General features: G+C 46.5%; 103 protein-coding genes and 14 tRNA genes (2 of these 117 cut by a window edge). 72 read left to right on the forward strand and 45 right to left on the reverse strand.

From position 1 onward, the window contains the following. Positions 1-605, reverse strand: the 5' portion of a protein-coding gene (locus C1S74_RS11950; RefSeq protein ID WP_005440406.1) for a 3'-5' exonuclease. 28 nt of this gene lie to the left of the window's left edge; only the first 605 of its 633 coding nucleotides appear in the window; it begins with the start codon at positions 603-605; the stop codon falls past the left edge of the window. Between the two features lie 35 nt (positions 606-640). Next, positions 641-2467 carry a DUF294 nucleotidyltransferase-like domain-containing protein gene (locus C1S74_RS11955; protein ID WP_045399598.1) on the reverse strand — a complete coding sequence of 609 codons (1827 nt, stop codon included), beginning with the start codon at positions 2465-2467 and terminating at the stop codon, positions 641-643. Positions 2468-2708: 241 nt separating this feature from the next. On the opposite strand from C1S74_RS11955, the gene C1S74_RS11960 reads away from it, so the two are divergent. Beyond that, positions 2709-3899, forward strand: coding sequence for a 3-phenylpropionate MFS transporter (locus C1S74_RS11960; protein WP_045399601.1), 1191 nt, complete (start codon positions 2709-2711; stop codon positions 3897-3899). A gap of 143 nt (positions 3900-4042) precedes the next feature. After that, the gene (locus C1S74_RS11965) at positions 4043-7474 is read left to right on the forward strand and encodes a hybrid sensor histidine kinase/response regulator (RefSeq protein WP_045399604.1); all 3432 of its coding nucleotides are present in this window, start codon (positions 4043-4045) and stop codon (positions 7472-7474) included. A 56-nt stretch (positions 7475-7530) separates the two neighbouring features. On the opposite strand, the gene C1S74_RS11970 is transcribed toward C1S74_RS11965, so the two are convergent. From C1S74_RS11970 to aspA, 10 genes are all read right to left on the reverse strand, one after another. Next, positions 7531-8916, reverse strand: a complete 1386-nt coding sequence (locus C1S74_RS11970; RefSeq protein WP_045399606.1) for a class II fumarate hydratase — start codon at positions 8914-8916, stop codon at positions 7531-7533. A 16-nt stretch (positions 8917-8932) separates the two neighbouring features. Then, positions 8933-9313 (reverse strand): hypothetical protein, encoded by a 381-nt coding sequence (locus tag C1S74_RS11975; protein ID WP_005440416.1) that lies wholly within the window; start codon positions 9311-9313, stop codon positions 8933-8935. A 215-nt stretch (positions 9314-9528) separates the two neighbouring features. Continuing rightward, entirely contained in the window at positions 9529-10014 is a 486-nt protein-coding gene (locus C1S74_RS11980; RefSeq protein ID WP_045399607.1) for a hypothetical protein, read from the reverse strand. 94 nt (positions 10015-10108) lie between these two features. After that, entirely contained in the window at positions 10109-11836 is a 1728-nt protein-coding gene (locus C1S74_RS11985) for a sodium:solute symporter family protein (RefSeq protein ID WP_005440419.1), read from the reverse strand. A 12-nt stretch (positions 11837-11848) separates the two neighbouring features. Beyond that, positions 11849-12112: a DUF4212 domain-containing protein gene (locus tag C1S74_RS11990; RefSeq protein ID WP_045399609.1), complete on the reverse strand. Its 264-nt coding sequence runs from the start codon at positions 12110-12112 to the stop codon at positions 11849-11851. Between the two features lie 200 nt (positions 12113-12312). Beyond that, on the reverse strand, positions 12313-12939 hold the full coding sequence (locus C1S74_RS11995) for a MarC family protein (protein WP_005448274.1): 627 nt from the start codon (positions 12937-12939) through the stop codon (positions 12313-12315). Positions 12940-13067: 128 nt separating this feature from the next. Continuing rightward, positions 13068-13703 (reverse strand): response regulator transcription factor, encoded by a 636-nt coding sequence (locus C1S74_RS12000; protein ID WP_038870959.1) that lies wholly within the window; start codon positions 13701-13703, stop codon positions 13068-13070. A gap of 195 nt (positions 13704-13898) precedes the next feature. After that, positions 13899-15734 carry a protein-disulfide reductase DsbD gene (locus tag C1S74_RS12005; RefSeq protein WP_045399610.1) on the reverse strand — a complete coding sequence of 612 codons (1836 nt, stop codon included), beginning with the start codon at positions 15732-15734 and terminating at the stop codon, positions 13899-13901. A gap of 162 nt (positions 15735-15896) precedes the next feature. Beyond that, positions 15897-17204 carry an anaerobic C4-dicarboxylate transporter gene (locus C1S74_RS12010; RefSeq protein WP_038870965.1) on the reverse strand — a complete coding sequence of 436 codons (1308 nt, stop codon included), beginning with the start codon at positions 17202-17204 and terminating at the stop codon, positions 15897-15899. 176 nt (positions 17205-17380) lie between these two features. Then, positions 17381-18832, reverse strand: a complete 1452-nt coding sequence (gene aspA, locus C1S74_RS12015) for an aspartate ammonia-lyase (protein ID WP_038870968.1) — start codon at positions 18830-18832, stop codon at positions 17381-17383. A 424-nt stretch (positions 18833-19256) separates the two neighbouring features. Between aspA and C1S74_RS12020 the strand changes: the two genes are divergently transcribed. Continuing rightward, the gene (locus C1S74_RS12020) at positions 19257-19775 is read left to right on the forward strand and encodes an FxsA family protein (RefSeq protein WP_045399614.1); all 519 of its coding nucleotides are present in this window, start codon (positions 19257-19259) and stop codon (positions 19773-19775) included. Between the two features lie 70 nt (positions 19776-19845). Here C1S74_RS12020 and trmL read toward each other — a convergent pair whose 3' ends face one another. The 4 genes from trmL to C1S74_RS12040 all read right to left on the reverse strand — a co-directional run bounded on the left by trmL (position 19846) and on the right by C1S74_RS12040 (position 23232). Next, positions 19846-20325 (reverse strand): tRNA (uridine(34)/cytosine(34)/5-carboxymethylaminomethyluridine(34)-2'-O)-methyltransferase TrmL, encoded by a 480-nt coding sequence (gene trmL / locus C1S74_RS12025; protein WP_012126507.1) that lies wholly within the window; start codon positions 20323-20325, stop codon positions 19846-19848. A gap of 133 nt (positions 20326-20458) precedes the next feature. Beyond that, a complete protein-coding gene (locus C1S74_RS12030; RefSeq protein ID WP_045399617.1) occupies positions 20459-21067 on the reverse strand; it encodes a superoxide dismutase in 609 nt (202 codons plus the stop codon). 72 nt (positions 21068-21139) lie between these two features. Next, positions 21140-22543, reverse strand: coding sequence for an envelope stress sensor histidine kinase CpxA (gene cpxA / locus C1S74_RS12035; RefSeq protein WP_045399619.1), 1404 nt, complete (start codon positions 22541-22543; stop codon positions 21140-21142). Continuing rightward, on the reverse strand, positions 22543-23232 hold the full coding sequence (locus C1S74_RS12040; RefSeq protein ID WP_038870981.1) for a response regulator: 690 nt from the start codon (positions 23230-23232) through the stop codon (positions 22543-22545). The genes cpxA and C1S74_RS12040 overlap by 1 nt, the downstream gene beginning before the upstream one ends. 191 nt (positions 23233-23423) lie before the next feature. Between C1S74_RS12040 and C1S74_RS12045 the strand changes: the two genes are divergently transcribed. From C1S74_RS12045 to pfkA, 3 genes are all read left to right on the forward strand, one after another. Next, entirely contained in the window at positions 23424-23933 is a 510-nt protein-coding gene (locus C1S74_RS12045) for a CpxP family protein (RefSeq protein WP_045399622.1), read from the forward strand. Positions 23934-24056: 123 nt separating this feature from the next. Next, positions 24057-24965: a CDF family cation-efflux transporter FieF gene (gene fieF / locus C1S74_RS12050; protein WP_038881483.1), complete on the forward strand. Its 909-nt coding sequence runs from the start codon at positions 24057-24059 to the stop codon at positions 24963-24965. A 285-nt stretch (positions 24966-25250) separates the two neighbouring features. Next, entirely contained in the window at positions 25251-26213 is a 963-nt protein-coding gene (pfkA, locus tag C1S74_RS12055) for a 6-phosphofructokinase (RefSeq protein WP_038870987.1), read from the forward strand. 63 nt (positions 26214-26276) lie between these two features. Here pfkA and C1S74_RS12060 read toward each other — a convergent pair whose 3' ends face one another. Continuing rightward, positions 26277-27659, reverse strand: coding sequence for an MATE family efflux transporter (locus C1S74_RS12060; RefSeq protein ID WP_045399625.1), 1383 nt, complete (start codon positions 27657-27659; stop codon positions 26277-26279). Between the two features lie 228 nt (positions 27660-27887). On the opposite strand from C1S74_RS12060, the gene C1S74_RS12065 reads away from it, so the two are divergent. The 3 genes from C1S74_RS12065 to C1S74_RS12075 all read left to right on the forward strand — a co-directional run bounded on the left by C1S74_RS12065 (position 27888) and on the right by C1S74_RS12075 (position 30939). Next, on the forward strand, positions 27888-28178 hold the full coding sequence (locus C1S74_RS12065) for a co-chaperone GroES (protein WP_005381516.1): 291 nt from the start codon (positions 27888-27890) through the stop codon (positions 28176-28178). A 74-nt stretch (positions 28179-28252) separates the two neighbouring features. Continuing rightward, entirely contained in the window at positions 28253-29899 is a 1647-nt protein-coding gene (groL, locus tag C1S74_RS12070) for a chaperonin GroEL (RefSeq protein WP_038870992.1), read from the forward strand. Between the two features lie 476 nt (positions 29900-30375). Then, positions 30376-30939 (forward strand): VC2662 family protein, encoded by a 564-nt coding sequence (locus tag C1S74_RS12075; protein ID WP_038870994.1) that lies wholly within the window; start codon positions 30376-30378, stop codon positions 30937-30939. A gap of 113 nt (positions 30940-31052) precedes the next feature. Here the strand turns inward: C1S74_RS12075 and C1S74_RS12080 are convergent, their stop codons facing one another. Both C1S74_RS12080 and epmB read right to left on the reverse strand, forming a co-directional pair. Continuing rightward, entirely contained in the window at positions 31053-31550 is a 498-nt protein-coding gene (locus C1S74_RS12080; protein ID WP_045399627.1) for an MgtC/SapB family protein, read from the reverse strand. Between the two features lie 94 nt (positions 31551-31644). Next, complete coding sequence (gene epmB / locus C1S74_RS12085; RefSeq protein WP_045399630.1) at positions 31645-32667, reverse strand: EF-P beta-lysylation protein EpmB; 1023 nt, start codon at positions 32665-32667, stop codon at positions 31645-31647. Between the two features lie 32 nt (positions 32668-32699). Here epmB and efp point away from each other — a divergent pair, with 32 nt between their 5' ends. Next, a complete protein-coding gene (efp, locus tag C1S74_RS12090; protein ID WP_005425036.1) occupies positions 32700-33266 on the forward strand; it encodes an elongation factor P in 567 nt (188 codons plus the stop codon). 436 nt (positions 33267-33702) lie between these two features. After that, positions 33703-34386: a nitroreductase family protein gene (locus C1S74_RS12095; RefSeq protein WP_045399633.1), complete on the forward strand. Its 684-nt coding sequence runs from the start codon at positions 33703-33705 to the stop codon at positions 34384-34386. A 92-nt stretch (positions 34387-34478) separates the two neighbouring features. Here C1S74_RS12095 and frdD read toward each other — a convergent pair whose 3' ends face one another. Genes frdD through frdA form a run of 4 tightly spaced genes read right to left on the reverse strand, consistent with a single transcriptional unit; the run spans position 34479 to position 37833 of the window. Further along, positions 34479-34856 carry a fumarate reductase subunit FrdD gene (gene frdD, locus C1S74_RS12100; RefSeq protein WP_038871005.1) on the reverse strand — a complete coding sequence of 126 codons (378 nt, stop codon included), beginning with the start codon at positions 34854-34856 and terminating at the stop codon, positions 34479-34481. Positions 34857-34868: 12 nt separating this feature from the next. Beyond that, on the reverse strand, positions 34869-35252 hold the full coding sequence (gene frdC, locus C1S74_RS12105) for a fumarate reductase subunit FrdC (RefSeq protein ID WP_038871007.1): 384 nt from the start codon (positions 35250-35252) through the stop codon (positions 34869-34871). A gap of 2 nt (positions 35253-35254) precedes the next feature. Beyond that, the gene (locus tag C1S74_RS12110) at positions 35255-36013 is read right to left on the reverse strand and encodes a succinate dehydrogenase/fumarate reductase iron-sulfur subunit (RefSeq protein WP_038871009.1); all 759 of its coding nucleotides are present in this window, start codon (positions 36011-36013) and stop codon (positions 35255-35257) included. Then, positions 36013-37833 (reverse strand): fumarate reductase (quinol) flavoprotein subunit, encoded by a 1821-nt coding sequence (gene frdA / locus C1S74_RS12115; RefSeq protein ID WP_045399636.1) that lies wholly within the window; start codon positions 37831-37833, stop codon positions 36013-36015. Before frdA ends, C1S74_RS12110 begins: the two co-directional genes overlap by 1 nt. A 450-nt stretch (positions 37834-38283) precedes the next feature. Here frdA and epmA point away from each other — a divergent pair, with 450 nt between their 5' ends. The 4 genes from epmA to C1S74_RS12135 all read left to right on the forward strand — a co-directional run bounded on the left by epmA (position 38284) and on the right by C1S74_RS12135 (position 41438). Continuing rightward, complete coding sequence (gene epmA, locus C1S74_RS12120) at positions 38284-39255, forward strand: elongation factor P--(R)-beta-lysine ligase (RefSeq protein ID WP_045399638.1); 972 nt, start codon at positions 38284-38286, stop codon at positions 39253-39255. Between the two features lie 9 nt (positions 39256-39264). Further along, complete coding sequence (locus C1S74_RS12125; RefSeq protein ID WP_045399641.1) at positions 39265-39639, forward strand: VanZ family protein; 375 nt, start codon at positions 39265-39267, stop codon at positions 39637-39639. Between the two features lie 21 nt (positions 39640-39660). Next, the gene (locus C1S74_RS12130; RefSeq protein ID WP_038871017.1) at positions 39661-40296 is read left to right on the forward strand and encodes a TetR/AcrR family transcriptional regulator; all 636 of its coding nucleotides are present in this window, start codon (positions 39661-39663) and stop codon (positions 40294-40296) included. Positions 40297-40481: 185 nt separating this feature from the next. After that, positions 40482-41438: an acetyltransferase gene (locus C1S74_RS12135; RefSeq protein ID WP_045399643.1), complete on the forward strand. Its 957-nt coding sequence runs from the start codon at positions 40482-40484 to the stop codon at positions 41436-41438. A 73-nt stretch (positions 41439-41511) separates the two neighbouring features. Here C1S74_RS12135 and C1S74_RS12140 read toward each other — a convergent pair whose 3' ends face one another. The 5 genes from C1S74_RS12140 to C1S74_RS12160 all read right to left on the reverse strand — a co-directional run bounded on the left by C1S74_RS12140 (position 41512) and on the right by C1S74_RS12160 (position 45916). After that, positions 41512-42657, reverse strand: a complete 1146-nt coding sequence (locus C1S74_RS12140) for a murein hydrolase activator EnvC family protein (RefSeq protein ID WP_042602243.1) — start codon at positions 42655-42657, stop codon at positions 41512-41514. A gap of 15 nt (positions 42658-42672) precedes the next feature. Next, positions 42673-43494: a serine O-acetyltransferase gene (gene cysE / locus C1S74_RS12145; RefSeq protein ID WP_038881492.1), complete on the reverse strand. Its 822-nt coding sequence runs from the start codon at positions 43492-43494 to the stop codon at positions 42673-42675. Between the two features lie 78 nt (positions 43495-43572). Next, positions 43573-44610 (reverse strand): NAD(P)H-dependent glycerol-3-phosphate dehydrogenase, encoded by a 1038-nt coding sequence (gene gpsA, locus C1S74_RS12150; RefSeq protein WP_045399647.1) that lies wholly within the window; start codon positions 44608-44610, stop codon positions 43573-43575. A 200-nt stretch (positions 44611-44810) separates the two neighbouring features. Next, positions 44811-45275, reverse strand: a complete 465-nt coding sequence (gene secB, locus C1S74_RS12155; protein WP_005530940.1) for a protein-export chaperone SecB — start codon at positions 45273-45275, stop codon at positions 44811-44813. Positions 45276-45481: 206 nt separating this feature from the next. Next, on the reverse strand, positions 45482-45916 hold the full coding sequence (locus C1S74_RS12160; protein ID WP_038871024.1) for a rhodanese-like domain-containing protein: 435 nt from the start codon (positions 45914-45916) through the stop codon (positions 45482-45484). Positions 45917-46402: 486 nt separating this feature from the next. Between C1S74_RS12160 and gpmM the strand changes: the two genes are divergently transcribed. Then, positions 46403-47935, forward strand: a complete 1533-nt coding sequence (gene gpmM, locus C1S74_RS12165) for a 2,3-bisphosphoglycerate-independent phosphoglycerate mutase (protein ID WP_038871026.1) — start codon at positions 46403-46405, stop codon at positions 47933-47935. A gap of 96 nt (positions 47936-48031) precedes the next feature. On the opposite strand, the gene C1S74_RS12170 is transcribed toward gpmM, so the two are convergent. The 5 genes from C1S74_RS12170 to rsgA form a co-directional block, all read right to left on the reverse strand. Then, a complete protein-coding gene (locus C1S74_RS12170) occupies positions 48032-48919 on the reverse strand; it encodes a DMT family transporter (protein ID WP_045399655.1) in 888 nt (295 codons plus the stop codon). A 122-nt stretch (positions 48920-49041) separates the two neighbouring features. Next, positions 49042-50922 (reverse strand): methyl-accepting chemotaxis protein, encoded by a 1881-nt coding sequence (locus C1S74_RS12175; RefSeq protein ID WP_045399658.1) that lies wholly within the window; start codon positions 50920-50922, stop codon positions 49042-49044. 278 nt (positions 50923-51200) lie between these two features. After that, positions 51201-52616, reverse strand: a complete 1416-nt coding sequence (locus C1S74_RS12180) for an SLC13 family permease (RefSeq protein ID WP_045399661.1) — start codon at positions 52614-52616, stop codon at positions 51201-51203. Positions 52617-52792: 176 nt separating this feature from the next. Then, the gene (gene asd / locus C1S74_RS12185; RefSeq protein ID WP_045399664.1) at positions 52793-53650 is read right to left on the reverse strand and encodes an archaetidylserine decarboxylase; all 858 of its coding nucleotides are present in this window, start codon (positions 53648-53650) and stop codon (positions 52793-52795) included. Between the two features lie 116 nt (positions 53651-53766). Next, positions 53767-54831, reverse strand: coding sequence for a small ribosomal subunit biogenesis GTPase RsgA (gene rsgA, locus C1S74_RS12190; RefSeq protein ID WP_045399673.1), 1065 nt, complete (start codon positions 54829-54831; stop codon positions 53767-53769). 129 nt (positions 54832-54960) lie between these two features. Between rsgA and orn the strand changes: the two genes are divergently transcribed. The 15 genes from orn to C1S74_RS12265 all read left to right on the forward strand — a co-directional run bounded on the left by orn (position 54961) and on the right by C1S74_RS12265 (position 57432). Continuing rightward, entirely contained in the window at positions 54961-55506 is a 546-nt protein-coding gene (gene orn, locus C1S74_RS12195) for an oligoribonuclease (protein WP_045399667.1), read from the forward strand. A gap of 156 nt (positions 55507-55662) precedes the next feature. Beyond that, positions 55663-55738, forward strand: a tRNA-Gly gene (locus C1S74_RS12200). Positions 55739-55777: 39 nt separating this feature from the next. Next, a tRNA-Met gene (locus C1S74_RS12205) sits at positions 55778-55854 on the forward strand. A 53-nt stretch (positions 55855-55907) separates the two neighbouring features. After that, a tRNA-Gly gene (locus C1S74_RS12210) sits at positions 55908-55983 on the forward strand. Positions 55984-56022: 39 nt separating this feature from the next. Then, positions 56023-56099: transfer RNA gene (locus tag C1S74_RS12215), tRNA-Met, on the forward strand. Positions 56100-56204: 105 nt separating this feature from the next. Further along, positions 56205-56280: transfer RNA gene (locus C1S74_RS12220), tRNA-Gly, on the forward strand. Between the two features lie 39 nt (positions 56281-56319). Then, positions 56320-56396: transfer RNA gene (locus tag C1S74_RS12225), tRNA-Met, on the forward strand. Positions 56397-56449: 53 nt separating this feature from the next. After that, a tRNA-Gly gene (locus C1S74_RS12230) sits at positions 56450-56525 on the forward strand. 39 nt (positions 56526-56564) lie between these two features. Then, positions 56565-56641: transfer RNA gene (locus tag C1S74_RS12235), tRNA-Met, on the forward strand. 105 nt (positions 56642-56746) lie between these two features. Next, positions 56747-56822: transfer RNA gene (locus C1S74_RS12240), tRNA-Gly, on the forward strand. Positions 56823-56861: 39 nt separating this feature from the next. After that, a tRNA-Met gene (locus tag C1S74_RS12245) sits at positions 56862-56938 on the forward strand. 53 nt (positions 56939-56991) lie between these two features. Then, a tRNA-Gly gene (locus C1S74_RS12250) sits at positions 56992-57067 on the forward strand. A 51-nt stretch (positions 57068-57118) separates the two neighbouring features. Then, positions 57119-57194 (forward strand) — tRNA-Gly (locus C1S74_RS12255). 51 nt (positions 57195-57245) lie between these two features. Next, positions 57246-57321, forward strand: a tRNA-Gly gene (locus C1S74_RS12260). Between the two features lie 34 nt (positions 57322-57355). After that, positions 57356-57432, forward strand: a tRNA-Met gene (locus C1S74_RS12265). A gap of 606 nt (positions 57433-58038) precedes the next feature. Here the strand turns inward: C1S74_RS12265 and queG are convergent. Next, positions 58039-59166 (reverse strand): tRNA epoxyqueuosine(34) reductase QueG, encoded by a 1128-nt coding sequence (queG, locus tag C1S74_RS12270; protein WP_038872045.1) that lies wholly within the window; start codon positions 59164-59166, stop codon positions 58039-58041. A 297-nt stretch (positions 59167-59463) separates the two neighbouring features. On the opposite strand from queG, the gene tsaE reads away from it, so the two are divergent. The 8 genes from tsaE to hflC all read left to right on the forward strand — a co-directional run bounded on the left by tsaE (position 59464) and on the right by hflC (position 68628). Then, positions 59464-59928, forward strand: coding sequence for a tRNA (adenosine(37)-N6)-threonylcarbamoyltransferase complex ATPase subunit type 1 TsaE (tsaE, locus tag C1S74_RS12275; protein ID WP_038872042.1), 465 nt, complete (start codon positions 59464-59466; stop codon positions 59926-59928). After that, positions 59922-61643 (forward strand): LysM peptidoglycan-binding domain-containing protein, encoded by a 1722-nt coding sequence (locus C1S74_RS12280; protein WP_045400865.1) that lies wholly within the window; start codon positions 59922-59924, stop codon positions 61641-61643. Before tsaE ends, C1S74_RS12280 begins: the two co-directional genes overlap by 7 nt. An 18-nt stretch (positions 61644-61661) precedes the next feature. Then, positions 61662-63680 (forward strand): DNA mismatch repair endonuclease MutL, encoded by a 2019-nt coding sequence (mutL, locus tag C1S74_RS12285; RefSeq protein ID WP_045400866.1) that lies wholly within the window; start codon positions 61662-61664, stop codon positions 63678-63680. Further along, a complete protein-coding gene (gene miaA, locus C1S74_RS12290) occupies positions 63677-64609 on the forward strand; it encodes a tRNA (adenosine(37)-N6)-dimethylallyltransferase MiaA (RefSeq protein WP_038872037.1) in 933 nt (310 codons plus the stop codon). The genes mutL and miaA overlap by 4 nt, the downstream gene beginning before the upstream one ends. 193 nt (positions 64610-64802) lie before the next feature. Beyond that, positions 64803-65066 carry an RNA chaperone Hfq gene (gene hfq / locus C1S74_RS12295; protein ID WP_005438329.1) on the forward strand — a complete coding sequence of 88 codons (264 nt, stop codon included), beginning with the start codon at positions 64803-64805 and terminating at the stop codon, positions 65064-65066. A gap of 38 nt (positions 65067-65104) precedes the next feature. Beyond that, complete coding sequence (gene hflX / locus C1S74_RS12300) at positions 65105-66394, forward strand: ribosome rescue GTPase HflX (protein ID WP_045400868.1); 1290 nt, start codon at positions 65105-65107, stop codon at positions 66392-66394. Positions 66395-66439: 45 nt separating this feature from the next. After that, positions 66440-67645 (forward strand): FtsH protease activity modulator HflK, encoded by a 1206-nt coding sequence (hflK, locus tag C1S74_RS12305; protein ID WP_038872033.1) that lies wholly within the window; start codon positions 66440-66442, stop codon positions 67643-67645. 2 nt (positions 67646-67647) lie between these two features. Then, entirely contained in the window at positions 67648-68628 is a 981-nt protein-coding gene (gene hflC, locus C1S74_RS12310; RefSeq protein ID WP_045400870.1) for a protease modulator HflC, read from the forward strand. Between the two features lie 73 nt (positions 68629-68701). Here the strand turns inward: hflC and C1S74_RS12315 are convergent, their stop codons facing one another. Then, positions 68702-68887 (reverse strand): DUF2065 domain-containing protein, encoded by a 186-nt coding sequence (locus tag C1S74_RS12315; protein ID WP_038872028.1) that lies wholly within the window; start codon positions 68885-68887, stop codon positions 68702-68704. A 173-nt stretch (positions 68888-69060) separates the two neighbouring features. Between C1S74_RS12315 and C1S74_RS12320 the strand changes: the two genes are divergently transcribed. Then, the gene (locus C1S74_RS12320) at positions 69061-70377 is read left to right on the forward strand and encodes an adenylosuccinate synthase (protein WP_038877261.1); all 1317 of its coding nucleotides are present in this window, start codon (positions 69061-69063) and stop codon (positions 70375-70377) included. A 229-nt stretch (positions 70378-70606) separates the two neighbouring features. Next, positions 70607-71242 carry a flagellar protein MotX gene (gene motX / locus C1S74_RS12330; RefSeq protein WP_038872022.1) on the forward strand — a complete coding sequence of 212 codons (636 nt, stop codon included), beginning with the start codon at positions 70607-70609 and terminating at the stop codon, positions 71240-71242. 106 nt (positions 71243-71348) lie between these two features. On the opposite strand, the gene hmpA is transcribed toward motX, so the two are convergent. After that, entirely contained in the window at positions 71349-72533 is a 1185-nt protein-coding gene (hmpA, locus tag C1S74_RS12335) for an NO-inducible flavohemoprotein (protein WP_045400873.1), read from the reverse strand. 111 nt (positions 72534-72644) lie between these two features. On the opposite strand from hmpA, the gene nsrR reads away from it, so the two are divergent. The 11 genes from nsrR (at position 72645) to C1S74_RS12390 (ending at position 87888) form a co-directional block, all read left to right on the forward strand. After that, positions 72645-73070 (forward strand): nitric oxide-sensing transcriptional repressor NsrR, encoded by a 426-nt coding sequence (nsrR, locus tag C1S74_RS12340; RefSeq protein ID WP_038872016.1) that lies wholly within the window; start codon positions 72645-72647, stop codon positions 73068-73070. 117 nt (positions 73071-73187) lie between these two features. Continuing rightward, positions 73188-75674, forward strand: a complete 2487-nt coding sequence (gene rnr / locus C1S74_RS12345) for a ribonuclease R (protein ID WP_045400874.1) — start codon at positions 73188-73190, stop codon at positions 75672-75674. Positions 75675-75750: 76 nt separating this feature from the next. Further along, on the forward strand, positions 75751-76494 hold the full coding sequence (gene rlmB / locus C1S74_RS12350; RefSeq protein ID WP_010443989.1) for a 23S rRNA (guanosine(2251)-2'-O)-methyltransferase RlmB: 744 nt from the start codon (positions 75751-75753) through the stop codon (positions 76492-76494). Positions 76495-76617: 123 nt separating this feature from the next. Continuing rightward, positions 76618-77304, forward strand: coding sequence for a phosphoglycolate phosphatase (locus C1S74_RS12355; protein WP_045400877.1), 687 nt, complete (start codon positions 76618-76620; stop codon positions 77302-77304). Positions 77305-77420: 116 nt separating this feature from the next. Next, a complete protein-coding gene (gene trpS, locus C1S74_RS12360; RefSeq protein ID WP_005432761.1) occupies positions 77421-78458 on the forward strand; it encodes a tryptophan--tRNA ligase in 1038 nt (345 codons plus the stop codon). Between the two features lie 463 nt (positions 78459-78921). Continuing rightward, positions 78922-81870, forward strand: coding sequence for an ExeM/NucH family extracellular endonuclease (locus C1S74_RS12365; RefSeq protein WP_045400879.1), 2949 nt, complete (start codon positions 78922-78924; stop codon positions 81868-81870). Positions 81871-82059: 189 nt separating this feature from the next. After that, positions 82060-82647 (forward strand): aminodeoxychorismate/anthranilate synthase component II, encoded by a 588-nt coding sequence (locus tag C1S74_RS12370; protein ID WP_038872003.1) that lies wholly within the window; start codon positions 82060-82062, stop codon positions 82645-82647. Between the two features lie 361 nt (positions 82648-83008). Beyond that, complete coding sequence (locus tag C1S74_RS12375; RefSeq protein ID WP_045400882.1) at positions 83009-84220, forward strand: aspartate aminotransferase family protein; 1212 nt, start codon at positions 83009-83011, stop codon at positions 84218-84220. A 108-nt stretch (positions 84221-84328) separates the two neighbouring features. Then, on the forward strand, positions 84329-85348 hold the full coding sequence (gene astA / locus C1S74_RS12380) for an arginine N-succinyltransferase (protein ID WP_045400884.1): 1020 nt from the start codon (positions 84329-84331) through the stop codon (positions 85346-85348). A 28-nt stretch (positions 85349-85376) separates the two neighbouring features. Next, entirely contained in the window at positions 85377-86834 is a 1458-nt protein-coding gene (gene astD, locus C1S74_RS12385; protein WP_045400887.1) for a succinylglutamate-semialdehyde dehydrogenase, read from the forward strand. Positions 86835-87096: 262 nt separating this feature from the next. Continuing rightward, positions 87097-87888 (forward strand): DUF1338 domain-containing protein, encoded by a 792-nt coding sequence (locus C1S74_RS12390; protein ID WP_045400889.1) that lies wholly within the window; start codon positions 87097-87099, stop codon positions 87886-87888. A gap of 231 nt (positions 87889-88119) precedes the next feature. On the opposite strand, the gene crp is transcribed toward C1S74_RS12390, so the two are convergent. The 6 genes from crp to C1S74_RS12420 all read right to left on the reverse strand — a co-directional run bounded on the left by crp (position 88120) and on the right by C1S74_RS12420 (position 94032). Further along, the gene (crp, locus tag C1S74_RS12395) at positions 88120-88752 is read right to left on the reverse strand and encodes a cAMP-activated global transcriptional regulator CRP (RefSeq protein ID WP_005381432.1); all 633 of its coding nucleotides are present in this window, start codon (positions 88750-88752) and stop codon (positions 88120-88122) included. Between the two features lie 239 nt (positions 88753-88991). Further along, positions 88992-89861: a phosphoribulokinase gene (locus C1S74_RS12400; RefSeq protein WP_005432770.1), complete on the reverse strand. Its 870-nt coding sequence runs from the start codon at positions 89859-89861 to the stop codon at positions 88992-88994. Positions 89862-89985: 124 nt separating this feature from the next. Beyond that, positions 89986-90198: a YheU family protein gene (locus C1S74_RS12405; RefSeq protein WP_038877274.1), complete on the reverse strand. Its 213-nt coding sequence runs from the start codon at positions 90196-90198 to the stop codon at positions 89986-89988. 65 nt (positions 90199-90263) lie between these two features. Next, positions 90264-91271 carry a hydrolase gene (locus C1S74_RS12410; RefSeq protein WP_038871988.1) on the reverse strand — a complete coding sequence of 336 codons (1008 nt, stop codon included), beginning with the start codon at positions 91269-91271 and terminating at the stop codon, positions 90264-90266. Positions 91272-91636: 365 nt separating this feature from the next. Further along, positions 91637-92116 carry a TIGR02444 family protein gene (locus C1S74_RS12415; RefSeq protein ID WP_038871985.1) on the reverse strand — a complete coding sequence of 160 codons (480 nt, stop codon included), beginning with the start codon at positions 92114-92116 and terminating at the stop codon, positions 91637-91639. Further along, positions 92113-94032, reverse strand: a complete 1920-nt coding sequence (locus C1S74_RS12420; RefSeq protein WP_038871983.1) for an ABC transporter ATP-binding protein — start codon at positions 94030-94032, stop codon at positions 92113-92115. The genes C1S74_RS12415 and C1S74_RS12420 overlap by 4 nt, the downstream gene beginning before the upstream one ends. Positions 94033-94209: 177 nt before the next feature. Here C1S74_RS12420 and kefG point away from each other — a divergent pair, with 177 nt between their 5' ends. The 5 genes from kefG to C1S74_RS12455 all read left to right on the forward strand — a co-directional run bounded on the left by kefG (position 94210) and on the right by C1S74_RS12455 (position 98551). Further along, a complete protein-coding gene (gene kefG, locus C1S74_RS12430) occupies positions 94210-94797 on the forward strand; it encodes a glutathione-regulated potassium-efflux system ancillary protein KefG (RefSeq protein WP_038877278.1) in 588 nt (195 codons plus the stop codon). Next, on the forward strand, positions 94781-96577 hold the full coding sequence (gene kefB / locus C1S74_RS12435) for a glutathione-regulated potassium-efflux system protein KefB (RefSeq protein WP_045400892.1): 1797 nt from the start codon (positions 94781-94783) through the stop codon (positions 96575-96577). The genes kefG and kefB overlap by 17 nt, the downstream gene beginning before the upstream one ends. A 35-nt stretch (positions 96578-96612) precedes the next feature. Continuing rightward, positions 96613-96813, forward strand: coding sequence for a YheV family putative zinc ribbon protein (locus C1S74_RS12440; RefSeq protein ID WP_010443959.1), 201 nt, complete (start codon positions 96613-96615; stop codon positions 96811-96813). Between the two features lie 88 nt (positions 96814-96901). Next, positions 96902-97477 (forward strand): peptidylprolyl isomerase, encoded by a 576-nt coding sequence (slyD, locus tag C1S74_RS12445; protein WP_038871977.1) that lies wholly within the window; start codon positions 96902-96904, stop codon positions 97475-97477. A 132-nt stretch (positions 97478-97609) separates the two neighbouring features. Continuing rightward, the gene (locus C1S74_RS12455; RefSeq protein WP_045400896.1) at positions 97610-98551 is read left to right on the forward strand and encodes an isoaspartyl peptidase/L-asparaginase family protein; all 942 of its coding nucleotides are present in this window, start codon (positions 97610-97612) and stop codon (positions 98549-98551) included. 80 nt (positions 98552-98631) lie between these two features. Here C1S74_RS12455 and C1S74_RS12460 read toward each other — a convergent pair whose 3' ends face one another. Together C1S74_RS12460 and C1S74_RS12465 are read right to left on the reverse strand one after the other, a co-directional pair. Then, the gene (locus C1S74_RS12460) at positions 98632-98859 is read right to left on the reverse strand and encodes a SlyX family protein (RefSeq protein ID WP_005438375.1); all 228 of its coding nucleotides are present in this window, start codon (positions 98857-98859) and stop codon (positions 98632-98634) included. Further along, the gene (locus C1S74_RS12465; protein WP_045400894.1) at positions 98856-99842 is read right to left on the reverse strand and encodes a WD40 repeat domain-containing protein; all 987 of its coding nucleotides are present in this window, start codon (positions 99840-99842) and stop codon (positions 98856-98858) included. The genes C1S74_RS12460 and C1S74_RS12465 overlap by 4 nt, the downstream gene beginning before the upstream one ends. A 128-nt stretch (positions 99843-99970) precedes the next feature. Here C1S74_RS12465 and fkpA point away from each other — a divergent pair, with 128 nt between their 5' ends. The 13 genes from fkpA (at position 99971) to C1S74_RS12530 (ending at position 111422) form a co-directional block, all read left to right on the forward strand. After that, positions 99971-100753 carry an FKBP-type peptidyl-prolyl cis-trans isomerase gene (gene fkpA / locus C1S74_RS12470; protein ID WP_038871973.1) on the forward strand — a complete coding sequence of 261 codons (783 nt, stop codon included), beginning with the start codon at positions 99971-99973 and terminating at the stop codon, positions 100751-100753. 148 nt (positions 100754-100901) lie between these two features. After that, positions 100902-102281, forward strand: a complete 1380-nt coding sequence (locus tag C1S74_RS12475) for an IS4 family transposase (protein WP_103415246.1) — start codon at positions 100902-100904, stop codon at positions 102279-102281. 130 nt (positions 102282-102411) lie between these two features. After that, on the forward strand, positions 102412-103128 hold the full coding sequence (locus tag C1S74_RS12480; protein WP_038871970.1) for a helix-turn-helix transcriptional regulator: 717 nt from the start codon (positions 102412-102414) through the stop codon (positions 103126-103128). 2 nt (positions 103129-103130) lie between these two features. Further along, positions 103131-103526: a sulfurtransferase complex subunit TusD gene (tusD, locus tag C1S74_RS12485; protein ID WP_038871966.1), complete on the forward strand. Its 396-nt coding sequence runs from the start codon at positions 103131-103133 to the stop codon at positions 103524-103526. Further along, positions 103523-103879: a sulfurtransferase complex subunit TusC gene (gene tusC, locus C1S74_RS12490; RefSeq protein WP_038871964.1), complete on the forward strand. Its 357-nt coding sequence runs from the start codon at positions 103523-103525 to the stop codon at positions 103877-103879. The genes tusD and tusC overlap by 4 nt, the downstream gene beginning before the upstream one ends. Before the next feature lie 7 nt (positions 103880-103886). Next, positions 103887-104162 (forward strand): sulfurtransferase complex subunit TusB, encoded by a 276-nt coding sequence (tusB, locus tag C1S74_RS12495; RefSeq protein ID WP_045399967.1) that lies wholly within the window; start codon positions 103887-103889, stop codon positions 104160-104162. 178 nt (positions 104163-104340) lie between these two features. Beyond that, complete coding sequence (gene rpsL / locus C1S74_RS12500; RefSeq protein ID WP_004399892.1) at positions 104341-104715, forward strand: 30S ribosomal protein S12; 375 nt, start codon at positions 104341-104343, stop codon at positions 104713-104715. A gap of 100 nt (positions 104716-104815) precedes the next feature. Beyond that, positions 104816-105286, forward strand: a complete 471-nt coding sequence (gene rpsG / locus C1S74_RS12505; RefSeq protein WP_005438390.1) for a 30S ribosomal protein S7 — start codon at positions 104816-104818, stop codon at positions 105284-105286. Positions 105287-105423: 137 nt separating this feature from the next. After that, positions 105424-107523, forward strand: coding sequence for an elongation factor G (gene fusA / locus C1S74_RS12510; RefSeq protein WP_045399965.1), 2100 nt, complete (start codon positions 105424-105426; stop codon positions 107521-107523). A gap of 152 nt (positions 107524-107675) precedes the next feature. After that, entirely contained in the window at positions 107676-108860 is a 1185-nt protein-coding gene (gene tuf, locus C1S74_RS12515) for an elongation factor Tu (protein ID WP_103415287.1), read from the forward strand. 337 nt (positions 108861-109197) lie between these two features. Continuing rightward, positions 109198-109386 (forward strand): (2Fe-2S)-binding protein, encoded by a 189-nt coding sequence (locus C1S74_RS12520; RefSeq protein WP_045399142.1) that lies wholly within the window; start codon positions 109198-109200, stop codon positions 109384-109386. A gap of 74 nt (positions 109387-109460) precedes the next feature. Beyond that, positions 109461-109937 (forward strand): bacterioferritin, encoded by a 477-nt coding sequence (bfr, locus tag C1S74_RS12525; protein ID WP_042605519.1) that lies wholly within the window; start codon positions 109461-109463, stop codon positions 109935-109937. A gap of 207 nt (positions 109938-110144) precedes the next feature. Beyond that, positions 110145-111422 carry a malic enzyme-like NAD(P)-binding protein gene (locus tag C1S74_RS12530; RefSeq protein ID WP_045399139.1) on the forward strand — a complete coding sequence of 426 codons (1278 nt, stop codon included), beginning with the start codon at positions 110145-110147 and terminating at the stop codon, positions 111420-111422. A gap of 107 nt (positions 111423-111529) precedes the next feature. Here the strand turns inward: C1S74_RS12530 and metJ are convergent, their stop codons facing one another. Beyond that, entirely contained in the window at positions 111530-111850 is a 321-nt protein-coding gene (gene metJ, locus C1S74_RS12535; RefSeq protein ID WP_038873704.1) for a met regulon transcriptional regulator MetJ, read from the reverse strand. A gap of 229 nt (positions 111851-112079) precedes the next feature. Between metJ and C1S74_RS12540 the strand changes: the two genes are divergently transcribed. After that, positions 112080-113240 carry an O-succinylhomoserine (thiol)-lyase gene (locus tag C1S74_RS12540; RefSeq protein ID WP_038873701.1) on the forward strand — a complete coding sequence of 387 codons (1161 nt, stop codon included), beginning with the start codon at positions 112080-112082 and terminating at the stop codon, positions 113238-113240. Positions 113241-113258: 18 nt separating this feature from the next. Continuing rightward, positions 113259-115343, forward strand: partial view of a bifunctional aspartate kinase/homoserine dehydrogenase II gene (locus C1S74_RS12545; RefSeq protein WP_045399136.1) — the 5' portion only. It continues 324 nt past the right edge of the window; the window shows 2085 of its 2409 coding nt (coding positions 1-2085); its start codon is at positions 113259-113261; its stop codon lies off the right edge, out of view.

The raw sequence follows: 115343 nt of genomic DNA on the forward strand, positions 1-115343 counted from the left end.
GGTAAATCGCCTTTGGTTAGGCGCACATACACCAAAGCAGCAGATTTTGCGTCTTGCAGGGCATCGTGTTTGTCTTGAATCGGTAGCTCAAGGTGCTTACAAATCGCATCAAGACTTAAGTCGAAGTAGGCGTTAGGCAAATGACGTTCGAGCTTGTCGTGATAAATCTGGCTCACTTCGATGAGTGGGTTGGGCAGTGGGAAGCCTAAATGCCTCAGACAAGCAAGGTCGAGGATCTTTTTGTCATAGCGAATGTGGTAGCCAACCAAAGGACGATTACCGATAAAGTCGAGTAGCTTGATGAGCGCTTCTTTTTCGCTGATACCATCAACCAAATCTTGGTGGCGGATATGGTGAATTTTTACCGAGCCTGAATCGAGTGATTGCGGGGCGCGCAGTCGAACTTCGAACGGTTTACTGGTGATGATGCGATTGTCGATGATTTTGGTCGCAGCGATGGTGACCAGCTCGGCACGGTTGGGATCCAAGCTGGTGGTTTCGCAATCGAGAGAGACAAACTCGCCTTTTTGCGGCGAACAAAACAGTGGCTGATAAGGTGAGCCTTTCAGCTTGTAATGCCAGTATTTCCTTTGTAGCCAATTCATCCCTGTTACCTCTCGTCTTATTTGCCTAAAAGACTCTAATCACGGATTTGATAATGGAAGCCTAAGAACTGCTTAAACTTCTTCACCACGTGTAAGCTGTGGCGCAGCAGGTCTCGTTCTGTCCTGTCTAAATGTTTGATGTCGATGTTGTTCAGTGCTTCCTGCTTACTCAATTGCTGATTCAAGCGGATCTTGAAGAACAGCTTCAACGCTTCATTGAGGTTATCTGCGGTTTCTGGTTCTAAGATGCGCTTGTTTCTCAGTGCCTCAATACGCTCGAAGGTGTTCTTCTCTTCAATCGCGTATTCCAATGCCAAAGTGCGAATGCCATGCACGATAGGGAAGATACCACCACGTTTAATATCCAGCCCATCTTTAGCACTTTTTACGTTGCCAAACAGAGTAAGAGGCACGGAAAATTGCAGAGCAGGGCGAGTGAAATCGGACAGAATCAACATGCGATCTTCCATGCTGTCTCTGAGGTGTTCAGCGATAGGCGCGAGTAGTTCTCGATTGCCTGCGACCGCATGAGCGTCACTGAAGATGGCTAAATCCATGATTTGTTCAGGCTGCGCTTTAGAAATCCAACCATCGATAGTTTTAATCCATTCTTGCTGCGTTCGAACCCACTTCGGATTGTTAACCATGACTTTACCAGGACAGAGTGGATAGCCCAGTTGCTGCAAGGTGTGTGTTAGGTTTTGCATTACGGCGGTACAATGTTCCCATTCCAACCCATCTTGAATAATCAATGCATTATCTTGGTCAGTCTTAAGGATTTGTTCTCCACGACCTTCCGAGCCAAGCACAATCAGACAGCAGTGATCGTGCAGTGCTGGTGGCACCACAAGCTCAAACGCTTTTTCGATGATTTGTTCGTTTACGGCAGAAATCAGCTCCATGATGAAGCGAGTGCGGATACCGTTGGTCAGCAAACTATCTACCAACTGACGCTGTCGATTGGAAGCAAGGGCCAACTCTTCCACGCTGCTGGCTCGTGCAATACTGAGTGTCAGTACATGTGAGTGAGTGGAAAACGCGCTGAGTATTTGTGTCATGTCCAGCATACCGACCGCTTGATTACCTTCGCACACCATTAGACGCTTCATACGATTGCGCGTCATGGTGATCATGGCGTTAAACAAGAAGTCACCATCATCAACGTGATAAACAGGGAAGGTAGCAATCTCACTTACTGGCGTATCGAGCGGATGGTCATCAAGCATAACGGCGTGGAGCATATTGGTTCGAGTCACTATCGCGTAGGGATGCGCCGATGGATATTGTTCTAGGCGTGGGTCCTCTTGGCTAAGCTGAACCAAAGCAGCATCTATACCATTGTCTTTGAGTGTTTTGGTGACCTCGTTAATAGGTATATCGGGAGCCAATAGCATCGGAGGATGATAGATGCTGCTATCGACTTTAGTCAGAATGAATTCCGCGAGGTTTTGCTGTTGTTGAGCCGCTTCAATGAGGGCTTGGCGTTTCGATAAGTTGTTATCGAAGTAGGCTGCAAACTGTCCGTTCTCGTTATACAGCTCAAGAAATACTTCTTTCGGTAGCAAATACGAGAGAGTATCTTCCAGTGCCACATACTGATGGCGGACACTTTCTTCGAATAAGGAACGCACATCAAACATGTCGTCGTTGGCGTAGTGAGCGAACACTTCGTCTTGATCTTTTGAGCGCTCTTCCACTGCGCCTTTAATTAGCACGTGCAGATGAGGGTTGTCTTGCCCACAAGCTAAGATGACATCTCGCGTTCGGTAGTACGCCACATCAAGAGACGAGCGCAGTCGATTTTGCTGTGCGTCAGTCAGGCGGTCGAACGGTGGAGATTGCATATTAAATTTGTCAGGCATGAGAGCACCTAAATTTGGTGGGAACACATTCTAAGTCTGACAAATTTCCCTGCCGAAGCCAGACGACTTTGGTCTAAATCGTCACAATCTAATTTTGCATTTCGAGACCCTGTGCCATTGAGGAAACGGTAAGTTGCCGATTCTTCCCTTTTTCTATTACGTATTGCGATCCATAATTCCGCGTCCCAAACGTTTACGTGGCGGAAGTCGTTAGTTTTTGTCGTTTTTTAGGATGTCAGTGATGTTGAAACCCTCTCCGTATGGCTGGATTTCCCAGTACTTTCTCGGATTCTTTTTTGCGTATGGCGTGTATCTGCCATTTTGGTCGTTGTGGTTTAAAGATCAGGGCGTTTCTCCAACAGATATTGGTCTGTTAGTTGGTCTAGGTTTGGCGACGCGTTGTGTGGCGAACATGGTACTCACCCCACGTCTACATAAAGTCGAACACATCATGCCTGCCTTACGTTGGTTGAGCTTTGCTGCCCTCATTTTTGTTGGTTTCCACTTTTTTACTGGCGGTAGTTTCTGGTTAATGGCACTCGCTACTGTCTTGTTTAACTTGTGTTGTGGTCCTGTGGTGCCTTTGTCGGATGCGATGGCGAACTACTACGCGCGTTTGAAGATGCTCGATTACGGTCGTACCCGTTTGTGGGGCTCGGTTGCGTTTATTGCAGGCTCGACTGTAGTGGGTTACTTGGTGGCAGAGTTTGGCTCTGACATGATTTTGTACACGGCGATGGTCGGTGTGTTTATCTCGCTATTACTCGCGATGCGTAACACTAACCCAATGCCTGTGACACGCGATGGTCAACATGCTGAACGTCCAAAACTTTCTGCATTGCTGACGGATAAGCCGGTCGTGAAATTCCTCGTGTTGATGGCGTTAATCCAAGGCAGCCACGCGGCGTACTACGGTTTTAGCGCGATTCACTGGAAAGCGGCTGGTCACTCAGAAGACGTGATTGGTTACTTATGGAGCTTGGGCGTGGCTGCGGAAGTTGCTGTGTTTGCTCTGAGTAAGCGTCTGTTTGCTGGTTGGTCTTTGCGCACTCTGTTTGTGGTTGCGGCTGGTGGTGTAATGCTACGTTGGGGCATGACTGCGTCTACGACCTCTATCTTGGCGCTGGTGGTAGTGCAAATGCTTCATGGCGTGACGTTTGCAATGGCGCACATTGCTGCGATTCAATATATCCAGAACTCAGCGGAGAACAAGATGGTGGCATTACAGGCACTATATAACGCAATCCCACTGGGTGCGTTTATCGCGTTGATGACAGTGATCAGTGGTTGGGGCTACGAGCACTGGGGTGCGAATATCTTCTGGTTGATGGCGGCGATGGGCTTTATTGCACTGTTTATCAAAGTTGAGCCTCAAAATGATGAAAGTAATGTGGTTGATCTCTCAGCCAATGCGCCCGAAGCACAGAATTAAGCTTCTGTGACAGAGATTAAAAACTAACCTTTGTCTCTGTTGTGAAAGCAGTGTTAAATGAAACCTCTCCCTTATGGAGAGGTTTTTTTATTCCTTGCTTTAAAAACAGCAAGAAAGGCAAGAAAAGTAAGAAAGGATATCGGATGCAAGGATGGCTAGTGATTCCCGTTTCTTTGGCGTATTTGGGAATCCTGTTTTTAATCGCTTGGTACGGTGACAAACAAAAGAGATGGTTAGCACGTTGGCGACCATGGATCTACAGTTTGTCGATTGCGGTGTACTGTACGTCGTGGACCTTCTACGGCACGGTCGGACAGGCGAGCAACAACCCTTGGTCCTTCTTACCCATCTATATTGCGCCGATCATCGTATTTACCATCGGCTGGCGCGTCCTCGCTCGGCTTATCTTGATTGCCAAGCGCGAGCACATCACCTCCATTGCCGATTTCATTGCCGCCCGCTATGGCAAGTCGCAAGGCTTGGCGGTAGTTGTCACCTTAATTGCGGTGGCAGGCATCCTTCCATATATCGCTTTGCAACTGCGCGGCATCACCATGGGATTGGAGATCATCGCGCCAGATTTGGCATTCGATCTCAGTTACCAAAACTACAGTGTGTCTTGGTTTGTGGTTGGTGCAATGGCCATCTTCACCATGCTGTTTGGTACACGCCATATCGATAACACCGAGCACCACCGCGGCATGATGATGGCGATTGCGTTTGAATCGGTGCTCAAGCTAGTGGCGTTTTTGGTGGTGGGTGTATTTATCGTTTGGTTGGCGATGGATACAGAAAGCTTCCACTTTACTGACATTGCAGCCAAGACGTATGAGTCCCCCAATATTCCGACCTTGCTGATTCATACCATTCTGACCATGCTGGCGATTGTCTGTTTGCCACGTCAGTTCCATACCATGGTGGTTGAGAATGAACGCGCGCAAGACTTGCACGTCGCTCGTTGGCTATTTCCGTTGTATCTGATTCTGATGGGCATTTTTGTTCTGCCAATCGCATGGGTAGGGCAAAGCTTACTGAGTGGCAGTCCTGCCGATACGTACGTGATCAGCGTGCCTATGGCGGTGGGCGCGAATGACATCGCCTTGCTGGCATTCTTGGGCGGTACTTCGGCGGCAAGTGGCATGGTTATCGTCTCGACCATTGCCTTGGCGATCATGGTGTCTAATGATTTAGTGATGCCACTAATTCTGCGCCGGATGAAGTTATCAAAACGCAATCATCACCACTTCTCTACGTTGTTATTACGTATACGTCGTGGGCTGATTCTGCTTCTTTTGATTGGTGCATGGGGCTTTTATCAGGCTTTAGATAGTATCCACTCACTCTCTGCGATAGGTTTTCTCTCGTTTGCTGCGATTACTCAGTTTGCTCCGTCTCTGCTTGGTGGTATGTACTGGCGTCAGGGCAACAAGAAGGGCGTGTATGTTGGTTTGCTGGTGGGGTTCACCATTTGGTTGATTACTTTAATGAGCCAAACCGACATGTTGGCGGGCGATGCAAGTAACAATTTACTGATTTGGCTGATAACACCGCCGGATTTATTGGCAGGCTTTGGTATTGCTGTTTCTGACTGGGGCATGATCCTTAGCGTGGTGGCGAATGCGGCCTGTTTTGTCGCGGTATCGTTGGCAACGCGTCCAAGCATAAGTGAACGCTTACAATCGGCGTCATTCGTTGGTACGCCGTTGCCTGAAAGTGAAAACATCAGCTTGTATCAAAGCCGTGTGACGGTCAGTGAGCTGGAGATGTTAGCGTCGCGATTTGTCGGCCGCACGCGAGTGAAATCTGCCTTCCAAACCTATTGGAGTCAGCAACGCGAAGAGCTGCTCCCTAATCAACAAGCCCCCTCTACCTTAATTCGACACACCGAACGTGTACTTGCAGGTGTGTTTGGTGCTTCTTCAGCTAAGTTAGTACTTACTTCTGCTTTGCAGGGCAGAAACATGCAGCTTGAGGAAGTAGCGACCATCGTTGATGAAGCCTCAGAGCTGTACGATTTCAGCCGTGGCTTACTGCAAGGTGCGATTGAACACATTGGACAAGGCATCGCAGTGGTCGATAAGCAATTAAGGCTGGTGGCGTGGAACCAACGTTATCTGGAGTTATTTGTCTTCCCGCCGGGATTGATTCAAGTCGGGCGTCCGATTGCGGATGTGATTCGTCATAATGCTGAGCAAGGTTTATGTGGTCCGGGTGACCCTGAAGATCACGTTCGCCGCCGTGTTTATCACCTTGAGCAAGGCACGCGACATACCTCTTCACGTGTGCGTCCTGACGGTCGCGTAATTGAAGTGCAAGGTAACCCAATGCCCGGTGGTGGTTTCGTTATGAGCTTTACCGATATCACCGTGTTCCGCGATGCGGAGCAAGCTCTGAAAGACGCCAATGAGACGCTAGAAGAACGCGTCCGAGCGCGTACTCGTGAGTTGGAACAATTGAACAAACAGTTGGTGGCAGCGACGCAACGTTCTGAGCATGAGTCACAGTCCAAGTCGCGCTTCTTAGCCGCGGTAAGTCATGACTTGATGCAGCCGCTGAATGCCGCTCGTCTGTTTGCTTCTTCGTTGTCGGAAGTTGCCAAAGACAGTGAAACCCAAAAGCTATCGACTCACATCGAGAGTGCGTTAGGGGCGGCGGAAGATTTGATTGGTGACTTGCTGGATATTTCACGTTTGGAATCGGGCAAGCTGGACGTCAATGTTCACGGCTTTGCGGTCAATGATGTATTAGCTAACTTGAATGCGGAATTCAGCGCGCTAGCGAAACAACAAGGCATTGAGTTCACCATGATCCCATCGTCTTTGATGGTGAAATCCGATCCTAAATTGCTGCGCCGCGTGGTACAGAACTTCCTTACCAATGCGTTCCGTTATAGCCCGAATGGTAAAGTGGCGCTCGGTGTTCGTCGCGTGCAAGGGCGAGTACGTATTGATGTATGGGACAACGGAATGGGCATCGAAGAAGAGAAGCAACAAGAAATCTTCGAAGAATTTAATCGTGGTACTCAAGTGCGTTCTGACCAAGGTTTAGGGCTAGGTTTGGCTATTTCGAAAGGGATTGCTCAAGTGCTAGGGCATGAAATCTCGATGCGTTCTTGGTTTGGTCAAGGCAGCGTGTTCTCGATTACCTTAGATAAGGCAGAGAAGGTGCACATTCCGGCGGTCAAAGCAGCGAAGAGTGCACAATCTGACTTGAGCCATATTCGTGTGCTGTGTGTCGATAATGAGCCAGATATTCTGGTCGGAATGGAAAATCTACTCTCGCGTTGGGGCTGTGATATTCGCATTGCGACCGACATCGTTGAGAGTCTGAAAGCGATCGAAGACGATTGGCTGCCGGATGTGATTTTCTCCGATTATCGTTTAGACAATGGTCGAACAGGATTAGAAGTGTTGCAGCAATGCCGCTTGCGTTTGGGTAACCGCTTTGAAGGGGTGATCATCAGTGCCGACCGAACCGATGACATGATGGAAGGCATTAAAGCCAATGGGTTCAGTTTTATCGCCAAACCGGTGAAACCTTTGAAATTGCGTTCGGTGCTCAATCGAGTCGCCTAGAAAAAAAGACCTCCGCTTGGAGGTCTTTTGCTTTAAGGGGGTGATCGGTTGGTGGTTTACTCTGCAACGCCACCTTGAGTCAGTTTGGCTGGATCGAGCAATCTTTCTAATGTGGCACGATCTAAGTCCGTTTCTTCTTCTGCGACATCAATGATAGCGCGACCTTGTTTGTAGGCTTTCTTCGCAACTTCGGCTGCTTTTAGGTAACCAATTACAGGGTTAAGAGCGGTGACCAGAATTGGGTTCTTCGCCAGTGCAACATCAAGGTTGTCTTGGCGCACTTCAAACGTCGCGATGGCTTTATCTGCTAAAGCAACGGCGCTGTTCGACAGCAGTTCAATGCTTTCTAGTACATTGTGAGCAATCACAGGCAGCATCACGTTAAGTTGGAAATTACCCGATTGACCGGCAACGGTAATGGTTGCGTCGTTACCAATCACTTGAGCCGAGGCCATGGCTGCTGCTTCTGGAATCACAGGGTTTACTTTGCCTGGCATGATAGAAGAGCCCGGTTGTAAGCCTTGCAGTTCGATTTCACCTAAGCCAGCTAGTGGGCCTGAGTTCATCCAACGAAGATCGTTGGCGATCTTCATGATCGCAACTGCTGCGGTTTTGAGCTGTCCCGATAGGGCAACGATCGCATCCTGACTGCTGAGATTGAAGAAGAAGTTTTTGCTTGAAGCATACTCGATGCGCGTTGATTGCGTTAGGTTATCGGCAAAAAGCTCGGCGAAGCGTGGATCGGCGTTGATCCCTGTGCCCACCGCTGTTCCGCCTTGGGCTAACGCTTTCACTGCTGGCAGTGTTTGTTCGATGGCTTGTTTAGCATGTTCGATTTGGAACTGCCAACCACCAAGCTCTTGGGCGAAAGTAATTGGCATCGCATCCATGAGGTGCGTACGACCTGTTTTCACCACATCTTTAAGCGCTTGTTGCTTGCTCTTTAGTGTTTCACTTAAGTGAGAAAGTGCAGGCAGTAGCTGTTTTTCAATCGCAATTGCAGAGCTAACTTGAATCGCAGTAGGCACTACGTCGTTACTGCTTTGACCCATATTAACGTGATCATTTGGATTGACCGTTCCGCCTAGGTGCTCAGACGCCAATGTTGCAATCACTTCGTTGGCATTCATGTTGGAACTGGTGCCCGAGCCGGTTTGGAATACATCGATAGGGAATTGGTCGAGGTGTTTACCATCAATGATGGCTTGCGCGGCATCAGCGATGGCATTGGCAATATCACCTTCTAGCAAGCCAAGTTGGGCATTGGTGAGCGCTGCGGTTTGTTTGATATGAGCGAGTGCTTGAATAAACCCTGTCGGCATGGTGTGTTTGCTGAAAGCAAAGTTATCGACAGCGCGTTGAGTTTGGGCTTGATACAAAGCGTTCGCAGGGACTTTGACTTCGCCCATGCTGTCCGCTTCGATACGGAATTCCGTGGTCATGGTAGGTTCCTTTTGTTTAATCGAGTGGCGTCTGTATCAGACGTAATTGTTGTTGTAATGAGAGAAATTTCACATCGCCATCCTCAAACTGGTAGTAGTAGCGTTTGAGACAAAGTAGCGGAGTGTGAATGGAATCGAGGCAGACTCGGCGGAAGATGCGGCTACGAGTAGGGTCTTGAATCGCGTCGAGTAGATGGAAGTAGACCTGGCGCAAATACAGCTCGCACAGCAACAGGTTTTCGTGCTCTGCATCGTGATCGTAGATGGACGACAGCACCATACCCCAATGGATGTAATCATGGATCACATCGGGTTCGAAGCCGCTTGGCGCATACACATGAAGGAATCGGTCTTGCGCTTTAAAAAAGGCGTTGTAGATGGCTTGGCTGCTGTCCATAGTTACCTCGGTATTTAGGATAATGATAATTATTATCAATTAATTGTCGATTGGCAACCACAGCTTTTTTGAGGAAATAACACAACAAAAAAAGCCGATACTCGGACTCAGTATCGGCTGAAGTGGGAGAGCTCAATCCCTACAATTAAGCTCGGTATTCTTTCGCGAGATAAGGTCGGCTCAAATGCGTCTTCAAGCCTTATGGAGCAGGTAAGTTATTTATCCGTAAACAGGGTTTCGTATTTCACAAATGCCGTTTGCGTTTCACCGTAGTAGAGCGTGCCTTCAGATTGAATTGCAACACGTAACCAACTCTCTGCCGATGCAGGTTTAGGCAAAGTGATGGCCCAGTTTTGCCCGACTTGATCCGTAGGCGTCATATCGATTGGCTGTGCGTTTTGCTCTTGGCTATCTACCACTGAAAGCTTCACCCCTTCCAGTGGATAAGCCGCATGTAAAGATAGCTCTAAGCTATCTGGCGTCAGCTTTTCTGAGCGAAACTTCACTTTAAAGTCGCCATTCTCCATATCACACAAGCCACTGGTGTAACGGCAATTCGACTTGCTGGCCAGCTTGTAGCTTTCCCCTTCTTTAGCGGCATGAGGTTTCTCACTCAGAGCCATGTCTGTACCGAAATAAGCGATTAAAGACAAAATTGGGGCGATCAACAGGGCGATAATAAAGTGCTTGTTTTTGAACATGTTGGCTTCCTTGCTACAACTTCATAAGGTTAAATTAACCTAATCTAGCGAATAAAAAAGCCCCAAGCGGGGCTTTTGTGGTTTGCGTTATATTTTAGTGGTCTACCGCACCGCCAGCGCCTGCTGGTACACGCACATGCTCGACTAGGTCTTTTACTTCTTGTGGTGTTTCTGCCGTTACTTTCGATACTGCAAATGCCACGACAAAGTTGAACACGGCACCAATTGCACCAAATGCGTTTGGTTCGATGCCTAGGAACCAGTTCTGACCCCAGCTTTGTAGGTACGTCCAGTCAGCAACAAATAGGATGCCTTTGTGCTGGAATACGTAGAATAGCGTGATACTGATACCTGCAATCATACCTGCGATTGCGCCTTCTTTGTTGATGCTCTTGCTGAAGATACCCATCATCAACGCAGGGAAGATGGAGGATGCCGCCAGACCGAAGGCGAGCGCTACCGTACCGGCTGCAAACCCAGGCGGATTCAAGCCTAAGTAACCGGCGACTGCGATGGCAACTGCCATGGAGATTCGACTCGCGAGCAGCTCTTTCTTCTCGGATATGTTCGGATTTATCACACCTTTGATTAAGTCATGGGATATTGCGGACGAAATCGCCAGTAGTAGACCTGCAGCCGTCGATAGTGCTGCCGCCAGACCACCTGCTGCGACAAGTGCGATAACCCAGTTAGGTAGTTTAGCAATCTCTGGGTTTGCTAGTACCATGATGTCACGGTCAACTTTCAGTTCATTAGTTGCTGGGTTTGACGTGTACTCAATCAGACCGTCGCCGTTCTTATCATCAAAGCCTAGTAGACCTGTTTTCTCCCAGTTCTTGAACCAGTCAGGACGCTCATCATAAGCAAGGTGCTGACCCGGAGCTGGGTTAACGGTATCCATTAGGTTTAGACGCGCCATAGCAGATACTGCAGGTGCTGTTGTGTAAAGGATAGCGATGAAAACTAGCGCCCAACCGGCTGATGTACGTGCATCACGAACTTTAGGCACGGTAAAGAAGCGAATGATTACGTGTGGCAGACCCGCAGTACCGATCATCAGTGACATGGTGTACACGAACATGTTTAGCGTGTCGCCACGAACTTGAGTGGTGTATTCACTAAAGCCGAGTTCGGTCACCACCTGGTCGAGCCGATCGAGCAGATAGACATCGGTGCCTTGTATGGTACTGCCTAAGCCGATTTGAGGTAGTGGGTTACCCGTAAGTTGCAGAGAGATAAAGATTGCAGGAATAGTGTAAGCCAAAATGAGTACGCAATACTGAGCAATCTGCGTGTAGGTAATACCCTTCATACCGCCCATTACGGCGTACATGAACACGATACACATACCAATCAATAGACCGGTTGAGTAATCCACCTCAAGAAAGCGACCGAACGCCACGCCTACACCTTTCATCTGACCGATAACGTAAGTCACCGATGCGATGATCAGACACACAACCGCTACGATACGCGCTGCGTTAGAGTAGAAACGCTCACCTACGAATTCTGGCACGGTAAACTTACCGAACTTACGTAGGTATGGTGCAAGCAGAAGTGCAAGCAGTACGTAACCGCCTGTCCAGCCCATTAGGAATACCGAACCGCCGTAACCCATGAAGGCTATCAAGCCTGCCATTGAGATGAACGATGCTGCTGACATCCAGTCTGCTGCGGTTGCCATACCGTTAGCGATAGGGTTTACACCGCCGCCTGCTACATAGAATTCTTTGGTTGAGCCCGCACGTGCCCAAATCGCAATACCGATGTAGAGGACGAATGTCGCGCCAACTACAAGATAGGTAATAGTTTTCAAATCCATCTGAGTTACTCCTTACTCATCCACGCCGAATTCACGGTCGATTTGGCGCATCTTCCACGCGTAGTAGAAAATAATACCGAGGAAGGCATAGATGGAGCCTTGCTGAGCAAACCAGAAGCCTAGTTTGTATCCACCTAATTGAAATTGATTAAGTACGTCGACAAATAAGATGCCGCAGCCGAAAGACACTGCGAACCAAATGACCATTAGGGTAATCATGAGTTTCACGTTCTTGTCCCAGTAGGCTTTGGCTCTTTCTTCGCTTTCAAATGCCATTGCCGTCTCCTTACGATTGGTATTGTTGTTAAGAAAATGTTTCAACATGTACATTAGCAAGGCACTGGCAAGAACTCTTTTCAACTTTAGTCGGGACGCTAAAAAGCAAAAACGCCCATTTTTAGGGCGTTTGAGAAGAAGTAGGAATAAAAGTGTGATGTTAATTTGATGTTAAATTAGCCAAAGGTCTAAGAGTTTTATCAATTAACATAGAAATCTTTTATACCAAGCAGCAAATTATTCAGTGCAACAGCTGCAAGGATAAGCCCCATTACGCGGCTGATGATGGCTGCACCTACGTTACCAATCACTTTTTGAATCGTGTTTGCACCCAGTAACAAGAAGAGGGTAACCAGAAGTACCGCAATCATGACGCCTGCGGTCATTGCTTGGTCGACGAAAGAGTAGCGATTGTTATCGGTGAGCATCACGATGGCCATCATTGCCCCCGGCGACGCAATCGAAGGGATCGCAAGAGGGTAAACGGCTAAGTCAGCGAGATCCGAGTGGCTGACTTCTTCGCCCAGTTTTTGTTCTTGTTCTGGCTTGCTCTCACCAAAGATCATCGACAGTGCAAACAGCAATAATACTAAACCACCAGCGGCTTGGAAGGCGGGTAATGGGATTTGCATTGCTTCTAGTAACAACTGACCGGCAATAAGAAAGAACAGCAACACACCCATTGAAATGGCAATGGCTTTTAATGCGACCAGACGACGCTGTTTCGCTGTGAGATGCTGAGTTTGTGATAGATAAACGGGTACTGAACCAATCGGGTCGATGACGGCCCAGAGTACGACGAATTGAGTGACGAGAATACTTAACAAAGTATGACCTCCCAGAGTTAGCGGTTTAACAGAGGGATGAAGAGGCTGTGTGTGACAGCCTGTTTATTTTAACGTCTATTGTTCTTTTTGCGTCATATAAATGTGAATTGGTTATATTTATTAACACATTACTGCTCTGATTCCATTTGTTGCAGCAAAATAACGGCTTGAGTGCGATTCTTGACGCCTAATTTTCGGAATATGGCGGTCATGTGTGCTTTGATGGTAGCTTCTGAGACATTGAGCTCGTAAGCGATTTGCTTGTTGAGTAAGCCATCCGATAGCATGCCGAGCACCTTGTATTGTTGAGGTGTCAACGCAGCAATCTTTTCTGCTAAGTCATTACATGCGGCGTTATTAGTGATCAAGCCCTCAGGGAAGAATGGGTCGCCGTTCAGCACTTGGTTAAGGGCACTGACAAGTTCACGCATGTCGCTTGATTTAGGAATAAAGCCAAATGCGCCGTGGCTTTTTACTTGGCTAACCACTGCGGGTTCTTCGCTAGCAGAAACCACGACGATTGGTAGGTCTGGGTATTCTGCACGTAAGTGAATCAGGCCGGACATGCCGTTTGCACCTGGCATTTTGAGATCCAGCAGCACTAGGTCGGGTTCTTCTTCTTTTTTAAGGAGTGTCAGGAGAGCATCTAAAGAGTCAGCTTCGAGGAGGTTAGCACCACTCACCGCCATATGTACCGATTGGAACAAGGCGTTGCGGAACAATGGGTGATCATCAGCGATGATAATGGTGTAGGTCGAATCCATGACGTTAAACACTTTTGACTATTTCGTTAATGGAATTATTGTCCACCTTTAAGAGGGGGGACAATGTTTATGCGCTAAAAGTCTGAACCAAATCGACTTTTATTAGAAAAATTGCATATAAACGCAAGTTTCGAGATTTTATTGAGACAATAAAAAACGCCAGTGAGGTATCACTGGCGTTTGAATGATTCACAATCAGAATTGGTTTATGTGTGCTAAGAAAGGCTCGGCTTGCATAAAGCCGGTCAAACGAGCGTTTGAAACATGTTTGCCATTCGCATCCCAAAATTCAATCGTCGGTAAACCTAATACATTCATATACTTAAGAAGTTCGATATCTTGTACTTGGTTCTTGGTTACATCGGCTTGTAGCAGTACAAAATCTTGCAGTTTTACTTCGACACTTGGGTCATGGAAGGTGTACTTCTCAAACTCTTTACACGCGACACACCAATCAGCATAGAAGTCGAGCATCACGGGTTTACCAGCTTGCTTAGCCAATGCCAATTGTTGTTCGAGCTCTGTTACATTAGAGACGCGCGTAAAGCTTACTGTCGCTTGTTGAGTTTGCGTTGTTGTGTGACCACCAAACCAGTAATTAAGTGCTGGTTGAGCTGACGCGAACAAACCAAGTACAGCGATAATGCCTACTGCACTTTGTTTCCAACCACCAAACTCAAGGCTGTTCTTGATGTGGTATAGCCAACCAAATGCAGCGATACCCAGTGCTGACCACAATGCAGTTGCCCATATTTCTGGCATGATGCGCTCAAGTAGGAAGATAGGCGCTGCCAGCAGAATGAAGCCGAATAGGGTCTTAACGCGATCCATCCAACCCCCTGCTTTTGGCAGAAGTTTGTTGCCGAATACAGCAACAAGAATGAGTGGTATTCCCATACCCACCGCCAGTGCGTAAAGCGCGATACCACCAGTCAGCAAGTCACCGCTTTGTGCAACGTAAAGTAGCGCACCAGAAAGAGGTGCCGTGGTACATGGTGAGCACACCAGACCTGAAATCGCACCCATGGCGAATACGCCTGCGCTGCTGCCGCCTTGTTGTTTGTTGCTTAGGTTGTTTAACCACGTTTGCACGCCACTTGGCAGTTGCAGGTTATAAACGCCAAACATAGACAGTGCGAGTGTCACGAACAGCACACTCAAACCAATCAGCACATATGGGTGTTGCATCGCTGCTTGGAACTGCATGCCCGCAGACGCCACCACAAGACCGAGTAGCGTGTAAGTCAGCGCCATGCCTTGCACGTAGACAAACGACAAGCCTAGCGCGCGGCGTTGACTGAGTTTGCCACTACCTAAGACGATACTTGTCAGGATTGGGTACATCGGCAATACACATGGTGTAAAGGCCAAACCTACACCTAATGCGAGGAACAATAATGGCGTCCACCAATTGTCTGCAAGGTTAGCCGCTAGGTTATCTTGTTGAGTCACGGGTACCGAAGAGCCGCGTTCAGATGTCGATGATTCCGCTGCTGGTGGTGTAACGTTTGGCTTTGATTCAACCTTTGGTGCGGTAGTCGCTGTTGTTGAACCTGAGTTCGATGATGTAAACGCACTGATAGGAATCACACGCGTTTCTGGTGGGTAGCAAAAGCCTGCTTTCGCACAACCTTGGTATTGCACTACGACACGTGCGCCATCTTGCCAGTTTTGCAGCGGCACGTTGACAAATAGTGGATCTGTATAGATGTGTACATCACCAAAGAATTCATCTTTATGTGGCGTGCCGTCTTCCATTTGCAGTTCGCCTAGCGACACATTTTCGCCCGCAACGGATAAGCGCTCTTGATACAGGTAGTAACCATCACGTACCTGCCAGTCCAGCATGAGCTTGCCGTCCTGCTGGTAATAGTTGAATTGGAAGGCCTGATCGACAGGCACAAACGTATCGTTGCTGCTGCCAAAAGTGTTGCTTTGGCTGTTCCCTAACTGATCATTGCCAAACAGAGCAAAAGAAGGCGCAGAAAAGGTAATAAGCCCTAAAAGTAAGACGGAGAGTAATGCACGCATAAAAGGTTCAATTCATCTTAGATAATTGCCGTTAGTGTAACTCAATCAGACCTGCTGGCTAGCCAATAAGTTTCATGGAAGTGAAGATTTGTTAACCGTTGTCCAATACTACAGGCAATAAAAAAGGGAGCCGAAGCTCCCCCGAGTAAGACTCTGTTTCTGCTAGATCAGTAGCCCACCGAACGCGAATCCAAGTGCAACTGCTGAAGCGATAGTTGCTACGCCTGGTACGAAGAATGGGTGGTTGAATACGTACTTACCGATACGAGTTGAACCCGTGTCGTCCATCTCAACCGCAGCCAGTAGCGTTGGGTAAGTTGGTAGTACGAATAGCGCACTTACTGCTGCGAAAGACGCAACTGCGGTAAGTGGTGCCACACCGATTGCTAGTGCTGCTGGCATCAGCGCAACGGTAGTTGCACCCTGCGAGTAAAGCAGCATTGAAGCGAAGAATAGAACAAGTGCTAGCATCCATGGGTAGTCTGCTAGTAGTGCACCCGCAACTTCTTTGATGCCATCAACGTGCGCGTTAACGAACGTAGAACCTAGCCATGCCACACCAAGTACACACACACACGCTGTCATACCAGAGCGGAATGTTGCAGCTGCTGGGATTTTGCCTGCGTCAATTTTACAGCTCAACACGATTGCTGCCGCTGCCGCTAGCATTACTGCCATGATCGCTTCGTTACGACCAAGTGCTGGGTTTTCGATAAGACCAATTGAACCAGAGATCGCTGCTGCGTAGCAGACTACGAATGCGATAGCGCCTAGGAAGATGAATGTTGCTTTCTTCGCTGTTGGCAAGATTTCGCGTTTCGATTCTGTGTTTAGCTTGATAAGGCCTTTTGCTAGACGGTCTTGGTATTCAGGATCATCTTTAAGCTCGCTGCCCATGAAGTTCGCGACAAATGCACCGATCATACAAGCGATGAAGGTGGTTGGGATACAAACCGCTAGTAGCGTTAGGTAATCAACGCCAAATGGGTGCAACATTGCAGCAAACGCCACAACTGCCGCTGAGATAGGCGATGCTGTGATAGCGATTTGCGAGGCAACTACCGCGATAGACAGTGGACGAGAAGGACGAACACCTTGGCCTTTCGCTACTTCTGCAATAACTGGCAAAGTAGAGAATGCTGTGTGACCTGTACCTGCTAGTAGTGTCATCAAAAATGTCACGATAGGTGCGTAAAAGGTGATGCGTTCGGGATGTTTACGCAAAAAGTCTTCCGCAACCTGAACCATCCAATCTAAACCACCAGCTACCTGCATTGCTGCGATAGCGGTAATAACAGACATGATGATCAGGATTACATCGACAGGGATGAAAGACTGGCTTGTCGGGACGCCTAGGATTAAAGACAATGCAATTACCCCAGCACCACCGGCAAAGCCAATGCCGATACCACCGATTCTTGCCCCCAAATAAATGAAGAGCAGAACCACGAAGAGTTCGACCATTACCATATTGATACCTCTTTTAGTTTTTAATGATTCTGATTTTTTGAACACTCAGGAACAGGTGTAAATGCTCAGAAAATCAGAACCCGAGCGGCTTACGGCAATAAAAAGCGCATAAAAATTGTGGTTAACCGTATCAGAGCCTAAAAAAGGGCCCCGTTTGGGACCCCTTTCACCAGCGATTACTCGTAGCGTTTCGCTTTATAAGTCGGATGCATGAAGTTTTCAACCGATAAGATGTCATCTAGCTCTTCTGCGGTTAATAAACCACGTTCTAGAACCACATCACGTACGCTCTTACCTGTTTCAGCACAGATCTTACCAACAATGTCGCCCTCGTGGTGACCGATGTATGGGTTTAGATAAGTCACGATACCGATAGAGTTGTAAACGTAGTTTTCACAAACTTCTTTGTTCACCGTGATGCCATCGATACATTTGTCACGTAGGTTCACACATGCGTTGTGTAGTAGAGAAATAGACTCAAACACGCTTTGTGCGATTACTGGCTCCATTACGTTTAGCTGTAGCTGACCGCCTTCTGCTGCGAAAGATACCGTGTTGTCGTTACCTAGAACCTTGAAGCAAACTTGGTTTACGACTTCTGGGATAACTGGGTTTACTTTAGCTGGCATGATAGAAGAGCCCGCTTGCATTTCTGGTAGGTTCAACTCGTTTAGACCAGAGCGAGGGCCAGAAGAAAGTAGGCGAAGGTCGTTACAGATCTTCGACAGTTTCACTGCTAGACGTTTAAGCGCGCCGTGCGTCATTACGTAAGCACCACAGTCAGATGTTGCTTCGATTAGATCTTCTGCTGCAACCACTTCTACACCCGTAACTTCTGCTAGGTGTTTTACGGCTAGTGCTTGGTAGCCTGTTGGTGCGTTTAGACCAGTACCGATTGCTGTTGCACCTAGGTTGATTTCTAGTAGTAGCTTAGACGTGTAGTCTAGGGCGCGAATCTCTTCGTTTAGTGTCACTGCCCATGCGTGGAACTCTTGACCCACAGTCATAGGAACCGCGTCTTGAAGCTGAGTACGACCCATCTTCAAGATGTCTTTGAATTCTTGTGCTTTAAGTTCGAATGCACCTTTTAGGTATTCGATCGCTTCCATCAACTGATGAACACTGTTGTAAACCGCGATTCGGAAACCGGTAGGGTACGCACAGTTTGTTGATTGGCTCTTGTTTACGTGATCGTTCGGGTTGATGAACTCATATTGGCCTTTTTCCTTGCCCATCAGTTCAAGCGCAACGTTCGCAATAACTTCGTTAGTGTTCATGTTCACTGACGTGCCTGCACCGCCTTGGAACACGTCTGAAGGGAACTGATCCATGCACTTACCTGTTTCAAGGATCAAATCACACGCTTCTAGGATGTAGTTAGCAACGTCTTTTGGAATTGCACCTAGCTCTTTGTTTGCTAGTGCAGCGGCTTTCTTTGTCATTACCATACCGCGTACAAACTCAGGTACGTCAGAAATGGTAGTGCTTGAAATATTAAAGTTTTCGATAGCGCGAAGGGTGTGGATGCCGTAGTAAGCATCAGCAGGAACATGACGTTGACCTAATAGATCTTCTTCAATACGAGTGGCTTGGTTTGCTGTCTTTGGAGCATCAGATAGTGTAGCCATAACAGGATCCTTAGATAATAATTCTGATATTTAAGTTATTTATTAGCCATTTCTGCAATCTAGAATCCGTTCATCAGAGTTTTTGGCTGGAAAAACCGTCCTGACTTATGTGGCACATCATACTGCACCTAGCGCATAAAAATAGTAAGTGGATCACCTTTTTCGCTTTTAATGCGTCAATAATTTGCAAAGTATGAACGGGATATTAATAACCCTTTATGGGTAGGTGTTTTTCCTCGACAAACATGGATTTTAAGAGTGCGAAAATAGCACTTTTCAACGATCAAATTTTGTATATGCACCTTTGTTCAAAGGGCGTTTTTTACACAACGTATTCTCTCTAGGATGAACACGCTTTTTTACAACGATTCGTTTGAGCTTAGTAGGCTTTTGCCATTACACTGAAATCAACAAAGGAGGGCATGTGTTTCCTATCTTATTATTGGCGTTTATTTTCGTCCCGATCATCGAAATCGGCCTATTTATTCAGGTGGGAGGCTTTTTAGGTCTTTGGCCTACGATTGCTTTAGTTCTGATCACCGCATTTGTTGGCGCGTCTTTGGTACGCAGCCAAGGCATCCAGACATTGATGTCAGTGCAAGGTCGCTTAGAGCAAGGTGAGCTTCCGGCTCAACAGATTTTTGAAGGCGTAATGCTGGCGGTTGCAGGCGTATTGCTGTTAACACCAGGTTTCATGACCGACGCATTGGGTATGTTAGTGTTGTTGCCAGCACCGCGAGCGGCAATTGCAAAATACCTAATGAGCAAGATGGTGGTGAAGACTATGAATGGTGGCGGCTTCCAAGGTGGCTTCTCAAATCAAAGTCCCTATGAACAAGACCCGTTTCGTCGTGACCCATTCGATTCTCAATCGGACAACGGCAATACCTTCGAAGGTGAATACGAGCGTAAAGACGACAATGACCGTAATAAACTCAACTGATTCAATAGGTGAGTAAGAAAAGCAAAAGGGCGCATTGAGCGCCCTTTTTAGTATCTGTGATTTGGTGCGCTTACATTGCGCCTTCAAAACCCATTTGACGCCATGCTTCAAACGCGATGATCGCAACGGCATTAGAAAGGTTCAGGCTACGAGCATCTGGCATCATCGGGATGCGGATGCGCTGCTCCATTGGCAGGCTATCAATCACATCTGCTGGTAGTCCGCGAGTTTCTGGACCAAACATCAATACATCGCCTTCTTGGTACTTCGCATCCACATGATGACCCGTTGTTTTGGTCGTACACGCAAATAGGCGGTAGTTGCCTTGTTTCTCTTTCTCTAAGTATTCCAAGAATGCTTGATAATCTTTATGACGCGTTACACGAGCCAAATCGTGGTAATCCAAACCTGCACGGCGGACTTTCTTCTCTTCTAGATCGAAACCCAGTGGCTCAATCAGGTGGAGATTCGCACCACAGTTAGCACACAGGCGAATGATGTTGCCGGTGTTCGGCGCGATTTCTGGTTCGTATAGAGCGATATCAAACATGGTATTGAATTAGGTTGGTCAAAAACAGACGGGCAGTATATACCCAAGTCACCTTGAGAAGCGAGATTCAACACAATGACTTGGGGGGCACAAGGGCGTGTAGGTAAACCTTGTCGCCCAGATGTTGAAAGGTTTAACCGAGTGCGCGAGCGTAGTTTTCTTCTACTGCGCGCCAGTTCACTACGTTCCACCATGCGTCAATGTACTCAGGACGACGGTTTTGGTAACTGATGTAGTAAGCGTGTTCCCACACATCCAGCGCTAGAACTGGCTCACCTTGCACCGTGGCAACATCCATCAGAGGATTGTCTTGGTTGCTAGTGGAGGTAATGTGAATCTCCCCATCCTTTACGACTAACCAAGCGAAGCCAGAACCAAACGTATTGATAGCCGCTTGTGCGAATTCGTCTTTGAATTTTTCGAAGTCACCAAACTTATCGTTGATGGCTTGAGCGAGTGCACCTTGAGGCTCACCGCCACCATCCGGTGACATACAATTCCAATAAATGATGTGATTGTAGTAGCCGCCACCGTTGTTACGAATAGCTGGGCTGTGTTGAGAAATGCAAGCGAAGATGTCATCGAGGCTTTGGGTCTCGAGAGCGCTGCCTTTTGCGGCAGCCATAAATTTATCGTAATACGTTTTATGGTGTTTGCTGTAATGAACTTCCATGGTTTTCGCATCGATGTATGGTTCTAGTGCATCGTAGCGGTACGGAAGCTCTGGAAAAATATGCGACATTGTAAATCCTCCTTTATGAAGGACTTACTTTAATGTTAATGAAAATCATTATCAACTTTGATCTTTGTAAGGTTATTTGCCTACTTTGAGTAATGGCAGAGTAATCGTGACTCGTAACCCACCTAATGGGCTGCGGCTCGCGACGATAGAACCGCTGTGTTGGCGGATGGCACTTTCGGTAATGGTCAAACCAAGACCAGTACCGCCAGAATGACGATCACGGGCTGTCGAGACTCGGTAAAATGGGCGGAAGATGGCTTCTAATTCTTCTTCAGGCACACCTTCACCATTGTCATCTACAATGATGTTCAAGATGTCTGCGCTGTCTTGAATGTCGATCTTCACTTCATCTTTGCCATAGTAAATCGCATTACGAATGATGTTTTCTACCGCACTCATCAACAGTTTTGGATTGCCAGAAATGCTGCGCTCAGGAAGGTTAGAGTAGTTCAGTGCTTTGCCCATTTGTTCGGCTTCAAACTGCGCATCCTTAATGATCTCTTCCCACAAACTTACTATTGGCTGAGTCTCACGCGTCATGTGACTGTTCACTTGCATGCGTGAAAGTTCGAGTAGTTCGGCGATCATCTGCTCTAAACGTTGCGCTTCGGTGTCGATCCGGGTCAACTCTGGACTTTCCCCTTGCTTACGGGTGGCCAGCGCATTCGCCATACGCAAACGAGTCAAAGGCGAACGTAACTCATGTGAAATGTCCGACAATAAGCGTTGCTGACCAGAAATCATCTGATTCACCGCCTCGACCATCTGGTTGAAGCTGGTTCCGGCTTGGCGAAACTCGGTTGTGCCTTTCTCTAGGTTCGGGTCGATAACGAATTCACCTTTCGCGACGCGTTGCGCTGCACTTTCCAAGCGTCGAGCGGGTTGGCTCAAAGCCCACGCTAACCAAAGCAACAACGGGGTACTCACGAGCATAACTGCAAGCAGCAATTGCAATGGGTGATCGAACAGGCGCAACATGATTGGTGGCGGCTCATTCCACTTAAAGCCGACGTACATCAACAGGTCCGAATTGGCGATTTTGATCGGCACGGGGCCTGCGATCATGTAGCGGCCGTAGAGTTTTTGTTTAGGCTGCGACTGATCTTCAATGCTAGTGACAAAGTTTTGCAGCGCACGCAGTTTGAAGTCTTTGTGGCTCGATGTGGTTAAGACATTGCCTTCGTGATCGGAAAAGAAGATACGCGGACGCGGATCATGCTTACTGCGTCGCTGACCTTCAATGCTGAACAAAATCTTGCCGAGGTTATCTTGCTTGCGATACTTCTTCTCAATGCCGTCGCGTATGTCGATCATACGCTGATAGTGGTCTTGCGGGATGTCGCGTGCTTTCCGTGGGTCAAGATGTGGCAATGACAGCACTGCCATCAGAACCAAAAACATGGTGAACCAAAAGATGGCAAAGATGCGTCCATACAAGCTGTTTATCTTCGGCAGTTTGAAGCGTGGTGCTCGCATTAATCCTCCTCAATCAGCATGTAGCCGCGCCCGCGTAGCGTCTTAATACGAGGCTTACCGTTACTTTGGTCTGGCAATTTTTTACGTAGATTGGATACGTGCATATCGATCGCACGATCAAACGCGGCTAAGCGCTTGCCAAGTACATCTAAGCTTAAGGCTTCTTTAGTTAGCACTTGCCCAGGGTTTTGCACAAAGTGTGTCAGAAGAGCAAACTCTGTTGTCGTTAAATCTAACAACGTCTGTTCGCAGTATGCTTCTTGTTTGCCAGGGAAGAGTTTGATTTCTTGGTACTCAATGCAGTCACTGTTCTTCGCGCTCTTCTGGGTGCTGCTTGTACGACGCAAAATCGCACGGATCCGCGCGAGTAATTCACGGTCGCTAAACGGTTTTGGTAGGTAATCATCAGCGCCAAGCTCTAGGCCGATAACGCGGTCTATCTCTTCGCCTTTCGCTGTTAGCATAAGCACTGGTGTCTCCCAGTTTTCGCGCAAGCGTTTGAGGGTTTCCATTCCATTGAGTTTTGGCATCATGACATCGAGCAAAATAAGGTCAATCTCATCAGTGACAGCTGCGAGGCCTGCTTCTCCATCGTTGGCTTCACTGACGTTAAAACCTTCAAAGCTCAGCACCTCTTTAAGCAGGCTAGTTAGCTCGGTATCGTCATCAATCAAAAGAATGTTCGCCATTTGAGTACCTATTTATGATTCGTGGTTGCTTTAATATTACATGGGAATGATAGGTAACGAAGAGTGTAAAAATCACTCTTTACGATTCTTTACGGTCTCTATACGTCGCTTTACCTAGTAGGTCGTATTCTACACTCAAGCGCTGTGAGAACAGCTCAGAAGAATCACTAACCTGTGTAAGGAATCAAATTATGAAAACTGCAAAGAAACTAGTACTGGCTGCTGTTGTTCTACCACTAACTCTAGGTACAGCGAGCGCATTCGCATTTGGTGGTAAAGATCATAAAGGTCACCGTGGTGAGTGTGGTAAAGGTATGGACCGTGGCATCATGCGTCAACTAGGCCTGACTGATGCACAGAAAGACCAGCTAAAAGAAATGCGTGAAGCGAACAAAGCGGCGATGAAAGCAAAATTCGCAGATGGTCACGAAGCACACATGGCAGAGCGTCAAGCGCACCACGATAAAGTTCAAGCACTTCTATTGGCTGATAACTTCGATGAAGCCGCAGCAAACGACCTAGCAAAAGAGATGGTTGAGAAGCAAACTGAGCGTCGCGTTAAGATGCTAGAGAAGAAACACCAAATGCTGAGCGTGCTGACTCCTGAGCAAAAAACAAAATATGTTGAGCTACAAAAAGAGCGCCAACAAAAATGTGGTGAAAAAATGCAGAAACGCATGGAAAAACACCAAAACAGCTAATCACTGATTGAATGAAATAAAGAGGTAGCCATCGTGCTGCCTCTTTTTGATCTTGGCGATTTCATACTCATTCAATAATTCTCAAGGTATACTCAAAGTAAGGTTTGAGTTAACTCTTTGATTATGAAACACGAATATGCACGTTTAGTCACGACCGCTGCTTGGACGGCGACCATTGTCGCGACGATTCTTTTAATAGTAAAAGTCATTACTTGGTGGGTTACAGGTTCTGTCAGTCTGCTTGCTTCCTTGATTGACTCGATGCTGGATATCGCCGCATCGGTCGTGAACCTTATTGTTGTGCGCTATTCACTACAACCCGCTGATAGAGAACATACCTTTGGCCATGGTAAAGCGGAGTCGCTAGCAGCACTGGCGCAGGCAATGTTTATTTCTGGTTCTGCTGTCTTCTTGATTCTTAATGGTATTGAGCGATTTTTCCGTCCACATGAGCTGAATTCACCTGAGCTAGGGGTTTATGTCTCTCTATTCGCTATGGTCGTTACTTTTGGACTCGTGATGTTCCAAAAGCATGTGGTACGTAAAACGGGTAGCCAAGCGATTGCTGCTGACTCACTGCATTATCAAACCGATTTATACATGAATGGCGCCATCATGGTGGCCTTAGGATTGAGCTATTTTGGTGTAACCCAAGCCGATGCAGTGTTTGCGGTGGGGATTGGTATCTTCATTTTGTACAGCGCATTCAAGATGGTCAGCGAAGCGATTCAGACGTTGCTTGATAGAAAGCTACCAGATGAAGAACTGGAGCAGATCCGTGAAGCATGTATCAATGTTGAAGGTGTGTTAGGAGTCCATCAGCTAAGAACTCGTATGTCTGGACCGACGCGCTTTATTCAATTGCATTTAGAGTTGGATGATCATTTACCTTTAATAAAAGCCCATCATATTGCCGATAAAGTTGAAGATAATTTGTTGGCGCTTTTCCCGGAAGCGGACGTGTTGATCCACCAGGATCCATTGTCGGTCGTCTTTGGGCCAGAGAAAGAACAAAAGGCGCAAGATTGGTAGCGGTCGAAAAATCAGACCAAGCATAACGACAAATAGGCGCTTATTGGCTATCTTTCCATCACTACTTACTAAGAATCGTGATCCTGATGTGAATCAACGAAGTTGCAAAGAGAAACTGTAATACTCTTACATAAGTAGAAAAGTTACATAAAAAAGTGTGTTTTCATTGGTATTCCTGTAGAGGAAATGTAACATAACGCACAGTTCTGGATTATGCAGGTTGCTTGGTAACAAGGGGCCTAGAAGAAAATTAAATAAATTGATTGCCAAAGATCGAGGGTGAGCATGATTAAGAAGATCGGTGTTTTAACAAGTGGCGGTGACGCACCTGGTATGAACGCAGCAGTACGCGGCGTAGTTCGTACAGCACTATCTGAGGGATTGGAAGTTTACGGTGTTTACGATGGCTACCTAGGTCTTTACGAAGGCCGCATCGAGAAGCTAGATCGTTCTAGCGTTTCAGATGTGATCAACAAGGGTGGTACATTCCTAGGCTCTGCACGTTTCCCTGAATTCAAAGAAGTGGAAGTTCGTGAACAAGCGATTGAGAACCTTAAAAAGCACGGTATCGATGCACTTGTTGTTATCGGTGGTGACGGCTCTTACATGGGTGCTAAGAAACTGACTGAAATGGGCTACCCATGTATCGGTCTACCAGGCACAATCGATAACGATATCGCAGGTACGGATTACACAATCGGTTACCTAACTGCACTAAACACAGTTATCGATGCAATTGACCGTCTACGTGACACGTCTTCTTCTCACCAACGTATTTCTATCGTAGAAATCATGGGTCGTCACTGTGGTGACCTTACTCTGATGTCTGCAATTGCTGGTGGTTGTGAATACATCATTACGCCAGAAACTGGCCTAGATAAAGACAAGCTAATCAGCAACATCCAAGATGGCATCTCAAAAGGTAAGAAACATGCGATCATCGCACTTACTGAGCTGATGATGGATGCAAACGAACTAGCGAAAGAGATCGAAGCAGCAACAGGTCGTGAGACTCGTGCGACGGTTCTTGGTCACATCCAACGTGGTGGCCGCCCAACAGCGTTCGACCGTGTTCTAGCATCTCGCATGGGTAACTACGCGGTTCATCTACTAATGGAAGGCCATGGCGGTCGTTGTGTTGGTATCGTGAAGGAGCAGCTAGTTCACCACGACATCATCGATGCAATCGAGAACATGAAGCGTCCAGTACGTAACGACCTATACCAAGTTGCTGAAGAGCTATTCTAAGCAACTGGTTAAAGTCAGAATCAAAAAAACCGCGGTTATCCGCGGTTTTTTATTATCTAACGTTTACGCTGATGGTTGGTGTTCTGCCAATGTTATTCTTCGCTCACGCAGTGCAAACCAATACCCCAATAGCCCACCCATCGTATTCCCCAGCGCAATACCAATAAACAAACCTTCGATGCCATAGACGTGGCTACCAATCCAAGCTGCAGGCAACGTAAATACGAATAAACGCATAAAGCTCCATTGGAAGGCACGCATCGGTTTGTGCATTGCGTTGTAGCCACTGACTAGCATCATCACAATCCCTTGGAAGCCATAACTAAATGGCACCACCAATAGGTAATGCCAAAGCAGATCTTTTACGGCGGTTTCTTGAGAGAACAAGGCTGCAAGAGGAGTGCTGAGTGGCACCATCATCAAGAAGATAAATCCTTGAAAGAGAACCGCGAACCGCATGCTGAGGAACCAACCGGAAAAGGCTCGATCTGGATTATTTGCCCCAAAGTTTTGTGCCATAAATGGGGTGAGAGCGGAAGTGAGAGACATTAAAACCAACAACAGAATAGATTCAATACGTTGAGCTGCGCCATAAGCTGCTACTGCTGCTGTCCCATGACTTGAAAGTAACATCATCAGGATTGCGCCCGATAATGGGTTCATTGCATTGGAGAGCGCTGCAGGAGTGCCGATTTTTAACGTTTGTTGCCAGTCTTGTTTGATGAACTGCCATTGCGGCGGGGCAAGTAGCTTCTCACGTTTGACGAGTAGGTAAAGCGAACCGCATAACGCGCCAAACCAACTGAAGGCACTAGCAATCGCCGCGCCTTGGATGCCCAATTCAGGGAAGGGCCCGTAACCAAAGATAAGCAATGGATCGAGAATACCGTTGATAAGCCCTGCCAGCATCATGATTTTAGCTGGAGTTTTGGTATCGCCGGTTGCGCGAATCGCACTATTTCCCGCCATTGGAATTACCAACAGAGGAATAGTGAGATACCAAACCTGCATATACTGTGCGATCAGCGGAATAGAATCTTCTTTCGCGCCCAAGAAGCTGAACAGCGGCTCGATAGTAAAAAAGCCTAGTGTTGAGGCGATCATCACCAGCACAACTGCCAGCAATAACCCGTGGCTGGTAAAGCGAGCTGCTTGAGGAGCATGGCCTTGACCTAACAGTCTACCAATATTGGTAGAAAGCCCCATGCCGATGCCCATGGTGATGCAGTTCACCGCAAAGGTGACGGGAAAGGTATAACTGATTGCTGCTAGGGCTTCTGTACCCAGCAACGAGATAAAAAAAGTATCGACCAAGTTAAACATCAAAATGGCAATCATGCCCATCGTCATCGGGATGGTCATTTTGCGTAAGGTGTCAGGAATGGGCGCGGTCAACAAACCATGCTTATCTTCGGCCTGATTGTCCGGCTTGTTTTTTTCCAGCATTTTTGATGTCTATCTGGTGAGGGAAACGCAAGGATACAAGAAAGCGAGATAGTGGGCGAGTGAGCATTTCGCACGCAAACCGTTGCCTAGCTGCTGGTTATTTTAACTAAGTCACAAAAAATTCACGTCTACCCCTTGGGATCGTTAGGTTTGCCCCTTATATAGTGATCACGTGCCCTACGCGGGCAATTATCAAATAAACATGAAAACTTTCAGGAGAGACGACCGATGAACATTCGTCCATTACATGACCGAGTTATCGTAGAACGTAAAGAAGTTGAATCAAAGTCAGCGGGTGGCATCGTTCTAACTGGTTCTGCTGCGGAAAAATCGACACGTGGTGTTGTTCTAGCTGTAGGTAAAGGCCGCATTCTAGAAAACGGCACAGTGTTACCGTTGGACGTTAAAGTTGGCGATACCGTTATCTTCGCTGAAGGTTACGGCACAAAGACTGAAAAAATCGACGGCAAAGAAGTGCTAGTAATGTCTGAAAACGACATCATGGCAATCGTTGAGTAATAGCAATCATTGAGTAATTTTTTGCTCTGATTCAAAAACGAAATCGAAAACAGAATTTAGAAAGGAAATCAAAGATGGCTGCTAAAGACGTTAAATTTGGTAATGACGCACGAGTTAAAATGCTAGAAGGCGTAAACGTTCTAGCGGACGCAGTAAAAGTAACACTGGGTCCTAAAGGTCGTAACGTTGTTCTAGACAAATCTTTTGGTGCACCAACGATCACTAAAGATGGTGTATCAGTAGCGCGTGAAATTGAACTGGAAGATAAATTCCAGAACATGGGCGCACAAATGGTTAAAGAAGTTGCGTCTAAAGCAAACGACGCAGCGGGTGACGGTACAACAACAGCAACGGTTCTTGCTCAAGCTATCATTACTGAAGGGTTAAAAGCGGTTGCTGCTGGTATGAACCCAATGGATCTTAAGCGCGGTATCGATAAAGCAGTTATCGCAGCGGTTGAGCAACTAAAAGAACTATCTGTTGAATGTAACGACACCAAAGCTATCGCACAGGTAGGTACTATCTCTGCAAACTCCGATGCAACAGTGGGTAACATCATTGCTGAAGCGATGGAAAAAGTAGGCCGTGATGGCGTGATTACCGTTGAAGAAGGTCAGGCTCTACAAGATGAGCTAGACGTAGTAGAAGGCATGCAGTTCGACCGCGGTTACCTATCTCCTTACTTCATCAACAACCAAGAAGCAGGCTCTGTTGATCTAGAAAGCCCATTCATCCTTCTAGTTGATAAGAAAATCTCGAACATTCGTGAGCTTCTTCCAACGCTAGAAGCCGTTGCTAAAGCGTCTCGTCCACTGCTTATCATCGCTGAAGATGTAGAAGGCGAAGCACTAGCAACGCTAGTAGTAAACAACATGCGTGGTATCGTGAAAGTAGCTGCTGTTAAAGCACCTGGCTTTGGTGATCGTCGTAAAGCAATGTTACAAGACATCGCTATCCTAACTGGCGGTATCGTGATTTCTGAAGAGATCGGTCTAGAGCTTGAAAAAGTAACGCTAGAAGATCTAGGTCAAGCTAAACGTGTAACTATCACTAAAGAAAACTCAACCATCATCGATGGTGCGGGTGAAGAAGCGATGATCCAAGGTCGCGTTGCTCAAATTCGTCAACAAATCGAAGACGCAACATCAGACTACGACAAAGAAAAGCTTCAAGAGCGCGTTGCTAAGCTAGCAGGCGGTGTTGCAGTCATCAAAGTTGGTGCAGCCACTGAAGTTGAAATGAAAGAGAAGAAAGACCGCGTAGAAGATGCACTTCACGCAACTCGCGCAGCGGTTGAAGAAGGTGTCGTTGCTGGTGGTGGTGTTGCACTTATCCGCGCTGCATCTAAAGTAGCTGGTCTTGAAGGCGACAATGAAGAGCAAAACGTAGGTATCCGCGTTGCACTACGTGCAATGGAAGCACCTATCCGTCAAATCACTAAGAACGCGGGTGATGAAGAATCTGTTGTTGCTAACAACGTTCGTGCTGGCGAAGGTAACTACGGTTACAACGCAGCAACGGGCGAATACGGCGACATGATTGCAATGGGTATCCTAGATCCAACGAAAGTAACTCGTTCTGCTCTACAATTCGCAGCATCAGTGGCGGGTCTAATGATCACGACTGAAGCGATGGTGACTGACCTACCACAAAAAGAAAGCGCAGGCATGCCTGACATGGGCGGTATGGGCGGTATGGGTGGTATGGGCGGCATGATGTAATTTGCTGCTTGTCTTGTCGCTCTAACGCCTTATAGCTGCATCGAAAGTGTTCATTTACGTGCGTAAACTCCGCGCTTTCTCTTTGCTCTAAGACGTTATAACTTAAAGACAACCGACCAAACCAAACTATTAAGCCGAGGTGAATGCCTCGGCTTTTTTGTGCCTGTTACTTCGGTATTGAGCCTTTCTTGCGTGAGCTTGTAGGCCTATTCTTACTTTTTCTTTTTAATCTGATAGTTAGCCAGTAATTATTACGCTTAATTTTTATCAGGTTAATTGGTTTAAAAATGCGCAACTGTGCGGGTATTGTGCGTAATTCGTCAGGGAAAATGCAGATAAATAACTATGATGAATCAATTGCTTTATTTGTCAGAGAGTTAAATATGACTTCCAGCTAACATTTATTGATTCAAAATGGCGCAAAATTTGTACATTACACTATGCTGTAAAACAACTATTCCCCCATGGAGATTAAAATGAAAAAGCTTATGACGTCATTGGCTGTTGCAGCCGTAATCGCTTCACCTGTTGCTCTTGCTGATAGCTCGCCAGTTATGTTCTCTACCATCGACAACACTAACGCGCCTTCTAACTCTTCTGTTGGTGGTGTTCGCCTTGCGGTCTTACATGGCCAAGTAAACGAAGTAAAAGGTGTCGACTTTTCGGTTCTAGGTATGTCTGAAACAGACCGCACAACAGGTGTGAATTTCGGTTTGTTCTTTGGTGCTTCTAAAGTTAATCAAGAAATGACGGGTGCATCACTCGGTCTTCTTAACTGGAACGAAGGCCAAACTAATGGTGTTAACTTAGGTGCAGTGAACATCACGAACAATGTAAAAGGTCTAAACTGGAGCGCAGTGAACTACTCAGAAGGTTACACAATGGCAGACATCGGTTTGGCGAGTATCTCTAAAAAATCTAACTTCCAGTTAGGTTTCTTCAATATGACTGACCAAATCGACGGTGTTCAAATTGGTCTACTAAACTGTGCGGATAACGGCTTCTTCAAGTGTTTCCCTATCGTGAACTTCGCTAAATAAGTTAAGTCGTCGTCACGAACACACGGATAAAAAAGACCCCGAGGAATATCGGGGTCTTTTTTTGTCTGTGGATCTCATTCTGAAATGTTTTTAGGCATTTAGGACGAATAAGGCTACTTCATGATTCTGGTTGAGGTTTTTCGCTGCTGCATCCTTTGATGCACACCGCGGCGTAGAGCTTTAATGCGATTTTCTGCTCTATCCACGCCAAGCAAGACCGTCAATGCCAAAACAGTAATTACGACGGATTGCGTTAGATACCCAAGGCCTATCATCAAGCCGAGACCTGCCAATACCCAAATCACTGCAGCGGATGTCACCCCATGGATTTTGCCGTCTTGTGTCATCATCACCCCTGCACCTAAAAAGCCCACTCCAGTGATTATCTGGCCAAGTACACGCGCTTGGTCGAGCGTATTAGGTGAAAGCGAGACGGCCATCGACATAAATAAGTAAGTGCCAGAGATAACTAAAATAGCGGTACGAATACCAACAGGTTTACCCCGCGTTTGGCGCTCTATACCGATCATTAAGCCGTTGATGGCGCAACAGGCTAACGCAGGCCAACTGAATGGGCCAAGATCGAAAATGTGTTCAAAAGTTGCTTGCATCTTAACCTCCAAATTTGCGGAGTATGCATAGATAAGACCGCCCGAGCGAACAAAAGCTTTTACTCGTAACGACAATCTTTATACGGAAAGCAACTTACTCTAGATGCAGATCCAGTGGCGTTTTACTTGGTCGGCCGCCAATTTCACGAGTCAATTTAGGCACTAGGTAGCCCGAGACGCGAGTAATCAAGCCACGCATGATTTCTTTTGCTTCTTCATCAGAGACGAAGAAATGTGCCGCGCCTTGGACTTTATCTAACACGTGTAGGTAATAAGGTAATATTCCTGAGTCAAACAGGGCTTCATTGAGAGCAACTTGTGCTTCTATGCTGTCATTGACGCCTTTTAATAGCACGCCTTGGTTAAGCAAAGTAACGCCGGCTTGTTTCAGTTTTGCCATTTGAGCAGTAAATTCAGCATTGATCTCGTTGGCGTGGTTGATGTGCGTTACCAAGATGATTTGCAAGCGAGAGGCTCGCAGTAGCTGACACAACTCGTCAGTAATACGTGCAGGGATTACCACAGGTAAACGGCTGTGAATACGCAGGCGCTTGATGTGAGGGATTTGTGCTATGTGTTCTAGTAGCCAGTGGATCTCATCGTCTTTTGCCATCAGAGGATCACCACCTGAGAAGATAACTTCATTCAGTTCTGGCTGCTTCGCCATGTATTCTAAGCACTGAGTCCAAGCTTGTTTACCGCTCTTGTTCTCTTGATAAGGAAAATGACGGCGGAAGCAATAACGGCAGTTCACGGCACAGCCACCTTTTACAATCATCAATGCGCGATTGCGGTATTTGTGTAACAGCCCAGGCACTTCGTTGTCTTGCTCTTCCAGAGGATCATTGGAGTAACCTTCGTGAACCTCGAACTCCTCGTTCAAAGGTAATACTTGGCGTAAAAGTGGATCGTAAGGATTGCCTTTTTCCATCCTATCGACAAAACTTTGCGGTACACGCTGTGCAAACAGCTTGCGCGCAGCAAACCCGTCTTGCCACGGCGAAGGATCAATTTCCAAACTTTCCAGCAACTTTGCAGGATCAGAGATCCCATTCGCTAACTGTTTGAGCCAGTTTTGCTCAACAGATTCGACTTTTCGGGTTATTATGTGCGGCATTGAATTTAGCTCTAAGAATGTAAGAGGAAAAAATGGCTACAGTTAGCACCAATGAATTTAAAGGCGGCCTTAAGTTAATGCTTGATAACGAGCCTTGTGTAATTCTGGAAAACGAATACGTTAAACCAGGTAAAGGCCAAGCGTTCAACCGCGTTAAAATTCGTAAACTTCTTTCTGGTAAAGTGCTAGAGAAAACATTCAAGTCTGGTGACACTTGTGAAGTGGCAGACGTAATGGATATCGACCTAGATTATCTATATTCAGACGGCGAATTCTACCACTTTATGAACAACGAAACTTTCGAGCAGATCGCTGCAGACGCGAAAGCGGTTGGTGACAACGCTAAGTGGTTGGTAGAAAACAACACTTGTATGATCACGCTTTGGAACGGTAACCCAATCACAGTTACTCCACCAAACTTCGTTGAACTAGAAGTTACTGACACAGACCCAGGTCTAAAAGGTGACACTCAAGGTACAGGTGGTAAGCCAGCAACACTATCAACTGGCGCTGTAGTACGTGTACCACTATTCATCGCAATTGGCGAAGTGATCAAAGTTGACACTCGTACTGCTGAATATGTAGGTCGTGTGAAGTAATTCACCTCAGACTTTCTGGTTGAAAAGGTCGCTTCGGCGGCCTTTTTTATTATCTGTTGTTTTATCCTAACAGCTTCAAGCTCTAGCGTGATAGATACCAACAACAAACTTGATCGCTCATCAGCCGAGAAAGGGCTGAACCTTGCTGCGGTGATTGGCTTAATGAACCAAGTAAGAAGATCAAACAGTAATATGAGCATGGGTGGTCAAAAGCTTAAAAGCAAAAAGATCATAGGTAACCCAAAGCTCTGATAGCGGGGCAAATTAAAGTAATGCAGAAGCTGATACGTGTTATCCGGCTCTCTTTTTTGTTGGTGATATATTGCTAAATATTTGCACTTTATCTCAATATCACATTGATTTTATGAAGATAAAAAGGCGATGGTGAAATTTGTGGCTATAGTAAATCGACACCCAACAAGCGCAAGGAAGCACTATGTCGACTCAAGAGCAACATCACCCACTCAATGATTTTGTGGAATACTCTCCGCAAGAAATGGCAGCAAGAGCTGTACAGAATCTTGAGCAACTTCAGCGCCGTCATTCAATTCGTAGCTTCTCTGATCGTCCAGTGGCGAAAGAAGTGATTGAGCACTGCATTCGAGCAGCAGGTACAGCTCCGAGTGGTGCAAACCATCAGCCTTGGCATTTTGTTGCGATTAACAGTGCGGAAGTGAAAGGGCAGATCCGCCAAGCCGCTGAAGAGCTAGAACGTTCTTTCTATGAAGGTCGAGCAGGGCAAGAGTGGTTAGATGCACTTAAGCCACTCGGTACCAATGCCAGCAAGCCTTATCTAGAAAAAGCACCATGGCTGATCGCGGTGTTTTCGCAAAAGAAAGGTGGCGTAAGCAATGATGGGGCACAAACTAACTATTACGTGCACGAGTCAGTCGGGATTGCCACAGGCTTTTTACTTCAAGCGCTGCACAATGCAGGTTTGGGTACGCTGACTCATACACCAAAACCAATGAGTTTCTTGAGTAAGATTTGCGGGCGAGACAATGATGTCGATCGTCCATATATGTTGATTGTGACCGGTTATCCGGAAGAAGATGCGACCATTCCGGAACATGCGATGCACAAAAAGTCACTGGATGAAATCGCGACCTTTATTGAATAGCGGTTGTATTGATCTGCACTCGTTGAGAAAACATAAATAACAGGCAATAAAAAAGCTGGCGAGTTGCCAGCTTTTTCACTTTCGTCAGCGTCTTAAATCATGAAGATAAAGACAACGGCCAGCGCAGTGATTAAACCTGCAAACGCGTAACATGCGATTTTACCAATCAAGCCTGTGTGGAACTTAAGGTCGTGCATGCCGTGGTGTAGACGGTGCATCGCATGCCACATTGGCAATGCTAGCGTACCTATGATGAATAGCGCACCGATGATGCTGGTTGCGAATTCAGATACGCGTTCGTAACTCATTGCTTCTGCATCAATCACGCCAAGCGGTACCAAGATGCCCATAACCAGCACTGTAATCGGTGTGATCATCGCAAACCAAGTACCACCGGCACCAAATAGACCCCACCAGATTGGCTCATCAGAACGCTTCGGGGCTGTGTTAACACTATAATTCGGTTTCATTACTAAAGCTCCTTACACCACGATGAGAACGATCAGTGAGATGAACGCAACTGCGGCCCACTGAGTCAGAACGATGATTTTCTTATCCACTGGTTTGCCTTTCAAACGAATTGGCATTACTTGTGGCATCATGCTGAAGAAGGTTTGTGCATGGAACAAACTGCCTAGTAGAGCAACAATGTTGATTGCTACTACGATAGGGTTTGCCATGAACTCTAACCAACCTTGCCAAGCTTCTGGGCCTTTTACTAGTGAACCTAGACCGAAAGTCAGGAAGATAGTGAATAGGATCAGAGGAAGCACAGTTGCTTCACGTACCATGTAGAAGCGGTAGAAAGGATGGTTCTTCCACCATGTGCGTTTTATTTCACGAACGTAAGGTTTACGGTTGCTCATCCTTATGCCTCCACTTTCTTTGGTGAACCATCAGGTTTCAACATCGCAATCACGAAGTCCATAGAAGACTCCACTTTGCCTTGGTTTACTGCCGCTGCTGGATCGACGCTCTTCGGACAAACTTCAGAACAGTAACCTACAAAGGTACAACCCCAAGCGCCGTTTTCGCCGTTGATCAGCTTCATGCGCTCAGCTTTACCGTTGTCACGGCTATCTAGGTTGTAACGGTGTGCCAGTGTTAGTGCCGCCGGACCGATGAACTCAGGGTTCAAACCGAACTGAGGACATGCCGCGTAGCAAAGACCACAGTTGATACAACCAGCAAACTGTTTGTACTTCGCCATTTGCTCTGGCGTTTGCAGGTTTGTGCCGTCTTCTGGCTTGCGGTCGTTACCAATGATGTAAGGTTTGATGGCTTCTAGGCGCTCGATGAACGGCGTCATATCAACGATCAAGTCTTTCTCGATTGGGAAGTTTGCTAGTGGCTCGATAGTCACGCCATTCGGGTAATCACGTAGGAAGCTCTTACAAGCGAGCTTAGGCACGTTGTTTACCATGATGCCGCAAGAACCACAGATCGCCATACGACAAGACCAACGGTAAGACAGATCTTTATCTAGGTGATCTTTGATGTAGCCAAGTGCATCAAGTACGGACATGGTTTCATCAAATGGGACTTCGAATGTTTGCGTGTATGGTTCCGCGTCCTTCTCAGGGTCGTAACGCAGAATGTCTACTTTTTGAATGCGGTTTGCTGACATTATGCTTGCTCCTCTGCGCTCTTCGCTTCTGCTTCAGCGGCTTTTTCTGCTGCTGCTGCTTTCTCTGCTGCTTCACCGTATAGACGTGCTTTAGGCTGAGACTTAGTGATCTTCACGCCGCTGTAGTCAATACTTGGTGCTGCATCTTCTTTGAAGAAAGCAAGTGAGTGTTTCAGGAAGTTCACATCGTCACGTTCAGTACAACCATCGTCTAGACGCTGGTGCGCACCACGAGATTCTTTACGTAGGATGGCAGAGTGAACCATCGCTTCTGCGACTTCTAGGCCGTAACCAACTTCGATTGCGTATAAAAGATCAGTGTTGAACACTTTGCCTTTATCTTTGATGCTGATCTGTTTGTAACGAGCTTTAAGTTCAGTGATCTTATCAATCGTTGCTTGCATCAAATCTTCTTGGCGGTAGATACCACAACCTGCTTCCATGGTGTGACCCATTTCAGTACGGATATCTGCCCAGTTTTCTTCGCCTTCTTGGTTCATCAGAGCAGCAATGCGGTCTTCAACTGCTTTCACTTGAGTCGCGATAGACTCTTCGTTCCAGCCTTTGAATTCTGCTGCGCGTTTCACCGCTTGTTCACCCGCAACGCGACCGAATACTACGAACTCAGCCAGCGAGTTAGAACCTAGACGGTTTGCGCCGTGAAGACCAACTGATGCACATTCGCCAACCGCGAATAGACCTTTAATGCGAGTTTCACATTCGCCGTTGGTTTCAATACCACCCATGGTGTAGTGAACCGTAGGACGAATTGGAATTGGCTCTTTTGCAGGGTCTACGTTCACGTAAGCTTTCGCTAGTTCACAGATGAACGGTAAACGCTCTTGCAGGTACTCTTCACCAAGGTGGCGAAGGTCTAGATGCACCACGTCACCAAGAGGGTGTTTGATGGTGTTGCCTTTCTGCTGTTCATGCCAGAACGCTTGAGAAACTTTGTCACGAGGACCCAGTTCCATGTATTTGTTTTTCGGCTCGCCCACTGGGGTTTCTGGGCCCATGCCGTAATCTTGCAGGTAACGGTAACCATCTTTGTTTACGATGATACCGCCTTCACCACGACAACCTTCGGTCATCAGGATACCTGTGCCAGGAAGACCTGTTGGGTGGTATTGAACGAATTCCATATCACGTAGAGGAACGCCGTGACGGTAAGCCATCGCCATGCCGTCGCCCGTTACGATACCGCCGTTGGTGTTACAGTGATAAACACGACCAGCACCACCTGTTGCTAACACAACCGATTTCGCTTTAATCGTAACCAACTCACCTTCAGACATGTGGATTGCAATCAGACCTTGTACTTCACCTTCGTCAACAAGCAAATCGACAACAAAGTACTCATCAAAGCGTTTGATGTTGTCGTACTTCATCGACGTCTGGAATAGCGTGTGAAGCATGTGGAAGCCAGTTTTATCTGCAGCGAACCAAGTACGTTCAACCTTCATACCGCCAAAGCGGCGTACGTTGACTTCACCGTTCTCTTTACGACTCCATGGGCAACCCCATTGTTCCATTTGGATCATTTCGCGAGTCGCGTTCTCTACAAAGTATTCAACAACGTCCTGTTCACATAGCCAGTCACCACCGCCAACGGTATCGTTGAAGTGATTGTCTAAGCTATCTTCATCCTTGATAACTGCTGCTGAGCCACCTTCTGCAGCAACCGTGTGGGAGCGCATTGGGTAAACTTTAGAAATAAGTGCTACTTCTAAGTCCGGGTTTGCTTCAGCCGCTGCAATAGCAGTACGAAGACCAGCGCCGCCTGCGCCGATGACTGCGATATCTGTGATGATAATTTGCACAGTTATCCTCCAGTGTGTGATTGCGGAAATCCGCTTGTTATTGTGAGTGTGAGGGCGCCGTTTTAAGGCAATCCCTCAAAAGTAGTAGGGTTAGTGTAGGGGAGGCTTATGGCAGAAAAATTGATGTATTTGGGGTTTTTCTCCGGTAATGCACATGTGAGCATAGAAATTCTAGGTTATGTGACTGCTATCACGGCACGAAACGTTTGGTGCACAAACGTAATCGCTGTCAATGTTACATGACTGTTGCGCGACATTACCCTCATTGATAATAGGGTAAGTTGTGAGTGTTTTTTGTACTGTGGAACGTCAAATGCTTGCTTCAGTTTTAATCGATTTTTATTCGCGTTTGGGGGGCGAAAATTGGAGCCGATTCCCCCCTCGCTGAACTAGGCAAATCATGCCAAAATTGCTATTTTTCCTGCTCATCAACCTTTTAAGAGTTTTGTTATGCAAACGAACTGGCAACCTACCGCTTCTATGGAACAACTACGTCAACGTGCGATGTTGATTACCGCTATTCGTCAATTCTTCGCCGAGCGACAGGTGATGGAAGTCGACACGCCAGCGATGAGTCACGCTACGGTGACAGACATTCATTTGCATACCTTCCAGACTGAATTTGTAGGACCAGGCTATGCCGATGGCAGCAAACTGTTCTTTATGACCAGTCCTGAATTCCATATGAAGCGCCTACTGGCTGCGGGCAGTGGTTGTATTTACCAAATCAACAAAGCTTTTCGTAATGAAGAGAATGGTCGTCACCACAATCCTGAATTCACCATGTTGGAGTGGTACCGTATCGGTTTTGATCATCATAAGCTGATGGACGAAATGGATGACCTGCTACAACTGGTATTGAAGTGCGGCGCTGCTGAGCGAATGACTTACCAGCAAGCTTTTATTGACGTACTTGGTGCGTGCCCGTTAGAAGGCTCGATGCAAGAGCTAAAAGCAGTCGCGGCAAAGCTGGGTTTGAGTGACATTGCAGAGCCAGAAGAAGATCGTGATACCTTGCTGCAATTGCTGTTCAGCATCGGTGTGGAAGCCAAGATTGGTCAGCAAGTCCCTGCGTTTGTTTATGACTTCCCTGCTTCACAAGCAGCGCTGGCAAAGATCAACCCACAAGATACCCGTGTCGCGGATCGCTTTGAGGTGTACTTCAAAGGTATTGAGCTTGCGAACGGCTTCCATGAACTCGATAACCCGAAAGAGCAATTAGCACGTTTCGAACAAGATAACGCTAAGCGTCTAGAAATGGGCTTGAAGCCACAACCTATCGATTTCCATCTGATTGGCGCATTAGAAGCAGGCTTGCCAGATTGTGCTGGTGTGGCATTAGGCATTGATCGTTTGATTATGTTGGCATTAGGTTGCGACCACATTGATCAAGTGACCGCTTTCCCATTCCCAATTGCTTAAGGATTGATGATGAACCTAACCGCTGCCCGTTTCGTTCTACTGAGCTATGCCGCCCTCATTGCTTATCTTTCTTTGAGTTCGGGTGAGTTGCAAGATTGGGGTGGCATTGCGTACTTGGATAAGATGCAGCATGCGATGGCGTACAGTGGTTTTGGTTTCTTGGGTTGCTTTTGTGTTTCAAAGTGGCGTCAGCGTTGGACGATAGCAGTGAGTATTTTGTTATTTAGTGCTGTGATTGAAGTTCTGCAAGGGTATGTGGGTCGACAAACGTCATGGCATGATCTGATTGCGAACACCATTGGTATCGTAACTGGTCTGCTATGTTACCGTATTTGGAGCCTCTATCGACCTAGGTTGGTGAAGTCGTTATACTCAATTCGTTAATGAAGAGGGAATACGATAACCATGAAAACGCGCGACAAAATTGTCTATGCCGCACTGGAGTTGTTTAACCAACATGGTGAGCGCAATATCACAACCAATCACATTGCTGACCATATTGAAATTAGCCCAGGCAACCTTTACTACCACTTTCGTAATAAGCAAGAAATCGTGCGTGAGATCTTCGCACTTTACTCTGCGGAGTTGCTAGAAAGATTCACTCCAATTCAAGGTTCTCAAGAGAGCCTGACCATGCTGAAAAGCTACCTAGATTCCATTTTTACGCTAATGTGGAAGTACCGTTTCTTTTACGCAAACTTACCGGAAATCTTATCGCGCGATGAAAAGCTGCATGATGAGTACATTGATGTTCAGGAAAAGCTCCAAGCGAACCTGATTGCCATCATGCAAGAGTTCGTGTCGTTGAAGTTGTTGAACGTTGACCAAACACAATTGAAGCCTTTGGTTTGCACTCTGCATTTGATTGCGTGTAGCTGGCTAGCGTATCAATCAGCGATGTCTCCAAAAACAGAAATCACCGAAACAATGGTAAAACAAGGCATGCTACAAATGCTAAATGTGGTGAAGCCTGTTGCGACAGAGCAAGGCATGGAGCAGTTACTGCTACTCGAAGAGGCTTTAAGCACACTACACAGTTAGTACTATTTTCCCTCCTTATTAACATTAGAAAATGAGAGTATGGCTCAATGCTTAAGGTTTAGAGCGCAGCTCTCATTTTCAGCCCCTCCCTTGAGTTGACTTGCTGTGCTCATTTCGCACAATAGGATTCATACCCCCCCAATTATCTGTTGGGATATGACTCTCGATAAAGGAACTATCGTTCAATGAACTACGACATTTTTAATGGCGATGCCGATGGCATCATCGCATTGTTGCAATTGCGTTTGGCGGATCCCATCGAAGCTAAGTTGGTGACTGGTGTTAAACGTGATATTAAGCTGGTGGAAAAGGTCGATCTGCAAGCTGGCGATGAGCTGACGGTATTAGACATTTCAATGGAAAAGAACATGGTAGGTCTAGAGCAAGCATTGGCTCAAGGCGCACATGTGTTTTACGCTGATCACCACAAAGCGGGTGAGATTCCTCAACATGGTAACTTAGATGCGCACATCGATCTTGATGCTAATATGTGTACCGCTTTGATTGTCGATAAACTGCTTGATGGCCGTTTTCATACATGGGCGATCACCGCTGCTTATGGTGATAACTTGATTGCTAAAGCGGATGCGTTGGCGGACAAAGTCGAACTCAATGAAGAGCAAAAAGCGCAGTTAAAAGAGCTAGGTACACTGATTAACTACAATGGCTACGGCTCGAAAGTTGATGATCTTCACTTCCATCCAGCGGATTTGTATCGTGCACTTCTTCAGTACACCTCTCCATTTGATGCTATTGAAGATAAAGCGTCACCTTACTACCAATTACAATCGGCTTATCAGCAAGATATGGATGCGGCACTAGCTGTCCCTGCAACTCATGAAAGCTCAAAGCTCAAGCTGTTTGAACTGCCGAATAATGCTGCATCACGCCGAATTAGTGGTGTTTATGGCAACTGGCTTGCGAACCAAAATCCAGACTCTGCGCATGCGGTATTAACTGAAAATACAGATGGCACATACACGGTTTCTCTTCGTGCTCCGTTGAATAACAAGCAAGGTGCCGTGGCTGTGTGTGGGCAGTTCCCAACTGGTGGTGGCCGAGAAGCGGCTGCGGGTATTAATGCGTTAAGTAAAGATGATGTAAGTGCCTTTATTGATGCGGTAGAGACCTATTACGCATAGCGCTTTCCAAAATATACATACAAAAAAGGAGCCGAGTGGCTCCTTTTTTATTGCGAAACAATAAGTTGAGAGGTTAACGTTTCAGCCAAGATTTCGGGTTTTGCGCTTCACTGTTACGGCGGATCTCGAAGTAGAGCGAGGCACGGTCTTGACCACCAGTATCCCCCGCGAGTGCAATGACTTCACCTGCTGTCACCTTATCGCCTTCTTTCTTAGTTAACGCTTGGTTGTAGCCATAAAGCGTCATATCGCCCTTACCATGGTCAAGCAAAACGACTAGACCATAACCACGTAAGTACTCCGCAAATACAACGGTACCTGGGTAAACCGCCTTCACTTGCTGGCCATAATTAGCTGAGAGCACCATGCCTTTCCAGTTTACTTGGCCGGTTTGTCTTGTGCCAAAGTTATGTAGGACGCGACCTTTTAATGGCCATGGCAATTTACCGCGCTGTTTCGCAATACCATCCATCGGCACTGCGTTACGTTTCGCGGCTTTCGCGATCTCGGCTTTTAGACGGGTTTCGTTGCGTTGTAGTTCAGAAAGGTAACGCTTGTCGTCTTTGATGCTTTTTTGAATCTTGCTCAGTGTCCCTTTACGTTTCGACTGGGTATTTGCCAACGAAGAACGTTTTTCGGATTGCTGTTTGAGCAGGGTTTCAATTTGTGCTTTTTCGAGTTCGAGTTGGTTCTTATTATGTGCCAACTCCTGCGTGGTCTTGGTGATGTCATCAATCACTTTTGCCCGTGCTTTTGCCAAATGCTGGAAGTACTGACTAATGCGATCTTCTTCTACACCTTGATTCAAAAGGTGACCATTGGCTTTGGCTCTTTCTGTCACGTAGTAGGTCTGAAGCAGCTGCTTTAGCTCTTCTTCCTGCGCCTGACGCTGACCTTCTTGCAGAGCAATCTTCTCTTCTAACTTATTAATGTTTTGATCAGCCTGCGCTAAGTCTGCTTTGGTTTGCTTGATTTCTCTTTCTAATTTAGAAATACCAAGTTCTTGGTTTTTTAGCGACTTTTGTAGATCGTTCAGTTGTTTTTCTTGAGAGGTGAGTGACTTACGCTGGCGGTTAATTTCGCTGGAAACGCCTTTCAGCTCTTGCTGGCTAGCAGCGGAAGAGGTGATGGGATATGTGGCAGATAAAGCACAAGTTAATAAAATAGCCGAGCGTAGCACTGGGTGATTTTGTTTTCGCACTTGAGAGTTACCTACCACATTATTGTCAAAAGATTAAATACCATCCCCGTGGATAAAGCTTTGCGATTTGCCATTAAAGCCTTGATCCATATCGAGAGAAGGTTTGTCCGTTTTTGGACGACCAACAATTTTCGCAGGCACTCCCGCCACAGTTGTGTGCGGTGGCACTGCTTGCAATACCACAGAGCAAGAGCCGATTTTCGCGCCTTCACCCACTTCGATATTGCCAAGAATCTTTGCACCGGCGCCGATCATGACGCCTTCGCGAATTTTCGGGTGACGGTCACCGCATTCTTTGCCAGTACCACCAAGGGTGACATCCTGCAAAATAGACACATCGTTTTCTACGACAGCCGTTTCACCGATCACGATGCCTGTCGCATGGTCTAGCATGATACCACTACCGATGCGCGCTGCAGGGTGAATATCCACCTGACACGCCACAGAGATCTGGTTTTGTAGATAAGTCGCAAGTGCGTGACGCCCTTGCTTCCAGAGCCAGTTTGCTACGCGGTAGCCTTGCAGAGCATGATAGCCCTTTAGATAAAGCAGTGGCATTGAGTACATCGAAACCGCGGGGTCACGATTCACCGTTGCACAAATATCGCAGGCCGCGCCGTCCGTGATGGTTGGATCGGCCGCGAAGGCTTCTTCAACCACTTCACGTACTGCCATTGCAGGCATGGAAGCGGTGTTCAATTTGTTTGCCAGAATGTAGCTTAACGCAGCACACAAGCTTTCATGCTTGATGATAGTCGCATGGTAAAAGCTCGCCAACATGGGCTCTTGCTCTGACATCTCACGGGCTTCTGAGACAATTTTGTCCCAGACTTTTTGTTTTTCGCAGTGTTTCATTCTCAATGTCCTGAGTGGTTCTTCCGTGACCCGACAACTTCTATTCTTCTCAGATGAGGTGCAAAGGGACGTAGAGTGCTACTTTCCTTCGGCTTTTTTGTCACGAGCAAGTAAATCTTGCGCTGCCAGGCGTGCATCCTTCCCTTGATACAATACTTGATAAATTTGGTCAACAATTGGCATTTCAACGTCCATGCGTTGAGAAAGCATCCACACTTCCTTCGTGTTACGGTAGCCTTCCACCACTTGGCCGATCTCTTCTTGAGCGGTGTCGACATCTTTACCTTTACCTAGTGCCAAACCAAAACGGCGGTTACGTGATTGGTTATCGGTACAAGTCAATACAAGATCACCCAAACCAGCCATGCCCATAAAGGTCTCTGGTTGTGCGCCCAGTGCAGCGCCAAGGCGGCTCATTTCCGCAAGGCCACGTGTGATGAGTGCCGTACGTGCGTTCGCACCAAAACCAATGCCGTCAGACATACCTGCACCAATGGCGATAACGTTTTTCACGGCGCCGCCAAGTTGCATGCCGATGAAGTCGTTGTTTGCGTAAACACGGAAAGTTTTACTGCAATGGATTTTTTCTTGCAGATCAGCAACGAAATCTGAGTCTGGAGAGGCAACGGAGATGGCTGTTGGCATGCCCATCGCAAGTTCTTTTGCGAAAGTAGGACCTGAAAGTACCGCGAGAGAGTAACTCTCACCAATAATGTCGAAAGCCACTTCTTTAAGTAGACGACCTGTTTCTGGTTCTAGGCCTTTGGTTGCCCAGCAAATACGAGAATCTTCACGTAGGAAAGGCTTGCAGCTATTCAGTACGATGCCAAAGACATGGCTAGGAACGACGACTAACAAGTCACGGCTTGCTTGAACGGCTTTTTCTAAATCCGATTCAATAATCAAGCTTTCAGGGAAATCAATACCAGGTAAGAATTCATGGTTGGCACGATCTGCCTCAAGGCGAGCCATGTGTGCTGGCTCATGACCCCAAAGAATCACGTTCGCACCGTTGCGAGCAAGGGAAATCGCCAAAGAAGTGCCGTATGAACCTGCGCCAATCACCGTCATTGCGATGTCTTTACCGTAAGCATTGTTGGTATTTGCTTGTGTCATGCTACCGCCTAATTGTCTCTCTACTAATAGAATCTAGTTCATAATCGCCAGATTTTACGCTCTCTAGCGGCTAGGAACTAGGATCTTTCAGAAATAAAAAATGCACATTGCATCACTGGTTAGACGCGTTGTGCATTTTCTTAAGGTATATGCCGTGTCGAATTAGAATCTACTATGACACGTCACTTACAAAACGTGAATTACGCTTCAGCTTCGCCTTGTTGAGCTTGCTGTTGTAGGTAGTTCATGAACAGCGCGTCGAAGTTAACTGGCGCTAGGTTCAGTTGAGGGAACGTACCTTTAACCACTAGGCTTGAGATAGTTTCACGAGCGTAAGGGAATAGGATGTTCGGGCAGAATGCGCCTAGGCAATGTGCTAGTTGGCCTGCTTCCATTTGCTCAGCTGTGAAGATACCACCTTGTTGAACTTCACATAGGAACGCTGTTTCTTCTTCGTTCTTTACAGTAACTGTCAGACGTAGAACTACTTCGTAAACGCCTTCACCAAGCTCACGGCTTTGAGTGTCTAGGTCTAGTTTAACGTCTGGGTTCCACTCTTTTTGGAACATTACTGGAGAGTTAGGCGCTTCAAAAGAAACGTCTTTTAGGAAGATGCGTTGAATTGCGAAGTTTTGTTGTGCGTCTTGTGGTGCTGCTTCAGCCATTTTTAAATCCTTAATAAACATTTGTTGAGCCTAGAACGATCTAAACCCAGAAATATGGTTTGTCCTGAGACTAACTGAGCAAATCTACATTGACTAGATGAAGCGCGTATTACGTGCAAAGCGTCACAACTTAGTGCTTCAACTGCTTTCTATTTGCTCAGTTTATATAAACGAGGCTTGGCAAAATTGGATTTTTACCGCGAACCTTATTTTTTACCACGTACTAGCGGTAAGTTCGCTTCGCTCCATGCAATCAAGCCATTTTTCAGTAGGCTTACGTTTTCGAAGCCTGCTTTAGCTAGTAGGTTTGCACTTTCTTGAGCAGTTTGGCCTGTCTTGCATACCACAATGATTGGGTCTGATTTACGGTTTTCAAGGCTACCAAAGTTACCAGCTTTGATATCTGACGGTAAAATGTGAAGTGCGTCGGTGATATGGCCTTGTTTGAACTCATCTTTAGAGCGGATATCGACCACAACGCCGTTTTCACGGTTCATTAGGTGAGTCAGTTGGTTTACGTTAATCTCTTTGTATGCGGCTGTCGCTGACTTCACGATGTTCATTATGAATGCGACAAGAAGACCTACCCAAACCAAAGATAGAATCATGTTCTGTTGGAAAAAATCAATGTACTCTTGCATGTCTTGAGCTCTTGCAATGTTGGCGGAAAAATAAAGCAGGAGTATAGCGGGGTTAGTCGCCTTAGGCGAGAGGGTTAAAATTTTCTAACGAATAATTGAGATCTACGCGCTTGCCTCAAGCCTTTTCTAATGTGCTATTCGTGCAATCTTAGTATCACTTCTTCCTATCAATCTAATTGGTGTAATTGACTTCACTTCTACATTGAAAAGCGCAAAATAGTTATCAACAAAAAGTTTTTCACCAAAGTATTTCGGTGGTCGTACAAAGCATCTTGAAAGTGACTATGCTTGTGGAACACGTTTGCTGACTAGGTCGGATTGCTTGCTAACTTGTAAGATAGCAACAATAAATCGCAAACATTATTTGATCTTAACCTACAGTTTTGGTTAAAAAGTGTAGTAAAATTACGCTAGTTTTGTTTCAAGGTTAGATGGAGCAATGAAGCTCTACGCCGAAAGTTACTTAAATTTGATGAGGTCATCACTATGTCTGCTAAGAAGCCATTGGCTCTAGTTATCCTTGACGGTTACGGTTACCGTGAAGACACAGCAAGTAACGCAATTGCAAATGCTAAAACACCAGTAATGGATGCACTGATTGCGAATAACCCTAACACTCTAATCTCTGCTTCAGGTATGGACGTTGGTCTTCCTGATGGTCAAATGGGTAACTCAGAAGTTGGTCATACCAACATCGGTGCAGGTCGCGTTGTATACCAAGATCTAACTCGTATCACTAAGTCTATCGCTGACGGTGAGTTTGCTGAGACAGCAGCGCTAGTTGAAGCTATCGATTCTGCAGTTGAAGCTGGTAAAGCGGTACACCTAATGGGCCTTATGTCTCCAGGTGGTGTTCACTCTCACGAAGATCACATCTACGCAGCAGTTGAAATGGCAGCTGCTCGTGGCGCTGAGAAAATTTACCTACACTGCTTCCTAGACGGCCGTGACACGCCACCACGTAGTGCTGAAAACTCACTACAACGTTTCCAAGACCTATTTGCGAAACTAGGTAAAGGCCGTGTTGCTTCTCTAGTGGGTCGTTACTACGCAATGGACCGTGACAACAACTGGGATCGCGTTCAAGTTGCATACGATCTTCTGACTCAAGCAAAAGCTGAGTTCACAGCAGAAACAGCAGTTGCTGGTCTAGAAGCGGCTTACGCTCGTGAAGAAAACGACGAGTTTGTTAAAGCAACAGCGATCAAAGCTGAAGGCCAAGAAGATGCAATCATGCAAGATGGCGACGCTGTTATCTTCATGAACTATCGTGCTGACCGTGCACGTCAAATCACTCGTGCATTCGTTCCTGCATTTGATGGCTTCGAGCGTGCGGCGTTCCCAGCGATCAACTTCGTGATGCTGACTCAATACGCAGCTGATATCCCACTAGCTATTGCTTTCCCACCTGCGTCTCTAGAAAACACGTATGGTGAGTGGCTATCTAAGCAAGGTCAAACTCAGCTACGTATCTCTGAAACAGAGAAGTACGCACACGTTACATTCTTCTTCAACGGTGGTGTTGAGAACGAATTTGAAGGTGAAGAGCGTCAACTTGTTGCTTCTCCAAAAGTAGCAACTTACGACATGCAACCAGAGATGAGCTCTCCAGAGCTAACTGAGAAAATGGTCGCAGCGATCAAATCTGGCAAATTCGACACTATCATTTGTAACTACCCGAACGCAGATATGGTTGGTCACACTGGCGTTTACGAAGCGGCTGAGCAAGCTATCGAAGCACTAGATGAAAGCGTAGGTAAAGTGGTTGAAGCAATCAAAGAAGTTGGTGGTCAGCTACTGATCACTGCGGACCACGGTAACGCGGAAATGATGATTGACCCAACAACGGGCGGCATTCACACTGCACACACTAACCTACCAGTACCTCTAATCTACGTAGGTGACAAAGCGGTTGAGTTCAAAGAAGGCGGTAAACTGTCTGACCTTGCACCAACAATGCTTTCTCTAGCGGGTCTAGAAATTCCTGCAGAAATGTCTGGTCAAATCCTAGTTAAGTAATTAACTGCGAAGACAAAAATGATAAAAGCCCGAGTCCAGCTCGGGCTTTTTTGTGTCTTAGGGTTGGTGTTTAGATATAGATTGGCGGTCGGCGCGTTATCGCACTAAGATACCAGTACCAATTACGGCTAAGGCTGCGCCAAACCAGGCAAAGCGATTTGGACGTTTCTTGGTGTAAACCCACAACAGCGGCAGCAACATGATTGGTGTTGTTGAAGAAAGCAGAGCCACCATTCCGACATTTCCCTCACGTAGGGCATAGAGAATCAACGTCATACCCACTGCCATGGCCAAGAAACCGTTTAATGCAGTGATGCCAAAAACTTTCCAGGTGATAGTTTGACTCGCACGAGCTACCTTCGCGCCAATCAACCAAAGCGCGCAATGCGCGACGAAGGCACTGATCATACGAATCGCAGAAGCGGCGACTGGATCGACACTCGTTTGCATGACTGGTTTAGCAATGATACCACCAAGCGCCTGACACATAGCGGCAGTTAAACCTAGTCCGACACCTATCCAAACATTACCTTTGATTTCTTCTAGCGTATTACTAGCTTGTCCGCGTCGGCCGTAGAAAATCGCCATCACGACACCGCTAAAAACTAAGGCTGCACCAATCAGCTCCATTCCAGTCATGCTTTCGCTAAATAGGAAGTAACCTAAAATGGCAGAGAAGACGGCATGACAAGAAAACAGCAAGCCTGCTTGGCGTGGTCCCATGCGGTTCAAGCAAGCGAATAACGCCGTATCACCAATAAAAATACCAATCAAACCGGATGCCATCATTGGCGTAATGTGTTCTGTTGTCACACTTAACCAACCTCCGGTGGACCAAGCCATACTGGATAGGATGACGGCTGTACAACCCATACGCCATCGGCTATAGGAAAAAGCACCGAGATGTTGGGCGGGAACAACAGAAATTAAGCTAGAAATAGCCCATAGGAAAGCAGCGCACAGCGCCAACCATTCATAACCCATGATTGCGAAACATCCTTGTAGAGCAGGGGTGAGGTTTTAATATGCACGAATTTATAGCGATGTAAAAGAGCATCTTAATGCCAATAAAAAAGCAGCTCGTTGAGCTGCTTTTTATGGTGGCTTTAGACCTTAAAGCGACTGATGTTCTCACGCATTGTATTGGCGGTATCGTACATCTGACGTGCGCCGTCACTGCTCTTGAGTGATTGTTCGGCAATCATGTCCGCATCGTCTTTGATGCCTTGCGTGTTGCGACTGATGTCTTCGCTCACCGCACGTTGCTCTTCTGCTGCGCTTGCGATTTGCATTGCCATGTCGTTGATCTCAGTGATGGAGTTGGTGATGCTGGTTAGGCTATCGTGCGCCTGCTGAGCATAATCCACGCTGGTATCCGCCAAACTGGTGCTGGTTTGCATGCTATTGACTGCCAGTTTAGTGTTGTTTTGCAGTGTTTCGATCATGGTACGGATTTCTTCCGTTGACCCATGAGTGCGTTGGCTCAATACGCGTACTTCATCAGCAACCACGGCAAAGCCACGACCTTGTTCACCAGCACGTGCGGCTTCAATTGCGGCATTGAGTGCCAACAAGTTGGTTTGCTCTGCAATGCCTTGGATGGTCGATAGGATTTGGTTGATGCTTTGCGTATTCGCTTCCAACTCAGAAATCACGTTGGCGGCATCGCTCACTTGTTCTGCTAACTCGACAATCGCTTCACGGTTCTTCTGGATAACATTTTGTCCGTCCATACAAGCTGATGCAGAGTTTTGTGAAGCGCTGGCAGTCAATTCTGCATGGCTTGCGACTTCTGCTGCGGTTGCTGACATCTCATGAATCGCTGTGGCAATTTGGTTAACATCGTTCTGCTGATGCTCAACGCGACCTGCCGCCATCGCTGACAGTTCATTCGCTTGATTCGCTTGCGCCGATAGTTGCTCACTGTTTTCAACGATGCCTTTTAGCATGGTTTGCATTTGTGCGAGGAATTGGTTTACATGCGTTGCAAGTTCGCCAATCTCATCCATGCGTTCAATCTTGATGCGTTGGGTTAAGTCCCCCTCTCCTTGCGATAGCTCAGAAAGCGCATCTGAGAGCGTTTGAAGTGGTTGGAGTAAGCGCGTGATGATGTAAGTGCTGATCGCTGCAATAATCAAGTACAATACGATAGAGGCAATCGCGGTGAATGTTACCTGCTCAGAGACAGAAGCAAACGCCATTTGCTTGTCTTGCACGATTCCTAAAGACCAGTCGGTATTGGGTACGTTGGCTACGTAAATTAGCTTATCACCCTGATTTGGCCATTGAATGGTATCTAACTTTGTATCGCCTGCGAGATTCATCATCACGCTGTGCGTTAATGTAGGGTTAAGTTCAGTCAGTGGTTTTTGACTTAATTTCTCATCTTTGTAAGCCACTAAGTTGTTATTGCCATCCACCAAAAATGCAAAGCCATCATTATCTAATTGGATATTCAGTACTTCTTTGATGATATCGGTTACTGCTAAGTCTGCGGCAAGAACACCACGATTGCTTTGGTTGAATGCTTTAGCGAAGCTGACAACAATGCTGCCATCAAAGTCTTGGTATGGCTCTGTAATAATTAGGCCTGACTTACTCATCGCATCTTGATACCAAGGGCGGGTTCGAGGGTCGTAATCGGCTGGCCATGATTCACTTTTATCGCCATACGCGATAGAACCATCAGAAAATCCAGCATAAACCGATAAGAACTTACCGGCACGCTTGGTAAGTAGCATCTCTCGGTCTGCATCGTCAGAGCTTGCAATAATATCTTCGTTCGCCAGCATCATATCGCTACGAATCGAGAGCCAGTCACTAATGTAACGGTTGGTTGATTGAGAAATATTTTGAATTTCTCGGTTAAGAGTAGACGTGGTTTCTTCGCGCAATTGATTGACGGAAACCCAAGCTTGAACGCCACTAACAATGGCGATAATGACTGCAATCGCAATCTGGATTTTTAACTTAATTGTATTTCTCATTGCCTTACCTTCATAAAACAGACAAAAAGATCAACGTCACAAGTGGTGACACCAATGGGTATGAGACGATTCAAGCACGGAAAGTTACATGAAAGGCTGCAGATAATTTATCGACATATAGCCGATAAACTTAAGCTAAATAGTGTGATTTTTATTCAACATATTGTTTATAGGTATGAATTTATTGTAGTGAAATAAGAGTTAACTTGAATGTTGTGGGCCTGTGGGGAAAGAGCAGAGGACTCTGCGGCAGATTGCACTACCGCAGAGAGTGATGATCAAAAGATAATAAGTACCGCACCATAAACGATAAAGAGCCCAATCACCCCGATGATTAAACCGACTTTCGCCATGTCTTTACTCTCAATTAAACCAGTAGAGTAGGCGAGAGAGTTTGGTGGTGTAGAGACGGGCAAAATCATACCGAGTGAAGCAGAGAACGCGACCACAACTAATAGCCCTTGCAAACCACCGATAGCAACAAGACTTGGCATGGAGGCGCCAATGGCGGCTGCGATTGGCATCAATAAGTTCGCTGTCGCGGTATTGGACATAAAGTTCGCCATTAACCAACACACAATCGATAGTGCGATGACGACAGAGAATGGAGAAAGGGACTCATAGTCAATGGCGTGAGCCAGCGCTTCTGCCAAGCCAGTTTTGTCTAGGGCAATACCAATGGCGATACCACCGGCAACCAACCACAGCACATCCCAGTTTATTAGCTTAAGTTCTTCTTTGCCCATGATGCCCGTTAAAGTGAATACCGCGAGTGGAATAATGGCGACCACATACGTATTCATGCCATGCACTTTTGTCGTCATCCACAGCAGGATAGTCATGGCGAAGGTGACGTAAACCACGATCGCACGCCAACTCTTCTTGAACTTGCCATCCAGACGCAGCTTCATCTCTGGTTCACTAGAAGGGAAGAGCTTTTGTAATAAGAACCAGGCCAGCGTTAGTTGCACCAAGACGAAAGGTAATCCCATCATCATCCAAGATAGGAAGTCGATGCTGTTTTCTCCGGTTAAGTATTGCAAGGCAATCGCGTTGGGCGGTGTACCGATTGGCGTTGCAATACCACCAGTATTCGCGGCAATTGGAATGCACAATACGAGGGCTTTAATGCCTAAATCGCCTTTCGGTGCCGATGCTACAATTGGGCCTAATAATGCGAGCATCATGACAGTGGTCGCCGTATTAGACATGAACATCGAGAACACGGCGGTAATCAGCATTAAGCCCAACATGATGAACTTAGGCTGAGTGCCGAACGGCTTTAGCAGTACACGAGCAAGGTTGTTATCAAGCTCGTATTTAGAGGCAGCAATAGCGAGTGCGAAGCCCCCCATGAAAAGGATGATGATAGGAGAAGAGAAAGCGGAGAAGATGTCCGTGTAAGCGATCAATTCCCCCAAATCATGCCCCGCTGGTGGGTTACGAAATAAGTGTAAGCCTTTATCCGATATCATGATCAATTCCAGTGCGATGATAAGAATTGAAGTGGCAAAAACGGGGACAGGCTCTAAAACCCATAGCAGCGCAGCGAGAAGGAAAATCGCCAGCAGACGGTGCTGAATTAACGTGAGGTCGTCTATTGGTATAGCATCAATCGGCATCATTAAAACACCGAGCGGAATCAAAAAACACACCAGTAACTTGACCAGTGTATTCGCACTCATCTTTGGCATTGGTTGCCCCTTCAAATAATCATCCCTAACCACAGAATAATTGATTGTGCTTTTAGGGTCTTAGAGGCAAGTATGAGTTTGAAAAAGTGAGACTAAATTTCGAACAGAGTTTTGCTTTTCGTCAATAAAAAAGCCCCCGCGAGCGGAGGCCTCTAAAATCATTTTGTACGGAAGCCTTACTGCTGGTGCGCGTAAGGTGTACCCATTACTGTTGGTTTACCGTTTTCCATGCTCTCATCGAATGTGATGGCATCTTTAGCGAATAGGTTGATAACCGTTGAGCCAAGCTTGAAGCGGCCCATTTCTTCGCCTTTTTTCAAGATAACGGCTTTGTTACCTTCTGCAGGGTAATCCCATTTGTAAACAGTATTACCGCGTGGTGGCGTAACAGTGCCAGCCCATACTTGCTCAATGCTGCCTACGATGGTTGCACCAACCAGTACTTGTGCCATTGGACCAAACTCAGTATCGAAGATACACACTACGCGCTCGTTACGTGCGAATAGGTTTGGTACGTTCTCTGCCGTTAGTGGGTTTACCGAGAACAGGTCGCCAGGTACATAAATCATCTGACGCAGCGTGCCGTCACATGGCATGTGTACACGGTGGTAATCACTAGGTGAGAGGTATAGCGTTGCAAAAGTACCATCTTGGAACTCTTCCGCTAGTGTTTCATCACCGCCAAGCAGTTCTTGAGCTGAGAAGTTATGACCTTTTGCTTGAATCAGTTGGCCGTCTTCAATTGGGCCAAACTGGCTAACACAAGCATCTGCTGGGTGAGTGATCACCGCTTCACCTTCTGCGATTGGACGTGCGCCTTCTTTTAGCTCACGTACAAAGAACTCGTTGAACGTTTTGAAGTGTTTTGGATCGGAGTGTTTCGCCTCATCCATGTTCACATTGTATTGTTTGATAAACCAACGAATGATTGCTGTTGTTAGACCGCCAGCTTTAGCTGAAGCCAGTTTACCCACTAGACGCGTTAGGCCGTGTTGTGGGATCCAGTACTGCAGTCCAACTTTAATCTTGTCCATCTTTAATTCCGATACTTCTGTTAGATTCTCGCTTTAGGGCGCGTGATGTTACTGAAATTTCATCTGCTTGTCAGTATTAGGTGATGTTTTCTTACACAGTTGCAGTCTTAACTCAGTTACAGATCCGCTTTCTTGCTGCGTGAGTACTGACGGTTGGCTTTGTTTTCGCTCATGCTTTCTAGGATGCGATGGTAGTTTTCAAAGCGAACTTTGCTCACATCACCTTTCTCTACAGCTTCACGCAATATACAGCCTGGATCGTCGTTGTGCTTACAGTCACGGAACTTACAGCCACCAAGATAAGGGCGGAATTCAACAAATGCTTTGGTAACCTCTTCCGCTTCTAAGTGCCAAAGGCCAAATTCACGAACCCCAGGAGAGTCAATGAGTTCACCGCCGGTGGGAATATGGTATAGACGTGCCGCAGTCGTTGTATGTTGACCGAGCCCTGAGTTCTCAGAGACTTCGCCTTCTTCCACTTCTTGTTCAAGCTCTGGCATTAGAGCATTCACGAGGCTGGATTTACCAACACCTGATTGGCCAACGAAGATATTGATTCGGTCGCCTAGCAAGGCTTCAAGTTCATTAATGCCTTCACCCGATTTCTTGCTCACAAATAGAACTTTGTAACCAATGCGTTGGTATTCTTCCAACCAACTTTCATAAGTTGCACGCTCTTCGTCTGACAACAGGTCGATTTTGTTCAGAACCAGCAATGGCGCAATGTTAAGTGTCTCTGAAGCAACCAAGTAGCGGTCAATAATGTTCAATGACAGTTCCGGTAGAACCGAAGACACAATGATCATTTGATCAATATTTGCGGCCACAGGTTTTAAGCCATCGTAGTAATCTGGACGAGTAAGTACCGATGTACGAGGTTCTACTGCTTCTACAACACCTGAGATACCAGCCATGGATTCTAAACCTTCACGCCACAACACGCGGTCACCCGATACTAGGGATTCAATGCCGCGACGAAGGTTGCAACGTTGAACTTCACCCGTCTCAAGATCTTCGATGTCAGCATGTTGGCCGAAGCGAGTAATGACCAAGCCTTGCTTACTTGCGCCAAGCATGTGCTCATCCCATTGGATTGAGTCTTCTTGCTTTTTTAGGCGCTTTTGTTGGTTGCTGCGTACGCGTCGCACCTGACCTTTGGTTAACTTTTTCTTTTTTGCCACAATTTTGTACTTAGTGTGAGTTCGCTCAAGTGATTGAACCAACAAAGGGTTCAAGCGAGTGAGTATCGTGTTTCAAGTATTTTCAGGTATAGTACCTCTTTTATCGATAAACAAATAGGCGGCGTAACCATGTCCTTTAGCGATCAAAACCTAATTTGGGTTGATTTAGAGATGACGGGCCTTGATCCTGAAACGCATAAAATCATTGAAATTGCTTCTATCGTTACCGATAGCGAGCTGAACATTTTGGCTGAAGGGCCGGTACTCGCTGTTCATCAACCAGAAGAAGAGCTGGCTAAGATGGATGACTGGTGTACCAATACGCACACATCAAGCGGATTGGTTGAGCGTGTCCGTAATAGTGATATTTCAGAGCAAGATGCTGTTGCACAAACCATCGAATTCCTAGAAAAATGGGTTCCAAAGGGTGTCTCACCAATTTGTGGTAACAGTATTGGTCAAGATCGCCGTTTCTTGTACAAACACATGCCAGAGCTCGAAGAATATTTCCATTATCGTTACCTAGACGTGAGCACGCTTAAAGAGTTAACTCGTCGCTGGCAACCTGAAGTGTTAAATGGCTTCTCTAAGCAAGGTACACACTTAGCGTTAGACGACATCCGTGAGTCGATTACTGAGCTAAAGTACTACCGCGAAACGATCTTTAAGATCTAACTGTTAAGGCTGCGATCCAAATTGTTGTATTTCGTGAACGTTTTGCTTGCTTTTTCGTCGGTCAGTAAAAAAATAAAGTTTTTTTGAACGAAGGACTTGCATCACAAAAAAATGCTCTTATAATTCGCAGCCCTGAACGACGGAAACGTTGTTGATGCGACACTAGCTCAGTTGGTAGAGCGCAACCTTGCCAAGGTTGAGGTCACGAGTTCGAACCTCGTGTGTCGCTCCAGTTTGAAGGTCTTCATCGTACCTAACGGTGAAATACGGACGCGGGATGGAGCAGCTTGGTAGCTCGTCGGGCTCATAACCCGAAGGTCGTCGGTTCAAATCCGGCTCCCGCAACCAAATCTAAAGCAGTTTGAAGGTCATTTTTAATGATATTCAGGCCGTTAAGAGATGCGACACTAGCTCAGTTGGTAGAGCGCAACCTTGCCAAGGTTGAGGTCACGAGTTCGAACCTCGTGTGTCGCTCCAATTTGAAGGTCTTCATCGTACCTAACGATGAAATACGGACGCGGGATGGAGCAGCCTGGTAGCTCGTCGGGCTCATAACCCGAAGGTCGTCGGTTCAAATCCGGCTCCCGCAACCAAATTCAAGACAGTTTGATCGTTATTTATCATAACCCTCAGGCCGTCGACGGATGCGCCGCCCGGATCAAATCCCGGCTCCGCAGCCAATTCTCTCTTGAGAATATGCGACACTAGCTCAGTTGGTAGAGCGCAACCTTGCCAAGGTTGAGGTCACGAGTTCGAACCTCGTGTGTCGCTCCAATTTGAAGGTCTTCATCGTACCTAACGGTGAAATACGGACGCGGGATGGAGCAGCTTGGTAGCTCGTCGGGCTCATAACCCGAAGGTCGTCGGTTCAAATCCGGCTCCCGCAACCAAATCTAAAGCAGTTTGAAGGTCATTTTTAATGATATTCAGGCCGTTAAGAGATGCGACACTAGCTCAGTTGGTAGAGCGCAACCTTGCCAAGGTTGAGGTCACGAGTTCGAACCTCGTGTGTCGCTCCAATTTGAAGGTCTTCATCGTACCTAACGATGAAATACGGACGCGGGATGGAGCAGCTTGGTAGCTCGTCGGGCTCATAACCCGAAGGTCGTCGGTTCAAATCCGGCTCCCGCAACCAAATTCAAGACAGTTTGATCGTTATTTGTCATAACCCTCAGGCCGTCGACGGATGCGCCACCCGGATCAAATCCCGGCTCCGCAACCAATTCTCTCTTGAGAATATGCGACACTAGCTCAGTTGGTAGAGCGCAACCTTGCCAAGGTTGAGGTCACGAGTTCGAACCTCGTGTGTCGCTCCAATTTTAAGGTCTTCATCGTACCTAACGGTGAAATACGGACGCGGGATGGAGCAGCCTGGTAGCTCGTCGGGCTCATAACCCGAAGGTCGTCGGTTCAAATCCGGCTCCCGCAACCAAATCTAAAGCAGTTTGAAGGTCATTTTTAATGATATTCAGGCCGTTAAGAGATGCGACACTAGCTCAGTTGGTAGAGCGCAACCTTGCCAAGGTTGAGGTCACGAGTTCGAACCTCGTGTGTCGCTCCACTTTCTTTCTGAAATGTGGAATAAGCCCTCATTGTGCTTAACAATGACATTGCGACACTAGCTCAGTTGGTAGAGCGCAACCTTGCCAAGGTTGAGGTCACGAGTTCGAACCTCGTGTGTCGCTCCACTTTCTTTTTGAAATGTGGAATAAGCCCTCATTGTGCTTAACAGTGACATTGCGACACTAGCTCAGTTGGTAGAGCGCAACCTTGCCAAGGTTGAGGTCACGAGTTCGAACCTCGTGTGTCGCTCCAGTTTCTATTATCGTATTAATCGATAATATACGGACGCGGGATGGAGCAGCTTGGTAGCTCGTCGGGCTCATAACCCGAAGGTCGTCGGTTCAAATCCGGCTCCCGCAACCAATTTTCAAGCGATAGTTTTAGTCACTCACTCAAACCATCGATGAATGTAACTCTATTTGCAATAGAGGTTACAGCCAGCCACATCGCTCTTTTCATAATGCTGAGAAGCATCAATCCCTGAAAAATAAAACTTTAATCCGCATCGAATGATGTCGGACGATTTCGTTTGTGTTTTAAACATGAGACGAGACGGCTGACCAATGAATATTCTGGTGTTCGGGGCGTTTTCACATCTTTAATTAACAGAGTTATCCACATATATCGTTCTGTGGATAAGTTGGTTGATAAAGTGTTTTCTGCTTGGGGTTTAAAGGTTGTAAAGAAAGATCTTTTCCAAATCTGACAGCGGCTAAACTTTTCATTAAACGCTTAAGTTGTTGTTATGTATGGGAAAAGGTACTTTTATTGCGGATCGGGTGCGTTAAATTTGGATCATTACTTTGTGTTTTTTTGATCCTAATCATTTCTTTAGGTTGTGTTTAACTTTTTTCTATAACCTATTTTCTCTCAATACTCTTATTTTTTTCCACATTACAGAATTGAGAACAAGGTCATGAATTGATCGGGCAAAAAATGTTTTCAATCTCTTGCATATGAGCTACGCATTTATGCGTCTCTTGGTAGGCCTTTTTCGACAATCCGGATTAACCGCTTTTTCTTCGTTTCTACCGAGTCGGACTCATTGGTCGGAAGCTGATTAATTTGTTGCGTCAATGCCCATTCGATATGTTCATCAAGCAATTCACTTTCGCCACGTCTGTTTTCCAGTGCTTCGATGATTTGTTGACTATATTCTGCATTGCCAAGTGCGACAGAAATATTACGCAGCCATTGAACATGACCAATTCGACGAATCGCCGATCCCTCCATTTGTTTAAGGAAGGTCGCTTCATCCCAATGAAACATTGTCAGTAAATCAGGTTCTTCAAAACTGTCTCGGCGATGAAAGTCTTCTTGTTCCGTTAGTTCTGCGTATCGATTCCAAGGGCAGACTAATTGGCAGTCATCGCAACCATAAATTCGGTTGCCTATTGGCTTACGGAACTCTTCAGGAATCACGCCATCAAATTCGATGGTGAGATAAGAGATGCAGCGACGTGCATCCACTACCTTATCCTCAACGATTGCTTGAGTCGGGCAGGAAGTAATGCATGCTTTACATTTGTCACATTGATCGACGCTTGGTTCATCTACTGGCAATGGCAGGTCAATCAGCAATTCGCCAAGAAAGAACCAAGATCCACAGTCTTTATCTAAGATAAGTGAATGTTTGCCTGTCCAGCCTAGACCCGCTTTCTGAGCAAGAGGTCTTTCTAAGATAGGAGCAGAATCGACAAATGGACGGTAGCCATACTGTCCTACTTCTTGTTCGATAAGCTTGCCAAGCTTATTCAGTTGCTTTCTTACTAGCTTGTGATAATCGCGTCCAAGCGCATAACGACTAATGTATGCGTGATTCTTGTTAGCTAAGTTGGAGGCGAAGTGGGCTTCCGGAGGTAGGTAGTTCATGCGTACGCTTATTACGCGTACGGTTCCCGGCAAAAGTTCATCTGGTCTTGCGCGCATCATGCCATGACGGGCCATCCAATCCATTGAACCGTGATAGCCAGCATCAAGCCATTTTTGCAGAGCCGCCTCATGTTCACTAAGATCAACATCGCAGATACCGACTTTCTGAAAGCCGAGCTCTTTACCCCAAATTTTGATTTGTTGAGCGAGTTGTTCGAAGTTCATGTTTTATCACCGAGATAAAGGGGGGCGGATCTTACCGGATCTTACTTATTGGTGCTACCAGAAAGTCTAGACATAAAGTCGAGAAATAGATTTTGAAACAAAGTCATCGACTGTTGACTTTGATGTGACCAAATCTGTTTATGCATTCAATAGAATCAGGGAATTAGGATTTGTCTTTTTGACTACTTTTTTCGCATATATGACATTTGAGAGCTTGTCTCTCAAAACCAACACAGTTTACTATTCCTGTTCTTTTGATTTTTATATAGTCAACGATCATTAGTTAGAGATACATCAATGAGCACGAAACAATTTAATCTTAAAGATGAGCATGAAACGGTAGCACTTGGTACCGCATTGGCTCAGCTTTGTTCTCAACAAACCACTATTTATCTACACGGGGATCTGGGTGCGGGTAAAACAACATTTAGTCGTGGTTTTGTCCGTGCTCTTGGTCATCAAGGCAATGTAAAAAGTCCAACCTATACTTTGGTTGAACCTTATCAGTTGGATAAGTGGCAAGTTTATCACTTTGACCTTTATCGTCTTGCGGATCCTGAAGAACTTGAGTTCATGGGGATTCGTGATTATTTCACTGATGATGCGATTTGCTTAGTTGAATGGCCAGAAAAAGGGCAAGGATTGCTGCCACAGCCAGATCTTGATGTGGACATTCGTTACCAAGGCGAGCAGCGTGTAGCCGAATTAACGGCGAATAATGAATATGGTGTGCAGTTACTCAGTCAATTGGAGCTATGTTGAGTCTTTCAAAATTTAGAGCAGTGGCAGCGTTAGTTGCCACTTTTCTCCTTATCATCCCCAATTTAGCGTTTGCTAACGTTGTTAAAAGTTTCCGAGTATGGCCTTCACCTGATGAGACTCGTGTCGTCATCGATTTAAGCGCGGAAGCTGACTATTCCTATTTCTCTCTATCTGGGCCGGATCGCCTTGTTGTGGATCTCAAAAACACATCAATGCAAGCGAAGTTGCCTGTCACTGTGACGGATAGTCCAGTGTTGAAGCGAGTGCGCAAAAGCTCTCCGCCTAATAAAAACACTTACCGTTTGGTGTTTGAGTTGAAAAAAGGTGTTAAAGCCGAGTTGTTTACGCTCAGCCCGACACCGGGTGGTCAATATGGTCATCGTCTCGTCATTGACCTGCCACATGGCAAAAAGACAGCGACACCAGCGGCTAAGCCAAATAAGCCAACAACGACCAACAAAGACATGAGCACGGTACAGCGCGCTCAAGAAATTTTGATTGTGATCGACCCTGGTCATGGCGGTGAAGATCCTGGCTCTATTGGCCCATCTCGTCGTAAATACGAAAAAGATGCGGTACTGAGTATTTCTCGTAAACTGTCGGTGCAACTCAATGCCGTTCCGGGTATCAAAACTCGCATGACGCGTACCGGAGATTACTTCGTTAACTTGAACCGTCGTGTTGCGATTGCACGTGAAAATGATGCTCATCTGTTGATCTCAATTCACGCGGATGCCTTTACTTCACCAAAACCACGCGGTGGCTCTGTCTTCGTTTTGAATACACGCCGAGCAAACACAGAAATTTCTCGTTGGGTTGAAAACCACGAGAAACAGTCTGAGATCCTAGGTGGCTCTGGTACTGCGTTTGTCAGTAACACCAATGACCGCAATGTTAACCAGACATTGTTAGACCTTCAGTTCAGCCATTCTCAGAAAGAAGGTTACAAGTTGGCGACGAGTATTTTGGGGGAAATGGGCAAAGTCGCTCGTTTGCATAACTCAAAACCAATCAATACCAGTCTTGCGGTTTTACGCTCTCCACAGATCCCTTCAGTACTGGTTGAAACCGGCTTTATCTCGAACCCAACGGAAGAGAAGTTATTGTTCCAACGTGCTCACCAAGACAAGTTAGCGCGTGCGATCACTAAAGCCGTTGTTCAGTACTTAAAAGATAATCCACCAGAAGGTACGGTGTTCTCTTCTTCATCGAAGTCTGCTGTTCACACGGTAAAGCGAGGTGAGTCTTTATCTGTGATTGCGCAAAAATACGGAACGTCGACCAAAGCCATCATGAGTGCGAATAAACTTAAATCTAGTGGTTTGGCGGTCGGTCAGAAGTTGAAGATTCCGGGCTCTGGTGCGGTTTCTATCTCGATTCCAAATAAACCTAATACGGTGGAAACTGAGACAATCACACACACGGTTAAATCAGGTGAGTTCCTCGGTAAGATCGCCAGTCATTACAAAGTGAAGATTGCCGATATTCGTCGTGAAAATAATCTGAAATCAGACACGGTTTGGGTCGGTCAGAAGCTGAAAATCACTGTCGCAGTGAAAGACAAGCCAATCCGCAAGCACAAAGTTGCTCGTGGTGAATACCTAGGTAAGATTGCATCGAAGTATGGCGTTAGCGTCTCAAGCATTCGTAAAGCAAACAACCTGCGTTCTGACGAGCTTGCCGTAGGACAGGTACTGATCATTCCAAACAAATAAGTGAGCTTATAACTCATCATGACCATTAAGATTTTGCCAGCTCGGTTGGCAAACCAAATCGCGGCAGGAGAAGTGGTTGAAAGACCCGCTTCTGTCGTGAAAGAACTGGTAGAAAACAGTCTCGACTCTGGCGCGACTCGAATCGATATCGATATCGAAAAAGGTGGCGCCAAGCTAATTCGCGTGCGCGATAACGGCAAAGGGATTGTTAAAGATGAGTTAGGTCTGGCGCTCAGTCGTCATGCCACCTCTAAGATCCACACATTGGACGATCTTGAAGCCATCATGAGTCTGGGTTTCCGTGGTGAGGCGTTAGCGAGTATCAGCTCGGTCTCGCGCCTTACCATGACTTCTCGCCCAGCAGCACAAGAACAAGCGTGGAGTGCTTACTCTGAAGGTCGAGATATGCAAGTTAAGCTCCAACCGACTGCACATCCGATAGGCACCTCGGTTGAAGTATTAGACCTATTTTTCAATACGCCGGCACGTCGCAAATTCCTTAGAACTGAAAAGACGGAATTCGCACACATTGATGAGCTTTTGAAGCGTATCGCACTGAGCCGCTTTGACGTTACCATCAACGTACGCCACAACGGCAAAATGATCCGTCAATACCGCGCGGCAAAGAACCAACTGCAAACTGAAAAGCGTATTGCGGCGGTATGTGGTAACGCCTTTGTGCGTAATATGCTGCGTATTGAACTGGAGCATCAAGGGTTGAAGCTTCACGGCTGGATCACGACGCCGGAGGGGGCAAGACAGCAAAGCGATTTGCAGTACTGTTATGTGAATGGGCGAATGATGCGTGACAAGTTGATCAATCATGCGATTCGCCAAAGCTATGAAACCAGCCTTAAGCCAGATCAGTTTGCTGCGTATGTGTTGTTTATTGAACTGGACCCGCACCAAGTGGATGTGAACGTGCATCCAGCCAAGCATGAAGTGCGTTTCCATCAAGCCCGCTTAGTGCATGACTTTATCTATCAAGCTTTGGCAGATGCGCTTGCGCAAAGCTCGGTGATTGATAAACCTCACGTCAACGAATCCGCGTTCCACCATGCCGACCCTGTTGAATCTTTTGAGGCAAGCACGGAAAATCAAGAACCAGTCAGCGCACCAGAGCCTGTGAATTCTCCTGTGCCAGAGCATGTCTATCAAGCGATTGATAACACTCCAGCTTATCCGGGGCGTTCAGACTATGAAACGAAACCTCGCGATAGGGCACCAAGTGATTCTTCTGTGCGAGAAGCACGTCCGGCGGATTCTTTCAGACGAACAGATTGGGTTGAATCAAAACCTGCGCCTAAACCAAGTTCTAACAGAGAACAACGTCATGCAGAGCCTGCGCCAAGTAAACAAGAAGTGCGTGCTTATCATGAATTGCTTCAAACGCCAGACTTTGAGCCTCAAACTGAAACGATCAGAGAGGCGGTAAGCGTATCAACAGAGACAGAACTCTCTCCCGTTACGGCACTTAGCAAAGCTTTAGCCGTGGTGGACGAACAGTATGTGTTGATGAGCAGCGACAGTGGCGCAGCTTTGGTCGCGTTGCCAAGAGCGGAGTTTTATCGGACCAAAGGTCAGCTCACACCAAGTGACGGAGCGTTAAAAGCTCAACCGTTACTGGTACCATTATCGATCAAGTTGGAATCGAGCTTGGTTCAATTAGCACAAGATTATCAGCAAGATTTTGCTCAGCTTGGTATCCAGCTAAAATCACGAAATGATAAAGCGTTGATGGTCATGGGAGTACCGGCCCCGTTGCGCCAACAAAACTTACAAAATCTGATACCAGATCTGTTATCTTACGCGCAAACTCGCTTGACGGGAGAGATGGCAACGACGTCGCTGTTATCTGAGCTGATTGATTGGCTTGCGTTGCAAGTCACAACGGTTAAGAGCCACTATACTCTCTCTGAAGCCATTCAAATTATTGCGGAACTTGAACAGCTAAGACATGGTCAATTGCCATTGGAAGACACCCATTTTGTGTCTGCTGTTGATTTCTCTGCCTCGATTGCCAAATTAAAGCCATGACAGACAAACTACCTTTGGCCCTCTTTTTGATGGGACCAACTGCATCAGGTAAAACAGAGCTCGCCATTCGCCTACGCCAAAAATATCCGGTTGAGATCATTAGCGTCGATTCCGCATTGATCTACAAAGACATGAATATTGGTACGGCTAAACCTGATGAACGCGAGCTGAGCCTAGCGCCGCATCGTCTTATTGATATCTTAGATCCTAGTGAATCTTACTCAGCGGCAGACTTTCGTCGTGATGCCTTACAAGCAATGGATGACATTGTTGCAGAAGGGAAAATTCCGCTCTTAGTCGGCGGTACCATGCTGTATTACAAAGCATTACTTGAAGGCCTATCACCTCTTCCTGCTGCAAATCCTGAAATTCGTCAGCAAATTGAGCAAGAAGCATTGACTAAAGGTTGGTCAGTGTTGCACGATGAGCTGAAAGAGATTGATCCTGTATCAGCTGCGAGAATCCATCCAAACGATCCTCAGCGTTTATCGAGGGCGTTGGAAGTTTTCCGCATTTCAGGTAAAACTCTTACTGAGTTGACTCAAACTAAAGGTGATAGCTTACCTTATCGAGTCAAACAGTTTGCAATAGCTCCCATGGACAGGGCAGAACTTCACCGTCGAATTGAGCTGCGCTTCGAGAAGATGATGGAAGCAGGTTTTGAAGAAGAAATGAAAGCGTTGTATGCGCGTGACGATCTTCACCCTGATCTTCCATCAATACGTTGTGTTGGTTACAGACAGATGTGGGAGTATTTAGACGGGGAGTGCACTCGTGATGAAGCTGTATTTCGTGGCGTATGTGCAACTCGTCAATTGGCCAAGCGTCAAATCACCTGGTTACGCAGCTGGAATGATTTAACTTGGTTGGATAGCGACAACATTGAACAAGCACTCGAAACCATGTCAGAAGCAATAGCATCTGATTGAGATAGCTGTGTATAATGTGATCGTTTTTGCGTGATCGCACTCTCAAAGGATCTGTTATTGGCGGTTTTTATACTATGCTGCTAATTACTTAGGGTGCATTTTGATTCGTTTAGCTCAGATGCAAAAAGCAGTACCTTTTGCATTGCACCACTAGCTAAATAATTACAACTACAAATTAAATAAGGAAAATAAAATGGCTAAGGGGCAATCTCTACAAGACCCATTCCTAAATGCGCTACGTCGTGAGCGTATCCCGGTATCTATCTACCTTGTGAACGGTATTAAACTACAAGGTCAGATCGAATCTTTCGATCAATTCGTGATCCTGCTGAAAAACACTGTAAATCAAATGGTGTACAAGCACGCAATCTCTACCGTTGTTCCGGCTCGTCCAGTGAGCCACCACAGTGGTGATCGTCCTCAAGGTGATCGTCCACAAGAGAAATCTGAAGATTAATTCTTCATTTAGTATTGCTAAAATAAGGAGTTGATTGCTTGTTTGACCGTTATGAATCCGGTGAGCGAGCCGTACTTGTTCATATCAACTTCACGCAAGAAGGTGAATGGGAAGATCTGGCTGAGTTTGAAATGCTGGTTTCTTCCGCTGGGGTAGAGGCACTGCAAGTTGTAACTGGCAGTCGTCAATCCCCACACCCGAAATACTATGTCGGAGAGGGTAAGGCACAAGAAATTGCTACTGCGGTACAATTAACTGGTGCTGAAATTGTGATTTTTAATCACTCCCTCTCTCCTGCCCAAGAACGTAACCTCGAAGCACTGTGCAAATGTCGAGTCCTCGACCGCACTGGTCTCATCCTCGATATCTTTGCTCAACGAGCACGAACACACGAAGGTAAGCTGCAAGTAGAGCTAGCCCAACTTCGTCATATTTCTACTCGTTTGATTCGTGGTTGGACGCACCTTGAAAGGCAGAAAGGCGGCATCGGTCTACGTGGGCCGGGGGAAACTCAGTTAGAGACTGACCGTCGATTATTGCGTGACAGAATTAAAGCTATCCTTCGCCGTCTCGAAAAAGTTGCGAAGCAGCGTGAACAAGGGCGCCGCGCCCGAAATCGAGCAGAAATCCCAACGATTTCTCTTGTGGGTTACACCAACGCGGGTAAGTCGACACTCTTCAACCACATTACAGAAGCTGGCGTTTACGCGGCAGATCAATTATTTGCTACTCTTGACCCAACTTTACGTAAGATAGAGTTAGACGATGTGGGGCCTGCAATTCTTGCAGATACCGTTGGATTTATCCGACATTTACCACATGATTTGGTTGCTGCCTTCAAAGCAACCTTGCAGGAAACGCAAGAAGCTGACATTTTGTTACATGTTGTTGATGCCAGTGACGAGCGTTTTCGTGAGAATATTCAAGCTGTTCATGAAGTATTAGAAGAGATCGACGCACATGAAGTGCCGACGCTCGTAGTAATGAACAAGATTGACAATCTAGAAGAGCAAAATCCTCGTATTGAACGTGATGAGGAAGGCGTGCCTCGAGCGGTCTGGGTTTCTGCGATGGATGGATTGGGCATTGATCTCCTATTTGATGCGCTGACAGAACGTTTGGCGTCGCAAATGGTTGAGCATCAGTTGCGAATTCCTCCACAGTATCAAGGACGATTCCGTAGTACATTCTTCCAAATGAAGTGTATTCAACGTGAGGAGTATGACCAGGAAGGTAACTTGTTGATCGATATTCGAATGCAACAGGTAGATTGGTCTAGACTTGAAAAAAGAGAAGGGGCAGTTTTAGTCGACTTTATAGTCACTTAAAGGACTGCTACAGTATAACGTCATATCAAATGATGGAGCTTTCTAATGGCGTGGAATGAGCCTGGAAATAACAACGGCAACAATGGCCGCGATAATGACCCTTGGGGTAATAATAATCGTGGTGGCCAGCGTCCTGGTGGCCGAGATCAAGGTCCGCCAGATTTAGATGAAGTGTTCAGCAAACTGAGTCAAAAGCTGGGTGGCAAATTTGGTAAAAAAGGCGGCGGCGGTGGTTCACCTATCGGCGGTGGTGGTAGTGCGATTGGCTTTGGTGTCATTGCAGTTATCGCGATTGCTGTATGGTTCTTCGCTGGCTTTTACACCATCGGTGAAGCAGAGCGCGGTGTCGTACTGCGTTTAGGTAAATACGACCGTATCGTAGACCCAGGTCTGAACTGGCGTCCTCGTTTCATTGATGAATACGAAGCGGTTAACGTACAAGCGATTCGTTCACTACGTGCATCAGGTCTAATGCTGACTAAAGATGAAAACGTAGTAACAGTAGCGATGGACGTTCAATACCGTGTTGCTGACCCATACAAATATCTATACCGCGTAACGAATGCTGATGACAGTTTGCGTCAAGCAACCGACTCAGCTCTGCGTGCAGTAATTGGTGACTCACTGATGGATAGCATCCTAACCAGTGGTCGTCAGCAAATACGTCAAACAACGCAAGAAACACTGAATCAAATCATCGATAGCTACGATATGGGCATCGTGATTGTAGATGTGAACTTCCAGTCTGCACGTCCACCAGAGCAAGTGAAAGATGCGTTCGATGATGCAATTGCGGCACGTGAGGATGAAGAGCGTTTCATCCGTGAAGCAGAGGCTTACAAAAACGAAATCTTGCCGAAGGCAACAGGTCGAGCAGAGCGTTTGAAGAAAGAAGCACAAGGTTACAACGAGCGTGTGACGAACGAAGCGCTTGGTCAAGTGGCTCAGTTCGAAAAACTACTGCCTGAATACCTAGCGGCTCCTGGCGTAACTCGAGATCGTCTGTACATTGACGCAATGGAAGAAGTTTACTCAAGCACATCGAAAGTGCTGATTGACTCTGAATCCAGCGGCAACCTTCTTTACCTTCCAATTGATAAATTGGCAGGCCAAGATGGTCAATCAGACTCTAAACGTAAATCGAAATCGACTTCAACATACGACCACATTCAACTTGAATCTGAGCGTACTCAAGAAGACACTTCGAACACGCAGTCTCGTTCAACGGGTACACGTCAAGGGAGATACTAAGAATGCGTAAGTTAATGATCCCTGTACTGGTAATCGCTCTGGCATTAATGCTGATGTCACTGTTCGTGATTCCTGAAGGTGACCGCGGTATTGTGGTTCGATTTGGTCGTGTCTTGAAAGACAACAACGACATCACTCGTATTTACGAGCCGGGCCTGCACTTCAAAATGCCTTTGTTTGACCGCGTGAAAACACTAGATGCGCGTATCCAAACAATGGATGGCCGTGCTGACCGTTTCGTAACGTCTGAGAAAAAAGACGTAATCATTGATACCTACGTGAAGTGGCGTATCGAAGATTTCGGTCGTTACTACCTAGCAACAGGTGGCGGCAATACGCTGACTGCTGAAGCGCTTCTTGAGCGTAAGGTAACAGACGTACTACGTGCAGAAATCGGTGCTCGTGAAATCAAGCAAATCGTATCTGGTCCACGTAACAACGACGTACTTCCAGAAGATGCAAGCAGCGAGGAAGTAAGTACTGAAGCGGCTCGTGAAGCATTGGAAATCGATGGTGAACGTGACCTAATCATGTCTGAAGTGTTGAAAGACACACGCGACAGCGCAATGAAAGATTTGGGTGTTCGCATCGTTGACTTCCGTATGAAGAAGATCAACCTACCAGATGAGATCAGTGAATCAATCTACCGTCGTATGCGTGCAGAACGTGAGTCGGTAGCTCGTAAGCACCGTTCTCAAGGTCGTGAGAAAGCCGAAGTTATCCGTGCACAAGCTGAGCTTGAAGTGGCAACAATTCTTGCAGAAGCAGACAAAACAGCTCGTGTAACACGAGGTGAGGCGGATGCAGAAGCTGCGAAGATCTATGCGAATGCTTACAACAAAGATCCTGAGTTCTTCAGCTTCCTTCGTTCTCTAAAAGCTTACGAGAAATCGTTCAGCTCTAAGAATGACATTCTTGTACTTGATCCGAAGAGTGAGTTCTTCCAGTACATGAATAACGCGAAAGGCGCAAAAGCCGAATAAGCGAATTGCTAAACGACAAAAGGCTCCTATATGGAGCCTTTTTTATATCTGCTGGAAAATAAGCGCTGGCGGCTTAACTCATCATTATCGCGATGACCGCTCCGGCGACGACCAGACAGCCACCAATCCGACGCAACTGGTTATCTGGTTGGTCACTCAACTGAGCCACCATGTTACGCCAACCGTTTGGGGCAATCAGTGGTCCAATTCCTTCTACAATCAAAACCAGCCCGATAGCCAGCCAAATAGACTCAGACATTGCGATTCCTTGTGGATTTAAGAAAGATAAATATTATCAGTGATGTAGTGATTTCGAAATGAACAACATCGGTGATGTTTGCATTCTAGTATCAACTCTGTGAACAAAAATGACTGCAAGAAGGGGGATTCGGTGCTAGAATCCATTTTTAACTAGCAATCAGACTTGGAAAGATGGGAAATAACGTAGTCGTTCTAGGCACCCAATGGGGTGACGAAGGTAAAGGTAAAATTGTAGACCTTTTAACTGAAGATGCAAAATACGTGGTACGCTACCAAGGCGGTCACAATGCAGGTCATACACTTGTAATTGACGGTGAAAAAACCGTTCTTCACTTAATTCCATCAGGTATCCTTCGCGATAACGTAAAATGCGTTATCGGTAACGGTGTAGTGCTATCGCCTGAAGCTCTAATTAAAGAAATGAAACCTCTTGAAGAGCGCGGCATTCCAGTACGCGAGCGTCTTTTCATTTCTGAAGCATGTCCTCTAATTCTTCCTTACCACGTTGCAATGGACCAAGCTCGCGAAATCGCTCGCGGTAAAAAAGCTATTGGTACAACAGGTCGTGGTATCGGTCCAGCATACGAAGATAAAGTTGCTCGTCGCGGTCTACGCGTTGGCGACCTATTCGATATGGAAGCGTTCGCTGAGAAACTAAAAGAAGTAATGGAATTCCATAACTTCCAACTAGAGCATTTCTACAAAGCTGAACCAGTAAGCTATGAAGAAGTACTTGAGCAAGCTAAAGGCTACGCTGAGCTACTAACTTCAATGGTTATCGACGTAACTGACGAACTAGACGCAGCACGTAAGCGCGGCGACAAGATCATGTTCGAAGGTGCGCAAGGTACACTGCTAGATATCGACCACGGTACTTACCCTTACGTAACTTCTTCTAACACGACTGCTGGTGGTGTTGCTGCAGGTTCTGGTTTCGGTCCTCGTCATATCGGTTACATCCTTGGTATCACTAAAGCTTACTGTACTCGTGTTGGTTCTGGTCCATTCCCGACTGAGCTATACGACGGTCTAGACAAGCAAGATCCTGTTGGTAAACACCTAGGTGAAGTTGGTCATGAGTTCGGTGCAACAACTGGTCGTCTACGCCGTACTGGTTGGTTCGATGCTGTTGCGATGCGTCGTGCAATCCAAATCAACTCTATCTCTGGCTTCTGTCTAACTAAACTAGACGTTCTAGATGGTCTAGAAGAGCTAAAAATCTGTACTGGTTACAAGATGAAAGATGGCTCTATTCTAGAAGTTTCTCCAATGGCAGCTGAGTCATTTGAGCAAGCGACACCAATCTACGAAACAATGCCTGGTTGGTCTGAGAACACATTTGGTGCTAAGTCAATCGACGCGCTACCACAAGCAGCTCTAGACTACATCAAGCGTATTGAAGAGCTAACTGGCGTGCCTGTAGACATCGTTTCAACGGGTCCAGATCGTAACGAAACTATCATCAAGGTTCACCCATTCGAATCTTAATCGATACTCGTTAGAGATTATAAAAGCCGACTTTCGAGTCGGCTTTTTTGTATCTGTAACTTGGCTGCACTGACGGAAAAGTAAACTCGATATGGCAAATTGTTGCCGTTAAGCTTAAACAAGAGGCAAAAATTGTCTAAAGCTTAACTGACGTTTGCCGATAAGGTTATCAAGCAGAGGAGATCCTTCACCGATCTTTGATTTCTCAGAATCCTTAAAGAGTACATTTATGAAGTTACGAACAGTGGCTGCTTCACTGTTATTGATGCTGAGTGCAACGTCGGTCAAGGCAGATGTTGCCGATGTGGGGGCACCAGTTCCCATCTATACCGAAGCAGAGTTAATTAAGCTTATTGAACAAAATAAGCATTTAGAACGCGTGCGTGCGGATAACTGCCAATTGGTGGAAGATATTGTTGCGCGTGCCACACGAATTAATTTACCGTCGTATGAGTTTCTCTACGGCGACATGCTGGCGTGGGGCGTTTGTGTAGAGCAAGATGTTGAACTTGGTCTCTACTATATGGAAAACGCTGCACACCAAGGCTTGCCTGCGGCATTAGAGCAGCTTGGGCGCTACTACTCTCGTGGTACCTTAGTTCAACAAGATAAAGAGCGTGCAATCCCATACCTGCGCGAGGCTGCGGCAATGGGGAACCTTAATGCGCGTATTCATCTTGCTGAGTTATTGTTACGTGATTACGGTAGCCCACTGGATTACGAAGATGCTTACCGTTGGTTATACAACTCAGTCACGGCAGATCAGAGAAAACATAAGCGTATTGCGGTGCTAAGAAATGGTTTAGAGCAACGTATGCCGCAAAACATCATTGCGCGAGCCAAGCGTCGCGACACTTTCTGGTAGATGTACTCTTAAAACACCAGTAGCTTCATAACACTCTGCCAATAAATACAACAAAGCCCACATCATGTGGGCTTTGTTGCTTTTCCCGAAGCGTAATCGTTAGCGATTAAACGACTTTGTGTGGACCGAAGCATTCATAGTGGAATTGTTCTTGCGGAACACCAAGTTCAAGCAGTTGTTTCGCTACGTGCTGCATAAAACCAACAGGGCCGCAGAAGTAAACTTGTACGTTGTCTTGTTTCACTGCTGCTTCAATTTCGTGTAGGTTTACAAAGCCGGTGAAATGGAAGTCCTCACCCAACTTATCTTCTGCCGTTGGTTGGTTGTACCAAACCAGCGAGTTCATATTCTCTTTTGCGCCAACAATCTGATTCACATGATGTTTGAATGCGTGTTGTTGGCCGTTTTCTGCTGCGTGTACCCAAGTTACAGGTGCTTTGTGTTCAGCAAGGCTCTCAAGCATTGAAAGTGTTGGCGTTAGACCGACACCAGCGGAAACCAAAACAACGGGTGTACTTGCGTCTACATCCATAAAGAAATCACCCGCAGGTGCGGCTAGCTGCACTTTATCGCCGATGTGGAGATCGTCATGCAGGAAGTTCGATACCTTGCCGCCGTCTTCACGTTTTACCGAGATACGATAAGTGTTCTCTTGTACCGCAGAAGATAGGCTGTACTGGCGAATCTCTTGGTTTTCGAACTTATCACTGTTGATGTAGATACCAAGGTATTGGCCCGGTTTGTACTCAGAAACCTTTTCACCATCGAGCGGTTTGAAGACGAAGCTACAAATGTTCTCGCTTTCAAGTTGTTTACCGACCAATTCAAACTCACGCAGACCACGCCATCCACCTTGAAGCGCAGCGTTCTCTTGGTAGATTTGCTCTTCGCGTTGAATAAACACGTTAGCCAAAACGCCATAAGCTTCTGCCCATGCATCAATCACTTCCTGACCCGGAGAGAACAACTCGTCGATCGTCGCAAGTAGATGTGTGCCGACGATTTGGTACTGATCTTTAGTGATCATAAAGCTGGTGTGCTTGTGCGCGATTTTCTCTACAGCACCAAGTAGTGCTGGTAGGTTATCGATGTTGGTTGCGTAAGCGCAGATTGCATTAAATAGAGCTTCACGTTGGTCACCATTACGCTGGTTGCTCATGTTGAAAATGTCTTTCAACTCAGGGTTGTGGGTGAACATGCGATCGTAAAAGTGTGCCGTTAACTTCGGACCGGTTTCTGCAAGAAGTGGTGCGGTTGCTTTCACGATATCAATGGTTTGGTTGCTGAGCATAATGGCTTCCTATTTAAAGTTGTATTTGTAATGCATGTTTAAAGTTGTATCTCAAATGTATCTTTCGATCAAGAAAAGAATTACAATTTTGCTACTACAGAGGATAGCAACATGCAGTTAACTAGCTTTACCGATTATGCGCTCAGAACCTTGATTTACTTGGCTTCATTGCCAAAAGATGAACTAACAAACATTACCGAAGTGACTGATTTATTTGGTGTATCACGTAACCATATGGTGAAAGTGATCAACCGTCTTGGTCAGTTAGGTTATGTACATACGGTGCGTGGTAAAAACGGCGGCATTCGTTTGATGAAGCCGGCAAAAGAAATTACTGTCGGTGGTGTGGTGCGCGATCTGGAGCCATTAGATTTGGTGAATTGTGATGTCGAGTTTTGTCACATTACGCCAGCATGTCGTCTAAAAGAGAAGCTAGCAAAAGCGAAATTGGCTTTCTTAGCTGAATTAGACGGTTGCACTATTGATGAACTGCTTCGCGACAACTCAGAGCTGCTGATCCTGCTTACTCGTCCTTAGTTTTACGCGTGTCTCTCTCATCCTTTCAAGATCATTCTTTTTTCAAAGCAATTCTGTAGCTTATCAAGAGACTCGGATATACTAGCTCTATACCTTCCTTGCTAGATAGGCACGCCTATGTCAGACAATATTCCAAACGATCCATTCGCAGATCGTGAATCCAAAAATTACGAAAACCCAATTCCAAGTCGAGAGTTCATCACTGAGTTTCTGCAGCAAGCTGGCGTCCCAATGAATCGCAACGATTTGTTTGAAGCGCTTAAGCTAAAAGGTGAAGATCAATACGAAGGTTTACGCCGTCGACTGCGCGCGATGGAGCGTGATGGCCAGCTCGTGTTTACGCGTCGTCAGTGCTACGCGCTACCAGAAAAACTCGAGATGGTGAAAGGTTACGTAATTGGCCATAAAGATGGTCATGGTTGGGTGCGTCCTGAAGGCAGTGTCGGCAAGGATAATGACATTGTGCTGCCTCATCACCAAATGAAACACATCATTCATGGTGACTTCGTTTTGGTTCAACCGACGGATAACAGCAAGCGCGGTCGCCGTGAAGGGCGTTTAGTACGTGTTTTAGAAGAGCGTAACACGCAGATCGTTGGTCGTTTCTTCCTAGAGTACGGTTACTCTTACGTTGTGCCTGATGACTCGCGTATCAGCCAAGATATTCTAATCCCAAATGAGCACAAAGCAGGAGCCCGCATGGGTAACGTGGTGGTGATTGAGATCACTGACCGTGGTTCTCGTTCGCGTGGCATGATGGGTAAAGTGGTTGAAGTGCTGGGTGAAAACATGGCTCCGGGTATGGAAACGCAAATCGCGATTCGTACTCACCAAATTCCTCACGATTGGCCAGCGGCTGTCGATAAACAAATTGAAAATCTAGGCGAAGAAGTCCCAGAAGAAGCAAAAGTGGGTCGAGTTGACTTGCGTGAGTTACCGTTGGTGACCATCGATGGTGAAGATGCTCGTGACTTTGATGATGCGGTGTACTGTGAGAAGAAAAAGAGCGGTGGTTGGCGTTTATGGGTAGCGATTGCTGACGTAAGTTACTACGTACGTACAGACTCTGCGCTGGACAAAGAAGCCATCAACCGTGGTAACTCGGTGTACTTCCCATCGCAAGTTGTGCCAATGCTACCTGAGGTGCTATCAAACGGTTTGTGTTCACTTAACCCACAAGTTGATCGTCTGTGTATGGTGTGTGAAATGACCATCTCTGACACCGGTAAGCTGTCAGGGTACAAGCACTACGAAGCGGTGATGAACTCACATGCACGTCTGACGTACAGTAAAGTGGGTGCGATTCTAGAAGGTGATGAAGAGCTGCGTATGCGCTACCACAACCTAGTGCCTCATCTAGAAGAACTGCACAGCATGTACAAAGTGCTAAAAGACGCTCGTGACAACCGTGGTGCGATTGAATTTGAGACCGTTGAAGCTAAGTTCATCTTCAATGCCGATCGCAAGATTGAAACCATCGAGCCTGTGATTCGTAACGATGCACATAAGATCATCGAAGAATGTATGATCCTAGCGAACATCGCCTCAGCGTCTTATGTCGAGAAGGCAAAAGAGCCAGCATTGTACCGTGTTCACGAATCTCCGGGTGAACTGCGCCTACAGGGTTTCCGCGATTTCCTAAGTGAGCTTGGCTTGGATTTGAAGGGCGGTCTTGAACCATCACCAACCGACTATGCAGACTTGGTAAAACAGATTGCGGAGCGTCAGGACAAAGAGCTGATTCAAACCATGCTGTTGCGCTCAATGAAGCAAGCAGTATACAACGCGGACAATGCCGGCCACTTTGGTTTGGCACTGAAGCGTTACGCGCACTTCACGTCGCCAATTCGTCGTTACCCAGACCTGCTGCTGCACCGCGCAATCAAATATCTGATTGCCAAAGAAGAAGGTCGCAATCAAGATCGTTGGACCCCAACGGGTGGTTACCACTACTCGTTTGACGACATGGACTTCTACGGTGAGCAATGTTCGATGACAGAGCGCCGTGCAGACGACGCAACTCGTGAAGTGGCTGATTGGTTGAAGTGTGAATACATGCAAGACCATGTTGGCGATGAGCTGGATGGTGTTATTGCCAACGTGACCAGCTTTGGTTTCTTTGTTCGTCTGACTGAGCTGCACATCGATGGTTTGGTGCACATTTCAACGCTAGCGAACGACTACTACCAATTTGATCCGATTGGTCAAAGACTTATCGGTGAAAGCTTCGGTAACATCTATCGCCTAGGCGATGCGGTGAAAGTGAAAGTGCTTGCGGTCAACTTAAATGACAAGCAAATTGACTTTGAATTAATCGAAACAAGCCGTAAGCTACGCGGCAAAGGTAAGACTGCGAAGAAACGCGCTGCAGATGCCAAACGCAAAGCAAAAGAGAAAAAGCGTGCGGCAACCAAAGGCGGTACTCGCGCGAAGCCGATGATTGAACCGACCAAGCACCCTGAACCTGCTGAAGCAGGCAGTGCTCGCAAAGGTAGCGCGAAACGCGGGGACGCTGAAGGTACGAAAAAGCCGAAGAAAGCACGCAAGAAAAAGCCACACAGTAAGCCGAGAAAGACTAAGCGTACTAAGAGCGACGCTGAGTAGGCTGAAGCGCCAATCTAGTCCGGAATTAAAGGAGTAGATTGGCGAGGGCAAGACGACCAGAACAACAGGTTAAACAATGAGTAACGAATTTATTTACGGCATTCACGCAGTGAAAGCGGTATTAGAACGCGAACCAGAGCGTTTTATCGAAGCATACGTCCTAAAAGGCCGCCAAGACGATCGTCTAATGCCAATCCTGAATGACCTTCAGGTTTGTGGTGTTTCGATTCAACAAATGACTCGTAAAACGCTAGACGACAAAGCACACGGTGCTAACCACCAAGGCATCATTGCGCGTGTTAAAGCTGCGAAACAGCTTAATGAAAACGACATTGATGGCATCCTAGCGCAGCATGAATCACCACTGCTGTTGGTATTGGATGGCGTGACGGATCCACATAACCTAGGCGCATGTCTTCGTAATGCTGATGCAGCCGGCGCGGCGGCGATCATCGTACCGAAAGATCGCTCTGCACCGATGAATGCCACCGTAAGCAAGGTTGCTTGTGGCGCAGCAGAAGTCGTGCCATTGATCCGAGTGACCAACTTGGCTCGTACTATGCGTACACTACAAGAGCAAGGCATCTGGTTTGTTGGTACGGCAGGCGAAGCAACGCATGATATCTACCAAGCGAAACTGACTGGCCCTCTTGCTATCGTAATGGGTGCAGAAGGTGACGGCATGCGTCGTCTAACTCGTGAAACCTGTGATGACTTAATTAAGATCCCAATGGCAGGTAGCGTTTCAAGTTTGAACGTATCTGTGGCATCTGGCATTTGTTTGTTTGAAGCCGTTCGTCAGCGTATTGCTGCAAAGTAATTGCTAAACAAGTTTTAATAAACAAATAGTTACTGCAAAGTCAGACATAATGATAAAAACAAAGGATGGGGTGCCATCCTTTGTCGTTTTCACCGATTTATAAATAAAATTTTCAGGGAAGTTATGACTCAACAAGACATTAAATTCATTGCCTTTGACCTAGACGGTACTTTGCTTGATAGCGTACCGGATCTAGCTGTTGCGGCAGACCAAGCCGTTCAAGCACTTGGTTTTCCTTCTGTTTCAGAAGAACAAGTTCGTGACTATGTTGGTAATGGCGCAGACGTGCTGATTGGGCGCTCACTAAGCCAAAGCCTGACCATCAACCCAGAGTTGAGCGAAGAGCTTCGTGCAAAAGCGCGTGTACTGTTTGATGACTACTACGAGCAAAGCGGTCACAAGCTAAGTCACCTATATCCAACGGTAAAAGAGACACTAGCAGAGCTGCACAAAGCGGGTTTTGTTATGGCGTTGGTGACCAACAAACCTTCAAAGTTTGTGCCTGATGTTTTAGAAAAACACGACATCGCAAAATACTTTGTTGATGTGCTAGGCGGCGACGCGTTTCCAGAGAAAAAACCAAACCCAATTGCACTGAACTGGTTGATGGAAAAGCACCAAATCCAACCTAGTGAAATGCTGATGGTCGGCGACTCGAAGAACGACATTCTCGCAGCAAAGAATGCAGGCTGTGCCTCATTTGGTCTGACTTATGGCTACAACCACGGTGAGCCTATCTCTGCATCAAATCCAGATTTCGTCGCTGACAGTTTGGCTGAATTATTGGATGTAGTAGCGGTTTCTGCATAACGGCTACAAAAGAGCTTCCAAAATACTCGTTAATGAGTACACTGAGTAAACCGTGCACCTATCGTTGCACGGTTTTTTTCATTTATTTAGATTAAGAAGTCAAAGGAATCATTCTAATGAGCAAACCCATTGTATTGAGTGGTGTTCAACCTTCAGGTGAACTAAGTATCGGTAACTACTTGGGTGCTCTACGTCAATGGCAGCAGATGCAAGACGATTATGATTGCCAATACTGTGTGGTAGACCTTCACGCGATTACGGTTCGTCAGGACCCTAAAGCACTGCATGAAGCGACGCTAGACGCACTGGCGATCTGTCTGGCAGTTGGTGTTGACCCGAAGAAGAGCACGCTATTTGTTCAGTCACACGTACCAGAGCATGCTCAACTTGGTTGGCTTCTTAACTGTTACACCCAGATGGGTGAACTGGGTCGTATGACGCAGTTTAAAGACAAATCTGCACGTTACTCAAACGACAGCTCCAGCCAGTTTGGTGATGTAAACGTTGGTCTGTTTGACTACCCAGTACTGATGGCGGCAGACATCCTGCTTTACGGTGCGCACCAAGTGCCTGTAGGTAGCGACCAGAAGCAACACCTAGAGCTAGCGCGTGATATTGCTAACCGCTTTAACAACATCTACTCACCAGAGCAGCCAATCTTCCAAGTGCCAGAGCCTTACATTCCGACGGTAAACGCGCGTGTAATGAGCCTTCAAGACGCAACGAAGAAGATGTCTAAATCCGATGACAACCGCAAGAACGTTATCACGTTGCTGGAAGAGCCTAAGTCGATCATTAAGAAGATCAACAAAGCGCAAACCGACACAGAAACGCCACCGCGTATCGCTCACGATTGGGATAACAAGGCAGGTATCTCTAACCTAATGGGTCTATACTCTGCGGCAACAGGTATGAGCTTCGAAGAGATTGAAGCCAAATACCAAGGCGTTGAAATGTACGGTCCATTCAAGAAAGACGTTGGTGAAGCATTGGTGACTATGCTTGAGCCAATTCAGGCTGAATACCACCGCATCCGTGCTGACCGCGCTTACATGAACGAAGTAATGAAGCAAGGCGCTGAGAAAGCATCGGCACGTGCGGCTGAAACGTTGAAGAAAGCATACGAAGCAGTGGGTTTTGTCGCTCGCCCATAGTTGCTCAAAAACATCAGAATTGAAAAGCTCCACCATTGGTGGAGCTTTTTTTATACCCATTGATCTACGAACATAAATAACCTCAAAGGCTATTTTTAATGGCGCAGTAAAGGAAAGAAATAATAAGTTTCGTCATTCTAAATTAGCATTGCTTAATGTTTAAATTATATTGCTAGAATTGAATTAATTCAGATTAAATACTCATCCATTCACGTAGCATGCTGAGTGATATAAAACCGAGTAATAAGTCTAATTATTGATATTTATATTCTTAGTTGCTGTATTTGTTACAAAAACTGTTTAAATGGGCAGCCCTGGCATAATTTTGCGTATTCACGTGTGATATATTTCACGGCTTTTACTGGTGTTTCTTATTTATTTCATAAATAAACCTGATAGTAGGCACAAATGGTGGGCTCTGCTCAGGGCTTAGTTTGCATTTAAATAAATATCAGGTACGACAATGGATACGTTAATCAAACCCTCTTTACTTGCACTGACGATTGCCAGCGCGCTTAGTGCCAATGCTAACGCAGAAATTATCCTTTCCCAATATGTTGAAGGTGGCTCATACAACAAAGCCGTAGACATCGTGAACACGGGCGATACCGCGGTGACGTTGACAGGTTATGAGCTAGCGAAATCATCAAACGGTGGCGGTACTTGGGGGAGCACACTCGACCTTAGCCAAGTGACGTTACAAGCTAACCAAGTGTATGTACTGGCTCATGGTGACGCGAGCGATGCCATCAAAGCTGTCGCGGATATCACAGATAAAAGCGTTGCGAACTTTAACGGTGACGACCCGATCGCACTGCTTAAAGATGGCGAAGTGCATGACATCATCGGTGTGATGGGTGACGTAGATTTTGGTAAAGACACCACATTGGTTCGTAACAGTGATGCACTAACCCCTTCTGCTACTTATGATGCATCTCAGTGGACGGCATTTGAGAAAGACAACATTGACGGTCTTGGTGAGCTAAATGCGACTGAGCCACCAGCACCATTCGCTTGTGAAGTAGACGGTCAACAACCTAACTTCACCACCATTCAAGATATTCAAGGTGAAGGCGATTCGTCACCATTTATTGATGGTTACCCATACATTACTGACGAAGATCATTTCGTAACTGGTGTTGTGACTGCTGTTACCACTGGCCTAACCAAAGGTTTCTACCTGCAAGCGTTAGAAAATGACAACAACGACAAGACTTCAGAAGGCTTGTTCATTCATACCGATGCCGCGGATACCAATCTAAAAGCAGGCGATGTTGTTTGTGTGAAAGGTAAAGTTCAAGAGTATTACAGCAATACTCAGCTAGCTTCTGATGCTAACAGTTATGTGAAAACTGGCACATCGGATATTCCTCGAGTTACCGATCTTGTTATCAAAGAAGGTGAGACACTACGTGATGCGCTAGAGCATCATGAAGGCATGCAAGTTGAACTGAAATCAGCAAGCGAGTTGTTTGTGACTCGTAATTTCTCTTACGACTATGATTCGCGTCGCAATAACATGATGCTTTCACATGAAGCGCCGTTATTTAAGCCAACTCAATTGCACGCAGCAGAGAGCGATGCCGCGGTTGCGTTAGCAAAAGACAACGCAGCGAATCGCGTATACCTAGAATCTGATGGCAAAGCACCAAACGGCCAAATCCCTTACTACCCTGACTTTGCTAAAGATGCAGACCAAGATGGCTCTTCTGAGCAGCACATTCGCCTTGGTTCGCGAGTAGAGGGTCTGCAGGGCGTCGTGGCTTACAGCTACAACGAATACCGCTTGATTGCGACCAATGAAGTCGATAACACCAACTTCGTGACTTCAGGTGAAGACTTCGACGTGGCTCGTAAAGATGCGCCAGCGATTGCGGATTCAGATTTGCGTATCGCGAGCTTTAACGTACTGAACTACTTCAACTCTGTGGCTGACAGCGGTCATGAAAACCCAACCGGACAAAATCGTGGGGCAGAAAACCTCGATGAGTTCCTGATCCAACAAGCGAAAATCGTTGCGGCGATGAATAAGATGGACGCTGACATCATTGGCTTGATGGAAGTCGAAAACAACGGCTTTGGTGATAGCAGTGCGGTGAAGAACTTGGTGGATGCATTGAATGCTGAAATCGAAGACACAGAAGATCATTACACTTACGTTGAAATCGCGGATCAAGACAAATACCAAGACGAATACTTTGGTAGTGATGCGATCATGGTGGCGATCCTATACCGTGCAAACGAAGTGACGCCAAAAGAAGTTGCGAAAGTGATTGTAACGCCAGAGCAGCACATCGAAGAAAACACCATTACGCGTAATGACGGTGCAGAAGGCAACCCAGCTTACGACAAATACCAGCGTCATAGTCTGCTACAAACCTTTACAGTGAAAGAGACCGGTAAAGATCTATCTGTTGTGGTTAACCACTTCAAATCGAAAGGCTCTGAATGTATTGAAGAATGGATTGCGGGCGTAGAAGACTCTGAGCCGGCGGATCTGCAAGGCAACTGTAACAACTTCCGTGTTTCTGCAGCCAACATTGTGGGTGACGCTCTGAAAGGCATTGAAGGTGACGTGCTAGTAATGGGTGACCTAAACGCCTACGGCATGGAAGATCCTCTGCTTACACTGACTGATTACTCGAAAGAGAAATACGGCCGTGATATCTACACTGCTGCTTACACAACCATTGGTGGTGGTGAGCTTCAAGTCGAGAAGACCAAAATTGAAAAAGGTTACGGTTACCATAACCTGAACACGGTACTTCACGGCGCAGACACCTTCTCATACACCTACTCTGGTGAGCTAGGTAACTTAGACCACGCGTTGGCGAGCAACAGCTTGGCACAAAAAGTGGTGGCGATTGAAGATTGGCACATCAACTCACTAGAAAGTAACTTGTTCGAATACAGCAGCAAGTACACAGGTGATATGCCGAAGTACAAAGATGCGTTCTCGGCATCTGACCACGATCCAGTGATCATCGCGATTGATTTCCCGGATACAGACATCGATCTACCAAGCTCAGGTGAAAACCTAGCGGTGGAAGTTCGTCTGCCACCAAACGCAGTTGTTGGTGATATCGTGACGGTAAGCCTAACGGAAGCAACTCAAGCGGCGTCGTCAACCTCTGATGCTGATGGCTACGAAGCGAGTGCAACTCTGACACAAGCGGACATTGATGCTCGCAGTGTCAGTGTGGAATTCGACAAAGCTCCAACAGAAGGCCAGTACGTACTAGAAGAGAAAGTGACAGATTCGACGGGCAACACCGTTAAGTTCAGTGATTCTCGCGATGTTACGTTAGAGCCGTCGAGCACTAACCCATCAGACGATGATGATGGTGGCTCATTTGGCTTTGGCGCGCTAATTGCGCTGTTAGGTCTAGGCTTATTCCGCCGTCGCCGCTAAGCGAATTCATTTCCTGACAAACAGTTCCTAAATAGCTGTAAAGACCAAAGGCCAGCCTATGCTGGCCTTTTTATTCAGCAAAAACTTGCCTTTCTTGCTTGGTATAGCAAAATACCGCCCTTGATTGTCACGAACGTGGCGATTCACCACGTAAGCATTGCCAAAACGGATTGGAGCAACCGACACTTTATGTTGTTGATCATCGATAACTACGACTCTTTTACCTACAACCTTTACCAATACTTCTGTGAGCTTGGTGCAGACGTAAAGGTGGTGCGTAACGATGAGATCGACATCCAAGGCATTGAGGCGCTCAACCCAACTCATTTGGTGATCTCTCCTGGGCCATGTACCCCTAACGAAGCAGGTATCTCTCTACAAGCCATTGAGCACTTTGCTGGTAAGTTACCTATCTTGGGCGTTTGCCTTGGTCATCAGGCGATTGCACAGGTGTTTGGAGGGGAAGTGGTACGTGCTCGACAAGTGATGCACGGTAAGACATCACCGATTCGTCACAATGGTCGCAGTGTGTTTAAAAACCTCAATAACCCGCTCACGGTAACCCGCTACCACTCTCTTGTGGTGAAAAACGGTACGTTACCAAAGGTGTTTGAATTGACCGCGTGGACTGAGTTGCCTGACGGAACCATGGATGAAATCATGGGTTATCAGCATAAAACCCTGCCAATTGATGCAGTACAGTTTCATCCTGAATCAATTAAGACAGAACAAGGCCACGAACTACTCGCAAACTTTCTTGCGCGTAAAACGATCTGATCGCGATCACTTTTCTTAACAAATTCTTCATATTTTGCGCCTGAGAAGGGGAATGCAAAACTATGCGTTCTGCCAATTAGGTAGGGCCTATTCATTTTTCTCATTTCTTTCTGAACCTTGTCATGCATGGTTTTTATAAAAAATCGCTTCTCTATTTGCGTTTCTTGGTGCATAAATAATCATAGATAGTGAGTATGAGGTGTTACGCTCGCATACGAAAAGAATAAATCACTATTGAAATGGTTAATCAAATGTAAATACAATGCCGTATTAGCTTAAATGCAAAACATTATTTGCTGGCAAAGAGTGCTGGTTAAATTCGCTTATCTGCTAGGCATGCGGTATCAAGAAGGAATGTGCAATGACAACGGAAAACAAAGTAGAGCGCGGTTTATTCGATGAGGTAATGGTACCTTGCTATAACCCGATGGAAATGATCCCTGTAAAAGGTGAAGGTTCACGTATTTGGGATCAGAACGGAAATGAATACATCGACTTTGCTGGTGGTATTGCGGTGAGCTGTCTTGGTCATTGTCACCCAGTTATGGTGAACGCATTGACTGAGCAAGGTAACAAGCTTTGGCACCTAAGTAATGTTATGACTAACGAGCCAGCACTGCGATTGGCGAAGAAGTTAACAGAAGTCAGCTTTGCTGAGCGCGTGTTCTTCGCTAACTCTGGCGCAGAAGCAAACGAAGCGGCACTAAAACTGGCGCGCCGTTATGCAGCAGACGTTCATGGTACTGAGAAATCTGAAATCATCGCATTCAAACAAGGTTTCCACGGTCGTACTTTCTTCACCGTAACGGTAGGCGGCCAAGCGGCTTACTCTGACGGTTTCGGTCCTAAGCCAGGCGACGTAACGCACCTCCCTTACAATGATATCGAAGCGCTGCAAGCACATATGTCTGATCGCACTTGTGCGGTGATGATGGAGCCTCTACAAGGTGAGGGCGGCATCATTCCACCAACACCTGAATTCGCTCAAGCGGTTCGCGAGCTGTGTGACAAGCACAACGCACTACTGATCTTCGATGAAGTTCAAACGGGTAATGGTCGTACTGGTCACTTCTACGCATACCAAGGTTTAGGCATTACGCCAGACATCCTAAGCACTGCGAAATCATTAGGCGGCGGTTTCCCTATCGGTGCCATGCTGACGACAGAGAAACTGTCTGAACACATGAAAGTCGGTACGCACGGTTCGACATACGGCGGTAACCCGCTAGCATGTGCCGTTGCCGAAGCGGTCGTTAATGAAGTGACTAAACCAGAAGTATTGGCTGGTGTACTAGAGCGTGAAGCGATGTTCCGTGAGGGTCTAAATAAGATCAACGCGAAATACAACATCTTCTCTGAAGTGCGCGGTAAAGGTCTACTGCTTGGTGCTGCACTGAACGAAGAGTGGCAAGGTCGTGCGCGTGACGTACTGGTTGCTGCGGGTAAACAAGGTCTCATGGTATTGGTTGCGGGTGCCAATGTCGTACGTTTCACACCATCACTCGTTATCACACAACAAGAAATCGAAGAAGGTTTGGCGAAGCTGGACAAAGCGATCGCAACACTGGTCTAAGCGCGGTCCCCGTTTATCGTCAACCTAGAAACCCCCATCAAGGATCTCTGATGGGGGTATTGTTCCTACAATATAGTTAGGATCTTCTTGCATCTGGAGGGAGTATTGATGCTAGTAGTTCGCCCTATCGCAATGTCGGATTATGACGCGCTGCACACTTGTGCGGTTGAGTCTGGTCATGGGTTTACATCTCTACCGGTTAACGAAGAACTGTTAACCAATCGAATTAAACATTCAGAGTACAGTTTTGGCAAACCAGATGTGTATGAAGCCGGTGATGAAGGCTACCTGATGGTGGGCTTTGAGTCTGAAACTGGTGAAGTCGCAGGTACCACAGGCATTGAAGCTTCGATCGGCTGGGATGTGCCTTTCTATTCTTACCACATCAGTAAAGTGGTGCACTCGTCACCAAAGCTTGGCGTAAACAACGTGGTTAAGCTGCTGACGTTTGGTAACAACTACACGGGTAACAGCGAAATCTGTACCTTGTTCCTACGCGAGAAATTCCGTGGTGGCTTGAACGGGCGTCTGATGTCTAAGTGTCGTTTCTTAATGATGGCAGAGCACCCAGAACGCTTCTCGGAAACTATCTTTGCTGAAATGCGTGGTGTTTCTGATGACCAGGGCAACTCACCATTCTGGCAATGGCTTCAAGAGCATTTCTTCTCTATCGATTTCACGCTTGCGGATTACCTAACCGGTATCGGTAAGAAAGGTTTTATCGCTGATTTGATGCCGAAATTGCCAATCTACATCAACTTGCTAAGCCCAGAAGCACAAGCCGTAATAGGTAAGGTGCACGATAACACGCGTCCTGCTCTGAAGCTGCTTGAGCGCGAAGGTTTTACTAACCGTGGTTACGTCGACATCTTCGATGGTGGCCCAACGGTGGAGTGTGACCTACGCAATATCGAATCGGTACGTCACTCGTTCCGTGCCCAAGTCAAAATCTCTGAGCATACCAGTACACAAGACTTCTTGATGTGTAACTCATCATTCGAGAACTTCCGTGCTGCAGCTGCAAAAGCGGCTTACGACGCTGAAACGCAAAGCGTTGTATTGGCTCCTGAACTTGCTGATGCGCTTTTGGTTGAGGAAGGGGATTTTGTTCGCCTTCTTCCGCAGTAACTGACGACAGAATTTAAGGATAGAAACAATGACACATTGGATTGCAGGTGAATGGGTACAAGGTCAGGGTGAAGGATTTACGTCTCTGTCGCCGTACAACCAAGAAGTGATATGGCAAGGCAACGGTGCAACGGCAGAACAAGTGAACCAAGCGGTTTCGGCGGCACGTGAAGCGTTTGTTGATTGGAAGAAGCGCCCATTTGCAGAGCGAGAAGCGATCGTGCTGGCTTTTGCTGAAAAAGTAAAAGAGAACAGCGAAAAAATCGCCGAAGTGATTGCCAAAGAAACCGGTAAGCCGATTTGGGAAACACGCACCGAAGCGGCAGCAATGGCAGGTAAAATTGCGATTTCCATCCGTGCTTACCACGACCGTACGGGTGAAGCTGCACGTGAAGCCGCAGGCAACCAAATTGTATTGCGCCACCGCCCACTGGGTGTGATGGCGGTATTCGGTCCTTATAACTTCCCAGGTCACTTGCCAAATGGCCATATTGTGCCAGCACTACTTGCTGGTAACACCGTTGTCTTTAAACCGTCTGAGCAAACGCCATGGACGGGTGAACTCGCTATGAAGCTGTGGGAAGAGGTCGGTCTACCAAAAGGTGTGATTAATCTCGTCCAAGGCGCGAAAGAAACCGGCATTGCGCTTGCGGATGCGAAAGGCATTGATGGCGTGCTGTTCACCGGTAGTGCAAACACAGGTCATGTTCTGCATCGTCAGTTTGCTGGTCAGCCGGGCAAAATGCTGGCGCTTGAAATGGGTGGCAATAACCCGATGGTTATCTCGGATAACTACGGCGACCTAGATGCGACGGTTTATACCATCATCCAATCGGCTTTCATCAGTGCAGGTCAGCGCTGTACTTGTGCACGTCGTCTTTACATTCCATTTGGCGACAAGGGTGATGCCGTCATTACTAAGCTGGTGGAAGCGACACTCAATATTAGAGTCGGCCAACCATTTGCAGAACCTGCGCCATTTATGGGACCACAGATTTCGGTCGCGGCAGCTAAATTCATTCTGGATGCACAAGCAAACCTACAAGCACTTGGTGGAGAAAGCTTGATTGAAGCGAAAGCAGGCGAAGCGGCGTTTGTTTCTCCAGGAATTATTGATGTGACGAACATTGCTGAACTGCCAGATGAAGAGTACTTCGGTCCACTTCTGCAAGTAGTGCGCTACGAAGGGCTAGAGAAAGCGGTAGAACTGGCTAACGATACACGCTTTGGCCTTTCTGCGGGTCTGGTTTCAACCGACGACCAAGAGTGGGAATACTTCGTGGACCACATTCGTGCCGGCATCGTGAACCGCAATCGCCAGCTAACGGGCGCAAGTGGTGACGCACCATTTGGTGGTCCGGGTGCGTCGGGTAACCTACGTCCAAGTGCTTACTACGCAGCAGACTACTGTGCGTATCCAATGGCATCAATGGAAGGACAAGAGGCGGTCTTGCCTGCCACATTGAGTCCGGGTGTAAGCCTGTAATAGAGAAAACGAAGCGGTGACAAAGTATCGCCGCTTCTCTCTGCCGGAGCTATTTACCAAGTTAGGATTCTGGTAAGCGCGCTGGCAAACGCCAAAGGCGAGCTTAAGACTCTCCAGTGCGTGTTGACTGACTGGCACTTATGCCACACATACCGTCACAGGTTGATGACCGCTCGTTCGTGATTCTGGACAGCCTCCGGGCTGTGAACGAGCGGTCAACTTCTCTTACCCCTAACTCTACATTGCATAACAAGGAGTCGTTATGACGCCCGATGTGTTATTTGAATCGCTATGGCAAGACTACATTAAACGTCTTTGTCCTTCCGCTGCTAAAGTCCATCAACTTCTTCAAGAAGATGAGCCTCTGATTAATGACCATATTGCTCTACGTACGTTTAATGTCGATCCCCTAGGCATTGAAACGTTAGCGAAGCCATTCTTGGCGGTGGGCTACAAAGCCTGTGGTGACTACGTATTTGAAAGCAAAAAGCTGGTAGCAAAACATTTTGAGCACCCAGATCCAAAACAACCAAAAGTCTTCATCAGTGAATTGAAAGTGGATGAGTGCTCACCAGAGCTACAAGCCATTGTTCATAAATTGGTAGAGCAGGTTGATGCTTCTAAACTGACAGGCAGTGACTTCTTATACGGCGGACGTTTGTGGAACCTCGGCTATGCTGACTTCCAAACCTTGGCGAAAGAGAGTGAATACGCTTCTTGGCTTGCTGCGCACGGTTACGGAGCTAACCACTTCACAGTGAGCGTTAATCAACTCAACCAGCATCAAGAAGTGAAGCAAGTGAACGACTACCTACGCACTGCTGGTTTCACCATCAACGAGAATGGCGGTGAAGTAAAAGGCACGCCAGAGGTGCTACTAGAGCAATCATCGACCATGGCAGACAAAGTGCCAGTGACCTTTACTGAAGGCGTTGAGGTGATTCCTGGAGGCTTCTACGAGTTTGCTAAGCGCTATCCAATGGATAACGGTGAGTTGTACCCAGGATTTGTGGCTGCATCGGCAGATAAGATCTTCGAAAGCACCAACGGTTAATAGATACGAGAACGGGCTATGCCCTATGAATTCGGAAACGCTTCGCCTCGGGAGGCTTTAACTCTCGGAATCTGAGAGGGCTATATCTCGAAGGACGAAGTCCGCTCTCGGAACGCAGTGTTCCCAATTCTCGGCTCTTTGTTTTCCGTTCCCTATTCTCAGCTCTTAAAAACAAAAAAGCCACCAAACTTGCATTTGGTGGCTTTTAAATTTTTTAAACGTTAATCGAGATTAACGAGTTCCGTAAACAACGATAGTTTTACCGTGCGCAGAAATTAGGTTCTGCTCTTCTAGCATCTTCAAGATACGACCTACTGTTTCACGAGAACAGCCAACGATTTGGCCGATTTCTTGACGAGTGATCTTGATTTGCATGCCGTCTGGGTGCGTCATCGCATCTGGCTGTTTAGCAAGGTTCAGAAGAGTCTGAGCGATACGACCAGTTACGTCTAGGAACGCTAGGTCACCCACTTTTTGGCTAGTAACTTGTAGACGACGAGCCATTTGCGCAGAAAGACGCATTAGGATGTCTGGGTTAACTTGGATAAGTTGACGGAATTTCTTGAAAGAAATCTCAGCCACTTCACAAGGAGATTTAGCGCGAACCCAAGCTGTACGCTCTTGGTCTTCTTCGAATAGACCAAGTTCACCAATGAAGTCGCCCTGGTTTAGGTAAGAAAGGATCATTTCCTTACCTTCTTCGTCTTTGATAAGAACCGCAACAGAACCTTTAACGATGTAGTACAAAGTCTCTGCTTTTTCGCCCGCGTGAATTAGCGTGCTTTTTGATGGGTACTTATGAATATGACAGTGTGAAAGAAACCACTCTAATGTTGGGTCGGTTTGAGGTTTACCTAGAACCATAATATCTCACTTCCTCTGCAGGGTACGCTTGCGCTATCCATATTTTAGCTAAGCCTGAATTGGCCTACTAGAATAAGAGCACTTTTTATATGCTGCAAGCTCTCTTGTGTTTCGGTTAGAAATAGTATCCTTTTTCGAAAACGATTTCTTGATTTTAATCGTGCCATCATTGAGATTTTGTAAGCAAAACTGTGCACATGATCACGGTATGAAAAGTAAACACTACGATGGCAAGGTTTTTAGCCAATTTTCCCTGTTTCGATAAGTTGCTGCAGAATCGGCCTTACTATGAGCTCCATTGCAAAGCTCATCTTACCGCCCGGTACCACAATAGTATTGTGGCGAGACATGAATGAGCCATCAATCATTGCCAGTAAATAAGGAAAGTCGACATTCTTTATGCCGCGAAGGCGTATGACAACAAAACTCTCATCTAAACTTGGGATGCCTTTGGCATTGAGTGGGTTGGATGTATCGACCGTTGGGACACGCTGAAAGTTGATGTGCGTTCGAGAGAACTGCGGGGTGATGTAGTTTAGGTAGTCATCCATTGAGCGCACGATCGAATCCATGACCGCTTCTCTTGAGTGGCCACGATCGCGCGTGTCACGGACGAACTTTTGAATCCATTCTAAGTTGACGATTGGCACCATGCCAATTAGAAAGTCGACGTGACGTGCCACATTGACATCGCCATCCACCACGCCACCATGCAAGCCTTCGTAGAACAAGACATCACTGTTTTCTGGCAGATCTTGCCAAGGTGTAAAGGTGCCCGGCATTTGGTTATATGGGACCGCTTCATCAAAGGTGTGCAGATAACGGCGCACGCTGCCAGTGCCATCTTCACCAAACTGACGAAAGAACTCTTCTAACCCCGGAAAGTCATTGGCTTGTGGACCAAAGTAACTGATGTGTTTGCCTTGCTCGCGGGCTTTACGGATTTCGACGTCCATTTCTGGACGAGTAAAACGGTGAAAGCTATCGCCTTCGACCCATGCAGGTTTGACGTTCATCATATTGAACATCTTGCGGAAGGCTTCAGATGTAGTGGTGGTACCGGCACCGGATGAACCAGTAACCGCAATGATTGGATGTTTAGCTGACATGACAAACCTTGTCGAAAATTACTTACCTGTAAAGTGCAGCATGCGTATGCTGCACGGTCGATAACCCACTATAGCACGTAACAAGCCCTTGTCATCGAGTGGGGTACGGTAAAATGTGAAGGGTCTAAAACTTTGCTTTTAATTGAATATCTACTGTTTCATGCAGCTCAGAAAAGACGATGAGTGCTTCACCTTTTTCTAATTGGTATTTGACCTGATCGATTTTACTTTGCAGTGAAACTTCGACCGAGCCATAGTCGGTGCCTTCACGTAGTACGAATTCACGAATCAAATTTTCCAGCGTTTCTGGCGCGATGTCTTGCCAAGGGATGACCATAAATACCTCAAACTTTTATGATGTTTAAGCGCGCCTTGGGTTGGAGTCTGGCGCGCCTAAGTAGTTTACTGTGTTCGTGGCACGGATACAGCAGAAAGGTACTCCGCAGCGATACTTTCGTAATAAGCAGGTAGGGCTTCTTCTAACCAAAACTTTGGTTTGAGAGCGGTTCCCGTAAGAAAACCCACATGCCCCCCATGCTCATAAAGTCGGTAATCGATGTTATCTGGCAACACAAATTTCGGGATCACTTCTTCCGTCATAAACGGATCGTCTTTTGCGTGGATTATCAGCGTCGGTAGAGTGATCTGTTGCAGCTTGCTTAAGCCAGAACATTGATCGTAATAATCTTGTGCGTCTTTAAAGCCATGCAGAGGGGCTGTGATCAAGTCGTCGAACTCATACAAGCGAGTCACACGTTTGATCGAGTTATACGACAGTGCGAGTTCGCCTTGGATTAAGTCATGCTTTTGCAGTGCATTACGCTTTAGTGAAGAGAGTAAGTAACGTCGATAGACCTTCGAGAAGCCTTGCTCAATACGATTGGCACATGCCGCTAAATCAAGCGGTGCAGAGACAATCGTCGCGGCACTCAAGATCGGGTCACCTTTGTACTTAGCTAAATAGTTCGCCAGCATGTTACCGCCGAGGGAGATCCCTACTGCGATTTTTGGATTGTTGGGGAACTGCTGATTGAGCTGCTCAAGAAAGAAACGAGCGTCCGTTACTTCGCCAGAATGATAGGCGCGGGCTTTCTTGTTTGGCTTACCACTGCAACCACGAAAGTGCATCATCACTGAAAGCCAACCCGATTTAGAGAAGGCGTTCATCAAACCGTTCGCATACGGGCTGTAGAAGCAGCCTTCCAAGCCATGAAAGAGGACGAAGATTGGTTTGTTGCGTGCGGCTTCGGAATCTGGCTGCTGGGACCACGCCAAATCGAGGAAGTCACCGTCCGGTGTATCGAGTGTTTGCCAAATAGGCGTAAACAGCGCTTTCTTGCGAATAAAGCGCGGTAATAGCGTCTGAAGGTGCGGGTTCTTAATCCCGGCGGCTGCGAAAAATTGTGTCATACCTAACTGCTCTTATATGGTCCTTCAATGTTCGCCGAAGAACTTATTAATATATTCCCTTATACCCAAGTAACCTCAAGATGCTCGTTTCAGCGAGAGTGATTTGGTTTGCAAACGAGGCAGAGATTTGAAGATCTAGTGGCTCTAAATCAAAAATCAATAACAAAGTGTGCAAGCCAAATCATCTCGCCCTTTGGGAGCTTGTCACTGAACCGATTTCATCGTCAAGCATCTTGGAAAGAGCTCGCTATTACGCTGCGCTGCTTTCCTTGATCTCGAATCAGTGACAATGCTCTGAACACTGCATCTTGAAGTCACTTGGGTATATAGCTTTAGTATAGATATTTTACTGGTTTATGACTGATTTATGGATGCTGAATTTTTGGAACTGGAAGGGAAAACGCTTGTTGAAGGTGCTCACCACCGAGCTGCCGACAATATCTTAGCGTTAATGGATCGCCATCGTTACTGACTAATTTTAATGAGTTGACGCAGTCAACGAGGTCGGATTGTTGCTGTTTTTCTAACTGCAGTTCGAACTGTAGTGCTTCGCGATAAAGGGCATCGTTGACTTGCGATTTTAGATGGCGACGTAACTCACGGTAGGAGTGCAGAAGGGTTTCGCTTCGACCAAGGCAACCTTGGACTAAATGCCAGTCCTGTTCTTGGAAAATGACTTGCTGCTCATCGAGCCATCTGAGCAGCAGTAGTAGATTCACATTGCCGTGATAGTTATTTTGCAACGACAAGCACGCTTCCTTCACTTCTCGCACACCATAAAATTGCAGACTGAACTGCCAAAGGTGTTCTAGGGTGAGAGTGTATTCTGCGTGCTCTTTTGTCATTGATTAAACTCTAGCTCCATCTGCTCTAACGTTTCTTGAGCAGACATCCATTCCATCTCTACGTCTTCAAGCTCAGATTTACTCGACGCTTGAAGTGCCAACACTTCATTAAGTTTAGCCTTGTTTTCTGCTTCATACAGAGAGTTATCCGATAATTGCTCTTCTGCTGATGCCAATGCTTCGCCTAACTTATCCATTTTATTTTCTAACTGTGTCAGGGTTTTGCGAATTGGCGCTGTCTGTTTGCGAAATTCTGCGTCACGTCGCTTCTGCTCTTTTTTTGCCGCAGCGCTGTTGTTGTTGTCTTTCTCTGGTTGTGCCGCTTGTGCTTCTTTACGCTCGGCTCTTTGTTGCTCTGTTAGCCACTTGTAGTAGTCATTGAGGTCACCATCAAATGGTGCGACTTGGCGGTCATGTACCAGATACAAGTCGTCCGTTGTTGCGCGCAGCAAGTAACGGTCGTGCGAAACAATGACCATCGCACCTTCAAAGGTTTGCAGTGCCATGGTCAATGCTTGGCGCATGTCCAAATCTAGGTGGTTGGTTGGTTCATCGAGTAGCAATAGGTTGGGTTTTTGCCACACAACTAATGCCAATACTAAACGCGCTTTTTCACCTCCAGAGAACGGTGCGACTTTTTCCAGTGCTTTATCACCTTGGAAGCCAAAGCTACCTAAGTAATCACGCAGTTGTTGTTCAGTTTGGTCTGGTGCAATCTGCATCATGTGTTGTAGCGGCGTTTCTTCTGGGTGCAGTGTTTCTAGTTGGTGCTGTGCGAAGTAACCGATCTTCACGCCTTGTGAGTATGTGAGATCGCCGCCTTGCGCTTTTAGCTCACCAGACAACAGTTTGATCAAGGTTGATTTACCTGCGCCGTTACGACCAAGTAGACCAATACGACTGCCTGGGACCAGATTCAAGCGGATCTTTTCTAAGATCAGGTTGTCACCGTAACCTGCCGATACCTCATCCATCATCATGATTGGGTTTGGCAAAGCCGCTGGCTCGCGGAATTGAAAGTTAAACGGGTTATCGAACTGTGCTGGCAGCACTTTTTCCATACGTTCTAGAGCCTTGATGCGGCTTTGTGCTTGGCGGGCTTTAGATGCTTTGTAACGGAAGCGGTCGATGTAGCTTTGCATGTGCGACATCTGTTTCTGTTGCTTCTCGAACATGGCTTGTTGCAACACCATTTTTTGTGCGCGCTGATTTTCAAACGATGAGTAGTTGCCCGTGTATTCGTTTAGCTGCTGGTTTTCGATGTGAATAATACGACCAACAATTGGGTCCAAAAAGTCACGGTCGTGCGAGATAAGAACCAATGTGCCTGGATAGTTTTGCAACCAACGTTCCAGCCACATTACTGCATCTAAGTCCAAGTGGTTGGTTGGTTCGTCAAGCAACAGTAGGTCTGAACGACACAATAGCGCTTGAGCCAAGTTGAGGCGCATACGCCAGCCACCTGAGAACTGAGTCAGATTCCAGCTCATTTGTTCTTGGCTAAAGCCCAGACCGTCAAGCAGTTCGGCAGCGCGCGCGCGAATACTGTAACCACCAATGGTTTCAATTTTTCCGTGGATCTCTGCAACCAACGTACCGTTGTCTTTTTCTTCGGCAATCATCAGTTGTTGCTCAAGACCACGAAACTCTCGATCACCATCAATGACGTATTCAATTGCGCTGCGGTCTAGTGCGGGAGTTTCCTGCGCTACCCATGCCAATTCCCAATGTTGCGGCTGACTGAATGAGCCAGCATCAATCGACAATTCGTCTTTCAGGAGTGCGAATAGAGTCGATTTACCGCAACCGTTTTTACCAACCAGTCCCACTTTGTCGCCTGGGTGAATGGTTGCAGAAGCTTGGTCTAAAAGAGGTTTACCGCCACGCAGTAACTGAATATCAGAAAAGGTAATCATAGGGCTTTAGTTCACTTTGCGCAGCGCGCGTTTCTTCGTCATTTATCTCGCGGTGAATAGTAGGGCTATTGGCGGGAAAAGTCGATCTCTGACCTTTAATTGCATTATGCTATACAAAAAAGTATAACAAACTGATAACGATAATTTTCCCTGAGAAATTAAAACAAGGACGACCATTTGGCTGTTGCAGCGTCTTATCCCCCAAGAGTTCTGGTGATTTATGCTCACCCTGAGCCGCAAAACTCCATTGCCAATCAAGTGATGATAAAAAAAATTCAATCACTTGATCACGTCACTGTGCATGATCTTTATGGTGCGTATCCTGATTTCTTTATTGATGTGAATTACGAACACGACCTGTTGATGACGCACGATGTGATCGTTTTTCATCATCCCCTCTATATGTATTCTTGCCCTGCGCTACTAAAAGAGTGGTTAGATCGCGTGCTAGGTAAAGGGTTTGCGTTTGGCGATGGCTGTGCACTTGAAGGTAAATATTGGCGTAGTGTTATCACCACGGGAGGCAAAGAAGATGCCTTTAGCCCACTTGGGTATAACAAATATCCATTAGAACAGATTTTACAACCTTTCGAGTTAACCGCTGCTCTTTGTCAAATGCACTGGATGGAACCTCTGGTGTTGTACTGGTCACGTAATGTCTCGGATATTGAGCGTTATCAGCATGCGGAACAATATCGTCAATGGCTGAACAACCCTTTGAATGAGTGGGGAGTACAAGGAGGTCATCATGGCGATAACCAGTGAGTTTCTTCAAAGCAGCGTGGTATTCCTTTCTGCTGCCGTCGTAGCAGTGCCGATTGCTCAGCGACTTGGTTTGGGCTCCGTGCTTGGCTACCTGATTGCTGGTGTTTTAATTGGTCCTTGGGGACTGGGTTTGATCAGCGATGTGGATGCGATTCTCCACTTTGCTGAACTTGGGGTGGTGTTGCTGCTGTTCTTAATTGGCTTGGAGTTAAACCCCAAAAAACTATGGCAAATGCGTGGACCAATACTTGGACTTGGGGGGGCTCAAGTCATTGTGACGACTGCCGTGATTGGCAGCATCGTCAGCCTGTTTGGTTTGAGCATGCAAGTGAGCTTAGTGATCGGCATGGGATTAGCACTCTCATCCACCGCGATTGCACTTAAAGTGATAGAAGAGCAAGGACAAGCCGGAACGGAAACCGGACAATCGGGCTTTGCGGTACTGTTATTCCAAGATATTGCTGTAATCCCAATGCTTGCCATGTTGCCATTACTCGCTGGTGGCACCAGTGGCGGTGATTGGCTGGATGCCTTGTGGGTGTTAGCCTCGGTGATCGGTTTATTGATAGGTGGTCACTTTTTACTGCGCCCTTTATTTCGTTTTGTCGTGATGAGTGGTGTGCGTGAACTTTTCACCGTTGCTGCTCTTCTAGTGGTACTTGGCATCTCTGTTGCGATGCAAAAGCTGGGGCTGTCGATGGCACTCGGTACTTTCTTAGCGGGCGTATTGCTGGCGGAAAGTGAATATCGTCATGAGCTGGAAATCGCGATAGAACCTTTTAAAGGTCTGCTACTTGGCTTGTTCTTTATCGCTGTTGGTATGGCGGTGAATTTGGGCTTATTAGCACTTCAACCGTTTGCGATTATTAGTGCCGTGATTGCCCTTGTTGTAGTTAAAGGCTTGGTGCTCTACGTTCTGGCGCGTACCGCCCGAGTTCGCGCAAAGTCGCGTAGTCGTATGGCGGCGATTTTGAGCCAAGGTGGTGAGTTTGCGTTTGTGATTTTCACCGCGGCAAGCCAAGAAGGGATCTTAACCAAAGAGCAAGTTTCCTTCTTATTGGTTGTGGTGAGTTTGTCGATGGTGACAACACCACTGCTGCTCATGGGGCAGAAAAAATGGTTCGCTCATACGCTGAACCAAGAAGAAGAGAGCGTGGCCAGCAATGTTGTTGATCGTCGACCACGAGTGATCATCGCAGGTTTTGGTCGTTTTGGTCAGATTGTTGGACGCTTGATGTATGCCAACAAGATCAAAGTAACGGTGCTAGAAAGTGACGCGAGCCAAATCCACTTGCTGCGTAAATACGGCTATAAAGTGTTTTACGGTGATGCGACTCAGATTGATTTGTTACGTGCCGCAGGTGCGGATAAAGCTGAAGCCTTAGTGATCTGTACGGATTCACCTGACGAAGTGATGGCGATTGTCGACATTTGTCGTGAGTACTTCCCGAATTTGAAGATCCTTGCGCGTGCACGCAGCCGTGTGGAAGCTTATCAGTTAATGAATCACGGTGTGCAAAACTACTCGCGTGAAACCTTTTTGGGCGCATTAGATCTAGGTCGCCAAGCGCTCGTAGAACTAGGCATGCATCCGTATCAAGCAAAGCGGGCAGAAGCACATTTTCGTAAACTAGATAATGCTATGCTCAAAGACTTACTGCCTCAGCATAATGAGGATAAAGAACTTGCTCAACGCTCGAAAGAGGCACGCAAAGAACTAGAAGAAATCTTCGGTCGCGAAATGGAAAGCGATCAACAGTCGCCAAATCATTGGAAGTAGTACCCGCACGGTATTAAGCGGGAAAAGGAACAAAAGTGAAAGCCAAGAAACGTTTTATCGCGGGTGCAAGCTGCCCGCAGTGTAGCCAGCAAGATACGTTGCGCTGGTGGATTGAGAACAATATCGAGTTAGTTGAATGTGTAGATTGTGATTACACCGAGCAGCGTAAACCGCAATCTGTAGAAAAAAATAAACACTCAGAACAAGAAATGATCGGGATTTTTAAGCCTGAGTAATTGAACTTCGTTAATTGATCCCCATAATACTACCATCTCGGTACTTAACCCCATTTTGGTTAAGTCAGTTAATCTCCCTGGAGTTAGTATGAAAATTGAAAAGAACGTTGTTGCAAGCCTTGCATACAAAGTAATGATGGAAGACGGTGTTGTTGTTGATCAATCAACAGCTGACGCGCCTCTTGATTACCTACACGGTCACAACAACCTAATCACTGGTCTTGAGAAAGAGCTAGAAGGTAAAGTGGCTGGCGACAAGTTTTCAGTAACAGTAGCTCCTGAAGATGCTTACGGCGATCACAACGACGCTCTAGTACAGCGCGTTCCTGCTGACGTATTCCAAGGCGTTGAGCAAATCGAAGTTGGCATGCGTTTCCTAGCAGACACTGACCAAGGTCCAATCCCTGTAGAAGTGACTGAAGTAGATGGCGACGAAGTTGTTGTAGACGGCAACCACATGCTAGCTGGCCAAACACTAACTTTCGAAGTTGAAGTTATGGCAACGCGTGAAGCAACAGCTGAAGAGATCGAACACGGCCACATCCACCAAGGTGGCGGTTGTTGTGGCGGTCACGACCACGATCACGAAGGCGGCTGCTGCGGTGGCGAAGAAAAAGCTGACGACCACGAATGCTGTGGCGGCGGCGGTTGCGGTTCTCACTAATCGCACGCTCTTTCTCTAGATAGCACTATCTAGAACAAGCTTTGAAAAGCGCAAGTTGAGGTTTCAACTTGCGCTTTTTGTTTATCTGGGGTGTAGTGCAAATCATACAAGGAATAACAGTTGGACAAAGCGATGACGAAACCTTTCTCGATTGCCATTCACGGTGGTGCAGGTACCATTTTGCGGGCACAGATGAGCGATGAACTGCAACAATCCATTTTGGCGGATTTAGAAGTTGCGGTGAAAGCGGGTCATCAAATCTTAGCAAAAGGTGGTGAAGCCTTAGATGCGGTCGTTGCTGCGGTAAAAGTGCTAGAAGACTCCCCTAATTTCAATGCAGGCAAAGGCTCGGTTCTTACTCATACTGAAATGGTAGAAATGGACGCCTCTGTAATGGATGGTAGAAACCAAGCGGCAGGTGCTGTTGCCGGTGTTCGTCATATTAAGAACCCCATTGAGCTCGCTCGTGATGTAATGAAAAACAGCAACCATGTGCTGTTAGTCGGCGAGGGCGCTGAGAAATTTGCTTTCGAACAAGGCCACGAGTACACCGAGCAAGATTACTTCTTCACTGATCGTCGCTATGAACAACTGATTTCTATGCGTGAGAAAGGCTTGTTTGCTCTTTCCGAGTCCCGTTACCCAGATGACCGTAAACACGGTACGGTTGGTGCGGTTGCATTGGACCAACAAGGCAACTTAGCGGCAGCAACCAGCACTGGCGGTGTGACCAACAAGAAATACGGTCGCGTGGGAGATTCCGCTCTGATTGGGTGCGGCACGGTGGCAGAGAATGGTGTTGTTGCGGTTTCCACTACAGGTGTCGGCGAGTTCTTTATCCGTAAACGAGTGGCGGAAGATGTCGCAGCGCGCATGCGTTATTTGCAAGAAAACGTCCACACTGCTTGTGAACATATCATCCAAGGTGAACTTAAAGAGATGGGCGGAGAGGGCGGTCTAATTGCCATCGATGCACAAGGTGAGTTGCACTTTGCGATGAACAGTTCTGGTATGTATCGAGCAGGGATCAACACTCAAGGTGAGTTGAGCGTAAACATTTACTCTGACGAGTAGCGATTCGCTTTCTTAAAGACAACAAAGCCCAGATAAGAGTCTGGGCTTTGTGTTATTTACTGCACTAGGATTCGGATGAATCAGTAGTGCGGTGGTGGTGTTTCTTCTGATGGATCGGCCAAATTCGACGAATCCATATTCTTCACTTTACCTACCACGTATTTCATCTGATCGAGCATCTTGGTGATTTGCAGTTGCTGCTGTGACAAGGCACCGTTCAGATCTTCAATCGTCTGTTCTTGGAACGCAAGCTGACACTCTAAGTCATTAATGCGAGCTTCCAATTGCTGAATAAGTTTTTCTGTCATGATCCGTTCTCTAGCTGCCAAGCTTGGGCAATGCCCGCAGAAGTGGCAGTAATTATACGTTGCTTGGAATCAAAGGCTGCATCATACACGACCGCACGAGGAGGGCGAGTATCTTTTTTCGGCTCGACTTCAAATCTATCCACTCGTTTACCTGTGTGAGTATCCCAAACCATCACGCGTCCTGAAGGCGTTCCTGTAACTAATAAGCTGCCATCGTCTGAGAATCTAGCCGTGGAGAAGATCAACTGACGAGACCAACTGCTTAGCTGTGTCACTTCTTCTCCAGTTTCTAAGTCCCAGATGATGGCTTGATTACCGCCATCGGACGTCATGGCCAGTTTCCCATCACGTTGAAGCGCGACTCTTACCACGCGTTGTTCGTGTTCAAAGCTGTGCAGTACTTGGCCTGTTTCGGTATCCCACAGATACGCTTTGTAGTCATTACCACCCGTTAAGGCGAAGCGGCCATTGGGCGAGATAGCGACAGAATTGACTTTTTCTTGGTGCGCAAGGAACTCTAGCCGACGACCAGTGACTAAGTTGACGTGAATTGCTTTACCGTTGGACAGGCCAAGTAATACCTGTTCACCGTTACTGGTGATATCAACGTCTCGAATCAGCGCGTCATCAATAGACCATAGCCCTTCGGCTTGGGTCCATCCGAGATCCCATACTGCGAAGTTCATTTGGCTTGCAGTGACGGCATAGCGGCCATTGTCCGAAATGCGAATATGGGAGACCACATTGGCGGCTTGATCGAGTTCACCCAGCTTTGCGAGTTGTTTGTTTTGCTCCAAATCCCAAAGAACCAACTGGTGCTCTTTGGAGTACAGCAGTGCGAATCGGCCATCTCGACTGAGCGCAAAGCTGGTGGAACCTTGTGGTTCGAGTGACCAACGTTGAACGTCATGATCGGTAAAAAAGCATCCATTTAACGTGGTGATGACAATTAAATATAGGAATAAATGAGAAATTCTTTGCATCACATCTAATAATCCGGTTTGTGTCTTAAGACATATAGCTAGTATATTGGTATAACGATTGTCTTCACTAGTCTCATCGAAGATTTGTGCACAACAACCAGTGGCTAAGCCATTATTGGGAGAATTTAATGAAATCAGTTTTAAAAGTGTCGCTACTTGCTGCAACAGTAATGCTAGCGGTAGGTTGTCAAAAAGAAGAAACAAAACCAGAAGCAGCACCTCAAGCAGAACAAGTTCAAGCAGAAACTGGTAAAGCAGTTCACTTTAAAACCGACGATGACAAAGCGGCATACGCGATCGGTGTTTCATTTGCTAACTACCTAAGCACGAGTATCGATAAGCCAAGCGAAATCGGTATCGACCTAAACAAAGACCTAGTTCTTAAAGGTATCGAAGACGTATTCAAAGACAAAGCTGCGCTAAACGAGGAGGAAACTCGTGCCGCTCTAGAGTCTCTAGATAAGCGTGTTGCTGAGAAGATGCAAAAGCAAGCCGCTGAAAAAGCGGCTGAAGCGAAGAAAGCAGGTGATGACTTCCGTGCTGAGTTCGAAAAGCAAGAAGGCGTAGTTAAGACAGATTCTGGCCTACTTTACCAAGTAATCACGCCTGCTGAAGGTGAGAAGCCAAAAGATACTGATACGGTTCAGGTACACTACAAAGGTACTCTGATCGACGGTACTCAGTTCGACAGTTCTTACGATCGTGGTGAGCCAGCAACGTTCCCACTAAACCGCGTTATCCCTGGTTGGACTGAAGGTGTTCAGCTAATGCCTGTAGGCTCTAAGTTCAAATTTGTTATCCCGCCAGAGCTAGCATACGGTGATCAAGACACACCAAGCATCCCAGCTAACTCAACGCTTGTATTCGAAGTTGAACTACTAAAAGTTGAGAACGATCAAGCTGCTAAGTAATAACAGACAGCGATAACTCGATGAAAAAAGGCCCGTTTTACGCTGTCTCTTATACACAAATCCCCAAGCTTGTAGCTTGGGGATTTTTTTTGAACTCTTTCACGTGTGTGTGATCTGATCACTTAGTAATCCTTACTGAAACACTAAGATGACACACTCAGACGCTAAACTTTGGGCACAAGAACAATTTGGACAAGCACAACTTAAAGACCCTCGAAGAACACAACGCCTCATCAGTTTAGCGACTTCCATTGCTAATCAACCAGGAGTCTCCGTGGCTAAACTTCCTTTTTCTCCCGCCGATATGGAAGGTGCATATCGCTTTATCCGCAATGAAAACATCGATGCAAAAGACATCGCAGAAGCAGGCTTTCAATCAACTGTATCCCGAGCTAACGAGCATGAGGAATTACTCGCGCTTGAAGATACAACAACGCTCAGTTTTCCGCATCGAAGTATAAAAGATGAACTCGGGCACACGAATCAAGGCGATAGAATTCGAGCTCTCCACGTACATTCGACGTTACTTTTTGCACCACAAAGTCAGACCATTGTTGGCCTGATAGAGCAGCAACGATGGAGCCGAGATATTACTAAGCGTGGGCAAAAGCACCAACACGCGACTCGTCCTTATAAGGAGAAAGAGAGTTACAAATGGGAGCAAGCTTCTCGCCGTGTCGTTGAACGCCTAGGGGATAAAATGTTAGATGTTATCTCGGTCTGTGACCGAGAAGCTGACCTATTCGAATACTTGACTTATAAACGTCAACATCAGCAGCGCTTTGTCGTTCGCTCAATGCAAAGTCGCTGCCTAGAAGCTCATCATCAAAAGCTTTACGACTATGCGCAAGCGTTACCAAGCGTCGAGACAAAAGAGCTTACCATCCCCCAAAAAGGAGGGAGAAAAGCGAGAGATGTAAAGCTTGATGTTAAATATGGTCAGGTGACATTAAAGGCTCCGGCAAACAAAAAAGAGCACGCAGGCATACCTGTTTATTATGTTGGTTGCCTTGAGCAAGGGACATCAAAAGACAAGTTAGCATGGCACCTCTTGACGTCGGAGCCAATAAACAACGTTGAAGACGCTATGAGAATTATCGGTTATTACGAGCGCCGATGGCTGATTGAAGATTTCCATAAAGTCTGGAAAAGTGAAGGGACAGATGTGGAGTCACTCAGGCTACAAAGTAAAGATAACTTAGAGAGATTAAGTGTCATCTATGCCTTTGTTGCTACGCGTTTATTGGCGTTACGCTTCATTAAAGAAGTTGATGAGCTAACGAAAGAAAGTTGTGAAAAGGTATTGGGCAAAAAAGCTTGGAAGCTACTGTGGTTGAAACTAGAAAGTAAGACATTACCTAAAGAAGTGCCCGATATGAGCTGGGCGTACAAAAATCTCGCTAAATTAGGCGGTTGGAAAGATACCAAGAGGACGGGTAGAGCTTCAATAAAGGTGCTTTGGGAAGGATGGTTTAAACTACAAACCATCCTTGAAGGCTACGAACTCGCAATGTCTCTTGATCACTAGACTTGTGATCAAGAGACAGCGTTTTACGGGCCTTTTTTGTTCTAGGTCACTAGTTGATGAGTTTGCTAGGTTGCCTTTCAAATTTTCTGATAAACTTACACCAATTTGTTGATTTTTCGCTCGAAGGCTTATGACAACTACAGAAACAATAAATGCGGAGATGTTGCTCGAAATGGAATCTGTCAACGTGATGCCATTTTCTGAGCACGATAAAATCATCTTGAGATCTTACGAAGCGGTCGTGGACGGCATCGCCAGTTTGATTGGTCCCTTTTGTGAGATCGTTCTTCACTCTCTTGAAGATCTCAATACCTCTGCAATCAAAATCGCCAATGGTGAAAACACTGGCCGTCAGGTCGGTTCTCCGATTACCGACTTAGCGCTAAAGATGTTGAAAGACATTGAAGGCTCTGAACGTAACTTCTCACGTTCGTACTTCACCCGTGCAAAAGGTGGTGTACTCATGAAGTCGATCACCGTTGCTATCCGCAATGGTGAAAACCGAGTGATTGGCCTGCTTTGTATTAACGTCAACCTTGATGCGCCGTTCTCCCAAGTGCTGCAATCTTTTATGCCGACACAAGAAGCAAAAGAGGCGGCGTCTTCAGTAAACTTCGCCAGCGATGTTGAAGAACTTGTCGATCAAACCGTTGAGCGCACGATTGAAGAAATCAATGCAGACAAATCGGTATCGAACAATACGAAAAACCGTCAGATCGTCATGGAATTGTACGATAAAGGTATCTTCGATATTAAAGACGCCATCAACCGCGTTGCCGATCGTCTAAACATTTCTAAGCATACGGTTTACCTTTATATTCGTCAGCGTAAAACTGAGGACGAATAAGCGTGAGTGGATTAACTTACACGCTAGTGGTGAACGGTCCGGTTTACGGTAGCCAATCGGCACGCAGTGCATACCAATTTGCTAAAGCAGTCATTGAACAAGGGCACACTCTAGTGAGTGTGTTCTTTTATCAAGACGGCGTCACCAATGGTACAGCTCTGAGCGTGCCCGCCAATGATGAGTTTGACCTAGCTAAAGCATGGCAATCACTCGCACAGCAACACGATGTTCGTTTGGAAACGTGTGTGGCAGCGGCTTTACGTCGCGGTATCATCAGCGAAGATGAAGCCAATCAACATGGTCTTGAGCAGAACAACCTAGCGACAGGGTTCGAACAAGCCGGTTTGGGCAGCTTAGCCGAAGCTATGTTAACGCAAGATAGAGTGGTGCAGTTTTGAGTCAGTTAACTTACCTATTTCGTAGCGCACCTCATGGTAGTAATGCGGGGCGTGAAGGTGTGGATGCGCTGCTAGCGGCGTCGGCGTACTGTGAAGACATCACCGTCTTATTTGTTGGTGATGGTGTCTACCAGTTACTGCTTGGACAGGAGCCAAATGGCATCTTAAGCAAAGACTACGCACCAATGCTAAAGCTGTTCGACTTGTACGATATTGAGCAAGTGTTTGTTTGTGCTGATTCGCTTGCCGAGCGTGGCTTGGCTCAAGCCGATTTAGTCATTGATGCCGAGTCTCTAAATACCGAGCAACTCAAAGCTAAACTGCAACAAGCTAGCAAACTGCTGTCATTCTGAGGAAGCCATGTTACATATCATCAAATCCGTAGCAGCATTAGACGATTCAATGGCACTGTACAGTGAGCAAGATGATGTCTTGCTGATTGAAGAGGCGGTTTATGCCGCTAACCCTCAACATAAAGCATTTACAAAGGTAAAAGGCCCCGCAGTGTTTGCTTTACAGAGTGATATCGAAGCTCGCGGAATCACCAATCGTATAAGCCCGTCTATTACCGTTATAAACTATTCAGGTTTTGTCGAACTCACGACAAAACAGGCGAAATCTCTGACTTGGGATTAGCCCTTTATTCCTGTCGATTGAGCTTTACGGACGAATTACCCTAATTGAACAAAAAAGATCCGTATATTTCTTGACACACCTCTCACTGCTGCATAGAATTTTGCGTCCCTAACTGCCAAGAGTCGTTAGGGATAGATTTTTCACAAAGCTTACTTTCAAGTAAATCAGGAGCTAGTTAATGGCAACTATTAACCAGTTGGTACGTAAGCCACGTGCAAAGCAAGTTGTTAAAAGCAACGTGCCTGCACTAGAAGCGTGCCCACAAAAACGTGGTGTATGTACTCGTGTTTACACAACTACACCTAAAAAACCTAACTCAGCACTTCGTAAAGTTTGTCGTGTACGTCTGACAAACGGCTTCGAAGTTACATCGTACATCGGCGGTGAAGGTCACAACCTTCAAGAGCACAGTGTTGTACTAATCCGTGGCGGTCGTGTAAAAGACCTTCCGGGTGTACGTTACCACACTGTTCGCGGTGCACTTGACTGTGCTGGCGTTAACGACCGTAAACAAGGTCGTTCTAAGTACGGTGTGAAGCGTCCTAAGTCTTAATGGATTCCGTTAAGTAAGGCCAAACACTAAATTATTTTTAATTTTTTGAAAAAACTGAAAAGTTTTGGATAAAACCTGAAGAAGACAACGGAGAAAATCCATGCCACGTCGTCGCGTCATTGGTCAGCGTAAGATCCTTCCAGATCCAAAGTTCAAATCTGAACTGCTGGCAAAATTCGTTAACATCCTAATGGTTGACGGTAAAAAATCTACTGCAGAGAAAATTGTTTACACTGCACTAGATTCTATGGCTGAAAAGTCTGGTAAAGACCACTTAGCTATTTTTGAAGAAGCTCTTGAAAATGTTCGCCCAGCGGTAGAAGTTAAATCTCGCCGTGTAGGTGGTTCAACTTACCAAGTACCTGTAGAAGTTCGTCCGGTTCGCCGTAACGCACTTGCTATGCGTTGGTTGGTTGAAGCTGCGCGTAAGCGTGGTGAAAAATCTATGGCTCAACGCCTAGCAGCTGAAATGCTAGACGCGTCTGAGAACAAAGGTACTGCGGTTAAGAAACGTGAAGACGTTCACCGCATGGCTGACGCAAACAAAGCGTTCGCACATTACCGTTGGTAATACCTTTTCAGTGCTGCAAGGTTCCTTGCAGCACTTCTTTAGTTCCTATGCCTATGCTAGGAACTATTGCTATATCTAGGGGATAGCATTTTTAGCTATAGCAATAGTCCCTATCTCTAAGTTAAGAGGATTCAATCGTGGCTCGCAAAACTCCTATTGAGCGCTACCGTAATATCGGTATCTGTGCTCACGTAGATGCTGGTAAAACAACCACTACTGAACGTATTTTGTTCTACACTGGTCTGTCTCATAAAATCGGTGAAGTTCACGATGGCGCAGCAACCATGGACTGGATGGAGCAGGAGCAGGAACGTGGTATCACTATCACTTCAGCTGCAACTACTACTTTCTGGCGTGGTATGGAAGCACAATTCCAAGAGCACCGCGTAAATATCATTGATACCCCTGGACACGTTGACTTTACTATCGAAGTAGAACGCTCTTTGCGTGTACTTGATGGTGCAGTAGTTGTGTTCTGTGGCTCATCTGGTGTTGAACCTCAATCTGAAACTGTATGGCGTCAAGCTGACAAGTACCACGTTCCACGTATGGTGTTTGTAAACAAGATGGACCGTGCAGGCGCAGACTTCCTACGTGTTGTGGACCAAATCAAAAACCGTCTTGGTGCGAACCCTGTTCCAATCCAACTGAACGTTGGTGCAGAAGAAGGCTTCCGTGGTGTTATCGACCTAATCAAGATGAAGATGATCAACTGGAGTGAAGCCGACCAAGGCATGTCGTTCACATACGACGAAATTCCAGCAGACATGCAAGAGCTTGCTGAAGAGTGGCGCAACAACTTGGTTGAAGCGGCAGCGGAAGCAACTGAAGAGCTAATGGACAAGTACCTTGAAGAAGGTGAGCTGACTGAAGCTGAGATCAAACAAGCTCTACGTACTCGTACACTAAACAATGAAATCGTACTGGCTACTTGTGGTAGTGCGTTTAAAAACAAAGGTGTTCAAGCAGTACTAGATGCAGTGATTGAATTCTTGCCATCGCCAATCGACGTACCTGCAATTAAAGGTATCGACGAAAAAGAGAACGAAGTTGAACGTCACGCAGACGATAACGAACCGTTCTCAGCTCTAGCATTCAAGATCGCGACTGACCCATTTGTGGGGACGCTAACTTTCATGCGTGTTTACTCCGGTGTTGTGAACTCAGGTGATGCTGTTTACAACTCAGTAAAAGAGAAGAAAGAGCGTTTTGGTCGTATCGTTCAGATGCATGCAAACAAGCGTGAAGAAGTAAAAGAAGTTCGCGCTGGTGATATCGCAGCTGCTATCGGTCTGAAAGACGTGACAACAGGTGACACGCTATGTGACCAGAACCACAAAGTGATTCTGGAACGCATGGAATTCCCTGAGCCAGTAATTCAGATCGCAGTAGAACCTCGTTCTAAAGCAGACCAAGAGAAAATGGGTGTCGCGCTAGGTAAACTGGCTGCGGAAGATCCATCATTCCGCGTGGAAACGGACGACGAAACAGGTCAGACTCTGATCTCTGGTATGGGTGAACTTCACCTAGATATCATCGTTGATCGTATGAAGCGTGAATTCAGCGTTGACTGTAACGTTGGTAAACCTCAGGTTGCTTACCGTGAAACCATTCGTGGTTCTGCGGAAGTGGAAGGCAAGTTCGTTCGTCAATCTGGCGGTCGCGGTCAATACGGTCACGTATGGATCAAACTTGAGCCTTCAGAACCTGGTGAAGGTTTCGTATTCGTAGACGAGATCGTGGGTGGTGTGGTTCCTAAGGAATACATCAGCTCGGTATCGAAAGGTATCGAAGAGCAAATGAATAGCGGTGTTCTAGCGGGTTACCCTGTTCTAGACATTAAAGCTACACTATTCGACGGCTCTTACCACGATGTTGACTCAAGCGAGATGGCGTTCAAGATCGCTGGCTCGATGGCATTCAAGAAAGGTTCATTAGAAGCACAGCCAGTGATTCTAGAGCCAATGATGAATGTCGAAGTAACTACTCCGGAAGACTGGATGGGTGACGTTGTTGGTGACCTAAACCGTCGTCGCGGTATGATCGAAGGTATGGATGAAGGTGTGGCTGGTCTTAAGATCATCCGTGCTCAAGTTCCTCTATCTGAGATGTTTGGTTACGCAACGGACCTACGTTCTGCAACTCAAGGCCGTGCTTCTTACTCTATGGAGTTTAATGAGTACGCTGAAGTGCCGAAGACCTTTGCAGAAGCCATCATGGCTGAGCGTGGTTACTAATTGACGATTGAACCACAAAAAGTTTACGACTTTTTGCTAGATCAAGCCGTCGAAATATTGCGCTAACGGACGTTGGCGCATAAAATAACAATTTCTGGCGCGTCGGGATCAATAATGATCACGGCGAATCATAACTAGGAAGGAACACGATTGTGTCTAAAGAAAAATTTGAACGTGTAAAACCGCACGTAAACGTTGGTACTATCGGCCACGTTGACCACGGTAAAACAACTCTAACTGCAGCTATCTGTACAACACTTGCTAAAGTATACGGCGGTGCTGCTCGTGACTTCGCATCTATCGATAACGCTCCAGAAGAGCGTGAGCGCGGTATCACAATCGCTACTTCTCACGTAGAGTACGACACTCCAACTCGTCACTACGCACACGTAGACTGTCCAGGACACGCGGATTATGTTAAAAACATGATCACTGGTGCTGCACAGATGGACGGTGGTATCCTAGTTGTTGCTGCGACAGATGGTCCAATGCCACAAACTCGTGAGCACATCCTACTAGGCCGTCAGGTTGGTATCCCTTACATCATCGTATTCATGAACAAATGTGACATGGTTGACGATGAAGAGCTACTAGAACTAGTAGAAATGGAAGTTCGTGAGCTTCTATCTGAGTACGATTTCCCAGGTGATGATCTACCAGTTATCCAAGGTTCTGCTCTAGGCGCTCTAAACGGCGACGAGCAATGGGAAGCTAAGATTGTAGAACTAGCTGAAGCGCTAGATTCATACATCCCTGAACCAGAGCGTGCAGTAGATATGCCATTCCTAATGCCTATCGAAGACGTATTCTCAATCCAAGGTCGTGGTACAGTAGTAACTGGCCGTATCGAACGTGGTATCCTAAACGTAGGTGACGAAGTTGCTATCGTAGGTATCAAAGACACTACTACTACTACATGTACTGGTGTTGAAATGTTCCGTAAGCTTCTAGACGAAGGTCGTGCTGGTGAGAACGTTGGTGCACTTCTACGTGGTACTAAGCGTGACGAAGTTGAACGTGGTCAAGTACTAGCTAAGCCTGGTTCAATCACTCCACACACTAAGTTCGAGTCAGAAGTATACGTACTTTCTAAAGACGAAGGCGGCCGTCATACTCCGTTCTTCAAAGGCTACCGTCCACAGTTCTACTTCCGTACAACTGACGTAACTGGTGATATCTCTCTACCAGAAGGCGTAGAAATGGTAATGCCTGGCGACAACATCCAAATGCAAGTTGAGCTAATCGCTCCTATCGCTATGGATGAAGGCCTACGTTTCGCTATCCGTGAAGGTGGCCGTACTGTAGGTGCTGGTGTTGTTGCTAAGATCTTCGATTAATTCTTACTGAATTAATCGTAATCTTGCACTCTTCTTCGATTTGAAGAAAGCGCTAGAAAAGGGGAAGCTAAGGCTTCCCTTTTTTATATCTGCTATTCCTCTTTTCAATATGGTTATAAGCCAGTCATTCTTAGTCATGCGTTTTGTTTATGAAAAACATGGTCTTAGTTTTACCTAACTTCCTCTTCTTTTTGAGTACCCCGCTAAGTCACTGAAAGCCGCCAAAATAGTTCAAATCGTTATAACAAAACGTTCTGTAATTCGCTTTAATACAACTGGTAACAAGAACGATTCTTGTTTATATTTCATTCCATAGTGAAATTTAAAGGTAGTGAATATGTACGTTTGTCTTTGCCATGGCGTCTCTGACAAGAAAATTAGGAAGTTGGCGATAGATGAAGGCGTAACAGATATAAAAGGAATTAAAAGATGTACGGCATTGGGAAGTCAATGCGGCAAGTGCATCAAGCAAGCGAAAGAAATTTTAGCTGAAACAGAATACCTAATACTGAAACAAGCTAGCTAAATATTAGCTAAGCCTTTTTGACACCTTCTCATTTGCTTCTACATTTAAATGAAGCCAAAGAGGAGGGTTTTGCCATGAAAGGCGATCCAATCATTATTCAACATCTCAATAAGATACTCGGTAACGAGCTCATCGCGATCAACCAATATTTTCTTCATGCCCGTATGTACAAAGACTGGGGATTAAAGCATCTCGCAGATAAGGAATACCACGAGTCGATCGATGAAATGAAACATGCTGATCACTTGATCGAGCGTATTCTGTTCCTTGAGGGGTTACCTAATTTACAAGACCTCGGCAAACTGATGATCGGTGAAGACACCAAAGAAATGCTTGAGTGTGACCTTAAACTTGAGATGGCCGCCATTCCAGATTTGAAAGATGCCATCGCTTATGCTGAGGATATTCGCGATTATGTCTCTAGAGATCTGTTTCAAGATATTCTCGAAGACGAAGAAGAGCACGTTGACTGGCTTGAGACTCAACTCGGTTTGATCCAGATGTCAGGTATAGAAAATTACCTACAAGCACAATATGTCGATGAAGAGTGAGATTATATTTCGCTGTTTTCCTATCCAAACCAAGTGATAAAAAGAGCACCTGACCTGTAAACAGGGTGCTCATCACTAATATCTGGTCTAATCTCTTTTATTATCGGCCCTTTTAAGGATATCGCTCGCAATCTAGCCTATGAAGTTTGACTTCTATCCTTTAGAATTTATTCCCCCTTACCGAAAAATAACAAAGAGAAACGATCCATGTCTGAAGACAATCGCCAAGAAGTCACCCCAGAAGAAGAACGCCGCCAACAAGCATTGGATTACCATGCATATCCAACCCCAGGAAAAATTGCCGTAGAGCTAACTAAGCCTGCTGAAACTGCAAATGACCTTGCTCTTGCATACAGCCCTGGTGTTGCAGAGCCTGTACGTGAAATCGCACAGAACGCTGACAACGTGTATAAGTACACAGCGAAGGGCAACATGGTTGCGGTTATTTCTAACGGCACGGCTATTCTTGGTCTTGGTAATCTTGGCCCGCTGGCTTCTAAACCAGTAATGGAAGGTAAAGCGCTATTGTTCAAACGCTTTGCTGGTTTAGACTCAATTGATATCGAAGTAAAACACCGCACGATCGACGAATTTGTCGACACAGTAGCAAACATTGCTGATACATTCGGTGGTATCAACCTAGAAGATATCAAAGCACCAGATTGTTTTGAGATTGAAAAGCGTCTGATTGAGCGTTGTGACGTGCCAGTATTCCATGACGATCAACACGGTACAGCGATCGTAACGGCAGCAGGTATGTTGAATGCAATCGAGCTGCAAGGTAAGAAGCTCGAAGACTCCACGATTGTTTGTTTAGGCGCGGGTGCGGCGGCAGTCGCGTGTATGGAGCTATTGATCAAATGTGGCGCGATGCGCGAGAAGATCTATATGCTGGATCGTAAAGGGGTGATCCACACGCGTCGTGATGATCTCAATGAATACAAACAGCTGTTTGCTAACAACACAGATAAGCGCACGTTGGAAGATGTGATTGAAGGTGCGGATCTTTTCTTGGGCGTATCGGGTCCAAATCTACTACCTGCAGAAGCATTGAAGCTCATGGCAGACAAGCCAGTTGTGTTCGCATGTTCAAACCCAGATCCAGAAATCAAACCTGAATTGGCTCACGAAGTGCGTGATGACTTGATCATGGGTACAGGTCGCAGTGACTACCCGAACCAAGTAAACAACGTATTGTGTTTCCCATTCATCTTCCGTGGCGCATTGGATGTTCGTGCAAGCGAGATCAATGATGAAATGAAACTGGCTGCGGTTGAAGCGATTCGTGAATTGGCGAAAGAGCCAGTACCGGAAGCGGTATTAAAAGCAGCTGGCGTCGATAAGCTAGAGTTCGGAACTGACTACATCATTCCAAAGCCAATGGATTCACGCCTACTACCACGCGTGGCAAAAGCGGTGGCTCAAGCTGCGGTTGACTCTGGTGTGGCACGTATTGAAATGCCAGAGAATTACATGGCTCAATAGTGGTAAAGTAAAATTTAAAAATAAAAAAGGGACGCTCTCGCGTCCCTTTTTTTGTTCTTGGAAACCGTCCCCAGCACAGTTTCTATCATCGACGAATTTGTAAGCAATTATTCTTCGTCGAATGCTTCGAATTCGATTCCCATCGCTGTCATGATTGCTTTTGCTTCGGTAGGAATATCGTCTGGACGGTCTTTACGCAAATCTTCATCAGTTGGCAGTGGTTGACCTGTGTAAGCGTGTAGGAACGCTTCACACAGTAGTTCACTGTTAGTCGCATGGCGTAAGTTGTTGATCTGGCGGCGTGTTCGCTCATCAGTCAGCACTTTTAAAACTTTTAGCGGGATTGAGACGGTAATCTTTTTTACTTGTTCGCTTTTTTTACCGTGCTCAGCATACGGGCTAATGTATTCGCCATTCCAGTCAGCCATTGCGCACCTTCATTAATGTAATAAGTTAGAAAAATAAATATAGGTGCTGATTTTAGCTGCATTTACTGCCATAAGCAAAGACATATGGACGTCTAGAAGTGTTGACGTCTTATTTTTAGACAAGTAAAGTGAGGTTAATAGTTAGGGAAGAGTGTTAATCAATTGAGCAATACAAGCTAGATATAGCGCATTCCCATTTAGATGTCACCACCCGTGAAAGGATACACCCATGAGCACCCGTAAGCCTGCGACCATTGCTGTACGCACTGGTATCGAGTCAGACAGCCAATACAACGCTGTTGTACCACCTATTTACCTTTCTACTAACTATGGCTTCCCTGCATTCGGTGAAGTGCCTCAATACGATTATACCCGTTCTGGTAACCCTAACCGAGGTTTACTAGAGCAAGCATTGTACGAGCTTGAATCAGGCAAAGGAGCGGTTGTCACTAACTGTGGTACATCAGCATTAAACCTTTGGGTATCGACGTTTCTTGGTCCTGATGATCTAATTGTAGCGCCGCACGATTGCTACGGCGGTACGTATCGTCTGTTTAATACTCGTGCAAACAAAGGTGACTTTAAAGTGCAGTTTGTCGATCAGTCGGATCAGCAAGCTCTGGATGCGGCGATTGCGAAAAAGCCAAAGCTAATCTTGTTAGAGACGCCGTCAAACCCGCTTGTGCGCGTGGTTGATATTGCTGCAGTGTGTGAAAAAGCAAAACAAGTCGGCGCTCTAGTCGCAGTGGACAATACTTTTTTAACTCCGGTGTACCAAAAGCCTTTGGAGCTAGGTGCGGATTTTGTTATCCACTCCACGACGAAATACATTAACGGTCACTCCGACGTTATTGGTGGTGTGGTGATCACCAAGAGTGAAGAGCATGCAGAAGAGCTGGCGTGGTGGGGCAATTGCATTGGGGCGACGGGAACACCATTCGACAGTTACATGACATTAAGAGGAATTCGCACGCTGGGTGCGCGGATGCGAGTTCATGAAGAAAGCTCTCAAGATGTACTTGCTTACTTACAGACTCAATCGTTAGTTGCACAGATTTATCACCCAAGTTTGCCAGAGCATCCTGGACATGACATCGCCAAGAAGCAGCAATCCGGTTTTGGCTCTATGTTGAGCTTCGAATTCGCAGGATCATTTGAACAGCTCAAAGTGTTTGTAAAAGAGCTGGAATTGTTTTCGTTAGCTGAGTCCTTGGGTGGGGTTGAAAGCTTGATTTGTCATCCTGCATCGATGACACATCGCGCGATGGGGGAAGCGGCATTAGCTGAAGCTGGCGTTTCTCAACAGTTACTGCGCTTATCCGTTGGTCTTGAAGATGCACAGGATTTGATCGCCGATCTTGAGCAAGCATTTTTAAAAGCAGCACAGTAATCGGGAGAGAAAAAAGTCATGAGTGTACAACGTCAGCTGCATAAATTTGGCGGCAGCAGTTTAGCCAACCCCGAATGCTATTTACGTGTGGTTGAAATACTAAAAGAGTATTCAGCCGAAAATGATTTAGTCGTGGTGTCTGCGGCAGGGAAAACCACCAATCGCTTGATCGAGTTTCTTGAAGGTTTAGATAAAGACGGTCGTGTTGCGCATGAAGCGTTACAAAGCTTGAGACAATTCCAAACTGAATTAGTAGAAGCTTTGTTAACAGGTGAGGCACAGACGCAACTACTTGCTTCCCTTCAAGATGAATTCAGTACTCTAGCAGAATTAACGGCTCCGTTAACAGAAGCTCAAAAAGCCGCAGTGCTTGGACATGGTGAGGTATGGTCTTCACGCTTACTCGCTGCATTGTTATCGCAACAGAGTTTGCCAGCGGTTGCACAAGACTCTCGCGCATTTCTGCGTGCAGAAGTAGGTACACAACCAGAAGTCGACCGCGCTCGTTCTTACGCTCTAATTAAAGAAGCGTTGGCACAACATAATCATCAGCGAGTGATTATCACAGGGTTTATGGCACAGAATGAGGCGGGAGAGACAGTACTGTTAGGCCGTAATGGTTCTGATTACTCGGCTACGGTTATTGGTGCACTGGCAGAAGTTAGTACTGTTACTATCTGGAGTGATGTCGCAGGTGTGTATAGTGCGGACCCACGTTTAGTCTCTGATGCATGCTTGTTGCCCCTACTGCGTTTAGATGAAGCAAGTGAACTTGCTCGTTTAGCAGCTCCGGTATTGCACAGTCGCACGCTTCAACCTGTTGCTCAAAGTACGATGGATTTGAACCTCAAATGCAGCTATCAACCGGAGTCTGGCTCAACCAGAATTGAGCGTGTATTAGCATCTGGTCGTGGCGCTAAAATCATTACCTCTCTTGATGAAGTGTTACTCGTGCAACTTTCATTTGTGCATGGTCATGATTTTGAGCGAGCGCAGAAAGAAGTGTTGCAAGCGTTAAAGCGCGCTCAATTAGAGCCACTAGCATTTGAAGCGCAAGAAGACCAACAAACATTGCGCTTGGCGTACACGGCCGAGATAGCCGGTGGTGCATTGGCTTACCTTCAAGAGTTGGCGGTTGAAGCTGAAATTAAGCTGAAAGAGGGTTACTCACTGCTCGCAGCGGTAGGTGCAGGGGTCACGAAAAACGCCAATCATTGCTTTGGCTTTTATCAGCAGTTAAAAGACTCTCCGGTTGAATTTATCTCAGAGGCACAATCAGGACTGAGTCTCGTCGCGGTATTACGTCGAGCCGAAGTGGAAGAGTTAGTACAAAGTATTCATAGTCAGCTGTTTCAAGCGCAAAAGCGTGTAGCGGTTGCCTTGTGTGGTAAAGGTAATATTGGTTCAAGTTGGTTATCACTGTTCGCAGAGCAAAAAGAAGAGCTCGAAAAACGCCACGGCATGAGCTTTGATTTAGTGGCGGTGGTAGATAGCCAAACTTACTGGTTTGATGAAAACGGGATTGATGCAGCAACGGTTGCTCAGCGCTTTGATGATGAAAGCATAGAGAATGATAGTAATTGGCTAACTAAGCTCGGCGCGATTCAAAATTTCGACGAAGCGGTGGTACTGGATGTCACTGCGAGTAAAGATCTGGCGGCACGTTATGTAGAAATTGCACAGCAAGGTATTCATCTTATCTCGGCGAACAAGGTGGCAGGTTCAGCTGATAGTCAGTATTACCATCAAGTACAAGATGCTTTCGCCAAGATTGGCCGTCATTGGCTATACAACGCGACGGTTGGTGCGGGGCTACCAATAAATCACACCGTTCGAGATTTGCGTGAAAGCGGTGACGAGATTGTCGCACTGTCGGGCATCTTCTCGGGTACGCTATCTTGGCTATTCCAACAATTTGATGGTTCGGTACCATTTACTGAACTAGTCGACTTAGCATGGCAGCAAGGTTTGACTGAGCCCGATCCTCGCTCAGATTTAGATGGTTCTGATGTGATGCGAAAGTTGGTTATCTTAGCTCGTGAGTCTGGTTTGGATATTGAACCTGAAAGTGTGAAGGTCGAATCGTTAGTACCAGAAGAGTTG

This window comes from Vibrio hyugaensis (genome assembly GCF_002906655.1).
GTDB lineage: Bacteria > Pseudomonadota > Gammaproteobacteria > Enterobacterales > Vibrionaceae > Vibrio > Vibrio hyugaensis.

Excerpts from the sequence above, each read along its gene's own strand:
- asd (WP_045399664.1), bottom strand. The coding sequence starts at position 53,650 with ATGGACAAGATTAAAGTTGGACTGCAGTACTGGATCCCACAACACGGC.
- C1S74_RS12475 (WP_103415246.1), top strand. The coding sequence starts at position 100,902 with ATGACACACTCAGACGCTAAACTTTGGGCACAAGAACAATTTGGACAA.
- C1S74_RS12180 (WP_045399661.1), bottom strand. The coding sequence starts at position 52,616 with ATGCCAAAGATGAGTGCGAATACACTGGTCAAGTTACTGGTGTGTTTT.
- pfkA (WP_038870987.1), top strand. The coding sequence starts at position 25,251 with ATGATTAAGAAGATCGGTGTTTTAACAAGTGGCGGTGACGCACCTGGT.
- C1S74_RS12480 (WP_038871970.1), top strand. The coding sequence starts at position 102,412 with ATGACAACTACAGAAACAATAAATGCGGAGATGTTGCTCGAAATGGAA.
- C1S74_RS12370 (WP_038872003.1), top strand. The coding sequence starts at position 82,060 with ATGTTGTTGATCATCGATAACTACGACTCTTTTACCTACAACCTTTAC.
- astD (WP_045400887.1), top strand. The coding sequence starts at position 85,377 with ATGACACATTGGATTGCAGGTGAATGGGTACAAGGTCAGGGTGAAGGA.
- motX (WP_038872022.1), top strand. The coding sequence starts at position 70,607 with ATGAAGTTACGAACAGTGGCTGCTTCACTGTTATTGATGCTGAGTGCA.
- C1S74_RS12420 (WP_038871983.1), bottom strand. The coding sequence starts at position 94,032 with ATGATTACCTTTTCTGATATTCAGTTACTGCGTGGCGGTAAACCTCTT.
- C1S74_RS11990 (WP_045399609.1), bottom strand. The coding sequence starts at position 12,112 with ATGGCATTTGAAAGCGAAGAAAGAGCCAAAGCCTACTGGGACAAGAAC.
- metJ (WP_038873704.1), bottom strand. The coding sequence starts at position 111,850 with ATGGCTGACTGGAATGGCGAATACATTAGCCCGTATGCTGAGCACGGT.
- kefB (WP_045400892.1), top strand. The coding sequence starts at position 94,781 with ATGGCGATAACCAGTGAGTTTCTTCAAAGCAGCGTGGTATTCCTTTCT.
- gpsA (WP_045399647.1), bottom strand. The coding sequence starts at position 44,610 with ATGACACAAGCAAATACCAACAATGCTTACGGTAAAGACATCGCAATG.
- C1S74_RS12130 (WP_038871017.1), top strand. The coding sequence starts at position 39,661 with ATGAAAACGCGCGACAAAATTGTCTATGCCGCACTGGAGTTGTTTAAC.
- C1S74_RS12175 (WP_045399658.1), bottom strand. The coding sequence starts at position 50,922 with ATGAGAAATACAATTAAGTTAAAAATCCAGATTGCGATTGCAGTCATT.
- fkpA (WP_038871973.1), top strand. The coding sequence starts at position 99,971 with ATGAAATCAGTTTTAAAAGTGTCGCTACTTGCTGCAACAGTAATGCTA.
- hflC (WP_045400870.1), top strand. The coding sequence starts at position 67,648 with ATGCGTAAGTTAATGATCCCTGTACTGGTAATCGCTCTGGCATTAATG.
- nsrR (WP_038872016.1), top strand. The coding sequence starts at position 72,645 with ATGCAGTTAACTAGCTTTACCGATTATGCGCTCAGAACCTTGATTTAC.
- orn (WP_045399667.1), top strand. The coding sequence starts at position 54,961 with ATGTCCTTTAGCGATCAAAACCTAATTTGGGTTGATTTAGAGATGACG.
- C1S74_RS12095 (WP_045399633.1), top strand. The coding sequence starts at position 33,703 with ATGTCGACTCAAGAGCAACATCACCCACTCAATGATTTTGTGGAATAC.
- C1S74_RS12125 (WP_045399641.1), top strand. The coding sequence starts at position 39,265 with ATGAACCTAACCGCTGCCCGTTTCGTTCTACTGAGCTATGCCGCCCTC.
- C1S74_RS12365 (WP_045400879.1), top strand. The coding sequence starts at position 78,922 with ATGGATACGTTAATCAAACCCTCTTTACTTGCACTGACGATTGCCAGC.
- rnr (WP_045400874.1), top strand. The coding sequence starts at position 73,188 with ATGTCAGACAATATTCCAAACGATCCATTCGCAGATCGTGAATCCAAA.
- C1S74_RS12160 (WP_038871024.1), bottom strand. The coding sequence starts at position 45,916 with ATGCAAGAGTACATTGATTTTTTCCAACAGAACATGATTCTATCTTTG.
- astA (WP_045400884.1), top strand. The coding sequence starts at position 84,329 with ATGCTAGTAGTTCGCCCTATCGCAATGTCGGATTATGACGCGCTGCAC.
- C1S74_RS12080 (WP_045399627.1), bottom strand. The coding sequence starts at position 31,550 with ATGCAAGCAACTTTTGAACACATTTTCGATCTTGGCCCATTCAGTTGG.
- cysE (WP_038881492.1), bottom strand. The coding sequence starts at position 43,494 with ATGAAACACTGCGAAAAACAAAAAGTCTGGGACAAAATTGTCTCAGAA.
- frdC (WP_038871007.1), bottom strand. The coding sequence starts at position 35,252 with ATGAGCAACCGTAAACCTTACGTTCGTGAAATAAAACGCACATGGTGG.
- C1S74_RS11960 (WP_045399601.1), top strand. The coding sequence starts at position 2,709 with ATGTTGAAACCCTCTCCGTATGGCTGGATTTCCCAGTACTTTCTCGGA.
- C1S74_RS12375 (WP_045400882.1), top strand. The coding sequence starts at position 83,009 with ATGACAACGGAAAACAAAGTAGAGCGCGGTTTATTCGATGAGGTAATG.
- C1S74_RS12530 (WP_045399139.1), top strand. The coding sequence starts at position 110,145 with ATGTCTGAAGACAATCGCCAAGAAGTCACCCCAGAAGAAGAACGCCGC.
- hmpA (WP_045400873.1), bottom strand. The coding sequence starts at position 72,533 with ATGCTCAGCAACCAAACCATTGATATCGTGAAAGCAACCGCACCACTT.
- crp (WP_005381432.1), bottom strand. The coding sequence starts at position 88,752 with ATGGTTCTAGGTAAACCTCAAACCGACCCAACATTAGAGTGGTTTCTT.
- groL (WP_038870992.1), top strand. The coding sequence starts at position 28,253 with ATGGCTGCTAAAGACGTTAAATTTGGTAATGACGCACGAGTTAAAATG.
- C1S74_RS12135 (WP_045399643.1), top strand. The coding sequence starts at position 40,482 with ATGAACTACGACATTTTTAATGGCGATGCCGATGGCATCATCGCATTG.
- cpxA (WP_045399619.1), bottom strand. The coding sequence starts at position 22,543 with ATGCGAGCACCACGCTTCAAACTGCCGAAGATAAACAGCTTGTATGGA.
- mutL (WP_045400866.1), top strand. The coding sequence starts at position 61,662 with ATGACCATTAAGATTTTGCCAGCTCGGTTGGCAAACCAAATCGCGGCA.
- slyD (WP_038871977.1), top strand. The coding sequence starts at position 96,902 with ATGAAAATTGAAAAGAACGTTGTTGCAAGCCTTGCATACAAAGTAATG.
- C1S74_RS12320 (WP_038877261.1), top strand. The coding sequence starts at position 69,061 with ATGGGAAATAACGTAGTCGTTCTAGGCACCCAATGGGGTGACGAAGGT.
- C1S74_RS12170 (WP_045399655.1), bottom strand. The coding sequence starts at position 48,919 with ATGGGTTATGAATGGTTGGCGCTGTGCGCTGCTTTCCTATGGGCTATT.
- bfr (WP_042605519.1), top strand. The coding sequence starts at position 109,461 with ATGAAAGGCGATCCAATCATTATTCAACATCTCAATAAGATACTCGGT.
- C1S74_RS11975 (WP_005440416.1), bottom strand. The coding sequence starts at position 9,313 with ATGGACAGCAGCCAAGCCATCTACAACGCCTTTTTTAAAGCGCAAGAC.
- C1S74_RS12005 (WP_045399610.1), bottom strand. The coding sequence starts at position 15,734 with ATGCGTGCATTACTCTCCGTCTTACTTTTAGGGCTTATTACCTTTTCT.
- C1S74_RS12520 (WP_045399142.1), top strand. The coding sequence starts at position 109,198 with ATGTACGTTTGTCTTTGCCATGGCGTCTCTGACAAGAAAATTAGGAAG.
- fieF (WP_038881483.1), top strand. The coding sequence starts at position 24,057 with ATGAAACACGAATATGCACGTTTAGTCACGACCGCTGCTTGGACGGCG.
- C1S74_RS12075 (WP_038870994.1), top strand. The coding sequence starts at position 30,376 with ATGAAAAAGCTTATGACGTCATTGGCTGTTGCAGCCGTAATCGCTTCA.
- rpsG (WP_005438390.1), top strand. The coding sequence starts at position 104,816 with ATGCCACGTCGTCGCGTCATTGGTCAGCGTAAGATCCTTCCAGATCCA.
- C1S74_RS12045 (WP_045399622.1), top strand. The coding sequence starts at position 23,424 with ATGAAAACTGCAAAGAAACTAGTACTGGCTGCTGTTGTTCTACCACTA.
- C1S74_RS12540 (WP_038873701.1), top strand. The coding sequence starts at position 112,080 with ATGAGCACCCGTAAGCCTGCGACCATTGCTGTACGCACTGGTATCGAG.
- C1S74_RS12415 (WP_038871985.1), bottom strand. The coding sequence starts at position 92,116 with ATGACAAAAGAGCACGCAGAATACACTCTCACCCTAGAACACCTTTGG.
- secB (WP_005530940.1), bottom strand. The coding sequence starts at position 45,275 with ATGGCTGAAGCAGCACCACAAGACGCACAACAAAACTTCGCAATTCAA.
- C1S74_RS12010 (WP_038870965.1), bottom strand. The coding sequence starts at position 17,204 with ATGGTAATGGTCGAACTCTTCGTGGTTCTGCTCTTCATTTATTTGGGG.
- C1S74_RS11970 (WP_045399606.1), bottom strand. The coding sequence starts at position 8,916 with ATGACCACGGAATTCCGTATCGAAGCGGACAGCATGGGCGAAGTCAAA.
- C1S74_RS12030 (WP_045399617.1), bottom strand. The coding sequence starts at position 21,067 with ATGTCGCATATTTTTCCAGAGCTTCCGTACCGCTACGATGCACTAGAA.
- C1S74_RS11985 (WP_005440419.1), bottom strand. The coding sequence starts at position 11,836 with ATGGATTTGAAAACTATTACCTATCTTGTAGTTGGCGCGACATTCGTC.
- gpmM (WP_038871026.1), top strand. The coding sequence starts at position 46,403 with ATGTCTGCTAAGAAGCCATTGGCTCTAGTTATCCTTGACGGTTACGGT.
- C1S74_RS12065 (WP_005381516.1), top strand. The coding sequence starts at position 27,888 with ATGAACATTCGTCCATTACATGACCGAGTTATCGTAGAACGTAAAGAA.
- queG (WP_038872045.1), bottom strand. The coding sequence starts at position 59,166 with ATGAACTTCGAACAACTCGCTCAACAAATCAAAATTTGGGGTAAAGAG.
- C1S74_RS12460 (WP_005438375.1), bottom strand. The coding sequence starts at position 98,859 with ATGACAGAAAAACTTATTCAGCAATTGGAAGCTCGCATTAATGACTTA.
- C1S74_RS12400 (WP_005432770.1), bottom strand. The coding sequence starts at position 89,861 with ATGTCAGCTAAACATCCAATCATTGCGGTTACTGGTTCATCCGGTGCC.
- C1S74_RS11955 (WP_045399598.1), bottom strand. The coding sequence starts at position 2,467 with ATGCCTGACAAATTTAATATGCAATCTCCACCGTTCGACCGCCTGACT.
- miaA (WP_038872037.1), top strand. The coding sequence starts at position 63,677 with ATGACAGACAAACTACCTTTGGCCCTCTTTTTGATGGGACCAACTGCA.
- hflK (WP_038872033.1), top strand. The coding sequence starts at position 66,440 with ATGGCGTGGAATGAGCCTGGAAATAACAACGGCAACAATGGCCGCGAT.
- C1S74_RS12040 (WP_038870981.1), bottom strand. The coding sequence starts at position 23,232 with ATGGCGAACATTCTTTTGATTGATGACGATACCGAGCTAACTAGCCTG.
- C1S74_RS12390 (WP_045400889.1), top strand. The coding sequence starts at position 87,097 with ATGACGCCCGATGTGTTATTTGAATCGCTATGGCAAGACTACATTAAA.
- C1S74_RS11980 (WP_045399607.1), bottom strand. The coding sequence starts at position 10,014 with ATGTTCAAAAACAAGCACTTTATTATCGCCCTGTTGATCGCCCCAATT.
- C1S74_RS12060 (WP_045399625.1), bottom strand. The coding sequence starts at position 27,659 with ATGCTGGAAAAAAACAAGCCGGACAATCAGGCCGAAGATAAGCATGGT.
- C1S74_RS12110 (WP_038871009.1), bottom strand. The coding sequence starts at position 36,013 with ATGTCAGCAAACCGCATTCAAAAAGTAGACATTCTGCGTTACGACCCT.
- efp (WP_005425036.1), top strand. The coding sequence starts at position 32,700 with ATGGCTACAGTTAGCACCAATGAATTTAAAGGCGGCCTTAAGTTAATG.
- C1S74_RS12410 (WP_038871988.1), bottom strand. The coding sequence starts at position 91,271 with ATGACACAATTTTTCGCAGCCGCCGGGATTAAGAACCCGCACCTTCAG.
- C1S74_RS12405 (WP_038877274.1), bottom strand. The coding sequence starts at position 90,198 with ATGGTCATCCCTTGGCAAGACATCGCGCCAGAAACGCTGGAAAATTTG.
- tusB (WP_045399967.1), top strand. The coding sequence starts at position 103,887 with ATGTTACATATCATCAAATCCGTAGCAGCATTAGACGATTCAATGGCA.
- C1S74_RS12315 (WP_038872028.1), bottom strand. The coding sequence starts at position 68,887 with ATGTCTGAGTCTATTTGGCTGGCTATCGGGCTGGTTTTGATTGTAGAA.
- rlmB (WP_010443989.1), top strand. The coding sequence starts at position 75,751 with ATGAGTAACGAATTTATTTACGGCATTCACGCAGTGAAAGCGGTATTA.
- C1S74_RS12000 (WP_038870959.1), bottom strand. The coding sequence starts at position 13,703 with ATGGATTCGACCTACACCATTATCATCGCTGATGATCACCCATTGTTC.
- trpS (WP_005432761.1), top strand. The coding sequence starts at position 77,421 with ATGAGCAAACCCATTGTATTGAGTGGTGTTCAACCTTCAGGTGAACTA.
- C1S74_RS12280 (WP_045400865.1), top strand. The coding sequence starts at position 59,922 with ATGTTGAGTCTTTCAAAATTTAGAGCAGTGGCAGCGTTAGTTGCCACT.
- rpsL (WP_004399892.1), top strand. The coding sequence starts at position 104,341 with ATGGCAACTATTAACCAGTTGGTACGTAAGCCACGTGCAAAGCAAGTT.
- epmB (WP_045399630.1), bottom strand. The coding sequence starts at position 32,667 with ATGCCGCACATAATAACCCGAAAAGTCGAATCTGTTGAGCAAAACTGG.
- C1S74_RS12465 (WP_045400894.1), bottom strand. The coding sequence starts at position 99,842 with ATGCAAAGAATTTCTCATTTATTCCTATATTTAATTGTCATCACCACG.
- C1S74_RS12355 (WP_045400877.1), top strand. The coding sequence starts at position 76,618 with ATGACTCAACAAGACATTAAATTCATTGCCTTTGACCTAGACGGTACT.
- hfq (WP_005438329.1), top strand. The coding sequence starts at position 64,803 with ATGGCTAAGGGGCAATCTCTACAAGACCCATTCCTAAATGCGCTACGT.
- trmL (WP_012126507.1), bottom strand. The coding sequence starts at position 20,325 with ATGTTTGATATCGCTCTATACGAACCAGAAATCGCGCCGAACACCGGC.
- C1S74_RS12455 (WP_045400896.1), top strand. The coding sequence starts at position 97,610 with ATGACGAAACCTTTCTCGATTGCCATTCACGGTGGTGCAGGTACCATT.
- frdD (WP_038871005.1), bottom strand. The coding sequence starts at position 34,856 with ATGAAACCGAATTATAGTGTTAACACAGCCCCGAAGCGTTCTGATGAG.
- C1S74_RS11965 (WP_045399604.1), top strand. The coding sequence starts at position 4,043 with ATGCAAGGATGGCTAGTGATTCCCGTTTCTTTGGCGTATTTGGGAATC.
- epmA (WP_045399638.1), top strand. The coding sequence starts at position 38,284 with ATGCAAACGAACTGGCAACCTACCGCTTCTATGGAACAACTACGTCAA.
- tsaE (WP_038872042.1), top strand. The coding sequence starts at position 59,464 with ATGAGCACGAAACAATTTAATCTTAAAGATGAGCATGAAACGGTAGCA.
- aspA (WP_038870968.1), bottom strand. The coding sequence starts at position 18,832 with ATGGCTACACTATCTGATGCTCCAAAGACAGCAAACCAAGCCACTCGT.